Here is a 96,966-nt window from a genome sequence, read left to right as displayed (position 1 = left end):
TCAACATATCTGGCGTTGATTTTTGGCACGCTGTTGAGTTCTCAAGGAACGGACGCTTCCTTTGTACTCACCCTCTCGGGCTTTCCTCCGGGCTTCCCTTCGGTGTTCCAAACTCTATCAGTGTTTTTCCGGCCCCCTGACCACCATCCTGCAGGCATACAGAAGGTGACCCCGAGATAGGATCTGACAAGTTGGATGCTGCCAGGCCAAGCAAAGACGCTTGGTCGCGTCGCTCGGCCTCAAGCAGGAGTACGACTGTACATGCGGCCGTAGAGCAGGTGCAAATCGATTAGAGGTGTGGTCTAGACCACTAATCCCGACCTCTCGGGCGGAACCGGTACTACATATGACATACCCTGCTGCTCAGTGTGCCGTCCGGGACAGGCAGTGACGGCCCCATCACATATCCACCCCTGGGAGGCTTCCCATGACCAGCGTGACGTCCCCTCTCGCAGGACGTGCCATCGGACTGACCGAGGTGCCGGATCCGGTCTTCGCCGGAGCCATGGTCGGCCCCGGTATGGCCATCGACCCCGTACGTGAGCCTTCCGAGGCCGTCTCTCCCGTGGACGGAGTCATCGTCTCGCTTCACCCCCACGCCTTCGTCGTCGTGGACGGTGAGGGGCACGGTGTGCTCACTCACCTCGGTATCGACACGGTGCAGCTCAACGGCGAGGGCTTCGAGTTGCTCGTCAACAAGGGCGACACCGTGACGCGGGGCCAGAGCGTCGTGCGCTGGAACCCGGCCGCCGTCGAGGCAGCCGGCAAGTCCCCGGTGTGTCCGATCGTGGCCCTTGAGGCCACCGCCGAGTCCCTCTCCGATCTCCGCGAAGACGGCGATGTGAAGGCCGGCGACAGTCTCTTCACCTGGGAGTGACGTCAGTGCCGTCGTATGACGGTGAGCAGGACGACCAACGCGGCGGCGGGACCCGCCGCACTATCGGAGAAGGGTGAGATGGAGACAACGCTGCGAGGCGTCGGCGTGAGCCACGGTGTGGCGATCGGCGAGGTTCGGCACATGGGGACGGCGGTTCTGGAACCGCCTGCCAAGCAGATTCCGGTGGAGGACGCGGAGCGTGAACAGGGGCGCGCCCGCCAGGCCGTGGACGCTGTGGCGGCCGACCTGATGGCGCGCGGCAATCTGGCAGGGGGCGAAGCCCAGGCGGTGCTGGAGGCCCAGGCCATGATGGCCCAGGACCCCGAGCTGATGGCGGATGTGGAGCGCCGTATCACGGTTGGCAGCACGGCCGAGCGGGCCGTGTACGACGCCTTCGCCGCCTACCGTGCTCTGCTGGCGGGTGCCGGTGAGTATCTGGCCGGTCGCGTGGCCGACCTCGATGACGTGCGGAACCGTATCGTCGCCCGGTTGCTCGGGGTGCCGATGCCGGGTGTTCCGGACAGCGACGAGCCGTACGTCCTTATTGCTCGTGACCTTGCGCCTGCGGATACGGCGCTGCTGGACCCGACCCTGGTGCTCGGTTTTGTCACCGAGGAGGGTGGGCCGACGAGTCACAGCGCGATCCTGGCGCGGGCGCTCGGTGTGCCGGCCGTGGTGGCGCTGCCGGGGGCCGGGGAGTTGGCCGAAGGCACGGTGGTCGCCGTGGACGGCAGCACCGGCGAGATCTTCGTGAACCCCAGTGATGAGAAGAAGGAGCAGCTGGAGGCTGCGGCCGCCGCGCGCAAGGCCTCTCTCTCCGCTTCTACGGGTCCTGGTGCCACCTCCGATGGGCACAAGGTGCCGCTGCTGGCCAATGTCGGCGGTCCTGCTGATGTACCGGCCGCGCTGGAGGCCGGGGCCGAGGGTGTGGGGCTCTTCCGTACCGAGTTCCTTTTCCTGGACGACAGCAAGAACGCGCCGTCCGAGGAGAAGCAGGTCGAGGCCTACCGGCAGGTGCTTGAGGCGTTCCCCGAGGGGCGGGTCGTCGTGCGGGTGCTGGACGCCGGCGCGGACAAGCCGTTGGACTTCCTGACGCCCGCCGACGAGCCGAACCCGGCCCTGGGTGTGCGTGGTCTGCGGTCGTTGCTCGATCACCCCGACGTGCTGCGCACCCAGCTGACGGCGCTCGCGAAGGCTGCCGAGGGGCTGCCTGTCTACCTTGAGGTCATGGCTCCGATGGTCGCGGACCGGGCGGACGCGAAGGCGTTCGCGGACGCGTGCCGGGAGGCGGGGCTGCGGGCGAAGTTCGGCGCGATGGTGGAGATTCCGTCGGCCGCGCTGCGGGCGCGCTCGATCCTGCAGGAGGTCGAGTTCCTGTCGCTGGGGACCAACGACCTCGCGCAGTACACCTTCGCCGCCGACCGTCAGGTGGGTGCGGTGTCTCGTCTGCAGGATCCGTGGCAGCCCGCGCTGCTCGACCTGGTGGCGATGTCCGCCGAGGGGGCGAAGGCCGAGGGCAAGAGCTGTGGTGTCTGCGGTGAGGCCGCGTCCGACCCTCTGCTGGCTTGTGTGTTGACCGGTCTGGGGGTCACCTCCCTTTCCATGGGTGCGGCTTCGATTCCCTATGTGCGGTCGGCGCTTGCGAAGTACACGCTGGCTCAGTGCGAGCGGGCCGCGCTGGCCGCGCGGGCTGCTGACAGTGCCGAGGAAGCGCGCGCCGCGGCGCAGGCGGTCCTGTCCGGCGAGTAGTCGGGCAGGAAGCCGTCCGTCGGCTGTGGTTCTGGGGCGCCCCACCCATGGGTGGGGCGCCCCTGGCGTGTTCAGTGGTGGTGTCCTCCTGGGGGCTGTTCTACGTCTCCGAGGTCGGGCGGCATGCAGTAGTCGACGCCTGATTCCGGGGAGATGAGGTCGCCGGATTCGACGTCGGTGCAGTAGGCGTCGAAGACCTCGCCGGCGGTCAGGGCTTCCAGGCCGTCGCCGCGCAGGCGCCAGCCGTAGATGCAGTCGGTGGTGTCGGGGCTCGTGGTGCGCATGACGAGTCCGCCGGGGTTTCGGGTGGCGATGCCGAGGGCGAGGACTGTGGTGAATTCGAGAGCTTCGGCGTCGTCCAGGTAGGTGGCTCCGTCCTCGTCCTCGTCGGCGTGGAGGACGGAGACGAGGGTCTCCGGTGTTCCCGAGACGCTGCAGACGAGGTGTCGGTTGCCGGGCCGGGCTGTGTCGAGGATGCGGGCGACGAGGCCGGAGGCTCGGGTGAAGGCCGCGCGGCCGATGTCCTCGCCGCAGGAGGCGCAGGCGCCGAGGCGGGCCAGGAGTGTGGTCGCGTACTCCCAGGTCGCCTGGCGGACGGCCTCGTCGACGAGGGCCGGGAGGAGGTCGGCCAGCGGTTGGCCCTCGTACGGCAGGGTGGGCCCGGTGGTGGCGAGTTCCGCCGTGAAGCGGGTGCGGCTGGACGGGATGTCGGGGTCGAGGCCGCTGTCGGCGCAGAACTCGGCGTATTCCTGGGGGTCGAAGAGGGCCACGCTGGTGTGGCTGCCCTGGGAGGCTCGGATCTTGAGGAGCGCCTCGATCTGTTGGAGGTAGGCGGTGTGGTCGTCGAAGGTGAAGCTGCGGTAGCGCCGCATGGCGCGGAAGTCGTGCTCGTCGGTCAACAGGCCGATGGTGCCTGCGATTTCGCGGCGCAGAACGCGTCGCATGGTCTGGTGGTCGGTGTGTGCCATGTTTCCCCCTGTGCACGGTCGATCAATGCTCACTCACAGTAACCGACGGCACTGACAACGGCGTGCGAGCGAGTGGCTCACGGACCAAGCGGTGCTGAATCATGCAGGTCAGAGCGATGACGGCGCCGAAGGCGGTCCAGCCGAGGGGGCCGGTGGCGATGGCTGCGGTGACTGCCAGTGGGCCGATGCTGCGCTGGGTGGACTGGGCGAGTCCGTGCACGCCGAGGTAGGCGCCCTGCGCGGTGTCGGGCGCGAGAGCGACGGAGAGCTCCCAGGAGATGGTGGCGTGGAGCATTTCCGCCATGGTGAAAGCGGCTGCCGAGGCGGTGAGGAGCACGGTCGCTGTGACAGCTCCGCCGGTGGACGAGAGTGCCAGGGTCGTACCGCCGAGGGCGAAGGCGGCGGAGAGCGGTATCAGCAGGTTGCGGGTGGCCGCTGTCGTGGTGGCGAAGCGGGCCAGGGGGACGATGAGCGCCACCACCATCACGTTGTTGAGGACCATCAGCAGGGGTGCCAGGCCGTGCGGTGCGTCGCTGGCGTGGGCGATCCACAGCGGCAGGCCGACCTTGAAGACGGCGTCGTCGAGGAAGAGGACGGTTTCGGTCGCGACATACGCGAGGTAGGTGCGGTCGCGCCAGGGGTTCGGTGGCCTGCTCGTGGGTGGCGCCTCCTTCGAAGTCACGACGGTGCGGTGTGGCGACGGGGGTTCGCCGCAGCGGACGGTGAGGGTCGCGACGGCGACGAAGGAGAGGGCGTCGCCGAGGAGGAGCCAGTGGTAGGCGGCGGTTGTGCCGAGGGCGAGGGCGGCCGCCGCGATGAGGCCGCCCAGGGCCCAGCCCGCGTTGGCGGCGGTACGGCTGATGGCCTGGTAGCGGATGCGGTCGGGTCCTGCCACGCGGGTTGCGTAGAGCTTGGTGAGCACGTTGGCGGCGCGGTCTCCGAAGCCGCCGACGGCCGAGAAGGTGATCAGCAGGACGTAGTTGTCCGTGGTGAGCAGGGCGAAGGAGGCCAGGGCCCGCAGGAGTTGAAGGGCGGTGAGGACGCGGGTGAGCGGGAACCGGTCGGCGAGGCGGCCGGCGAAGGGGGCGCCCGCGATGCCGATGGCTCCGGCGACCGCGGCGAGGGTGCCCACCTGGGCGACGGAGAGATGCGAGACGTAGGTGAAGTAGAGGACGGACACGGTGGCCCACAGGCCGCTGCCGGTGCGGTCGACGAGGGCGATCACGAGCATTCTGCGACCGTCGCGCCCTCCCGGTATGCGTTGCGGCCGTACGGCTGCGCGACGCGTCGTACCCACTGCTCCCCCTTGCATCGAGTTATGTATTGATACATAGTTGCCGACGTGGCAATACAATATGGGATCAGTGGTACGACGGCCAAGGGGATCGCCGCGTCCGTCGAACGACGCGTGGCCGAGGGCGTGTTGGGGCCGGATACCGCGCTGCCTCCGGTGCGGCGGCTCGCGGACGAGCTCGGGGTGAGTCCGGGGACAGTCGCCACGGCGTACAAGGAGCTGCGGCAGCGGGGCATCGTCGTCACGCGCGGGCGCGGTGGGACGGTGGTGGCGCAGGCTCCCTCGGTGGCCTCCCGGCGACCGCCCCGGGTGCCGGAAGGCCTGCGGGACCTGGCCGGTGGGCACCCCGATCCCGCGTTCCTGCCTGCTCTGGTGCCGCCCTCGCGGCTGTCCCCCGGTGTGCGGTCCCATCGGTCCACGCCGCGGTTGCCGCGGTTGGAGGAGGCCGTACGGGACTGGCTTCGGCCCGATGGTGTGCCGGTGGAACACGTGACCTTCGCGCACGGTGCGCTGGATCTGATCGGGCGACTGCTTTCCGTGGAGTTGCGGCCCGGGGACGCCGTCGCCATGGAGGATCCCGGATATCACCATCTGCTGGATCTGGTCTCGGCGTTGGGGTTGCGCAGCGTGCCCGTCGCCGTGGACGACGAGGGTGTGCGCCCCGATGCCTTGCGTGCGGCGCTGCGGGCGGGTGTGCGTGCCGTGGTGTGCAGCCCCCGGGCGCAGAATCCGTACGGCGGCAGCTTCTCGGCCGTGCGCCGCGACGCGCTGGTCGAGGTGCTCCGGGACGGACCCGAGGTGCTCGTCGTGGAGAACGACCACGCGTCCTCCGTGGCGGCCGCTCCCCTGCGGTCGCTGGCCGCCGGTGGCCTGCCGCGCTGGGTGCATGTGCGGACGGTGAGCAAGTTCCTGGGCACCGACCTGCGGTGGGCCGCGGCGGCCTGTGATCCGACCACGTCGGCACGGCACGACGGGCGGTTGCTGCTGACGTCCGGCTGGGTGAGCCATCTCCTTCAAGAGACCGTCCACGGGCTGATGACGGACGACGGCACGCGCGCGTTGGTCACACGCGCGCGGGAGGCGTACGTGCTGCGCCGGGAGGCCCTCCGCAAGGAGCTGAGCGAGCGCGGAATCGAGGCGCACGGGGTGAGCGGAATGAATCTCTGGGTGCCTGTGCGGGACGAGTCCGCCGTGGTCAACGGGCTGCGGTCGTACGGCTGGTGGGTCGCCGCGGGGGCCCGCTTCAGGCTGGCGTCCGAGCCTGCGGTACGGATCTCCGTCGCCGAACTCGAACCGGTCGACGCGGCGCGGCTGGCCTCGGACTTCGCCGCTGTGCTCGGCGAGGGCGAGTCCGAGGCCACCTATGGAGGGTGATCGACCTCTACGGGAGGTCGATCAGGCGCGTTTGCGGGCGAGGTCCTCGTAGAAGCTCAGCAGGTCGAGGTTGTCGATGGAGCCGGGGTTGACCGCCTTCTCCAACGGGGTGCCCTGGAGAAGGCGTTTGACCGGTACCTCGATGCGCTTCCCGGTGAGGGTGTGCGGAACCCCGGGCACCTCGATGACCTCGTCGGGTACGTGGCGTGGGGAGAGCTGTTCGCGGATCGTCTGCTTGATGCGGCCCAGGAGGGCCTCGTCGAGGACGGCTCCGGGGGCGAGGTGCACGAAGAGGGGCATCCAGTAGCCGCCGTCGGGTTGTTCGATGCCGAGGACGAGTGATTCCTTGATCTCCGGGAGCCGCTCGACCGCTTCGTAGATGTCGGCCGAACCCATGCGCACGCCTTGGCGGTTGAGCGTGGAGTCGGAGCGGCCGTGGATGACCACGGAGCCTCGGGAGGTGACGGTGATCCAGTCGCCGTGGCGCCACACTCCGGGGTACGTGTCGAAGTAGCTGTCGTGGTAGCGGGTGCCGTCCGGGTCGTTCCAGAAGTAGATCGGCATGGACGGCATGGGGTTGGTGACCACCAGCTCGCCGACCTCGTCGACCAGGGGTTCGCCGTTCGGGTCCCAGGACTGGAGGTCGGTGCCCAGCCCGGGGGCCTGGAGTTCGCCGATGTACACCGGGAGGGTCGGTACGGCTCCTGCGAAGCAGGAGCAGACGTCCGTGCCGCCACTGACCGAGGCGATCCACAGGTCGGCCCCGCTCTCTGCGAACTCGTCGTGCAGCCAGCGGAACCCGTCGGGCGGCAGGGGTGATCCGGTGGTGGCGACGCACTGCACCTTGGAGAGGTCGAAGTCGCGGGAGGGGTGCACGCCGGCCTTGCGGCAGGCCATGACGTACGCGGCCGAGGTGCCGTAGAGAGTCGCCCCGGTGCGCTCGGCGACACGCCACTGGGCGCCGATGTCGGGATACCCGGGGCTGCCGTCGTAGAGGACGATCGTCGTGCCGGTCAGGAGGCCGGAGACGAGGAAGTTCCACATCATCCAGCCGGTCGACGTGTACCAGAAGAAGCGGTCCTCGGGGCCCAGGTCGCAGTGCAGGCCGAGCTGTTTGAGGTGTTCTACGAGGATGCCGCCCTGGGACTGGACGATGGCCTTGGGGAGGCCGGTCGTGCCGGAGGAGTAGAGGACCCAGAGGGGGTGCTCGAAGGGGACCGCTTCGAAGACGGGCTCCACGTCGGCCGCGGTCAACGATGCCCACTCCAAGGCGCCTTCGGGGGCGTCGGTGCCCAGGAGGGGGATGTGGACGACGGCGCGCAGGGTGGGCAGTTCGCGGCGGAGTTCGGCGACCGTGTCGCGGCGGTCGTGCTCCTTGCCGCCGTAGCGGTAGCCGTCGACGGTGAACAGGACGACGGGTTCGACCTGTTGGAAGCGGTCGAGGACGCTGCGGGCGCCGAAGTCGGGGGCGCAGGACGTCCAGACGCCGCCCACGGCGGCCGTGGCGAGCAGGGCGACGACGGACTGCGGGATGTTCGGGAGGTAGCCGCTGACGCGGTCTCCGGGGCGTACGCCGAGGGTGCGCAGTTCGGCGGCCAGGGAGCCGACCTGGCGGCGCAGCTCCGACCAGGTGACCGGGGTCGGCTCGTGGGTCTCGTCGACGTACAGGAGGGCCGGTTCGTGGGCGCGGGTCGCCGCCGCGCGCAGGGCGTGCTCGGCGTAGTTGAGGGTCGCTCCGGGGAACCAGTGGGCGCCGGGCATGGAACGGTCGCCGAGCACGCGCGCGTAGGGGGTCGAGAACCGGACGTCGAACCACTCGGTGACGGCCTGCCAGAACGTGTCCAGCTCGTCGACGGACCAGCGGTGCAGTGCCGCGTAGCCGCCGTCGGAGGGGGCTCCGTGGTGTTCGGCCGCCCAGGACTGGAACTTGGTGACCTGTGCCTGGGCGATGTGTTCCGGATCTGGCTGCCAGAGCGGCAGGGGGTTCGCGGTCGACATGGGGCGGCTCCCGGGACTGTGCGCGTCGTGTGCGTCGGTCGCGCACGTGCGGGGGTGTGCGCGTGACGCGGCTGACACGGACGATGCCATGTGATCGACTTCTGCACCAGGGCGTGCCCCACATAGTCCGTGTCGTGAAGATGTGGTCCCACCACGGGTGAACGGCAGTTGAACGACACGGTTATCCGGGGCTTGTAATGGCAGGGTGAGCAGCATGGACGGTCGTGACCTGGTGCGTTCGGTGAAGGTGGTCGGTTCGACGGGGGCGGCGCAGGGGTTGCGTACCGTACGGGCGGCGTGGCGCAGGCAGCGTGCCGACGCCACCGGGCTGCCCGCGCGAGGGGCTGAGCGGGCGCGGGTGCCCGGGCCGGTGCGGGAGGCGGAGCCGGGGCCCGGCGGCGGGATCATCCGGTTCAGCCGTTCCGAACTGCGCATCACCGTCGCCGTGAACGGGGCCGTCTTCTGGGGCTGGGACGGAGCCGCTCCTGAGCCGTCGTACGCGCTCGGCGGGCGCTGTCCCGAGCCGGATCCCCGGGCGGTCCTGGAGCCGGACAAGGACGGCGGCTGGCGGGTCGTGGCGGAGCGGGTGACGGTCGCCGTGTCGCGGCACGGCGCGGTCGAGGTGCGTACGCCCGGAGGTGTGACGCTGCGCCGGGATCTGCCGCCCCGCTGGTGGGAGCCGGTGGGCGGCGGCACGGCCCGCTGGATGCAGCGCTCGGAGGTGGCGGCGGACGCCCGGTTCTTCGGGCTCGGCGGGCGCGCGTCGGGGCCCCGGCTGCGCGACGGGACGTACCGCCTGTGGAACACCGACCCCGGGCACGCCTTCGCGCCGGGTGACGATCCGCTGTACATCACGATGCCCATGCAGTTGGTGGTCGCCGACGCCGCTACGCACCTGGTGTTCCACGACACCTCCTGGGACGGCACGGTGACGCTGCGGGAGGGCGAGGAGGGTGCCGGTTCCGGGCACGACCGGGCCGGGGCGTCCGAGCTGCGGATGGACGGCGGTCCGCTGCGCTGCTGGGTGGTGGTGGGCACCCCCGCGCGCGTGCTGCACGCCTGGTCCTCGCTGACCGGTGCTCCCGCGCTGCCGCCGGCCTGGGCGCTGGGGCACCATCACGCGCGGTGGGGCTTCGGCAGTGAGCGGGAGGTGCGGCGGATCGTCGCCGGCTACCAGGAGCGCGGTCTGCCGCTGGATGCCGTCCACCTGGACATCGACCACTACGACGAGCACCAGGTGTTCACGGTCGACCAGGAGCGCTTCCCGAAGCTGCCGGTGCTCGCCGACGAGTTGCGGCGGGACGGTATCCGGCTGGTGTCGATCGTCGACCCCGCGGTGAAGGCCGAGCCGGGAAACGCCGTCTACGACAGCGGGACGGCCGAGGACGCCTTCGTGCGGGACGCCTCGGGGCGGCTGGTACGGGGCGTCGTATGGCCCGGGGAGGCCGTTTTCCCGGACTTCACGCACGCGCGTGTGCGGGGGTGGTGGGGCGGGCTCTACAAGGAGCGTCTCGCGCAGGGGTTCGCGGGGTTCTGGCACGACATGAACGAACCCACGTCCTTCGCCGCCTTCGGGGAGTCGACATTGCCCCGTTCGGCCCGGCACGACCTGGAGGGGCGGGGCGGTGACCATCGTGAGGCGCACAACGTGTACGCGCTGTGCATGGCGCAGGCCGCCTACCAGGCGTTGCTCGAACTGGCCCCCCAGGAGCGGCCGTTCCTCTTCTCGCGCTCCGGGTGGGCCGGGATGCAGTCCTACGGGGGCACCTGGTCCGGCGATGTGGCCACCGGCTGGCCGGGGCTGCGGGCCTCGCTGTCGCTGGTCATGGGGCTCGGGCTGTGCGGGGTGCCGTACTCCGGTCCGGACGTGGGCGGTTTCGACGGGAGCCCCTCGCCCGAGCTGTATCTGCGCTGGTTCCAACTCGGCGCGTATCTGCCGCTGTTCCGCACCCACGCGAGCCTGCGTGCGGGACGTCGGGAGCCCTGGGAGTTCGGTGCCGACGTGCTGGAGCACGCGCGCGTGGCGCTCGTCGAGCGGCGGCGGCTGCTGCCGTACTTCATGACGCTGGCGCATCTGGCACGGCGGACCGGAGCGCCCTATGTGCGGCCCCTGTGGTGGGGTGCGCCGGAGGATCGCGCACTACGGGACTGCGAGGACGCCTTCCTGCTGGGCGACTGTCTTCTGGTGGCTCCGGTGCTCGATCCGGGGTCGGACCGGCGTGCGGTGCAGTTGCCGAGGGGGCGCTGGTACGACACGGAGACGGAGCGGGCCTACGAGGGGCCGGCCCAGATTCTCGTCGACGCCCCGTTGTCGCGGATTCCGGTGCTCGCGCGCGCGGGTGCCGTTCTGCCGGTGCGGGGCGCGGACGGCGGGCTTGAGCTGGAGGTGTGGGCGCCCGCCCGCGGGCGGACCGGGGGCGGGCTGGTGGTGCCGGATGCGGGCGACGGATGGGACGAGCCGGAGATCGAGCGGTACGTCGCCCGCTGGGAGAGCCGACGAGTGGTGGTGGAGCGGGAGTTGGAGGACGGCGTGAGCGTGCCGTCCTACCCGGTGCGGGTGCGAGGGCTCGGTGCGGGCTGAGCTCAGATGTACCGGCCTTCGAACCAGGCCCTGATGGCCACGGTGTGCAAGGGGAAGGCGAGCTCCTCCGGCCTGCGCAGGAGGTGCCAGCCCTCCGTCTCGTCGGTGGCGACGGACTTGGGCAGGCCTTCTACAGGGCGCTCGGGGAGGACTCCGAAGAGCAGGAGATGCCCGTCGGGCGAGCTGATGGCGTCGACGAGTCGTACGTCACGGCTCGCGGCGTCGATGCCCGTCTCTTCCCTGAGTTCGCGGACGAGGGCCTGTCGCCAGTCCTCGCGGTCGTCGACGTAACCGCCGGGCAGGGCGACGCCTCCGCGCGCGGGAGCGACGGTTCGGGTGATGACGACCAGGGCGGTGCCCTTCGTGTCGTACACGGGCTGGAGTGCGACGGCGACGGGCAGCGGGTTGCGGTAGGCGACGGTGCCGCAGGCCGGGCAGGTACGGGGCCAGCCGGAGACGCCCTCTCCGTAGGGCGATCCGCAGCTCGAACAGTGGGAGTTCGGCCCGGAGTTGGGGACGGAGGCTTGAGTTTCGGACACCCGGCGGACTGTATCCGATCAAGCGGAGGGCGTCTTTCCGGGGGCCGTGCGAGAAACGGGAAACGGCCGGGACCACCCCCGTGGGCCCCGGCCGTTCCTCCCGATACCACGACGCCGGAAGTGGCTCGATGGTTCACCGAAACGCCCTGCTCATTTTCCGTTGCCCGTGGCACACTTCTGACGTTCCGTCAGATCCAGTGCTGTGGAGGGACGTTGTCGCGGACACGCACACCTGTGGTCACCGATTGGTTCACCGGGGACGGGGACGACTTCCGGTTGCTCGGCACGCGCTGTTCCGCGTGCGCCTCGGTCTTCTTCCCGCGTGAGGACAGCCACTGCCGCAACCCGGCCTGTCTGGGCGGCGAACTGGCGGAGGTCCCGCTGTCGCGGCGCGGCCGGGTCTGGTCCTACACGGACAGCCGGTACCGGCCGCCGTCACCGTATGTGACCGATCCGGAACTTCCGTGGGAGCCGTACGCGTTGATCGCTGTGGAGCTGGAGTCCGAGCGGATCGTGGTGCTGGGACAGGCGGTTCCCGGGATCACCGTCGCCGATCTGACGGTGGGCATGGAGGTGGAGGTCGTCCCCGGTGTGCTGAGCGAGGACGCGGAGACGACCTGGACGACCTGGCACTGGCGGCCTACGGAGGTGGCGGTATGACGGGGGACGTGGCGGTGCTCGGCGCGGGCATGCACCCCTGGGGCAAGTGGGGGCGGAGCTTCGTCGAGTACGGGACGGCGGCGGCCCGGGCGGCGCTCGCCGACGCCGGCCTGGAGTGGCGGGACGTCGGCTCGATCGTCGGCGCGGACACGGTGCGTGGCGGATATCCCGGGTATGTGGCGGGCGCGACGTTCGCGAAGGCGCTGGGCTGGCAGGGGGCCCGGGTGGCGAGCGTGTACGCGGCGTGCGCGTCCGGGGCGCAGGCCGTCAACGCCGCGCGGGCGCAGATCCTTTCGGGGCTCGCGGACGTGGTGCTGGTCGTGGGCGCCGATGCCGCGCCCAAGGGGTTCTTCCGGCCGGCCGGCGGGGAGCGGCACGACGATCCGGACTGGCTCCGCTTCCGGGTCCTGGGGGCGACGAACCCGACGTACTTCGGGCTGTACGCGCGCAGGCGGATGGCCCTCCACGGGGACACTCCGGAGGACTTCGCCCAGGTCAAGGTGAAGAACGCCGCCCTGGGCGCGCTGAATCCGTACGCGCGCTACCGCAAGCGGGTCTCCGCCGAGGAGGTCGCCGCCTCGGCGGTGGTCGCCGATCCGCTGCGGCTGCTGGACATCTGCGCCACCTCGGACGGCGGGGCCGCCCTGGTGCTGTCCAGCATGGAGTTCGCGCGCGGTCACGGTGCGGCGGACCCGGTGCGGATCCGGGCGGTGTCCACGGTGACGCCGCGCTATCCCAACACGGTGCTGGACCTCCCGGACATCGCCACGGACTCGGCGGCGGGGGCGTCACCGCCGGACGAGACCTTCCGGGCGTCGATCGCGCGCGCGGCCTACGAGGAGGCGGGCCTCGGCCCCGAAGACCTCTCGCTGGCCGAGGTGTACGACCTGTCCACCGCCCTGGAGTTGCAGTGGTACGAGGATCTGGGGCTGTGCGCCGAGGGCGAGGGCGCCAAGCTGCTGCGGGAGGGCGCGACGACCCTGGGCGGGCGCATACCCGTGAACGCGAGCGGTGGGCTGGCTTCCTTCGGGGAGGCGGTGCCGGCTCAGGCGATCGCCCAGGTCTGCGAGCTGACCTGGCAGTTGAGAGGCGACGCGGGTGACCGGCAGGTCGCGGGGGCGCGGGTGGGGATCACCGCCAACCAGGGGCTGTTCGGGCACGGGTCGGCGGTGCTCGCGGTGCGCTGAGCGGCTGAGTGCCGCGCACGCGGTGTGATCAGCCCGCAAGCCTGCGTGAACGTCTTATGAACTGGGCCTGGGCGTGCGCCGGTAGCGTCATCATGCTGCCGTGCGCTCCTGGACGGATACTCTCCGCTTCGCCTTCCAACCGGTGGTCAATCTGACCACCGGAGGGATCGCAGGGCTGGAGGTACTCGTCCGCCCGGAGACCGGCGACATCCTGGCCGAGGCCCGGCGCGACCCCGAACTCGACGGCAAGCTGGCCGTGTTGGCGGTCCGCGCCGCCGCCCGCAAGGAGACGCTGCTGCCGCTGCACATCAATGTGTTCGCCGGCACCCTCGCGGACCTCGGCGGCCTCACCGCGCTGCACAGCGCGGTGCGCGAGGCGGGACGGCTGCCGTGGGAGCTGACGGTCGACATCGTCCCGCCGTTCACGCACGTGCCTCAACGGGCGCTCCTGGAGGCGGTGTCCGCGCTGCGGGGCCAGGGGTTCCGGATCAGTGCGGACGGCGTCGGCGACGGTGACGTACCCCTGCGGCTGCTCACGGACATGGCACCCGACCTGGTGAAACTCGACGCGTCACTGCTGGCGCGGCCGGCCGCGGTGCGGGCCATGCGGACCCTGTGCGAGCAGTTGGGCGCCCTGCTCTCCGTGGAGGGGGTGGAGACCGAGGCGCAGTGCGCTGCCGCGCGGTCCGCCGGGGCCCAGTTGGCGCAGGGCGAGTTGTTCGCGCCGCCGACCCGGATTCCCGCGGCGGACGTATACGTTCCGCCCCGCGCGCCCGGCCTCGCGACGACACCGCAGTCGGGGCCGTGGATACGGGAGTTCGTACGGCCGGCCGCACTGCTGCCCGACACCGCGTCCGCCAGTCAGGTGCGGGCGCTGCTGACCGGCTCGCCCGACGTGTCCGGGGTGGTACTCGTGGACCGCGACGGGGTGCCGGTCCGGTCGGTGCACCGGTCCCGCTTCCTGCTGTCCATGTCGGGGCGCTACGGCCACGCCCTGTACGCCGACCGGCCCGCGGCCAAGCTCGGCGACATGCCGCGGACGGTCGGCGTCGACGCGACCGCCTGGGAGGTCCTGGACGTCGTAGCGGTCGGCGACGCGGACCGTACGTCGGACGATGTGGCGGTGATCGACCGGTACGGGCGGTGCGTGGGCGTCGTACGACTGGCGGATCTGGTCCGGGCGTTGGCCGAGACCCGGGTGGAGGAGGCCGCCGGCCTCAATCCGCTGACCCGGCTGCCCGGTTCGGACGCGATCACCGGTGAGGTGGACCGGCGGATCGCGGACGGGCGGACGTTCGCGCTGAGTTGGCTGGATGTCGACCACTTCAAACGGGTCAACGACGAGGCCGGTTTCGCGGCGGGCGACGAGTTGATCCGGTCGGTCGGGCGAGCGCTGCAGTACGCGGCGACCGGCCACGCGCGCGTGGGGCACATCGGCGGGGACGACTTCCTGGTGCTCACCGATCCGGAGGGGCTGGAGCCGCTGGCCGCCGCCGTGCTCGATGTGTCCTGGGCGGCGGGCGGCAGGCCGGTGACGCTGTCCCTGGCCACCGTCCTGTGCGTACCGGGCAGTGTGACCGACCACCGGCAGGCGGCCGCCGGTCTGGCGCCGCTGAAGAAGGCGGCGAAGTCGCTGGACGGCACGAGCTGGGTGCTGGGCCGGGCGGGGCTGGCCGAGTACGAGATCCTGCGCGGAACGCATGTGACGCCCGCACAGGCCGCCCGCACGGCGGCGGAGTCGCACGGTCGCCGATAGCGGCCCGGCGGCTTCCTACGGGGCTCCAGGGGCCGCCAAGGCGGGTGTCACCGTTGCCGTCCGCGACCTTGACGCTCCCTGGGCACCGGTGAACACTTCCCGGTGTCGGTCGACATCGCCGTACATTCTCGGCGTACCAGGCACTGCGCTGCGCGGGCTCCGCCTGCGCTCAGGCCCACTCCCCCACGGGCGATCTCGGCTGCCACGGCACGCTCGTCACGGACGCCGGGCGGGGCGCGGGACCCTCCCTGCCTTCGGCTGAAGTCGCCAAGGGAACCACACCCTGTACGGAGGACCGGGGCCGACCGTCCCGGGCGAGGGCCTAGGAGCCGCCATGAGCAATGGAGACATATTCCTCGGTGAGGTCATCGGCACCGCGATACTGATCCTCTTCGGCGCCGGCGTGGTCGCCGCCGTCGTACTGAACTACTCCAAGGCACAGAACTCCGGTTGGATCGTCATCGCGTTCGGATGGGGCTTCGGCGTGATGGCCGGGGCGTACACCGCCGCACCGCTGTCCGGCGGGCAACTCAATCCGGCGGTGACCATCGGCATCGCCATCGACACCGGGAAGTGGGACAAGGTCCCGCTCTACATCGCGGGCCAGATGGTCGGCGCCATGCTCGGCGCGGTGCTGTGCTGGCTGGTCTACTACGCGCAGTTCCAGGCCAACGCCGAGGAGGAGATGGCGCAGCCCACGCTCGGGATCTTCTCCACCACGCCGACGATCCGCAACGTCGTGGCGAACCTGATGACGGAGATCATCGCGACGATCGCGCTGGTCCTGCCGATCCTGGCCTTCGGGCTCACCAAGGGACTCGGCACGTCCGGCACGGCGGTGCTGGTCGTCTCCTTCCTGGTGGTCGGCATCGGTCTGTCGCTCGGCGGCCCCACCGGATACGCCATCAACCCGGCCCGCGACCTGGGCCCCCGCATCGTCCACTCGCTGCTCCCGATCCCCAACAAGGGCACCTCGGACTGGAGTTACGCGTGGATCCCGGTGGTGGGACCGCTCATCGGCGGAGCGCTCGCCGGAGTCATCTTCAACGCCGCCTTCTGACAACGGTCTTCCGAGAGCAGCCTTCCGAAGGATCTGAAGGACACGACAAAGGGGTCGTCATGACGGACAAGTTCGTCGCCGCAATCGACCAGGGCACCACCTCCAGCCGCTGCATCGTCTTCAACCAGGACGGCGCGATCGTCGCCGTCGACCAGCGCGAGCACCGCCAGATCTTCCCCAAGCCGGGCTGGGTGGAGCACGACGCCACCGAGATCTGGTCCAAGGTGCAGGCCGTGGTCGCCGGGGCGATCGCCAAGGCGGGACTGCGCGCCGACCAGCTCAGCGCGCTCGGCATCACCAACCAGCGTGAGACGACGGTCCTTTGGGACCGCGCCACCGGCAAACCCGTGCACAACGCCATCGTGTGGCAGGACACCCGCACCGCGGCCCTGTGCAAGCAACTGGGCGGCTCGGACGGGCCGGACCGCTTCCGCGAACAGACCGGCCTGCCGCTCGCCAGCTACTTCTCCGGCCCGAAGGCGGCCTGGCTGCTCGACAACGTTCCGGGCCTCAGGGACCGCGCCGAGCGCGGGGAGATCGCCTTCGGCACGATCGACTCCTGGCTGATCTGGAACCTCACCGGCGGCGTCGACGGCGGCAAGCACGTCACCGACGTGACGAACGCCGGACGCACCATGCTGATGAACCTGGAGACCCTCCAGTGGGACCCGTCCATCCTCTCCGCGATGAACGTCCCCGAGGCGATCCTCCCCGAGATCAAGTCCTCGGCCGAGGTCTACGGCACCGCGGTCGGCCAACTCGCGGGCGTGCCCGTGGCGTCGGCCCTGGGCGACCAGCAGGCGGCCGTGTTCGGGCAGGCCTGCTACGACGTGGGCACGGCGAAGAACACCTACGGCACGGGCAGCTTCCTGCTGCTCAACACCGGGAACCGGCCGGTGCCTTCGAAGAATGGGCTCCTCACGACGATGGGCTACAAGATCGGCGGCGAGGCGCCGGTCTACTGCCTGGAGGGGTCGATCGCCGTGACGGGCGCGCTCGTTCAGTGGTTCCGCGACCAACTCGGCATCATCCGTAGCGCCGACGAGATCGAGACTCTCGCCGCGAGCGTGGACGACAACGGCGGCGCGTACATCGTGCCCGCGTTCTCCGGCCTGTTCGCGCCCTACTGGCGCTCCGACGCGCGCGGAGTCGTCACCGGGCTGACCCGGTACGTCACGAAGGGGCACCTCGCGCGCGCGGTGCTGGAGGCGACGAGCTGGCAGACGCGCGAGGTCGTGGACGCCATGTTCCAGGACTCCGGGGTGCAGATCACCACCCTGAAGGTGGACGGCGGCATGACCAAGAACAACCTCCTGATGCAGCACCAGGCGGATGTCCTCGGGGTGCCGGTGATCCGGCCCAAGGTCTCCGAGACGACCTGCCTGGGCGCCGCCTACGCGGCCGGGCTCGCCACCGGTGTCTGGAACGACCTGGACGAGCTGAAGGCGCACTGGCAGAAGGACGTCGAGTGGACGCCGTCCATGGAATCGTCGGTGCGGGACCGCGAATACCACAACTGGCGCAAGGCCGTGGAGAAGAGCTTCGGCTGGCTGGAGGAGGGCGACAACTAGGCGCGCACACGCGTGCGTCGTTCCATCAGGCACACGCGCGTGTGTGCCGTTTCCCAGAGCTGCGGCCCGTACCCCGGTCGGCGGGGGTACGGGTCGCGCCCGCGCCTCAGCTGGTGACGCTCTGGCGGCGCTTCGCCCCGTACTCCATCGCGTGCTGGACGACCTCGATGAGGACCTCCTTGACCGACGCCCGGTCGCGCGCGTCGCACAGCATGAGCGGTACGTCCTCGTCGAGGTCGAGGGCCTGGCGTACGGCGTCCACCGGGTACCGGTCGGCGCCCTCGAAGCAGTTGACGCCGACGACGAAGGGTATGGAGCGCCGCTCGAAGTAGTCGAGGGCGGCGAAGCAGTCCTCCAGGCGGCGGGTGTCGGCGAGCACGACGGCACCGAGTGAGCCCTCGGAGAGCTCGTCCCACATGAACCAGAACCGCTCCTGGCCCGGCGTACCGAAGAGGTACAGCACCAGGTCGTCCCGCAGGGTGATGCGGCCGAAGTCCATGGCCACCGTGGTGGTGTGCTTGCCCTCCACCCCGCTGGTGTCGTCGACCGGACGCCCTGCCTCGGTGAGCAGTTCCTCCGTGCGCAGCGGCCTGATCTCGCTGACCGCGCCGACGAGGGTCGTCTTGCCCACGCCGAAGCCGCCGGCCACCAGGATCTTGAGCGTGACGGGCTCGACCGGAGGCTTGCCTCGCTCAGTACGCCCGAAGATCATCGGTCTTTTCTCCTGCTTGATGGGGGTAGGGGGGCGGTGGCCCGCGCCGCTCACAGGGCCCGGAGGCCGGTGATGACGTCGCGCAGAATACTCTCGTCCACCAGTTCGGCAGGGGGCACGGGACGCGACACATGGACGAGTTCCCCGTCGACGAGGTCCCCGATGAGGACCCGTATCACCCCGATGGGCAGGTCGAGTTCGGCGGCGAGTTCGGCGACCGACTGCGGGGCGTCACGGCAGAGACCGACGATGTCCACGTGTTCCGGGGACAGCGTCTGGTCGGTCTCCGAGTCGTCCGCCTGGGACTCCGCGATCACCACCGCGATCAGGTCGAGGCGGTGCTGGGCCGCGCTGGTGGTGCGACCGCGCGTCATCGCGTACGGACGGACGACCGGTCCGGCCTCGTCGTCGAACCAGTGGCCTCTTCCCTGACCGTCTCTGCTCATGTCACTTCACTACCCGCCGGAGGACAGATCGGTGCGCGGAGCGGCGCCCAGATGCACACCGACCCGCTTCACGAGCAGTGTCATCTCGTAGGCGACCTGTCCGACGTCCGAGTCCGCGTCCGAGAGAACGGCGAGGCAGCTGCCGTCGCCCGCGGCCGTCACGAACAGGAAGGCCTCGTCGAGTTCGACGACCGTCTGCCGCACGCTGCCCGCCTCGAAGTGGCGGCCGACGCCCTTGGCGAGGCTGTGGAAGCCGGAGGCCACGGCGGCCAGGTGTTCGCTGTCCTCCCGGGTCAGGTCCTGGGACACGCCGGTGGCCAGGCCGTCGCCGGAGAGCACGACGGCCTTGCGGATGCTGGCGACGCGCTCGACGAGGTCGTCGAGGAGCCAGTTCAGCCCCGCCTGGTCGGTGCTGTGGCCGGTCGCCTTTGGTGCGGTCATCGACCGTCCCCCTTAGTTCCTGGTGCGGTGCCGCCTCGGGCGTCGTCGCCCTCGGCGTTCTCCTCACGGCCACGCTGCCAGCCGCGCTGGAGCGAGGCCATGCGGCTGCGTACCTCGTCGGCGTCGCGCTCGGCGACCTCCGCCGGGCTCGCTGCGCGCCGATCGGGGTCCTGTTTCAGCTGCGGGGCCAGGTTGGCCTGACGTACGCGTCTGGGCAGCGCTCCCGTGTCGGGCCCGGTCCGGCTCGGCGGGGTGTCGGGGTCCACACCGCTGGACGCGATCTCGGCCCGCCTGGTGCGCCTGGGGAGGTCGGGAGTCCCGGGCGGCTCGCCGAAGCCGCGCGCCGGGGGAGCCTGGGGCGGCGCGGATTCGGCGCGCCCACCGGGCACGTCGGTGCGCCGCCGAAGCGGTGTGTCACCGCGCCGCCGGGCCGGGAGGGGTGCGGGGCCGTCCGTTTCCGGTCCGCCCAGGCTCGGGGCCGTGGAAGGGCCGTCGAAGTCAGCCTCTCCGGAGTCCCCCGGTTCACGTCGGGAACGCTGCTCGACCACCGGGCGTCCGTGGGAGCTGACCAGCTTGGGCGTACGGCGTCGGGGCAGCGGGAGCGGTTCGCCGCGGTGGCCGTCCGTGTCGGCCCTGGAGGCCTGCTGGTGCGGCTCGACGGGGCGAACCGGGGTGAGGTCGTCCCGGTGGCCGCCGGAGCGGCGTGGGCGGAAGACTCCGCCGCGCTCACCGTCCTCGTCGTCGAGGGAGTTCGGGTAGCCGTCGAGGTTGTCCAGGTCGACAGGGGCTTCCAGTTCGACCGGGCCGTCCAGAAGGCCGGGCGGCAGACCGGGCAGTTTCGCGGGCACCTGGGAGAGCGCGGAGCGGCGGCTCTCCTCCAGTTCGGCCTCCTTCGTCGGCCGGGGCCGGTCGAGGCGGAAGCCGATGCCGTTGGTGTCCGGGATCTCGTCGCTCAGCAGGGCGTCGGGGATGAACACGACGGCGGTGGTGCCGCCGTACGGGGAGGGCTGCAGCGAGACGCGGACGTTCTGCCGCTGGGCGAGCCGGCTGACCACGAACAGGCCGAGCCGGTCGGTGTCGGAGAGTTCGAACTCGGGTGTCTCGGCGAGCCGGAGGTTGGCGTCCAGGAGTGCTTCGGCCGCCATGCCGAGGCCGCGGTCGTGGATCTCCAAGGTGAAGCCGTTGGCGACCCGCTCCCCCAGGACCTGGACGGCGGTGTGCGGAGGGGAGAACACCGTGGCGTTCTCCAGGAGTTCGGCCACGAGGTGGGTGAGGTCCGCGACGGCCGGGCCGGTGACGGCGATGCGCGGCAGCCGGCGCACCTCGATGCGCTCGTAGTCCTCGACCTCGGCGACGGCCGCGCGGACGATGTCCATGAGCTGGACCGGCTTGCGCCACTGCCGGGACGGGGCGGCCCCGGAGAGGATCACCAGGCCCTCGGCATGGCGGCGCATACGCGTGGTCAGGTGGTCGAGGCGGAACAGGTCGGCGAGTTCGTCGGTGTCCTCGGTCCTGCGCTCCATGGTGTCGAGCAGGGTGAGCTGCTTGTGCAGCAGGACCTGGCTGCGGCGGGCGAGGTTGACGAAGACCTCGGAGACACCGGAGCGCAACTCGGCCTGCTTGACGGCGGCTTCAACGGCGGCGCGCTGCAGGGTGTTGAGGGCCTGGCCGACGTCGCCGATCTCGTTCCTGTCGTACTCCAGGCGCGGGACCTCGGTCTCCACGTCGACCACTTCGCCGACGGACAGGCGGCGCATCACGCTGGGCAGCCGCACTCCGGACGCCTCGTGGGCGTCCAGGCGCAGTTGACGCAGGTCGCGGATGAGGCCGCGGCCGATGCGCACGGACAGGAAGAGCGAGAACAGGAGGGCGATCAGTCCGAGGACGCCGGCGACGGCCGCCTTGAGGATGACGCCCATCGCGACCGGGCGAACGCGGTCCTGATAGCGGTCGTTGGCCTGGTCGTCGAGCGTGCCGAGCTTGTCCAGCACGGCGCCGGCCGCGGTGTTCCAGGTCTGCGCGGTGACGTTGCGGGGCGACCCGGACTCGGAGGAAGAGGCGGCCTGTTCGGCCGCGCGCAGCGGGGCGCTGGCCGCGTTCTTCCAGAAGCGGTCGAAGTGGTCGCGCTCCGAGGAGGGCAGCAGCGGCAGGTTGATGTCGTACATCAGGGTGCGCTGGGCGACGAGGTCGGAGATGTCGCGGGTCTCGCCCCGGGTGAGCTTGCCGACGATCAAGGACGAGCCGAGCAACGCGTCCTCGCGGGAGAGGAGTTCACGCGCGCGGGCGAGGTTGACGAGGGCGCGGTACTGCTTGTCCATCTCGACGTTGTCGACGACGTGGAGGTTGGACAGCAGCACGTAGCACGGGTCGACCAGGTGGTTGTAGAGATCGAGTGCCTGGGCGCGGCTGACAGTGCCGTCCTCGACGCTGCGCCGCAGCGACTGGAGACCGTCGAAGGCGTCGAGGACCGCGGAGACACGGCTGTCGGTGGACTGCCCCATCGCGTCGCGCACATCCGGGTTCTCGGCGTTCTTCCGGATCTTGGCGACGGCCTTGTCGGTCGCGGTGCGGCTGCGCCTGAGGTCCGTGAGTCCGTCGGCGGCCCGGGGGTCGGCGAGATAGACGAGCGACTGCCGGCGTTCCTGCTGGATGACGCGGACGGTGTCCTCGGCGGGATAGCCGATCTTCTCGACGACCGACGACACGTTGAACAGGTCTCCGGCCGCCCGGCCGGTGAGGTACGTGGCGAACGCCCAGATCGCGGTCAGGGACACGAGCGGCACGAGAAGGAGCGCCACGATCTTCCGGCGGATGGACTTCCCGCGAAAGCGCATGGCCTCCCCCAGCTGGACCCCCGCCGACCGGGGGCACACATGTACGTCAACAAACGGCGCGAGCCTACTACTGACACAGAGGTAACTCGAAGAGCTGTCCGGAGCGTGAACTTCCGCAACAGCAACGCGACATGGGGAGTTGTCGGGGCATTGCGGGAGATTGCCGCCCCGATATCCCCCGGATCACCACACCTCACCCGATCGGTTCACTTGGCCAGTTGGCCGGAATTTTTCGCCTGTTGGGAATCTTCGTGGCGTGTTGTTCGTCTTTCTCTACGGGACATGGGGGCGGAACCGGCCACACGAGCCGCATCCGCAACCGTGCGGCGTAAAACAGCGCAAGCCGGGCACCCACTGGGGAGCGGAGTCTTCGGACTCCGGGGCGAGTGGTGTACCGGCGGTGGGGAGGACACGTTGATGGGCACGGCGGAGCGGCAAGAGGCGCTTGAGGACGGCGTCGCGGCGCGGTCGACGGGGGACGGCGAGGCCCGAAGGCACCCGGACGGCCCGGCGGCGGAGTTCGACAAGCCGCGCGCGGCGCGCGCGACAGCGGAACAGCAGGAGTACTACCGCCCGTTGTGGATCGAGGAGCCCGCGCGTCGGCGTCGGCTGCCCGATCCGGTGCGTACGGCGGCCGTGCGGGCGGTGCTCATCATCGCCGTGACGCTGATTCAGGCCACAGTGGCCTTCCTGTGCACGATGGCCGGGTCCTGGCTGGCGTTCCCTATGGTGATCAGCAGCGTGGTCAGCACGGTGGTGGCCACCTGGGGCGTCCTCGACGTATGGGTGACCCGCCAGATGTGGAACCAGCGCAATGGCGTGGTCTCCGAGCCCAGCAGCACGGCAAGGGCCCTCCGCCGCGAGCGGCGTCGGGCCCAGCGCCAGGCGAAGGCCACCCGGCGGGCGCAGGAGCGGATAGCCCGCAAGAGCGGCGCCGGGCAGTTGTCGCACTCCTGAGGTCCGTCCACTGGGGATCGTCTACGGGGCGGTCGGCGCCGGGCGTTTGAACATCCGGGTCGCGGTGATCTCGCTGTGCACCGACTCCCCCTCTCCGGCTGGGGCCTGCTGCGGCAGGCCCGGCCGGAGGTGTTCCTCCACGCTGATGTACTTGAGACCTGCCCGCAGGTCGGCGTCGTTGCGCAGCCGGATGACCAGCGGGAACTCGGCCAGTGCCGTGGTGTCGAACAGGCCTGTGGTGTACAGGAGTTGGACGCCGAGCGCGTCGGACACTGCTCGCTGCAGCTCCAGCAGATACGTGGCGTTGGCCCGTCCGATGGGGTTGTCGAGGAAGAGCGTGCCGGCGTGCCGGTGCTTGTCGCGGCCCCGGTCGTTGGAGCGCAGCGCGGCCATCGTGCAGTACAGGGCGATGGCCGCCGTGAGCAGCTGACCGCCGGAGAACACGTCGCCCATCTGCCCGACGGGCACCCGCTCGGCACGCAGTACGGCGTCCGGCTTGAGGATCTCCACGGCGACACCCTTGGGCTCCAGGGCGGCACCAACTCCCCTCAGCAGCAGGGACATTCCGTCGCGCCGCATGTCGGAGTTCTTCTTCACGGCGGCCCGGGTGGCCTCGTCGACGACCTCGCCGAGCCGCTCGGTGAGGGTGGCCTGGTCGGGCTCCTCGAAGCGGATGCGCAGGAACTCCTGCCCGGACCACTCGCCGAGCCCCTCGGGCAGCCGGGACAGCCGCTGCGCGGACCGCAGGGTCGCCAGCGCCGACTCGACGAGCCCACGCAGCCGGTCCACGATCGAGTCGCGGTTGCGCTCCAATTGCGCCAACTCGTCGGTGAGGACCCGGAGTCGGGGCGCGAAGGCGTCGGCCCACTTCTGCGCGTGCTCGGGCAGCGCGGACGCCGGCAGCTCACGGATCTGCTGCCGCGCGGGGGTCCGTACCTGCTCGTACCGCGTGGAGTTGGCGTGCCGCACCAGCACATCACTCGCCTCGCGTACGGCGCCCTCGGCTGCGGACAGGTCGGCGGCGCAGCCGCGCAGCGAGCGACGGGCCTCGGCGGCGGAGTGCCGGGCCTCCTCCACGCTGCCCGGGTACGGCTCCTGCTCCTCCTGCTCCTCGTCCGAGGAGTGCTCGCGCAGCAGGTCACGGAGCATCGCGGCGGTCTCGTCGAAGCCGCCGGCCCCGTCCTCGGCGGCGCGGTGGGCGTCGAGGAGCTCGGCGTGCGCCTCACGGGCCTGGCCCAACGCGTCGGTGCGGGAGCCGAGTTCGGCCGTCGCCGTGCGCAGCAGGGCCTGGGCGTGCTCGGCGTCGCGCGGGACCAGTTCCTCGGCCAGCTCGGTGTGTGCCTCGCCGTCCTGGGGCGCGTGCCGCTCGGCCTCCCCGCGCAGCCGCCCGAGTTGCTCGCTCGCGGTCGACACCCGGGTCTCCAGGAGCTGCACCAGCTCCTCGGCACGCGCCGCGGCGGCCTGCCGGGACGGTCCGTCGGAGCCGTCGGGTGACTGCAACAACTGCGCCGCGCGCGTGCGGACCTTGTTGCTGAGCCGGTCCAACTCCGCGATCGCCGCGCTCTCGTCACTCTCCGCCCGCGCCTGCTCGGCCCGCAGGTCGGCGCCGACACCGACCTTCTCGTAGAGCTGCGAGGCGGCCCGATAGGCCTCGCGGAGGGCGGGCAGCGCAGGCTTGGGCACGTCCGGGTCGTCTTCCGGTACGTCGTCGGGGGCGCCCGCGATCTCGGAGCGCTCGGCGCGCAGCGCACGGGCCGTGCGACGGGCGTCGTCGGCGGCTCGCTGGGCGGCGCGGCGGTCCTCGTCGGCGGCGCGGGCGCGCTCCAGGCAGGACTGGGCGCGGACCTCCGACTCGCTTGCCTCGTCGGCCAGTTCACGCACCTTGACCTGCCAGCCGGCGCGTTCCCGCAGCCGGAAGGCGAGTCCGGCGAGGGCGTCGGCGGCACGCCGGGCCTTCTGCGCGGTCTCCTGCCGCTCGTCGCGGACCTGGGCGGCCTCGGCGGCGGCTTCGTCGGTCTCGGCCCGCACGGTCCGTGCCTCGGCGAGCTCGGCCTCGGCCTCCTCGGCGAACGCGCGGGTGTCCTGCGCGGCCTGCGCCAGCTCGACCAGCCGCCCGGTCGGACAGCCGGTGCGCCAGGACGCGAGCCGCGCCGCCAGCTCCCGGTCCTTGCCGAGCCGCGCGGCGAGCGTACGGATCTCGTCGTCCCGCTCGCCCGCCCGCGCGCGCAGCGCCTGCCGCTCCTCGTCGGCGGCGTGCTCGTCGTGCATGGCCGGGTTCGGCGGCACGAGGAAGACGTCGCCGCTCTGGGAATCGGGCGCCGGAGTCGGGGCGAGCAGAGCGGCGGCCGTTCCGACCGCCACGGCGGACCGGGGCAGCAGGGCCGCGTCGTTGAGGGCTTCGCGGGCACGCGCGTGCGTGTCCGGGTCGGTGATGATCACACCGTCGACCAGCTCGGGCCGGGCGGCCAGCACGCGCGCGTGGTCGGTGGGGTCGACGGCCTGGGCGAGGTAACGCCAGCCGGGCAGGGCGGGGATGCCGTGCTCGCCGAGGTACTCCACGGTGGCCAGCACATCGGGGCCGGGCGGCAGCAGTCCGCCGTCACCGAGCGCCCCGAGGATCCGCGAGTCGTCGGCGGCAGCGGTCCGCAGGTCGAAGAGCTGTCGCTCGGCGGAGGTGACCCCGTCGTCGAGCAGCTCGCGCAACTCGTCGGCGAAGCGGTCGAGTTCCTCCGGGGTGAGAGGGCCTTCGGCGAGGGGGCGGGAGGCCTTGGTGGTACCGGGGTGCGCGACCGAGGAGGCGTTGGCGGCGGAACGGCCGCTTGTCGCAAGGCCGTTGGCGGAGGCGGCTTTGGCGGAGGCGCCGGTCCGTGCATCCGACTCGGCACCAGCACCGGCGGCACCCGAGCTGCCTACGCCCCCGGCATCCCCCTGTCCCGTCGCCGCCCCGTCGCCCGCACGCCCACCGCCCGCACCACGCGGTACCGGCACACCACCGCCCCCGGCACCGAAGGCACCGGGCAAGCTGAGCAGCTCCGCCAGCCGCTCCTCCCCCGCCAACCCCTCGGCAAGGCGCCGCTCGGCGTCGTAGGTCCGCTCCGCGGCGCTCGCCGCGTCGGACGCGCGGGCCGCCGTCAACTCCGCGCGGGACTCGGCCGAAGCGGCTTCCCTGGCGTGTTCGGAAGCCCGACGGGATGCCTCGCGCGCGGTGTCCCAGGCGGCCACGGCGGTCTTCTCGGCGTCGCTCGCGGCAAGGGCCGCGCGGGCGGGGTCGGCGTCGGGGGCACTGTCGTCGAGCCAGCCCGCGCGCACCGCCTCGGCGGTCTCCTGCTCGACCTCACTCAGCCGCTGGCGCAGATGGCCGACCTCGCTGCGGGCGCGCTGCGCCTCGGTGGCGGCGGAGGTCGCGTCCCGGTGGGAGACCTCGCCGACCTCCTGGAGGGCGGCGGACCTCTCCTCTCCCTCGTTGGCGAGGTTCTCGGCGCTCTCCGCGGCCTCGTGCAGGGCCCGTACGAGATCGACGGCGGCCTTGGCCCGGGCGGCGAGCGCCGGTGCGGCGTCCCGCTCGGCCTCGCGGATCGCGACAGCCACGCGCGCGGAGCGATCGGCCGCGGCGCGGTGCCGCAGGACGGCCTCGGCGGCCTGCCAGGCGGAGTGCAGGGTGCGCGCGTCGGCCAGCTCACGCTTCTGCGCGGCGGCGGACTTCTCCGTGGTGGCGAGCGCCAACGAGGCGTGCCGGTAGGCCAGTTCGGCGGCGATGAGCGCGCTGCGCTCCCGCGCTCCCTCGGAGTGCGTGACGGCGTACGCGGCGGCGGTGACCCGCTGGGCGAGGTCGGCGGCCCGGACCCGCTCCTGCCCGCCCCGCGCGGACAGCCGACGTGCCAGGGTGCGGGTACGGCGCTCGGCGCCCGCGTGGATGTCACGCGCGCGTGCCCGTGCCTCGGCGGCCTCGACGATGCGGCCGAGCAGGTCCACGGAACCGGCGGTGAAGTCCCGTTCGGCGATCAGCTCGGCCCGCCGGCCCAGTTTGTTGCCGAAGCCGCCGACCAGGTCGGCGAGCCCGTCGGTGTCCCGGGTGTCGGTGACCGCGCGCAGCAGCAGGTCGGTGAAGTCGGAGTCCTTCTTGACCGCGAAGAGGCCGGCGGCCTCGCCCTCGTCGGCGTTCATCTCCCGCTGGTAGCGGAAGAGTTCGGGGTCGAGGCCGAGGTCTCCGAGGTGCTCGATCCAGCGGTCGTGGATCTCCTCCCAGTGCACTTCGAGATGCGGATACGCCTTGCCCGCCTCGGTGATGGCGTCCCGGAAGCCCTTCATGGTGCGCCGACGGCCCTGCGCGCCGGACGCGCCCTCGACGGGTGGCCGTACGGAGGTGGCCTCGGCGACGGGCAGGTTGTCGAGGCTGAGCCCCGGGCCGGGCCGGAACGAGTACCAGGCCTCGGCGAACTTCCGCGGGTCGTTGGAGACTTGGCGCCCCCGCCATTCGCTGACCTTGCCGACCACCACGCACTCGCCGGTGAGCGTGTGCTGCCACTCCAGGGCGACATGCCCACAGTCGTCCGCGAGGAGGAACTTGCGCAGCACACCGGAACTCGCGCCGCCAAGGGTGTTGCGATGTCCCGGCAGCATCACGGAGAAGATCAGCTTGAGCAGGACGGACTTGCCGCCGCCGTTCTCCAGGAAGAGCACACCGGCGGGCGCGGGGCGGCGCGGCGGACCGACGGGCTCGTCCTCGAAGAACTCCGCCTGGGTGGGCGCGGGGTCGGGCACGGGCTTGCCCACGCCTCGCAGGTCAAGCACGGTGTCGGCGTAGCGCGCACCGGCGGGCCCGATGGAGTAGAGGCGGACCCGGGACAGCTCGTACATGGCGGACTCTCGTCGTAAGTCTTCGGCAGGTGGGGGGAGTTGAGGAACCTCAGGAGTGGAACGGCAGCCCTGCGTCGGCCACCAGCTCCAGATCCTCGGTGTCCTCGGCGGGCATCAGGGTCGCGGTGCCGTCGGTGACCGGGACGACGCCCAGCTCCAACAACTCGGCCATGGCGGCACTTCCGGCCATGTCACGCACCTGGAGCTGATAGCGGGCGGTCGTGCGGTACGTACCGCCGTTGTCGTCGCCCGTGCGCTGGAGGAAGCCGGAGTCGGTGAGGAAGGCGGCGGCCTTGCCGACGATGCCGGTGGTCGAACCGGCCAGTCTGCGGGCGTCCTTGGTGGCTCCGGTCGCGCTGCGTCTGACCCAGATCCGCCAGGCGGCCTCCAGGCCGGGCGCGTCGGTGGCCGGGTCGGTGTTCATGCCCTGCTCGTCGGCCCGCTCCTCCAGCCGCCGACAGGCCTGCCGTACGAAGGCGTCGACCCCGTTGACCGTGACGCGCCCGATGTACCCGTCGTCGGCAAGGTCCTCGGGCCGCGGAAACGCCATGGCGGCGACGGCGAGATGCGCGAGCCCGTGCAGGAAGCGGTCCCCGGAGTCGGCGGCCGTACGACGCGCGTAGTCCCCCATGCGGACGGCGAACACCGAGTCCTCGGCGGCAGTTACGGCCATCCCCGCGCGCGGGGACACCTCCAGGACGACCAGCCCGAGCCCGGCGGCCACAGCATCAGCAAGCCGAGCGAACGGCGGATCTTCGCGGTATCGGCGAAGCAACTCCGCGTACTCCTGGTCCCGCGCGGGCTGCAACTTCGGCTGCAACCCGAACGCGACGAGCCGGGCGGCGTCGGCAGCGTCGGCAGGGGTGATCACGGCGCTCACCGCCGGGGCGGCGACCTCCGGCTCACTCCATTCGCCCTGCTCAGTCACGACGACAACTCCTTGATCTTGAAAACGAGGGCGAGGTCAAGCGCCCCGATAGGGGCGCGGGGAACGGCGCGACCAGCCACATCAAGGCCGCACCCGAACAACGACACACACCTCACGCCGCCTCACTCCGCCCCGCAGCCATCCCCACCGTGTCCAAAAGGGCCATCCCCACAATCAGATCGGCCCCGCCGAACTCCGGATCATCCAGCTCGACCCCGTCATCCACGGCGAACAGAAGCTTCGGCTCCCCCTGCCGATAAGCCGTACCAACGGGCGGACTAGCCGCATGCACAGCCAACAAAGCCACCAGATAAGGAAGTTCGGGATCCCGCCGCCGCGCATCCGCAAGCAACCCCGACAACCGCCGAGGCGCATCCGCCGGCAGATCGAGCAACTCCATGGCCGCCGCCAACTGCTCCTCACTGAACCGACTGTCGTCCGGCGTGGCGATGAGATCCGGCTCAGGCATCTCCGCGCCGAGATGCTCCCGCTCAGCGGGCGGGGTGAGCAGTATGTCGACAAGATCCCCCACCCGAACGGACACCGGCGTACGCAGCCCGGTCCCGCGAGCGAAGAACGCGTCCGTGACCCGGATCGCCTGCTCCAGGGGAAGCGGCAGGACGGGCGAGACGAGATGCCCGTAGAGGTCTATCCCCGACGTCGTCATCGGCGTGGCGAAGGCCTGCCGATCCTGCTCGGCACGGAACAGCGGCCCGGCTTCCAGGAGGCGCGACTGGAGCTGCGTGTGGCGCCGGATGCAGTCCTTGACGATGTCGACCAACTCGGCCGCGCGCCGCTTCTGTTCGGCGTCCTCGGACTCGTCACGGGCCTTGCGAATGTTGGTGAGGATCGCGTTCTCGTGGCGGTACCGGTCAGCGACATGGTCGAGCGCCTCGGCGATCATGTCCGGCACGGAGTTGAGCCAGTCCACCGCGCGGACGTTGCGCCGAGTGGCGTCCAACGCGCGCCGAAGCGTCTCCGAGTACTGCACGGTCCGGTACCGAGCCTGCTCCGCGGCGAGTTGCGCGTCGGCGAGCCGACCACGACTGATCAGCACCTCCAGCTTGACCTCGGCGGCGATCTGCGCACTGGTGACGTCGGTGTCGAGCGCGCCCACGAGGACGTTGACGGCCTCGTCGGTCGTCCGGAGGTAGACGCTGCCGCCGTAGCCGGGGACCTCCTCGATCAGCTTGAAGTCGTAGTCGCGGCGCACATAGGTGCCGTCCTGGGCGAACGTGCCGTAGACCGTGCGGAAGCCGCGGTCGACGCTGCCGACGTTGATCAGGTTCTCCAGGACCCAGCGGGCCACGCGCTCGTGCTCGACGACGGGGCGCTGCGGGGCCTGGGCGGCGATGCGCGGGATGAGCCTGGCCACTATCTGGTCGTGGTCGGCACCCGTGTCGAAGTCCATGTTGAGGGTGACCAGGTCGATGGCGGCGAGGGCCACCTCCGCCATGCCGTACACCGAGTACTCGCCCGCCAGGTTGGCCTTGCGCACGTCGAGGTCGTGCAGGGGTGCGGTGCAGGCGAGCGCGCGCAGCCGCCGCGCCAGTCCCTCGTCGGCGGCCGGGCCCGGGGCGGGGCGGGGCGCCGCGCTGAACTGGGGCGGAACGCTGTCCGTCGATGCAGGCGAAGTCACGCTGCACAGACTAGGTCCTCGGTCTGACAACGACCCAAACGACGCAGAAGCGACTACCGTCACAGCCGCGTGTGCGGGTCAGTCGAGTGCCGTGCCGTCCTCGCCGACCCGCTGGCGGTACGCGCCGACGACCCGTTCGAGCGAGTCGTCGAGGTAGACCGCGAGCAGTTTCTCGGCCTCGGCGGGGTCGCTCGCCTGGAGGGCCTGGAGGATCAGGCGGTTGCGCTGGAGGTACGGCTCGTGGAGCGCCTTCGGGTCGTCCACGAGGTGGAAGGCGAGCCGGAGTTCGGCGAAGACGCTGCGCATCAGCTCGTCGGTGCGGGCGGTGCCGGCGAGAGCGACCAGTTCCCGGTGGAAGTGGATGTTGGCCGTGCCCACGCCTTTCCAGTCATCTTCGACGGATGCCAACTGCCCCTCCGTGACGGCCGCGGCGAGCCGTCCGAGGGCGTACGGAGGTTCGCCCAGCCCTCGTACGACTGCGCACTCGACGAGGCGGCGGGTGCGGTAGATGTCCTCGACGTCCTCGACGCTCAGGACCCGGACGAAGACGCCGCGGTTCAACTCGTGGACGAGCAGGCGCTCGTGGGTGAGCAGCCGGAACGCCTCGCGGAGTGTGTTGCGCGACACACCAAGCGCCCCGCCGATGCTGTCCTCCGACAGCCGGGTGCCCGGCGGGAAATAGCCGTCGGCGATCCGGCTTCTGAGGATGTCCGAGACGCGTTCCGCGGTGCTCGTACGGCCCAGGAGGGCGCGGTCGTCGGCCAGTCCCGCCATCTGCTCTGCCATGCCCGGAATTCAACCGCAGATACAAGAACGAAACAACATGGGTATTGAGGGATCGTTCAACGATCCTCTAGCTTTCTCGACAAGGCGTCACCGCTCACCCCGGCGCCGACGGCTTCCGCACAGCCCTGCTCACTCCCAGCACCCTCCGTCCTCCCTCTGCGAGGTGCCCATGAGCACGACCCCTCCACCTCAGGCCCTGAACACCGGAACACAGCCCGACGGGGATGAACTCACCGCCGACGACGGCGCGTTGGCCTGGCTGCGCGCGCTCGGTCCGAACGGCCGCCGCGCCTTCGCCGGCGCGTTCGGCGGCTACGCCCTGGACTCGTACGACTACTTCACGCTCCCGCTGAGCATGGTCGCGCTGGCCGCGTACTTCGACCTGGACAGCGGCCAGACCGGTCTGTTCACGACGGTCACGCTGGTCGTCTCCGCAGTGGGCGGCGCCGTGGCGGGCGTCTTCGCCGACCGGGTCGGCCGCGTCAAGGCACTGATGATCACGGTGATCACCTACGCCGTCTTCACCGTGGCCTGCGGCTTCGCGCCCAACTACGAGACCCTGCTGGTGTTCCGCGCCCTCCAGGGCCTCGGTTTCGGCGGCGAGTGGGCGGTCGGCGCGATCCTGGTCGCCGAGTACGCGAGCGCCAAGCACCGCGGCCGTACGCTCGGCGCGATCCAGAGTTCCTGGGCCGTGGGCTGGGCGCTGGCAGCGGTCGTCTACACGCTGGTCTTCTCGTTCCTGGGCGACGACCTGGCCTGGCGGGTGATGTTCTGGACCGGCGCGCTGCCCGCGCTGCTGGTGATCTGGGTACGGCGCCGGGTCCACGACGCCCCCGAGGCTGCGGCCGTACGCGAGCACAACACCCAGAAGGGTTCCTTCGCGGCGATCTTCAAGCCGGGCACGGCGGACTCACCGGGTCTGTTGCGCACGACTGTCTTCGCGGGCCTGCTCTCCACCGGTGTCCAGGGCGGCTACTACACCCTCGCCACCTGGGTGCCGACATACCTCAAGACCGAGCGCGGTCTGTCGGTCGTGGGCACCGGCGGCTATCTGACCTTCCTGATCTCTGGCGCCTTCCTGGGCTATCTGACCGGCGGCTACCTCACCGACGTGCTCGGCCGTAAGCGCAACATCTGGCTCTTCGCGCTGCTCTCGGCGATCTGCATCCTGGCGTACACGCACATCCCCAGCGGCGCCAACACCCTTCTCCTGGTGCTCGGTTTCCCGCTCGGGTTCTGCATGTCGGCGATCTTCAGCGGCTTCGGCTCCTACCTGAGCGAGCTGTACCCGACGGCGGTACGCGGCACGGGACAGGGCTTCACGTACAACACCGGCCGCGCGGTCGGCGCCGTCTTCCCGACCCTGGTGGGCTTCCTGGCCGACAGTTGGGGTGTGGGCGGAGCGCTCGTCTTCGGAGCCATCGGTTACGGCATCGCGGCGCTGGCGCTCCTGGGACTGCCCGAGACCCGTGGGAAGGAACTCGCGTGAACCGCACGGAAGACCGCCCCCTGATCCTCGTCGACGAGCACGCGCACGCGTGGAGCCCGCGTTCCGCCCGGGCCCGCTTCCGGGCCGGGCTGACGGGTCCCACGGCCGGGGTCGCGGCGGGCCACACCCAGGTCAACCTGATCTCGGTGCCCGCCGACTGGGCCTACGACATGCTGCTGTTCTGCCAACGGAACCCGAAACCCTGTCCGGTGCTCGACGTCACGGACGCCGGATCCTGGACGACGGTGCTCGCGAACGGCGCGGACCTGCGCACCGACCTGCCGCGCTACCGGGTGTGGCGGGACGGTGAGTTGGTGGACGAGCCGACGGACGTGCGCGCGTACTGGCGTGACGACCTGGTGTCGTTCCTGATCGGCTGCAGCTTCACCTTCGAGTGGTCGCTGAGCGAGGCGGGTGTCCCGATCCGCCACATCGAGCAGGGCCGCAACGTCCCGATGTACGTGACCGGGCGCCCGTGCCGCCCGGCGGGGCGGCTGCACGGCCCGATGGTGGTGTCGATGCGCCCGGTGCCGCCGGAGCATCTGGCGACGGCGATCCGGGAGACGGCGCTGCTCCCGGCGGTGCACGGCAGCCCCGTACACTGCGGCGATCCTTCGGGGCTCGGCATCGAGGACCTCGGCCGTCCGGACTTCGGTGATCCGGTGGACCTCGCACCGGACGACATCCCGGTGTTCTGGGCCTGCGGAGTGACCCCGCAGGCCGCGGTGATGGCGTCCCGCCCGCCGTTCGCCCTCACGCACGCGCCGGGCCAGATGTTCGTCACCGATGCCCGCGACGAGCAGTACCGCGTCGCCTGACCAGGAGAGATGATGATCGATCTGAACGCCGACCTCGGCGAGGGCTTCGGCCGCTGGCATCTCACCGACGACGAACAGCTGCTGTCCGTCGTCACCAGCGCCAACGTGGCCTGCGGCTTCCACGCCGGGGACCCGGTCACGATGCGGCGGGTGTGCGAGCTGGCGGCCGAGCGCGGGGTCCGGGTCGGCGCGCAGGTGTCCTACCGGGACCTGGCGGGGTTCGGGCGGCGCGCGATGGACGTGCCGTCCGCCGAGCTGGCGGCCGAAGTGGCGTACCAGATCGGCGCCTTGGAGGTGTTCGCCCGGGCGGCGGGCACGCGCGTGTCGTACGTCAAGCCGCACGGCGCCCTCTACAACCGGGTCGTGCACGACCCGGAGCAGGCCGCCGCCGTGATTGAGGGCGTGCTCCTGGCCGACGCCTCGCTGCCCGTGCTCGGGCTGCCCGGCTCGGTCGTGCTCGAACTGGCCGCGAAGGCCGGGCTGCCGGCCGTCACGGAGGCGTTCGCGGACCGCGCCTACACCGACGAGGGCACGCTCGTGCCACGCGGCCGGGACGGCGCGGTGATCACCGACCCCGAGGCGGTCGTGGAGCGCTCACTGAGCCTGGCCCGCTCCGGAACGGTCGAGGCGCTCTCCGGGGCGCGCATCGAGGTACGGGCCCGCTCCCTGTGCCTGCACGGGGACACGCCCGGCGCGGTCGACCTGGCCCGCAGGGTCCGCGAGCGGCTCCTGGAGTCGGGTGTCCGGGTGGAGGCCTTCGCATGAGGGCCCTGCGTGTCGGGGACGACGCCCTGCTCGTCGAGGTCATCTCAGGGGAGGAGGCCGAGGCCGTCCACGCGGAGCTGCTGCGCCGCCGCGCGGAGGGCCTGCTCACCGTCCGCGAGATCGTCCCGGCCGCCCGCACGGTCCTCCTCGACGGGCTCGCCGACCCGGCCCGCCTGGCCTCCGAACTGACGGCCTCCGAGGTACCCCCCGCTCCCCCGCGCGCGGGGGAGGTGATCGAACTCCCGGTGCGCTACGACGGCCCGGACCTCGCGGACGTCGCCGCGCTGTGGAACGTCCCCGAGCAAGAGGTGGCCCGCATCCACGCGGCCACCGAGTTCCGCGTCGCCTTCTGCGGATTCGCCCCCGGCTTCGGCTACCTCACCGGCCTCCCGGCCCGCTACGACGTCCCCCGTAGGGCCACACCGCGCACGGCCGTCCACGCCGGTGCCGTGGGCCTGGCGGGCCCGTACACGGGCGTGTACCCGCGTGCCTCGCCCGGCGGCTGGCAGCTGATCGGCACCACGACCGCGGTCCTGTGGGACACCGCACGCGAGCCGGCCGCACTGCTGTCGCCGGGCACGCGCGTCCGCTTCGCCCCGGTGGCGGACGTATGACGGACAGCGCCTTCGCCGTCGTAAGAGCCGGGGCCCTGACCACCGTGCAGGACCTGGGACGGCCCGGACACGCGCACCTGGGGGTGCCGCGTTCCGGGGCGCTCGACTGGCCCGCGGCGGCGCTCGTCAACCGGCTGGTCGGCAACCCGCCCGAAGCGGCCGTCCTGGAGACTACCCTCAACGGCTGTGCCCTACGGCCTCGTTCAACGATCCTCGTGGCCGTCGGGGGCGCCCCCTGCCCGGTCACGGTGGACGGCCGGCCGGCCGCCTGGGGAGCACCCGTACACGTGCCCGCCGGGGCGCTCCTGGACATCGGGGCGGCCGTCTCCGGGGTACGGAGCTACGTCGCCTTCGCCGGTGGGGTCGGTGTCGAGCCGGTGCTCGGCAGCCGTTCCACGGACCTGCTGTCCGGGCTCGGTCCGGCGCCGCTCACGAACGGCGCCATACTGCCGCTGGGTTCCCCGACGAGCCGCCACGCGTGCGTGGACGTCGCCCCGCAGCCGCGTCCCCCCGTCGAACTCGTGGTGCGGGTGACCCTGGGGCCCCGCGACGACTGGTTCACACCCGAGGCCGTACGGACGTTCACGTCACGCGCCTACCGGGTGTCGTCGGCGAGCAACCGCATCGGACTGCGCACCGAGGGGCCCGCCCTGGAGCGGGCCCTTACCGGTGAACTCCCCAGCGAGGGCATGGTCCTCGGTGCCGTCCAGGTCCCGCCGGACGGCCGCCCGGTGGTCTTCCTCGCCGACCACCCGACCACCGGCGGCTACCCGGTGATCGCCGTCGTCCGCGCCACGGACCTCCCGGCGGCCGCGCAGGCGGTACCCGGCACCCCGGTCCGTTTCGTGGCCGTACGGCGCCGCTGAGGCCCCGGGCGCCTCATGCGGCGTCCGGCTGCTCCTGCTGCACGGACAGGGAGGCGAGCGCCGCCGACACCGCATGGGACGCGCTCAGGTCGAGCCGCGCGCTCGTGCCCCGCGCGCGGTGGCGCATCTCGTCGGCGGCCAGTCTGAGGAGCTGCGGCAGCAGGTCGGTGCAGCGGCGGGCCACCCACCCGGTGCCTGCGGTCGCCAGCCACAGCAGGCTGGCCGACCTGGTGGGGGCCGGGAACTCGGGCTCGGGCGACGGCGCGGCCCCCGAGGCCACGCCCTCCTCGGTGAGCAACGCGTGGAAACGCAGCGCCAGTTGGCGGTGCCCCCGCTCGCTGGGGTGCAGCCGGTCCGCGCTCCAGATCTCGCGGCCCATGATCCACTCGCCCTCCGCCGCGTGCAGATGCACGGCCCCGTACCGTTCCGAGAGCGCGTGCACCACGGTGTTGACGGCTCGCTGCCTGCGGGCCAGCGGGCGGGCCAGGGCGCCCGGGAGGCCGAGCATCGCGCCCGGGTCGGGCAGACAGGCCGTGAGCAGGACCGCGCCCTGCTCGGTGAAGGCCGCATAGACCTCGTCGAGCCGGGCGGCCACGGCCTGGATGTCGAAGGTGCAGCGCAGGGTGTCGTTGACGCCGATGACGACGGACACGACGTCCGGGTTCAGGGCGAGCCCGGCCGGGGTCTGCCGTTCCAGCACGTCCCGCGACTGCGCCCCGCTGACCGCGAGGTTCGTGAACTCCACGGCCCCTTCGGGCTGTTCGGCCAGCCCGTCGGCGAGCAGTGCGGCCCAACCGCGCCATGCCTCGCCGACGGGATCGCCCACGCCCTCGGTGAGCGAGTCACCGAGGGCGACGAAACGGACCGTTCTCATGCCACGCCTCCGGGCACGTACCGCCGTACCGGAACATCCGCGTCGTGGGCGGCGAGGAACGCGTCCACCGCGATGTGCCATCCGAAGCACTCCGCACGCGCGCGTGCGATCTCCCGCCGCTCCGCCTCGGGGCGTTCGAGGAGCATGTCCACGGCGTCCGCGAAGGCCCTGCCGTTGTCCGCCGCCGTGGCGCCGGCGGAGCCGATGACCTCGGGCAGCGCGGACGAGGCACTGGCCACCACGGGCGTGCCGCAGGCCATCGCTTCCAGCGCGGCGAGCCCGAAGGTCTCGGCGGGCCCGGGTGCCAGGCAGACGTCGGCGGAGGCCTGGAGCGCGCCGAGCAGCCGCCGGTCGGAGACGTGCCCGAGGAAGGTGACCGGCAACCCGCGCTCCCGCGCCCGCTGTTCGAGCCGGGCCCGCAGCGGCCCGTCCCCGGCGACCACGAGGACCGCCCGCCGCCCGCGCCGTACCAGCGCCTCCAGGGCGTCGAGCGCCGTGCCGGGCTTCTTCTCCACGGAGAGCCTGGTGCAGGTCACCAGCAGAACCTGGTCCACGCGCGCGTACTGCGCGCGCACCACCGGGTCCCGCAGCGCCGGACTGCGCCCCACCAGGTCGACGCCCAGCGGAGCCCGTACGACATTGCGGGCGCCGATGCGGACGAACTCCCGCTCGGCGAACTCGGTGGTGCACACCACGCGCGCGTAGGTGTGCGCCGTACGGACGTTGAGGGCGTCGGCGGTGCGCCGGGACATGTTCTCCGAGAGGCCCCAGGTGCGCAGGACGCCGTCGGCGGTCTCGTGGGACACCATCACGGCGGGGATGCGGGCCCGCCTGGCCCATTTGCCGGTCCAGCGCAGGGTCGTGCGGTCGGAGACCTCCAGGCGGTCCGGGGCGAGGTGTTCCAGGAGGTTGGCGACGCGCCGCTTGTCGGCGAGGACGCGGTAGCCGCCGGTGCCGGGCAGCAGCGGCCCGGGCAGGGTGATGACCCGGCCCTGCTCGGTCTCGCGGTCGGTGTGGCGTTCGCCGGGCACGATGAGGACCGGATCGTGCCCGGCCTCCTTGAAGCCCTTGCCCAGCTCGCGCAGGGCGGTGCGCAGCCCCCCGGAGGAGGGGGCCACGAAGTTGGCGAGCCGCACGATCCGCAGGGAAGCGGTGTTCATGCCGCCACCACCACCTTGCGCGCGGCGAGCACCTCGCCGTAGTGGGCGATCAGTTGGTCGCCGACGGCGGCCCAGGTGCGGCCCTCGACCATGGCCCGCGCGGCGGAGCCGTACTCGGCGCGCAGCACGGGATCGGCGGCCAGGGTCCGCACGGCGTCCGTCACGGCGGCTTCGTCGCGCGGCGGGAAGAGGAACCCGGTGCGCCCGTGGGCGACCAGGTCGAGTGGGCCGCCGGCGGCGGGCGCGACGACGGGGACGCCGCTGGCCATGGCTTCCTGGACGGTCTGACAGAAGGTCTCAAAAGGTCCGGTGTGCACAAATATGTCCAACGAGGCGAAGATACGGGCGAGCTCGTCGCCGGTACGGCGTCCGAGGAAGACCGCGCCCGGCAGCGCCTCGGTGAGGTGCGGCTGGCTGGGCCCGTCGCCGACCACCACGACCCGGACGCCCTTGAGACCGCAGGCTCCGGCGAGGAGTTCGACCTGCTTCTCGGGGGCGAGCCGGCCGACGTAGCCGATGATCAGCTCGCCGTTCGGGGCGAGTTCGCGGCGCAGCGCCTCGTCCCGGTACTCGGGGCGGAAGCGCTCGGTGTCCACGCCGCGCGGCCAGAGCCTGACCCGGGGCACGCCGTGTGCCTCCAGGTCGCCCAGGGCCGCGCTGGAGGGCGCGAGGGTGCGGTCGGCGGCGGCGTGGACGGAGCGGATGCGCCGCCAGGCGGTGGCCTCGCCCGCACCGACGTACGTACGGGCGTAGCCGGCGAGGTCGGTCTGGTAGACGGCCACGGCGGGGATGCCGAGCCGGGCGGCGGCGGCCATGCCGCGGACGCCGAGGATGAAGGGGCTCGCCAGGTGCACGATGTCGGCGCGGTGTTCGGTGATGGCCGCGGCGACGCGTCGGCTGGGGAGGGCGACGCGGACCTGGGGGTAGCCCGGGAGCGGTAGGGAGGGGACACGGATGACGGGGCACGGCGACTGGGCGTCGGGCCCGCTACCGGCCGAGGTGGCCGGCGCGACGACGAGCGGATGGTGACCGCGATCTACGAGGTGCCTGGCGGTCTGGAGCGCGCAGTGGGCCACGCCGTTCACATCGGGGGGAAAGGATTCGGTCACGATGACGACACGCATACCCGTGTTGTCGCCGTACCGGACGTGGCCGCGTCAACGTGGATCTATGCGAACGGTGAACGTCCCATGAGCGTTGCGCTGCACACCCGAGCAGGTCAGACGGCGTCCATGCGCGTCTGACCCGCGGGTCATCCCACGTTCACACTGCGGGTGCGTCGGGCCCGATCCGGCTCCGTACGGCTGTCTGGACTTCCGCTTCCTCGGCCGGGTCGGCGGCGAGCCTGCGGAGCTGCTCCACGACGCGGGCGTCGCCGGTCTCGGCGTGCCGGGCGGCGATCTCGCGGGTGGTCTCCTCGCAGTCCCACAGGCACTCGACAGCGAAGCCGGTGGGGTAGGAGGGGTCGGTGGCGGCCAGCGCCCGGGCGGCCCGGCCGCGCAGATGGGACGAGGCGGTCTCCCGGTACACATGGCGCAGGACGGGTGCGGCGCAGGCGATGCCGAGGCGGCCGGCGCCGTCGACGAGGGTCCACAGGGTGGGGGCGTCGGGCCCTTCGCCCATGACGGCCTCCCTGAGGGCACCGAGGACGAGGTCGCTGTCCTGGGCTCCGCCCCGGCAGGCGAGCATCCGTCCGGCGGCGGCGCCGAGCGGGTCGGGGCGGCGGGCCCAGCCGCGGGCCCGGTCGACGGCGGCGACGGAGCGCATCCGTTCGAAGGCGTCGACGGCGGCCTCCACGACGGGCGCCGAGCCGGTGGCCACCGCGCGCTCGATCAGCTGGAGGGCTTCGGAGTCGTTGGCGTCGGCGAGATAGCGCAGGGCGGTGCAGCGGGCGCCCTCGCCGCCGTCCTTGGCGGCCTCGACGATCTCGGGCCGGTCCTCGGGGCCCGCCACCGCGCTGAGGCAGCGGGCGGCGGGGACGTGCAGGGCGGCGCCGCGTTCGATGCCCTGTTGGGCCCATTCGAACACCGCTTGCACGCTCCACCCCGGACGGGGCCCGGATGGTCGCATCTGCCGTTGCCAGCGGTCGAAGCAGCCGGCTTCCTGGGCGGCACGCACGCGCGTGGCGATCGGTTCGCGTGAGTCCTCGGCCCACAGCCGCCAGGGCCGGGGTTCGAAGGCGTCGCGTACGGCGGTGGCCAGCTCGGCCTCGCCCTCGGGGTCGGCCGGGAACCGCGCCAGCACGGGAGCGGCGAGGGCGCGCAGGCCCGCGTCGTCGTCCCTGAGCGCCAGTTCGTCGAGCGCCCAGGCCCAGTTGGCCCCGGAGGCCGCGTACCGGCGCAGCAGTGCCAGCGCGTCCCGCCTGCCGTAGGAGGCGAGGTGCCCGAGGACGGCGAGCGCGAGGCCCGTACGGGACTCCTCGGTGTCGAGGACGTCCTCGCCGTCGAAGAGGTGGGCCTCGACGGCGTCCAGGTCGCCGTTCAGATCGAGGTACAGACGGGCGTAGTACAGGGAGCGGTTCTCCACCTGCCAGTCGTGGCGGGGGTCGCGCAGCACACAGTGGTTCAGTGCCGCGAGTGCCTCGGCACGGGGTGCGGTGAGCGCGTGCAGAGTGCCGTCGCCGCGGCCCCGCTGGAGCAGGCCGAGCAGCGTACCGCTGGGCGCTATGACCGGATCGAACATGGGAAACAGCCTCACATCAAGCGTCGACGCAACCGGGGGACGTGCACTACCTGGCCGCGTGACAACACGTCGGGGCGCCCGCCGTTTCCTGCTTGCTGTAGACCATTTTCCTCTGCCTCTCGTCGGTGGCCCATGCGGGCCGCGTCTACGGCCCGCGCGGTGCGGCATCACCTGCCCAGCCATCGCGTCCGTAAATCACGACGTCATGATGACCCGGCAGTTCTCGCTGCCGCGACCGAAATTTCGGGCGGCCCGGTGCTGCCTTCCCCCGTTTTCCCCCGTTTTCCTTGTCGTACCTGGTCAGAAGGCCCGTCTCAACCGCCGACGGGCCGGGTGTCAGTGCGCGCCGAACAGCTCCAGCAGCTCGGCCTTGGCGAACATCCGGGCCGTGTCGACCGCCGACGGGGTGCCCGCGGCCGGATCGGCTCCGGCCTCCAGCAGGACTTCGATCACCTCTTGCTCGCCCTTGAAGACGGCCCCGGCGAGCGGGGTCTGCCCCCGGTCGTTGATCCGGTCGGCCTCGGCGCCCCGCGCCAGCAGGGCCCGTACGGCGTCGGCGTGCCCGTGGTAGGCCGCGAGCATCACCAGGGAGTCACCGCGGTCATTGGTGAGGTTGGCCGGAACGCCCGCGTCCACATATGCGACCAGCGCCTCGGTCCCGCCCCGACGGGCCAGGTCGAAGATCTTGGTCGCGAGCTCCACGACCTCGGGGTCGGGGGCTTCACTCATCGGCATGACCGCCTCTCACTAGTACGGGTGAATCGCCAGCGTACTGGCTCCACAGAGACATGACCGGCCCCCTCCGAGGCAAAGATCACCAGGAGGCCCGACACAGGTGAAACCCCTGCTCAGACGGCCCGAATGCGCTCCACCATCCGAGGGAAATCTGCCGAAATTCACCCACTTGCACCTTTTATCGTATGGATACATCCTGTGATCCTGGAAGAACTCATGGTGACTGTCCCCACGAACCAGGAGAGCTCAAATGATCCTGTCCATGTCAGGCGTCGTCCTTCTCGGCATCATCGTCTTCCTCTTCTTCAAGAAGGACGGACTCAAGGCCTCCCACGCCCTGGTGGCCGCACTCTTCGGCTTCTACATGGCCAGCACGGCCATCGCGCCGAGCATCAAGGCCGGCGGCGAGAGCCTGGCGAGCCTCCTCGGCGGCATCAAGTTCTGACGTCCCCACCCGCACGCACCTTCAGGAGACAGCAGTGGCCCGGCGCCCCCTCCCCCGCATCCTGAGCAACGGCACCGCACAGATCGCCCGGAGCCGGGAGCTGGCCCGGACGGCGGCCGACAGCGCCACCGACGTCCTCCACCCGCTGATCACGATCACTCGCGGTCTGCGCCGGCTGGCATCCGCCGGTCGGCGCAAGTGGGCCGACACTCCCAAGGACAAGCGCGGGCCGCTGCTTTTCCTGGTGGCCTCGGTGATCCTGGTCGTGGCCCTGGTGCCGTACGGCCCGCTGCTCGCCGTCATCATCCTGATGGCGGCGGCAGCATGGCACGGCCGGGACCGCACCCCGCCGGCGCCCGAAGGCCCCGACGAGTCCCAGACCCAGCGCCTCCAGTCCCTCTACGAAGCGCTGGTGCCCTACTTCTCGACCGCCGAGGACCCGGCACCCCTGTTCGCCCACGGCGGCGACTGGGAGAAGGCCTTCCCCGCATACGAGTTCGACGGCGGAGGCCGGATCTCCCACCTGGTCGTCCGCTACCCGGCGTACTTCACCGACGGCGAGGCCGACTCCCGCGCGCGGATCGAGCAGCTGCTCACCGCCAAGTCCGGCCGCGGCCGGGAGTACCGGTTCGCGTGGGACGAGGAGGGCAACCAGCTCACCATCGGCGTCCTCGCCCCGCTCCCCACCGACATCGCCGCCCAGCGCTTCGTCACCGCCCCCGGCGAGACCGTGCTGGGCTTCACGGACCCGACCCACGTCCACCGCACGCTCCCCCTCACCCACGGCGCGGAACAGCGTGACGTCCCACCGGTCGTCTGGCGTACCGGCATCCGTTCCACCGAGCCGAACCTGCTGGTCATGGGCCAGCCCGGCAGCGGCACCTCCACCTTGCTGCGCTCGATCGCCCTCCAGGCACTCCAGTACGGCGACGTCCTGATCGTCGAGGGCGGCGGCACCGGCGAGTACGCGTGCCTCACCGGCCGGGACGGAGTCCTCGGGGTCGAGTGCGGGCTGACCGGCGCACTGGCCAGCCTGGAGTGGGCCGGCCACGAGACGGAACGCCGGCTGATCTCGGCCAACCGCGCCCGCCAGTCGGGCCACCCGGCACCGGACGACACCAGACGCCCCCTGTGGATCATCCTGGACCGCCCGAGCGCCTTCGCCCACCTGGCCGCGGCCGACGGCCGCCAGGACCCGCAGTCCCTGCTCCAGGTCCCCCTCCGGCACGGCCGCGCGGCCAATGTGACGGTGGTGGTGGCCGACCAGTTCGACAGCGCGGACGCCCTGAGTGACGCCGTACGACAGCACACACGCGCGCGTGTCGTCCTCGGCCCCGCCACCGCCACGCAGTTGGAGGCGGTCCTGGGCGCTCCCCCGCACACCACACCGATCGCCCAGGTCCCCCCGGGCCGTGGCTATGCCCGCCTGGGCAGCGGTCCGGTGCACCGGCTCCAGGTCCCGGCGACCCCGGACCCGTACGACGACGCGACGAGCGACGCGGACCGCCAGGCGGTGCTGGCCCTGCTCCCGCCGCGCACCACACCGGCGGACGCGGAGGAGACACTGCCGACCGAGGCGCTCCCCGCGGAAGCGGCGGTGGAAGCCGCCGTGGCTGAGACTTCGTAGTGGCCCGGGGTCGGTGTGGGCGGCCGGGAGTCGCCCGCCCGCACCGACCTCGGGTACCGCGCCTGTCGCCTACGCCACGAACGTCCGCGGCGACTCGCCACCGCCCCCGGAGACTCCGTTCTCGACCAGCCGAGCCGCCGCGGCCAGCCGAGCCGCCGCCTCCTCGGCCACCGCGCCGCCCACGGTGAACGGCAGCCGCACATATCCCTCGAAGGCCCCGTCCACGCCGAAGCGGGGCCCGGACGGCACCCGTACCCCCACGCGCTCCCCCATCTCCGCGAGCCGCGAGCCCGACAGCCCGCCCGTGCGCACCCACAGCGTGAGCCCGCCCTTGGGCACCTCGAACTCCCAGCCGGGCAGCTCCCGTCGTACCGCCGCGACCAGCGCGTCCCGGTTCTCGCGGGCCTGGCCGCGCCGGATGTCGACCGCCTGCTCCCAACCACCGGTGCTGAACAGCCAGTTCACGGCGAGCTGCTCCAGCACCGGTGTGCCGAGGTCGGCGTAGGCGCGGGCCGCGACCAGGCTGCGGATCACATCGGGGGCCGCACGCACCCAACCGATGCGCATGCCCGCCCAGAAGGCCTTGCTGGCGGAGCCGACGGTGATGACCGTCGAGCCGGCCGGGTCGAAGCCGCAGACGGGCCGCGGCATGTCGACATCCTCATCCAGCCACAGCTCGGTCATCGTCTCGTCGGCGACGAGCACGGTACCGGCCGAGCGGGCCGCGTCCACGAGTTGACGCCGCTGGTCGTCGTCGGCGAGGGCGCCGGTCGGGTTGTGGAAGTCGGCGACGACGTACGCGATCCGGGGCGCGGCCTCCCGCAGCACCTGCCGCCAGCGGTCCATGTCCCAGCCGGAGAGCCCCTCGGCCATCGCCACGGGCACCAGCCGGGCGCCCGCCTCCCGCATCAGCTGGAGGATGTTGGCGTACGACGGCGACTCGACGGCGATGCGTTCGCCGCGGCCCGCGAAGAGGTGGCAGATGGCGTCGATGGCGCCCATCGCACCGGTCGTGACCATGATCTGCTCGGGCATGGTCGGAATGCCGCGCAGGGTGTACCGCTCGGCGATCATCGCGCGCAGCGCGGGCAGCCCGGCCGGGTAGTCGCCGTGGGTGTGGGCGTACGGCGGCAGTTCCTCCAGGGCGCCCTGCACGGCCCGGGTGAGCCACGGCTCGGGCGCGGGCAGCGAGGCGCAGCCGAGGTCGATCACCGAGCCGAGGGCCTCCGGAGGCAGCGGCTCCAGCCCGCGCGCGGGCAGCGGGTTCCCGGCCGGTACGGCGGTCCAACTGCCCGCTCCGCGCCGGGACTCCAGGAAACCCTCGGCCCGCAGCGCCTCATAGGCGGCGGCGACCGTGGTGCGGCTGACGGACAAGGCCAGGGCCAGCTCCCGCTCGGCGGGCAGCCGGGCAGCCACCGGGACGCGGCCCTCCAGCACGAGCAGGCGGATGCCGTCCGCGAGCGCGCGATAGGCGGGCGGACGACGGGTGCCGGGCCCGGCCGGGCGGTCCTGCTGGGAGTTGAGCAGCCGAGCGAGCTGCGCGGCCCCCATCGCCGAGGTCCACTGCGCCATGGAAACCAGTCCACCTTCCCAGAATTGGCCATGGATGGCATTCGTTCTCAAGCCACAGAGTGTCATGCGTCAGGCCACTACCACCACCAGGGGGCACCTCTTGTCCACGCGGAACCGTCTCGGGCGACGGTTGGTCCAGCTGTACGTCGGACTCGCGCTCTACGGCGCCAGCTCGGCACTCCTCGTGGTGTCGGGCCTGGGGCTTGAGCCCTGGAACGTGCTGCATCAGGGTCTCGCCGAGCTCACCGGCCTGACGATCGGCGTCGTCTCGATCATCGTGGGCGCGGCGGTGCTGCTCCTGTGGATCCCGCTGCGGCAGCGCCCGGGACTCGGCACCGTCTCGAACGTGTTCGTGGTCGGCCTGGCCATGGACGGCACCCTCGCGCTGGTGCCCGACGCGCACGGCCTGGCCGTACGGATTCCGCTGCTGCTGGTGGGCATCCTCCTCAACGGTGTCGCCACCGGGCTGTACATCTCCGCGAACTTCGGACCGGGCCCTCGCGACGGCCTGATGACCGGGCTGCACCAGCGCACCGGCCGCTCCGTCCGCCTGATACGGACGGCGATCGAAGTCGCCGTCGTGGCCACCGGCTTCGCCCTCGGCGGCACCGTCGGCATCGGCACCCTCCTCTACGCCCTGGCGATCGGCCCGCTCGCCCAGCTGTTCCTGCGCGTGTTCGCCGCCCCATCGGCACCCAGCGGCAGCACGGTCGTCGCCACCGGGTCACCGGAACGGGCGATACTGCCCCGGTGACCACGCTCATACGTCATCCGTACCTCGACCATCCCGGCCCGATCCCCTTCGCCCACCGGGGCGGCGCGGCGGACGGCCTGGAGAACACCGTGTTCCAGTTCCGCCGCGCGGTCGAGCTGGGCTACCGGTACATCGAGACCGACGTCCACGCCACGGCGGACGGGAAGCTCGTCGCCTTCCACGACGAGACCCTGGACCGGGTGACCGACGGCGCCGGCCGGATCGCGGACCTGTTCTGGTCGGACGTGAGCCACGCGCGCGTGGCGGGCAAGGAACCGGTGCCCCTCTTCGAGGAGTTGCTGGAGACCTTCCCCGAGGTCCGCTGGAACGTCGACATCAAGGCGGAGCCGGCACTCCGTCCCCTCCTGGACCTCCTGGAGCGCACCGACTCCTGGAACCGCGTCTGCGTCGGCTCCTTCTCCGAGAAGCGCGTGGTCCGCGCCCAGCACCTGGCCGGGCCGCGCCTGGCCACGTCGTTCGGCACGCGCGGGGTGCTGAACCTGCGACTGCGGTCCTGGGGCGTGCCGGTCGCGGTGCGCCGCTCGGCGGTCGCCGCACAGGTGCCCGAGGAGCAGTCGAGCGTGCCCGTGGTTGACCGGCGCTTCGTGAGCGCCGCCCACGCGCGCGGGGTGCAGGTCCACGTGTGGACCATCAACGAGGCCGACCGCATGCACCGACTCCTGGACCTGGGAGTCGATGGCATCATGACCGATCACATCGACACATTGCGCGAGGTCATGGTGGAGCGGGGCGTCTGGGCCTGAGCCCCCGGGGCGACGCGTTCACGCGGAAGCGAGGGCATGGGTGGGTACCGACACCCTGCGGTCACCGGCGGCCGACGAGGCAGCCGAGCGGCGGCGAGAACAGCGCGGCTGGTACTTCTACGACTGGGCCTGCTCCGTCTACTCGACGAGTGTGCTCACCGTGTTCCTGGGTCCCTATCTGACCTCGGTCGCGAAGTCGGCGGCGGACCCGGACGGGTTCGTGCATCCCCTGGGGATACCGGTCCGGGCGGGTTCCTTCTTCGCCTACACCGTCTCCGCGTCCGTCATCGTGTCGATCCTCGTCATGCCCCTGGCGGGCGCGGCGGCCGACCGCACGGGCCGTAAGAAGCCCCTCCTCGCGCTCGCCGCCTATGTGGGCGCGACCGCCACCACGGGCCTGTTCTTCCTGGACGGCGACCGCTATCTGCTCGGCGGCTTCCTGCTGATCGTCGCCAACTCGTCGGTGGCCGTATCGATGGTCGTGTACAACTCCTACCTTCCGCAGATCGCCCCTCCGGAGGAGCGCGACGCGGTCTCCTCCCGCGGCTGGGCCTTCGGCTACGCGGCCGGCTCCCTGGTCCTCGTCCTGAACCTGATCCTCTTCACGGCCCACGACTCCTTCGGCCTCTCCGAGTCGATGGCCGTCCGCATCTGTCTCGCCTCCGCCGGAGTCTGGTGGGGCGCCTTCACCCTCGTACCGCTCAAACGACTGCGCGACCGCGGCCGTACGGCGTCCGAGGCGCCGACGGCGCAGGGCTGGCGGCAGCTCGCGGCGACGGTCCGGGACATGCGCGGCAAACCGCTGACCCTGTCGTTCCTGTTCGCCTACCTGATCTACAACGACGGCATCCAGACGGTGATCTCCCAGGCGTCCGTGTACGGCTCCGAGGAGCTGGGTCTGAGTCAGTCCACGCTCATCACGGCGGTGCTGATGGTCCAGGTGCTGGCGGTGGCGGGCGCGCTCGGCATGGGGCGACTCGCCCGGATCTACGGGGCCAAGCGGACGATTCTCGGCTCGCTCATCGCGTGGACGGTGACGCTGGCCGCCGGGTACTTCCTGCCCGCCGGCGCGCCCGTCTGGTTCTTCGTGCTGGCCGCCGGGATCGGTCTCGTCCTGGGCGGCAGCCAGGCGCTGTCCCGGTCCCTGTTCTCGCATCTCGTGCCGCCCGGGAAAGAGGCCGAGTACTTCTCGGCGTACGAGATGAGCGATCGGGGCATGAGCTGGCTGGGCCCACTTCTGTTCGGGGTGACGTACCAGCTGACCGGAAGTTATCGGGACGCGATCATCTCCCTGGTGGCCTTCTTCGTCGTCGGGTTCGTGCTGCTCGCACGGGTTCCGGTGGCGCGGGCGATCAACGACGCGGGAAATCCTGTTCCCGAGAGGATTTAGCGCTCAACGCGAAAGGGCGGTAGTGTACGCGTTTGGCCTGCCTGGCGTACCGTTACTGCGCGTCAAAGATGCCGAAACGCTGGGTGACATCTGCTAGCAGATGTGACAAACCGGGCGCTGGTGGGTACAACAAGGGGCGGCTACGACGGCGACGCATGACCCCGTACGGGAATCTTTACCGCCGACCGGACGTTGACCGGATGACGACGACAGCGACACCTGTCCTGTGGGCGACAAGCCCGGGAGGCACGATTCATGAGTGAGCGAGCTCTTCGCGGCACGCGCCTCGTGGTGACCAGCTACGAGACGGACCGCGGTATCGACCTGGCACCACGCCAGGCCGTGGAGTACGCATGCGAGAAGGGACATCGCTTTGAGATGCCCTTCTCGGTCGAGGCGGAGATTCCGCCGGAGTGGGAGTGCAAGGTCTGCGGGGCCCAGGCACTCCTGGTCGACGGCGACGGCCCTGAGGAAAAGAAGGCCAAGCCCGCGCGTACCCACTGGGACATGCTGATGGAGCGGCGCACCCGCGAGGAACTCGAAGAGGTCCTTGAGGAGCGTCTTGCCGTTCTCCGTTCCGGCGCGATGAATATCGCGGTTCACCCGAGGGACAGCCGCAAGTCGGCCTAGTCCTGAAGGTGCGGAGCGGTTCTACCGCACAAGCAAGTAAGCGCGGGCGCCGTACGAACATGTACGGCGCCCGCGCTTTTGCGTGCCCGCGTCCGGGTCGGTCAGTGTCGGTCAGTGGGTGAGGGGCGGGCGCGGGCCCTGCGGGGCGTCGCTGCCGGGCTCGTCACGGATGACCTCGCCCTGGACGACCTTGCCGTCCGGGCGGTGCATACGGGCCTGCTGGAAGGCGTCTCCCAGGGTGCCGGGGGCGGCCTTGCCGAGCTTCCGCTCGACCACGCGCTCCGCGTAGCGTCCCAGGGCCTTCTGGACCGGCGGGATCAGCAGGAGCAGGCCCACCGCGTCCGAGATCAGGCCGGGGATCATCAGCAGCAGGCCGCCGAGCATCATCAGGCCGCTGCCGCCGCCGCTGGCCGGTGCGGTGCCCTGCTGCACGGCCTGGCTCAGGTTCTGGAAGGCCCGCCGGCCCGCCCGCTTGATGACCACGGCGCCGAGCACGAACCCGGCGACCAGCAGCAGGAAGACCGTCAGCCCGCTGGACGCACCCGCCATCACGATCAGCAGCCAGATCTCCAGCACCAGCCACGCGGCGATGCCCAGCGGCAGGAACGTACGCAGCCGGGAACGCGGAGGCCGGGCGGCGGAGGAAGGGGTGGGTGCGCCAGTCGTCATACGTCCAGTGTGCCTGGACCCGGCTCAGCGCAGGATAAGGGGATGATCAACGAGGCCTGTGAAGTCGTAGGGCTAAGGCTGTGAAGGCTTTCCTTTCGGCTTCCCCCGGCCGCGGAGCTTGCCGACCCGCTCCTCCACGCCCCAGGTGGTGACCCGCCACAGGGCCTCCACGAGGATGTCGCGGCTCATCTTGGAGTCGCCGAGTTCGCGCTCCACGAAGGTGATCGGGACCTCGACGACGTGGTAGCCGGCCTTGACGGCGCGGCGGGCCAGGTCGACCTGGAAGCAGTAGCCCTGGGAGGCCACGTCGTCCAGGCCGAGGCCTTCGAGGGTCTCGCGGCGGAAGGCGCGGTAGCCGCCGGTGATGTCGCGCAGCGGCAGGTCGAGGGCCACGCGCGAGTAGAGGCTGCCGCCGCGGGAGATGAACTCGCGGGACTTCGGCCAGTTCACCACCCGGCCGCCGGGCACCCAGCGGGAGCCGAGCACCAGGTCCGCGCCCTTGAGCGCGGTGAGCAGCCGGGGCAGCTCCTCGGGCTGGTGGGAGCCGTCCGCGTCCATCTCGACGAGGACGCCGTAGCCGTGGTCCATGCCCCAGTGGAAGCCCGCCAGGTACGCGGCTCCGAGGCCTTCCTTGCCCTTGCGGTGCAGCACCTGGACCTGTTCGTCCTCGGCCGCCAGCTCGTCGGCCAGCTTGCCCGTGCCGTCGGGGCTGTTGTCGTCGGCCACGAGGACATGAGCCTCGGGGACCGACTGTCGCACCCGCCCGACGATGGACTTGATGTTCTCCGCCTCGTTGTAGGTCGGGATGATCACCAAGGCCTTGCCGAGCGGGCCGAACTTCCGCCCCTGGGCCTGTGCCGCGAGGGCTCCGTCGCCGTCGTTCACTGCTGCCCCTTCATGTCCGTACGCAGGGGTCCACCATAGTGGCCACGGCCTGGGATGCCGTGCCAGGTCGTTCGTACGCTGGTGTCGATTCGACAAGAACGGGGTAAGAACGCGCTTTTCGGCACCTATGTGCTGCGGATGGGGGCCCGGCGCCCTTCGGGCCGACCTGGGACCCGCCGGCTGCGGGTCGACCAAGGCCGTTGTCTACTGGACGTCCGGGCCCCACCCGGGTCACACCAGCCGACCGGCCGGAACGTTCCCTCGCCGTGGCGCGGGCGCTGAGCCTGGCTCCCAGTGACGGTGCCCGGTGCGGCACACCGTCCCTGACCCAGCGGCGCTGCGGCGATTGTTCGGAGGTTCCCCGGTCGGGCGTCCGGTGGTGGACTCGGACGAACCTACCGGCCCCCTCCGCCCGCCTGTCAACAGCCGTTTGACCTGCGCGTTCTCCCTCAACCGGCTGGTCAGGGCAGAGGATGCGCAGGTCGCGCGACGCGGCGATGCCCGCGGATCGGGGGCGCGCCACCCCGGGAGATCACTCGCCCGGCCGTACGAACACCGTCCGTCCGCCCACGACGGTGCGCAGACAGACGGGGAGGTCGCCGCCCGGCGTCAGGTCGGGCAGTCCGGGTGTGCCGGAGCGCGGGTCGGTCGACCAGCGCGCCACCCGGTCGTCGGGCGCCTGCACGACCAGGGCGTCGGTCCGCCAGACGGCGTAGTCGGCGGGCGCGCCGGGGACCAGAACACCCGCGTCGTCCCGTCCTACGGCCCGCCAGCCGCCCCGCGTATGCGCGGTGAACGCGGCCCGCACCGAGATCCGGTGTTCGGCCGTCCGGTGGAACGCGGCGGCGCGGACCGTGCCCCACGGGTCGGTCGGGGTGACCGGGCTGTCGGAGCCGAAGGCGAGCGGGACACCGGCCCGGAGCAGGGCCGCGAAGGGGTTCAGGGCGCGCGCCCGGTCGACGCCCAGGCGCTGGGCATACATGCCGTCCTCGCCGCCCCACAGCGCGTCGAAGGCGGGCTGCACGGAGGCCGTCAGGCCCAGCTCGGCGAAGGCCGCGATGGTCTCCGGGGTGAGCATCTCGGCGTGTTCGACGCGGTGACGGGCGCCGCGGACGCGGGCCAGGCCGACCTTCTCCGCGGCGGCGCGGACGCCTTCGACCACCGCGGTCACCGCGGCGTCCCCGATGGCGTGGAAGCCCGCCTGGAGGCCCGCCCGGGTGCAGGCGGCGACATGGGCGGCGACGGCGTCCGCGTCGAGGTACGCGATGCCGGTGTGCCCGGCGTCGGTGTACGGCTGGTGCAGACAGGCGGTGTGCGAGCCGAGCGCCCCGTCCACGAAGAGGTCTCCCGCCGCTCCTACGGCGCCCAGCTCCCGCGCCTTGGCCACGTCCTGTTCGGCCCAGTAGCCGACGACGCGGGGCCCCGGCTCCTCGGCGGCGAGCCGCATCAGGCCCGTGAAGTCGTCCTCGGAGGAGATCTCCGGCCCCGCGCACTCGTGGACCGAGCCGACGCCCAGGGAGGCCGCGTGGGCGAGGGCGGTGCGCTGGGCCTCGGTGCGCTGCTCCGGCGTGATGGCGGCGAGGGCGGTGGCGCGGACGGTGTGGTGGGCGTCGGCGGTGAGGGGCCCGTCCGGTGCTTCGAAACCGGGGACCAGGGCGAGCAGAGCCGTGGTGACGACCGCCGAGTGGACGTCGATGCGGGACAGGTAGAGCGGGCGTCCGCCGGTCGCCGCGTCGAGTTCGGCGCGGGTCGGCGGGCGGCCCCCGGGCCAGCGGGCGGCGTCCCAGCCGTGGCCGAGCAGGACGCGGTCGGCGGGGCGGGCGGCGGCGAAGTCCCGGACGCGGGACAGGGCCGCCTCCAGGGACGGCGCGTCGGACAGGTCGAGGCCGGTGAGCGCGAGGCCCGTGGCCGTCGTGTGGACGTGGGCGTCGGTGAACGCCGGGGTGACCAGCGCACCGTCCAGGTCGAGCACCTCGTCGACACCGTCCGCGAACGCGTCGGCGGCGCCCTCGGAGCCCACCCAGGCGACCTGGCCGCGCTCCACGACCATCGCGGTGGCGAAGGGGTCGGCGGGGCTGTGGACTTCGCCGCGGCGGAGCAGGACGGTTTTCGGCGGGGCGGTGCGATCGGTCATGGGAACAGTCTCGCGTCCCGCGCCGACCGTCCGGCACGCAGGTCGGTCAGATACGCGGCGGGCGGGCCTCGTACGGCGTCGACAGCACCACCGTGGTCCGGGTCGAGACCCCGGCCAGGCCGCGCAGCCGGGCCAGCAGCTCCTCCAGTTCGTGCGGGGTGGAGACCCGCACCTTGAGGATGTAGTTCTCGTCGCCCGCGACGCTGTGGCAGGCCTCGATCTCGGGGACGCCGGAGAGGCGGTCCGCGATGTCGTCGGGGGCGCTGGGGTCGAACGGTTTCACCGAGATGAAGGCGGTCATGGGCAGACCCACCGCCTCCGGGTCGACGACCGCGGCGTACCCGCGGATGACGCCACGCTGCTCCAGCCGGCGCACCCGTTGGTGCACGGCCGACGTGGACAGGCCCGTGGCCTTGCCCAGGTCTGTGTAGCTCATCCGCCCGTCCTTGACGAGCAGCTGCACGATTTGTCGGTCCAGCTCCTCCATGGCGCAAGAACTTACATGGCGGCTGATCTCCTCCGATACCTCAGCGGCGCAGGTCATACCCGGTTCGTGATGTGGCCGAGAGCGGCTTGTGAGTCAGCCGGGGGACAAAACCACCGCCCCGGGCATCTGCGGGCGGCATGTGACGAACGCCACAGGCCTCGAACGGTCTCCGTGATGGTCTCGTGATTACCGCGGAGACGGGGCGGGAAGTGCTTGCTGTGGTCGAGGCCGCAGCGCCTTCACGGCCCAGCCCAGTAGGGGGAGAAACCCATGCAGAGTGTTAAGCGCCCTGGACGCACCGCGCCCAAGCGGCCGCAGCTCGTCGTCGAGCCCGAGCCGGAGGGCGTCGAATCCGACGACTTCGAGGCTGACGAGCTCGACGCGTACGACACCTTCGAGATGTTCCGGGTGATCTGCCCGGACTGCGTGCAGCCCATCGCGCTCCTCGCGGACGAGGAAGTCCTGCCGGAGCACGCGCTGTGCGCCTCGCCGTGGAACCCGTTCGGGCTGACGGTCTGCGCCGGTACGGGTCGTGAGGCGGCCGACGCCCGGTCCGCCGACGAGTCCGCGGAGCCCCAGGAGCAGGACACCGCACTGCTGTTGACGCTCCCTCAGGGCCTCGACTGGCGGACGCAGCCCTTCTCGCACGTCGGCGGACCCAGCTCGCGCCCGATGCGGGTGCCGGACATGCGCCGCGCCGCCTGAGCGCACCCACTCAGCCCCAGTAGCTGCCCTGCACCATGGCCCGCAGGCTGCCGTGGTGCAGGATCAGTGTGTCCGGGTCCGCCGGGACGGCCACCTCGCCGAAGTACACCTGGCGGTAGGCGACGCGCAGCATCACGATCGCGTGCCGGAGTGCCGCGTACAGGGTGTAGAAGTCCATGTCGCGCGGGGTGTGGCCGGTGAGTTCGGCATACCGGGCCTCCACCCGGTCCCGGCGGAAGAACTCCGGCAGGCCCACCTGGCCGAAGGCAACCGTGAGGTCCTGGAAGAAGCGGTGCAGGTAGACGGTCCAGCCGAGGTCCACCTCGCGCGGGGCCGGGGCCGCCATCTCCCAGTCGAGGACGGCGACGGGGTCGAACCCGTCGTAGACGACGTTCCCGATGCGCGCGTCGCCCCAGTTGAGGACCGGTTCGCCCGGGTCGCTCGGCCAGAGGTCCGTCAGCCGGTCGAAGGCGCTCTCGATGAGGGGTGAGCGGGCCAGCCCGTCAACCACCCATTCGTAGTAGGCGCGTTGGAACGCGACGTGGCGGTGCAGGGCGTCGCCGTCGCCCGGGAGGGTGAGGAACTCGGCCTCGGGCAGCGGGACTTGGTCGTGGAGACGGGCGAGGAGTGCGACCGAGGCGGCCTCCAGGTGTTCGCGTTCGGCGTCGGTCGCGGCGTGCAGCCAATTGCCCTCGTACGTATACGGCATGACGTCCGGCGGTACACGTCCCTCGACGCGCTCCATGACGAAGAAGGGTGCGCCGAGCGGGCCCGGATCCTCCTCCAGCCAGCGGACCTTCGGCACCGGTACGTCCGTGCGGTCGGCGACCAGGCGCATGGTGCGGAACTGACCCGGCATGTCGTAGACCGGGAAGACGGTGTACGCCGCCGGGTCGGCCGCGAGTCTCAACGCGCAGGCGTGGAGCGGGGGTTCGGGGTGCTCGATGTCGAAGAGCAGGGTCTCGCTGGACATGCCGTTCGACGCGGGGACGGTGACACGGACGGCCTTGGCGCCGGGCAGACGGGTGTCGAGCCAGGCGGTGAGGCGGTGGGCGAGCTCCTCGGGGTCGCGGGTGGTGGTGCGGGGGCGGGGCGCTGTCGCCATGTCGTCTCAACTCCCTTACGGTGCCGCCGAGATGTCACCTCGACTGCCTTACGGGGCGACCGAGTCGAAGCCGGTGAAGCCGCTCGGGTCGTGACGGCCGAAGGAGCCGTGCTCGAAGATGCCGTGGCCGATCCGGCCGTCGAGGCGGAAGCGGGCCGCGTGGTCGGTGACGCCATAGGTGGCGAGTGGAGCGGGTTGTGTGAGGTCGTAGGTGCGTCGGTCGAGCCACTCACGGCCGCGCCAGGTGCCGTGCTGCCAGTCGTCGGCGGGTGGGTAGCCGGCGCCGATCGCCAGGGGTGAGGAGGTCAGGATCTCGACTTCGAGTTCCTGGGGTTTGCGTGCGTCGCCGAGGTGGATGAGGGCGCGCTCGGGGTGGCGGGTGCCGGGGCGGTAGGTGATCTCGGTCTGGGGCCAGCCGAGTTGGCGGTCGCGGTGGCCGGGGTGGACGACGGTCGCCTCGTTCAGGGTGCGGTAGCCGTCGGCGTCCTCCTGGACGATGACCATGAGGAAGCGGTCCTCGAAGCGGACCGGGCACCAGATCCAGTGGAAGCCCTCGGTCGGGTGGTCCTCGGCGAGCCGCCCGCCCTCCTCGCCGGGGATCGGCCGCACACCCCAACTGCGGTCACGGGTACCGGTCCAGCCGCCGGTGGAGACCTGGAACTCCTCGTCGCCGGCGCGGATCACGCCCTCCACGCCGCCCGCCTGGACGAAGCGGCGCCCTTCGAGGGTGAGCCGGTCGCCGCGGTACTGGACGTGGTGGGGTTCCCAGAGGGCGGGGAACTCAGCGGTCCAAGTGAGGTCGTACGAGAGGGAGTTGTCCTCGCAGCGCAGGCGGAGCCGGTGCAGGGGTTCCGCCACCTCGATGCTCAGCGGGCCGACGGTGAGGTGCATGCGGTCGTCGCCGAGGGCGTCCGAGGCGCGGACCGCGTGCAGTACGTCTCCGGTGCGGAGGGTCGCGTAGGCGTCGATCACGCCCACGTTGGGGTAGACGCCGAGGCCGAGGATCAGCAGGGCGCGGCCCTCGTGGTCGAACACGTGGAAGATGCAGCGGTCGTAGGCGTTCCGGTCCCCGGTCGCGACGTGCTTCATCGACAGGGGGACCTGGTGCACGGGGTACTCGTCGAGGGGCACGGGACGGTCGTCTGCCACGGCTAACCTCCCCTGGGGACAATGGAGGTGACGGTACGTCAGGTGGCGTGCGGTCGCCATAGCCGTGACCTGTACGCCGGTGAACTCACGCTCGATTACCCGCACCGGTGACTTGTCGACATGCCCTTGCGTTGCCTCGGTATGACCCCCACATATGCGCCGACCGGGCGTCAGCGCCGGATCTTCGTCCCCGTACCCGCAGAATCGGTTCCCCCGGCGCCGCCGCAGCCCCAGGATCCGCCGATCTACCGTGATCTCCTGCGGACTTGGGCCGACCGGGGCCGCACCCTGCCGGGGCGTCACGACCCGGAGTGGGTGCGGCTGGCGGCGCCGCCGCTCAGGTCTGCCCGGTGGATCAGGTCGGAGGGGATCGACGGCGCCTGATCGGCCATGGGGTTCTCCCGCACGAGGCTGTCCGAGGCAGGGACGCCGACAGCCGGCCACTCGGACCGTACCCGCCTGCCACGCTCCCCCGCGTCGATGGCCACTGGGCCGAGCAGGCCGAAGAGGGGCGTGGCCGGGGCGCGGGAGTTGGGCGCCACGTCGGCGGCCCGATGACTCCGGACAGACCCCGGGCGTCAGCCGGTTCGGTGGGCTTCGGGACCCGCCAGGTGGCGGGCGATGACCATGCGTTGGATCTGGTTCGTGCCCTCGACGATCTGCAGGACCTTCGCCTCGCGCATGTAGCGCTCGACCGGGAAGTCCGCGGTGTAGCCGTATCCGCCGAGCACCTGGACGGCGTCGATGGTCGCCTTCATCGCGGTGTCGGTGCAGTGGAGTTTGGCCATGGCGGCCTGTTTGGCGAACGGGCGGCCCGCGTCGCGCAGCCGGGCCGCCGCGAGGTAGAGGGCGCGGCCCGCCTCGATCTGGGTGGCCATGTCGGCGAGCATGAAGCGCAGGCCCTGGAAGTCGGAGATCGGGCGTCCGAACTGCTGTCGGCCGGTCGCGTAGGCCACCGCCTCGTCGAGCGCGGACTGGGCCAGGCCGATCGCGCAGGCCGCGATGCCGAGCCGCCCGGAGTCCAGTGCGGACAGGGCGATCGCGAAGCCCTGGCCCTCTTCGCCGAGGCGCCGCTCGTCGGGGACCCGGACGCCGTCGAAGTGCACCTGGGCGGTGGGCGAGCCCTTCATGCCCATCTTCTTCTCCGGCACCGCGCCGCTCAGGCCGGGCGCGTCACCGGGCACCAGGAAGGCGCTGATCCCGCGCGGGCCGTCCTCGCCGGTGCGGGCCATGACCGTGTAGAAGTCGGCGATGCCGCCGTGGGTGATCCAGGCCTTGGTGCCGTCGATCACCCAGTCGTCGCCATCGCGGACCGCTTTCGTGCGCAGGGAGGCCGCGTCGGAGCCGGAGGACGGCTCGGACAGGCAGTAGGCGCCCAGCAGTCCGCCGCCGAGCATCGCGGGCAGGTACTCGACCTGCTGCTGCTTGGTGCCGTAGTTGGCCAGCGCGTGGCAGGAGAGGGAGTGGACGCTGACGCCGAGGCCGACCGTGAGGCGGGCCGCCGCGAGCTCTTCTAGGACCTGGAGGTAGACCTCGTACGGCTGGTCGCCGCCGCCGTACTCGGAGTCGTACGGCAGGCCGAGCAGTCCCGACCGGGAGAGCAGGGTGAAGACCTCGCGCGGGAAGTGTCCGGCGTCCTCTTCCTCGGCCGCCCTCGGGGCGATCTCACGCTGCGCGATGTCGCGGGCCAGCGAGATCAGATCCCGGGCCTCGTCCGTGGGCAGTTGCCGGTCCACCGGCTGCGGGGCGCGGTCGGGCATGGCGACGCTCTCCTCCCTGTCGGGCACATCGGCGGGCGTACGCCTGGGGTCGAGGCGACGTGCCGGGTACCGCACGGATGCGGCCACTGCTCCTACTTCCGGGTCTCGGAAGCGGCTGACCAGCGGCTCTGCGCTGTGAGTATGCCCGATCGGAGGTCTCTCGTCACCAGTTAACGACCGCTTACTTCAAGAATAACCCGATCGTTCGAAACTGGTCCGGACCGCTGGTTCAGCCGTCCCGGCGGGCAGGCTTGGGCGCCGGGTGCGCGGGGTCCAGTTCCTCGATGGCGCGCAGGGTGCCGCCGAGGGTCTTCACGAGGATTTCGCGCATCGTCTCGCGGGAGAGGTCGGAGGTGCTGATCCACTCCAGGGTCGCGCCCTCGACGCTGCACACCCAGCCGAACAGGCCCATGCGGGCGATCCGGGAGATGTCGGTGCGGCCGTACGCCCCGTCGGCGATGGTCGCGACGATCGCCGCGCGCACCCCGTCACGGATGGCGTGCACCTCGGTGTCGAAGCCGACGCCGCCGCTGACGATGGTGCGGTACGCGGCCTGGTTGTGCTCGGCCCAGCGCAGGTAGCTGTCCATCGTCCGCTGTACGCGGTCCAGTTGGGGCAGTTCGAGGCCGCTCGCCGCGAAGGTCACCAGGTCGGCCACCGAGTCGTTGATGATCGCCAGGTAGTAGCCGCGCTTGGACTGGAAGTAGTAGTAGATCAGCCCCTTGGCGACATGGGCCTGCCGCGCGATGTCGTCCATGGACAGCGCGTCGTAGGACGTGTCGGCGAACAACTTCCGGCCGATGGTGATGAGTTCGGCGCGGCGCGCCAAGGAACGCTCGGTACCGCGCGCCCGGGGACGTGGGACGTCACGCTGCTGACTGATTTCCAATTTCGACTCTGGCTCTCCAACTGGGCTGGGTCAACCGCAGTATGGCAGGTCGCGTATGCGTCAGGTCACAGCAGGCCGATTTGGGTCACGAGCATCGCGATCACCACGACGAGGGTCCAGCCCATGACGTGTTCGGCGATCTTCGGACCGTCGCCCTTGGGGCCGCCGGTGCGGGTACGGGTGCGGGCGGCGCTGGCTGAGTGTGCGGTCATGGTGGCTCGCAGAGGTCGGATGTGCGGTGGACTCCCCCGTTCTGTCCACCTTGCCATCCATATCGTCTTCTGCGCCGGAGACCTTGGTCACAGGCGCCTGGGTCACAGGCGCCTGTGCCACCGAGCCGCGGGTCAGCGCACGCCCACCGCCGCGAGTGCCTTGCGCTGGCGGGCGGTCGGGTGCGCCGGGAAGTAGAGGTAGCAGACGCCGCCGGTACCGGAGGAGAGCTTGCCGGAGGCGTTGTACCGCTTGGTGCGCAGCCAGATGTTCTCCCACTCGCGCCGGTTGTAGACGCGGCGGACGGCCGGATCACTGGGCGAGTTGGGGTCGTTGGCGATCACGTCGCCGTCGGCGGTGAAGCCGATCACGGTCATGAGGTGGCCGGAGGTGCCGTATCCCGCGCCGGTCAGCTCGCTGCTCAGGAACGACTGGGACGTTATGGCCGGGATGCCCGCCGCGATCAGCGTCTCCAGGTCGGTGAGCGAGCCGAGCCGGGTGACCACGCCCTGGAGGTCCTGGTACGTCGCCGCGTAGGCGACGTTGAACGGCCAGTTGCCGCAGCCCCGGTACTGGTAGTCATAGGTGAAGCGGGCCGCGTTGTCGACCTGCGGGTCGGCGTAGGTCGGGTCGACCCAGGCGAGTTGCTCGGGGGTGAGCCGGCCGCCCCAGTACTCGATGATCATCTGCGAGGAGGTGGGGCTGCACCAGGCCTCGCCGCCGTTGTCGTACTCGGGATACTGGCCGACGTGGATCTCCTGCGAGTAGCGCGGGACGATCAGCTCCTGGGCCAGACCGGGAGTCGATGCCGGGACCGTGAAGCGGTCCGGGACGTCGGAGCCCATCGCGCCGAGCCGCCACACAGTGGGGGTGAGCTTGGTGCCGGGCTTGCGGTAGAGGGTCAGGCGGAGTCGGTACGACGCCAGGCGCAGCCCCGTGGTCGCGTCGTCGATCGCGAAGGTGTCCGTCCAGATGGTGGACTTGCCGTCCGTCTGGTCGTCGACGGAGGTCCGCTTGATGTCCTGGTCGCCGGCCGCCCAGCGGCCCATCACGTACCAGGGCGTGTCCGTGCCGTCGGAGTACGTGCCGCGCAGTTCGACCTGGAGCCAGGTGCCGGCCGGGGTGTGCGCGTTCCAGGAGGCGATCGTCTCCGTCGCGGGGACCGAGAGCTCGTGGACGGGCGACGTCCAGGTCGCGTACTCCCAGGCGGCGGTCTTGCCCGTGTGCGGGTCCGTGTAGTCGACGCTGCCTAGGGCGGCGGCGATGGCGAGGCCCGGGCGGGGGCCCGCGACGGCGCGGGTGCCCAGGGCGGTGCCGCAGCGCCAGTCGGCGTAGGTGGTCCAGACGTGGTTGTCGACCGCGCCCGTCGGGGCCTGGTCGGATTCGGTGGCGTCGGCGGCGGTCGCGGTGGCGGCGACCGCGGGGCCCGCGCCGCTCACCACCGCGGCGGCGACCGCGGCGGCCAGGACGGTTCTACGGGACGGCTGTTCGGCTCTGCTCATGAGCGGAGGACCCCCAGGTGTCCGGTTCGGGACAGATCCATTGGACGGCTGTGCGCCAACTATGGACACAGACGGCATGCCCCTGCCAGCACTTCGGGCCATGCCACGCCCACCAATATTGGTATCGACCACTGGCATGACCTGGGACGGGGCCCGCCGCTCCCTAGAATGTCCCGGCGACCTGCGGCTTCACCTCCACGACCTCCCGGGACAAGACATGCACGACCTCGCCCGCCGACTCCGCCGTCTGCCCCCGTCCTGCGGCCCGGTCCGGCTCGTCGGCGTCGACGGGCACGCGGGGTCCGGGAAGTCCACGTTCGCCGGGCAGCTGGCCGCGGCGCTGGGCGGAGCGCCGGTGCTGCACCTGGACGATCTCGCCAGTCACCACGAACTGTTCGGCTGGACCGAGCGGCTGCTGAGCCAGGTGATCACACCGCTCGGCCACGGCGGGACCGCGCACTACGCCCCCTACGACTGGCACACCCGGCACTTCGGGACACCTCGCGCGCTGCCGCCCGCGCCCGTGGTCCTGATCGAGGGCGTCGGCGCAGGCCGCCGTGCGGTACGCCCGTTCCTCGCGCGGCTGCTGTGGATGGAGACGCCCCGGGAGGAGTCCTGGGACAGGGGTCGACTGCGGGACGGGGCGGAGCAGCGGGACTTCTGGGACGGGTGGGTCGAGGCCGAGCGCGAACACTTCGCCGAGGACCCTTCACGACCGTACGCGGACCTCCTGGTACGGCAGTTGGTGAAGGGGTACGAGGTGCTCCCGGGACCTTCCGGGACGGTTGGACCGGACCACGAAGTCACCCACGGTGACGAACCGCCCGCAGTGTGCTGAACTTGTGAAGACCCTCACTCGTGAACTTCCTTGAGTGCCTCAACTCGGCTTGACCCAGGGGCCGTACAGGTCTTACGTTCTGAATGTGCGGCCGTTCGGAGCCGCCCAGAGTCGCGAAGCCCCCGGTTGTTCCCCCGTGATCGGGGGCTTCGTTCTGCTCCAGCCCACCTTTTCGGCCGCTACGAGCGGTGATTTGCTCACCCTCGGTCACCGGCCCGTGTGCGCCCCATCTGCTCCCACCTCGCCAAACGGCCTGTGCGGCACCCTTCGATGGGCGACTGCCCCGCAGGTACGATGCCCAGGGTGCGACCATCGGACGGCTGCTTCGCGCACCACGGCAACTCCCGTCCACGGCACAGCGGTTCGACCCAGACTGCCGACGGGCGCCGGCCCGGCGGTGAATCAACGGGGGCACGGTTTGTGGGGGGACGTGATGGACTTCGGCACGCAGGGCCCCGAGGCCCCGGCCGACCTCGCGTGGCTGCGAGGCGTGGACGCCTACACGATGGGCGCTTATCCGCAGGCGGAGGAGGAGTTCCGCACCGCGGTACGGATGGATCCGGGGATGGCCGACGGCTGGCTCGGACTGCACGCGCTGCGCGTCGACACGACGACCGCGCTGCTGCGGATGTACCGGCACCGGGAACGCTTCGGGGAACAGCGCACCAGGCACCGCCGCACGCTCAACTCCTGGTACTGGCTGGGCTGGTGGGTCCAGCCCGTGCTGGAGAGCCCGCGTGATCTGCTGCTCGCGCACGCCTCGCACTGGCTGGACGGCCGCCATGTGCCGGAGCTGGACCGGGCGTTGGCTGGACTGCCGCCCGTCGACACCGACCACCAGGTCCGCTTCCTGCACGCCTGCCGCGCCTATCTGGTCAAGGACTGGGAGCAGTTGGTCCGGCACACGGACCCGCTGATCAACGACCAACTCCTGGGCATCGAGGCGGGGTTGTTCGGCGGGATGGCCCGGGTGCGGCTGGAGATGTACGGCCAGGCGGAACCACTGCTGTCCTCGGCGCTGATGCGCTGTCGCAGCGAACAGCCCCAGCGCAAGGAGCTGCGGTACTGGCTGGCGCGGGCCCACGAGGGCACCGGGCGCAGTGCCGCCGCACTCCCCCTCTACCGGGCGGTGCACCGGGTCGACCCCGCGTTCATGGACACCTCGGCGCGGCTCGCCGCGATCACCGACTCCGACGGGTACGACGGCTCCGAGGACGTGACCGACCTCGCGGCGATCAGGCTCTCCGGCGGGCAGGACGCGCTGGAGGGGCCCGACGGGCTCGATCCGCTGTTCGGCACGGAGGGGCGCGATCTGAAGCTGTCGGAGCCCGGTCTTCCGCCGACCGGGCCGCTGCCCTCCGCGGGCGACTCGGTGCGGGAGAAGACCTCGAATCCGGTGCTGCCGCTGCCCACGGGGCCCACCGATCCCGTCCTGCTGGAGGAGGCGCTCAACGAGCTGGAGCGCATGGTGGGGTTGGAGCCGGTCAAGCGCCAAGTCAAGGCGCTGTCGGCACAGTTGAACATGGCGCGGCTGCGGGCCGGGCAGGGGCTGCCGGTCCAGCCGCCGAAACGGCACTTCGTCTTCTCGGGGCCCTCGGGTACCGGCAAGACCACCGTGGCGCGCATTCTCGGGCGGGTCTTCTACGCCCTCGGGCTGCTCGGCGGGGACCACCTCGTCGAGGCGCAGCGGGCCGACCTGGTCGGTGAGTATCTGGGCCAAACGGCTGTGAAGGCCAACGAGTTGATCGACTCGGCGATCGGTGGGGTGCTCTTCGTCGACGAGGCCTATTCGCTCTCCAACTCCGGTTACGGCAAGGGGGATGCGTACGGCGACGAGGCCCTGCAGGTGCTGTTGAAGCGGGCCGAGGACAACCGCGACCACCTCGTGGTGATCCTGGCCGGCTACCCGGAGGGCATGGACCGGCTGCTGGCCGCCAACCCCGGGCTGTCGTCCCGCTTCACGACTCGCGTCGACTTTCCTTCGTACCGTCCGCTTGAACTCACGTCCATCGGCGAGGTGTTGGCTGCCGAGAACGGTGACGTGTGGGACGAGGAGGCGTTGGACGAGCTGCGGTCGATCGCCGGGCATGTTGTCGACCAGGGGTGGATCGACGAGCTGGGGAACGGGCGGTTCCTGCGGACGCTGTACGAGAAGAGCTGTGCGTATCGGGATCTGCGGTTGTCGGTGTATCCCGGGATGTTGTCTCGGGATGACCTGTCGACGTTGCGGTTGCCGGATCTGATGCAGGCGTACGGCGAGGTGTTGTCGGGGCGGGGTCCTGCCGGGGGCTGAGCGGTACGCACTGGCTCGGGGGGATCTGTTGTTGCGCGGCTGCGGCCCGGTGGGAGCTGGTCGCGCAGTTCCCCGCGCCCCTTGGGTGGGCACGGGGAACCTGCGTCTGTCAGGCGCCGCCGGCTTTAGGCCTCAGCCAAGCCCCGCCTGCTTCAAAGCCGTCAGCTCGGTACCGTTTCCTTCAGCTCCGCCGTCCGCGGCTGTGCCGGGACCTCGCGGTGGGCCGGGTCCGTCACCTCGCCCACCAGCAGCTCCAGTACGTCCTCCAGGGCGACCAGGCCCAGCACCTTGCCGGACGCGTCGGCGACCTGGGCCAGGTGGGTCGCCGCTCGGCGCATCACCGTCAGGGCGTCGTCCAGGGGGAGTTCGGATCGTAGCGTCGTCATGGGGCGCCAGATCTGCTGCGGTACCGCCCGCTCGGACTCCTCCAGGTCGAGTACGTCCTTCACGTGGAGGTAGCCCATGAAAGCGCCTGTCTCCGCCGCGACAGGGAAGCGGGAGTAGCCGGTGCGGGCCGTGAGGGCGACGATCTCGCCCGGGGTGACCGACGGGCTGACCGTGACCAGGTCCTCGCGGCGCAGGAGCACGTCCGTGACCGGGCGGGAGCCCAACTCCAGGGCGTCCTCCAGGCGTTCCTGCTCCTCGGGGTCGAGGAGGCCGGCCTGTCCCGAGTCCTCCACCAGGCGGTTGAGCTGTTCGCTGGTGAAGACGGCCTCGACCTCGTCCTTGGGCTCGACGTGGAAGAGCCGCAGGATGCCCTGGGCGACGGCACCGAGGGCGATGGTGATCGGCTTGCAGACCCGTGCGAAGGCGACCAGGCCGGGGCTGAGCCACATCGCGGCCTTCTCCGGCGCGGCCATCGCGAGGTTCTTCGGGACCATCTCGCCGATGACGAGGTGGAAGAAGACCACGGCGGCGAGCGCGAGGATGTAGCCGAGAGGGTGGATCATGCCGTCGGGCAGATGCATCCACTCGAAGACCGGCTCCAGCACGTGCGCGACCGTCGGCTCGGCCACCGCGCCCAGCGTCAACGAGCAGACGGTGATGCCGAATTGGGCCGCCGCCATCATCTGCGGGAGCCGCTCCAGGCCGTAGAGGACCTGTCGGGCGCGGGCCGTGCCGAGGGGTTCGATCTGGCTGCGGCGGACGGAGACGAGGGCGAACTCGGCGCCGACGAAGAAGCCGTTGGCGAGCACCAGCAGGACGGCGAAGAGGAGTTGGAGGACGGTCATCGGGCCGCCTCCATGACGTTCACGGCGGGAGTCGTGCGGACCAGGCGGACGCGTTCGGCGCGGTAGTGGCCCACCTGGCGTACCGAGAGGCGCCAGCCCGGGAGTTCGGCCTTGTCGCCGGGGGCCGGGATGCGGCCGAGGAGGTCGGCGACCAGGCCGGCGACGGTCTCGTACGGTCCCTCGGGGACGTCCAGACCTATGCGTTGGAGGATGTCGACGCGGCAGCTGCCGTCGGCGTCCCAGGCCGGCTTGCCGTCCTCCGGTGGTGCCGCGGCGAGTTCGGGGACGTCCTGGCCGTCGTGCTCGTCGCGGACCTCGCCGACGAGTTCCTCGACGATGTCCTCCAGGGTGACCACGCCCGCCGTACCGCCGTACTCGTCGACGACGACGGCGATCGGCTGTTCGCTGCGCAGCCGGGCGAGGAGGGGCTGGACGGGCAGGGTCTCGGGGACCAGTACCGGGGACTTGGCGATGCTGGTGACGGAGGTGCGCAGCCGGTCGTGCGAAGGCACTGCCAGCGCGTCCTTGAGGTGGACCATGCCGACGATCTCGTCGATCTTCTCCCGGTAGACGGGGAAGCGGGACAGACCGGTGGCGCGGGTCAGGTTGACCACGTCCTCGGCGGTCGCCGACGACTGCAGCGCGCTGACCTTCACGCGCGGGGTCATGACGTGCTGCGCGGTCAACTCGCCGAGCGACAGCGTCCGTACGAAGAGGTCGGCGGTGTCCTGCTCCAGGGTGCCGGCCTGTGCCGAGTGCCGGGCGAGGGAGACGAGTTCGCCGGGGGTGCGGGCGGAGGCCAGCTCCGCGGTGGGCTCGACGCCCAGGGCGCGGACGAGCCGGTTGGCGACCGCGTTGAGCGCGGCGATCACCGGGCGGAACAGCTTCGCGAAGGCGTGCTGCGGTGCGGCGACGAAGCGCGCGACCTGCAAGGGCCGCGACACCGCCCAGTTCTTGGGCACGAGTTCGCCGATCACCATCTGCACGGCGGAGGCCAGCAGCATGCCGACGACCACGGCGACACCGGACACGGCGCCCTCGGGGATGCCGATCGCGCTGAACGGGCCGTGCAGCAGTTCCGCCAGGGCCGGTTCGGCGAGCATGCCGACGACCAGGGAGGTGATGGTGATGCCGAGCTGGGTGCCGGAGAGCTGGAAGGACAGCTCCTTGAGCGACTCGACGACCGTGGCGGCCCGTCGGTCGCCCTCGGCGGCGGCCTTCTCGGCCTCGGGACGCTCCACGGTGACGAGCCCGAATTCGGCCGCGACGAAGAAGCCGTTGGCCAGAATCAGCAGGATCGCCGCTCCGAGGAGCAACAAGGGGATGGTCATGCCGCCGCCTCGATATGTCGGGAGGGGGCGGCGCAGGTACTACAGGACGATCCGTCCATCGCTGGAGGGAGTCACTCCTCGGGTCGCAGGGTGCCTCTGAAGACAGGGGGGAACATCGGTGGCGGAGGCGGGAACGAAAAACGCCACCGACAACAGATTAATCAAGACATGGCCCTCTACGGCAGATCCCTCAGCGACCTGTCCTCGGCGAGCGCCCGCAGAGTGCGCGCGTCGGCGATGGCCCGCTCCTTGGCGATACCGGGCTGGATGCCGAGCACGGGCAGGCTGGTGCCGTCGCTCAGGTCGATGAACACCCAAGGATCGCCGGGCCGCAGATTCACCTGGAGGATCTCGGCCCACGCCAGCCGGCGCCTGCTGACGATGTTCACGACGGTCACACCGGACTCGTCGGCGACGACCTTCACGCGCGCGAGCACGGCCAGCACGGCGAAGAGGAGGGCACCGGTGAAGACGAAGCTGAGCTTCTCCCCCGGGGTGAGCTGCTCCAGGAGCATCGCGACGGTCGTGATGACGACGAAGATCGCGGTGCCCGCGGTGAGCAGCACGGCGCGGGTGCGGCCCGGCCGGAACGTGACCGGCAGGGCGGGGAGTTCGGACATGGTCGGCGTGGTCCTCGGTATGTTCCTCGGCGTGTTCCTCAGAGACGGCAGGCGTGGATGGCCGTCGTCAGGATGGCCCGGGCGCCGATGTCGTACAGGTCGTCCATGATCCGCTGCGCTTCCTTGGCGGGGACCATCGCGCGTACGGCGACCCAGCCCTCGTTGTGCAGCGGGGAGACGGTCGGGGACTCCAGGCCGGGGGTGAGCGCGACGGCCTTCTCCAGCTGCTCGACCCGGCAGTCGTAGTCCATCATCACGTAGGTCCGGGCGACCAGGACGCCCTGGAGGCGGCGCAGGAACTGCTGGACCTTCGGTTCCTCGACGTCGGCGCCCTTGCGGCGGATGACGACGGCCTCGGACTTCATGATGGGGTCGCCGAAGACCTCCAGGCCCGCGTTGCGGAGCGAGGTGCCGGTCTCGACGACGTCCGCGATGACTTCGGCGACGCCCAGCTCGATGGCGGTCTCCACGGCGCCGTCCAGGTGGACCACGGCGGCGTCGATGCCGCTGTCGGCGAGGTGTTTGGCGACGATTCCCTCGTACGAGGTGGCGACCGTCTTGCCCTTGAGGTCCTCCATGCTGCTCGCCTCGCCCGGCTTGGAGGCGAAGCGGAACGTGGAGCGGGCGAAGCCGAGCGGGAGGATCTCCTCGGCGCTCGCGGCGGAGTCGATGAGGAGGTCGCGGCCTGTGATGCCGATGTCGAGGCGGCCGGAGGAGACGTAGATCGCGATGTCGCGGGGGCGGAGGTAGAAGAACTCGACCTCGTTGACCGGGTCGACGATCCGCAGTTCCTTGGACTCCCGGCGCTGCTGGTAGCCGGCCTCATGCAGCATGTCCGCCGCAGGTCCTGACAGGGAACCCTTGTTGGGGACGGCGATGCGCAGCATGAGGTCGGCTTCCTTCGCGAGAAAAGGGGGTGAACTGTCTGGAATGGTTCTTAAGGGGTTCTACAGGTGGGCGTAGACGTCGTCCAGCGAGATTCCGCGGGCGACCATCATCACCTGGACGTGGTAGAGCAGCTGCGAGATCTCCTCGGCAGCCGCCTCCTTGCCCTCGTACTCGGCGGCCATCCAGACCTCGGCGGCCTCTTCGACGACCTTCTTGCCGATGGCATGGACGCCCTTGCCGACCAGCTCTGCGGTGCGGGAAGTGGCGGGGTCGCCGGTGGCGGCCTTCTGCTGGAGCTCGGTGAAGAGCTCCTCGAACGTCTTATTGGACATGGTGCTGCCCACCCTATTGCAAACAATCGTGGGCTTAACGCCACGGTTCAGATACTGAGCGGAGGATGGCCGCCGTCGCGACGGCAGCCGTCACCGCCTCGTGCCCCTTGTCCTCGTTCGAGCCCTCCAGGCCTGCCCGGTCGAGGGCCTGCTCCTCGGTGTCGCAGGTCAGGACGCCCATGCCGACGGGGACGCCGGTCTCGACCGAGACCTGGGTGAGGCCCTGGGTCACGCCCTGGCACACGTACTCGAAGTGGGGGGTGCCGCCGCGGACGACGACACCGAGGGCGACGATCGCGTCGTAGCCCCGGCCCGCCAACACCTTTGCCACGACCGGGAGTTCCCAGCTGCCGGGGACCCTGAGCAGGGTCGGCTCGTCGATCCCCAGGTCGTGCAGGGCGCGCAGCGCGCCGTCCACCAGACCGTCCATCACCTTTTCGTGCCACTGCGCCGCGATGACGGCGACCCGCAGGTCTCCGACGTTGCGTACGGACAGTTCCGGTGCGCCCTTGCCGCTCACGTTCTCTGGTCTCCTAGAAGTGCGATCGCTCGATTACTGGTTGCCGCAGGTGGACACGGGGGCCGTGTCCAGCCAGGGCAGGTCGTGCCCCATCCGGTCCCGCTTGGTGCGCAGGTAGCGGAGGTTGTGCTCGCCCGCCTGTACGGGCATCGGCTCCCGGCCGGTGACCTTGAGGCCGTGCCGGACGAGCGCGTCGGTCTTGTCGGGGTTGTTGGTCATCAGGCGCAGGCTGCGGACGCCGAGGTCCTCCAGGATCTGCGCGCCGGCGCCGTAGTCCCGGGCGTCGGCGGGCAGGCCGAGTTCCAGGTTGGCGTCGAGGGTGTCCCGGCCGCGCTCCTGGAGTTCGTACGCCCGGAGCTTGGAGAGCAGGCCGATGCCGCGTCCCTCGTGACCGCGCAGGTAGACGACCACTCCCCTGCCCTCCTCCTGGATGCGCTCCAGGGAGGCCTCCAGCTGGGGGCCGCAGTCGCAGCGCAGGGAGTGGAAGACGTCGCCGGTGAGGCACTCGGAGTGGACGCGGACCAGGACGTCCTCGCCGTCGCCGATCTCGCCGTGGACGAGGGCCACGTGCTCCACTCCGTCTACGGTGGAGCGGTAGCCGTAGGCCGTGAACTGGCCGTGGCGGGTGGGGAGTTGGACCTCGGCCTCGCGGCGGACGGTGGGCTCGGCGGCCTGGCGGTAGGTGATCAGGTCCTCGATGGAGATGATCGTCAGGCCGTGCTTGCGGGCGAACGGGATCAGTTCGGGGAGGCGGAGCATACGGCCGTCCTCGCCCGCGATCTCGACGATCGCACCGGCCGGGCGCAGGCCCGCGAGGCGGGCGAGGTCGACGGCGGCCTCGGTGTGGCCGTTGCGGACCAGCACGCCGCCGGACCGGGCGCGCAGCGGGAAGATGTGGCCGGGGCGGACCAGGTCGTCGGGCTCGGCGTCGCCGCTCGCGAGGACCTGAAGCGTGGTCGCGCGGTCGGAGGCCGAGATACCCGTGGTCACACCGTGAACGGGCGAGGCGTCCACGGAGACTGTGAACGCGGTTTTCATCGACTCGGTGTTGTCCTCGACCATCTGCGGGAGCCGGAGCCGGTCCAGCTCGTCGCCCTCCATGGGGGCGCAGATCAGGCCGCGGCACTCGCTCATCATGAAGGCGATGATCTCGGGGGTGGCCTTCTCGGCGGCGATGACGAGGTCGCCCTCGTTCTCGCGGTCCTCGTCGTCGACGACCACGACGGGGCGGCCTGCCGCTATGTCCGCGATGGCCTGCTCGACCGGGTCGAGGGAGAAGTCCTCGAAACCGTCGGTGCTGTACAGGATCGGTGCCGCTGTCATGCCGGCGCTCCTTCCAGGACGGGCTGCGGGGTCTGGCGGGAGCGCAGCCACCAGTCGCGCATGCCCCACAGGACGAGCGCGCCGTAGATGACGTAGACGAAGCCGGAGAACGCGAAGCCGTTGGCGAAGTTGAGGGGGACGCCGACGAGGTCGACGAGGAGCCAGGCGAACCAGAACTCGACCATGCCGCGGGCCTGGGCGTACATCGCGACGACGGTGCCGACGAAGATGTAGGCGTCGGGCCACGGGTCCCAGGAGAGCGAGGGGTACGCCTTGAAGAGGGCGGCTACCGCGACCGTGCCTACGGCGGCGGAGCCGGCCAGGATCGCGCGCTCGCGCCAGGTGGCGAAGCGGGGGGTGATGTGGCCGTCGGCGGAGCCGCCCTTGCCGCGGTTCCACTGCCACCAGCCGTAGACCGCGACGACCATGACGACGATCTGCTTGCCGGCGCTGCCGGAGAGGTGGGCGGTGGCGAAGGCGGCGAAGAGGATCACGCCGGAGACGAACTGGGTGGGCCAGCTCCAGATGGAGCGCCGCCAGCCGAACGCCAGGCCTATCAGTCCGATGACGTTGCCGATCATGTCCGACCACTTGATGTGCTGGCCGAACAGGACGAAGGCCTCGGAGTTGAGCCAGTTCACGGGGTCACCTCGCGTGAACCCATCAGCCGCTCCACGTACTTGGCGATGACGTCGACCTCAAGGTTGACCGGGTCGCCGGGCTGCTTGAGGCCGAGCGTGGTCAGGTCGAGGGTGGTGGGGATGAGGCTGACGGTGAAGAAGTCGGGGCCCGCGTCGACGACGGTGAGGCTGATGCCGTCGACGGTGATGGAGCCCTTCTCGACGACGTAGCGCGTGAGATCGGCCGGGAGCGAGATCTTGACGATCTCCCAGTTCTCGGACGGCTTGCGCTCCAACACCGCGCCGGTGCCGTCGACATGGCCCTGCACGATGTGTCCGCCGAGGCGGGCGCCGAGGGCCATGGGGCGTTCGAGGTTGACGCGGGAGCCGACGGCGAGGACGCCGAGGCTGGAGCGGTTCAGGGTCTCGGCCATGACGTCGGCGGTGAACTCGTCACCCTCGTGCTCGACGACGGTGAGACAGACGCCGTTCACGGCGATGGAGTCGCCGTGCTTCGCACCCTCGGTGACGATGGGGCCGCGCAGACGAAAGCGGGAGGCGTCGTCGAGATTCTCGACGGCGGTGACCTCACCCAGCTCTTCGACGATTCCGGTGAACACTTCCCGGGTCCTCCTGCCTCATAGGGCACGGACTCCGGGGCCTGTCGAAGACGACAGAATGAAACGAACGGGAACACCGAGGACGACGCCGGACAGAACCCGTCCACACAGGACGAGCCGATACGGCGGCGCGCACGAATGCCCGCCCGCCGCGCACTGCCTCCCATCCGGACTTTAACCGTCGGTCCAGGAATTTCACCTGGTCAACCGGCCGCTGGAAGCGGACGGGTCGCGGACTGTAACCGCCGGTTCGGACTTTCACCGACCCCGGAGTGCGCTGCTTCTGGTACACGGCAAGTGTGCCACGCCCGGCAAGGGTCCATCCAGGTGAGTGGTGTGGGCTGGCTCACAGACAGTGCCGCTGGACTTCTCAACCGGCCCTCACCTGCTGGATCATATGGTCTAGTCCTTTTTGGATCTCCGGAGGGGACACCCCTGGACCGGTCCGGCGGTGGTGACGACGGCCCTTGCCCACCGCCGGGCCACTCAGCCGAACAGTTCGTCCTGCGCGCCGTCCTGCGCGGTCAGCAGCGCGCCACGCAGGACCGCGGCGCCGCCGAGGACGCTCGGGCGCACCTCTGCGGGCAACGGGGACATGCGGACGATCCGCTCGGCGACCCGTACGGCCAGTTCGTCGCCGCCGGCCTGCCCGACCTCGCCGCCGAGGACCACACAACCGGGGTCCAGCAGCGCGACGACGGCCGCGACACCGAGGGCGAGGCGGTCGGCGAGGGCGTCCAGGAAGCGGGCCGCGGAAGTGCTGCCGGGGATGCCGCCCACCTCCGCGACCGCCCACCGCACCACCTCCGCGGCACCGGCCCCGTCATCCGCGCTTCCGACGCCCAACACCCCGCACTCCCGGGCCAGTTCAAGCACCGCGCCCGCCCCGGCCAGCGAGTGGAAACCCCCTTCGCAGTCCGTCGCCGAAGGGAGGCCCCTCGTACCCGGCACCGGAAGAAAGCCGAGCTCGCCCGCGCCCCCGGACGCGCCCCTGCGCAACGCCCCGTCCAGGACCACCGCCGCGCCGATCCCCATGCCCAGCCAGAACAGGACGAACGTGTCCCGGTCGCGGGCCGCGCCGTCGCGCTGTTCTGCCAGGGCCGCGAGGTTGGTCTCGTTCTCGACGACGAGGCGGGTGCCGGGGAGGCGTTCGTGGAGGGCGGCGACCAGGCGGCGGTGCCAGGCGGGCAGGCCGGTGGTGTTGCGGAGTTCGCCGGTCGTCGGGTCGATGAGGCCGGGGGCGCCGACGCCGACGGTGTGGAGGCGCTCCGCGCCCGCCTCCTTCGCGGCGCGTTCCACCAGCGCGACGGCCTGTTCGACCGCGGGGCCGGTGCCCGACTCGCTGTCGATCGGCACGGATGCCTCGGCCAGTACCCGGCCCACCAGGTCGGAGACGAGTACGGAGACGCCCTCCAGGCGGACGTCCAGCGCGGCCAGGTGGGCGCGGTCGGCGACGAGGCCGTACAAGCGGGCGTTCGGGCCGCGCCGTTGCTCCCCGGATTCACCGACCATCTCGATCAGCCCGGAGGCCGTGAGGCGTTCGACGAGGTCGGCGACGGTCGGCCGGGACAGTCCGGTGAGCTGCTTCAACTGCCCTGCCGTCAGCGGGCCTTCCTGCTGCAGGAGTCGCAGGGCGAGCCGGTCGTTGATGGCCCGGGCGGTGCTCGGGGATGCGGGCATGCCGGGAATCCTCCCAGATCGAGGGGGTGCGGCGGGCGGCCGGTAATTCGCTATCTATCAGGCAGGGTTCCTGATAGTTTACGCGGCGCGAGCGGGGCCGAGAACACGCGAGCAGGGACTTGAGCGGCGGCGGGGACTTGAACAGCAGGAGGGGCCGACAATGAGCGAAGTGGTCTACGACCGACACGAGGTGAAGCGCGCCCGGTACGCCGTGGCGGCCGTCTTCACCGTGCACGGCGCGGTGACCGGCTCGTTCGCGACCAGGGTGCCGTGGATCCAGGACCATGCGCACGTCGCCACGGGCTGGCTCGGATTCGCCCTCGCCTTCGGGGCGTTCGGCGCCTCCTGCTCCATGCCGCTGGCCGGTTGGATCACCCACCGCTTCGGCAGCCGCACGGCACTGCGCGGGCTGATCGCCATGTGGACGATGTCCCTGGTCCTGCCGTCGCTCGCGCCGAACCTGGTCACCCTGTGCCTGGCGATGTTCACGTACGGCGCGAGCGCGGGCATGGCCGACGTCGCCATGAACGCGCTCGGCGTCGAGATCGAGCGCCTGCTCGACAAGTCGATCATGTCGGGGCTGCACGGCATGTGGAGCGCGGGCGCCCTGATCGGTTCGGCGGGGGGCACGCTCGCCGCGCACCTCGGTTCGGACGCGCGGGTGCACCACGCCATCGCGGCCGTGATCCTCACCGTGCTCGGCGTGACCGCCTGCCACTGGGTGCTCGACGTCCCTCCGGGCGTGGAGGAGGAAGCACCACCCCGGTTCACGCTGCCGCCGAAGTCCGCACTGCTCATCGGCGCGGTGGGCTTCTGCGCGGTGTTCGCGGAGGGGGCGAGCCTCGACTGGTCGGCGGTGTTCCTGAAGGACCAGTTGGGCACGTCGGCCGGTCTCGCGGCGGCCTCGACGACCGGCTTCATGCTGACGATGGCGGTGGCCCGGCTGGTGGGCGACGCGGTCGTGAACCGGTTCGGGTCGGTGCGTACGGTCCGTGCGGGCGGGGTCCTGGCCGTGTTCGGCGGGCTGCTGATCGTCCTCGCGGAGAACCCGGTACTGACGATGGGCGGCTTCGCGCTGCTCGGGCTGGGCATCGCCGTGGTCGTCCCGCTCTGCTTCGCGGCGGCGGGCCGCAGCGGGCCCAATCCGAGCCAGGCCATCGCGGGCGTCGCGACGATCACCTACACCTCGGGTCTTGTCGCACCGAGCCTGATCGGCGGGGTGGCGCAGGCGACGAGCCTGATCGTGTCGTTCTGCCTGGTCACGGCGTTGGCGGGTGGGCTCGTGGTGTTCGCGGGCGTGCTGCGCGCCGGGGACCGGGACCGCCCGAAGGTCAACTCCCCGAGCGCGGCAGTGCCCGACCCGCGGCCCTGAACCCGTCACGGCGGGGCGGACCGGGTCAGCCCGCCCTCACCTCCTCGTCAGCCGGCTATCGAGTCCAACTGCTCGGCCGCCGGACGCAGCGCCCAGAGGTCACCACCGGGTGGCGCCTCCAGCTTCGGTACGGCGGCCTTCGCCTGTGCATCGCCCGCGTCGGCCGCCGCGTGGACGACGTCGCTCGCCGCGTACCGGTGGAACTCCAGCTCCGGATGCGACCACGCGGCGGCCCCGGTCGCGGCCGGCAGCAGATAGTCCACCGCCTTCAACAGGCCCTGTCCGTCCGGGCCTTGATACGTCCACAGGTTCACGCCGACGTGTCGGCCGATGGCCGCGAGCCGGGTGTACGCGACCAGGTCGAAGGTCGAGTAGTGCCAACTCCGCGTACGCGCAAGCTCCTGCGGCTGGCTCCCGTCGCCCGCGATCTGCGGGTCGATGCGCTTGACGCGCGCGTCCAGGACCGTGCGCCTGGCCAGCGCCTTGTCGCCGGTCGCGTAGGCGAGGGCGGCCAACTGCATGTCGTAGAAGGTGCCGTGGTTGTTGGCGGCGGCGCCCTCCTCCTTGCCGAAGGCGCTGTTCTTCAGCCAGCCGAGGAAGTCGGAGTTCCAACTGGCCATCGCCGTACGGTCGTTCTTCGTCCAGCCGGGGGCGCCGGTGCCGAGGATCGCGAGGGCGTCGACGACGCTGGTGTACGACTGGGAGAAGTCGATGATGCCGATGGCGCGGCCGTCGTACTTGCACGGGATGAACTGGGCGTGGTCGAGGTTGGGGTTCATCTTCGTGGCCGGGTCGAGGAACCAGGTGCGCAGGACCTGGTCGGCCTTCTGGGCGTAGCGCTTGTCGCCGGTGTAGTACCAGGCGAGCGCGAGGTCGTACGTCGAGTCGAAGACCTTCTCCACGTCCTGGCGGTCGGTTCCCGTGTCGACCTCGGGGTTGCGCTGTCCGTCGCGCTGGACGTACGGGCAGCCCCAGGGGTTGTCCGCGGTCGGGGTGGTCGTGGGCCACCAGTACGGGGCCTGGCTCAGGTAGTCGTGAACGTCGCCGCCGGGTGCGGGCTTCGGCTTGTCGACGACCGTCCAGGGGCCCTGGGTCAGCCAGTTGTCGGCGCGGGTCGTCAACTGCTTGAGCGAGCGGCGCAGTTGGGGGTCACCGCGGTCCAGGCGGAGCTTGGTCTGCTGGAGGCGGGTGCCGTCGAGGACGGCGGTCCTGGGGACGGCCGGCGCCGCGTGTGCGGCGGCCGAGGGGACGACGACAGCCGTGAGCGTGGCCACGGCGGCGAGAAGGATGCCCAGCCGGGATCTGGCACTCGACTTTGCACTCACCGATCAACTCCGATCATGCATGTGAACGCAGTTCATGAGTGGAACCGTGCGAGCGTAGAACCACCAGGTAGCCATGACAATGGTCCGGACCGACTTCACGTACAGAGAAAGCGAACCCCACCATGGACCTCGGCGTGCGCTGGAAGCTGCACGGTGACGGGCGGACACCCGCGCCCGGAGCGGTCGTCCGCCCCGACGAACGGCTCTCCTGGCCGCGCACGTTCGGGCTCGGCGCCCAGCACGTGGTGGCGATGTTCGGGGCGTCCTTCGTGGCGCCCGTCCTGATGGGCCTCGACCCCAACCTCGCGATCATGATGTCCGGCGTCGCGACCGTGATCTTCCTGCTCGCGACGCGGGGCCGGGTGCCCAGCTACCTGGGCTGTTCCCTCTCCTTCGTGGGCGTGGCCGCGGTGATCCGCGCACAGGGCGGGACGAGCGCGACGGTGACCGGTGCGGTGTTCGTCGTCGGGGTCGTGCTGTTCCTGGTGGGTGTCGCCGTGCAGCGGTTCGGGGCGCGGATCATCCATGCCGCGATGCCGCCGATCGTGACCGGCGCGGTGGTGATGCTGATCGGCTTCAACCTCGCGCCGGTCACCGCCGCGACGTACTGGCCGCAGGACCAGTGGACGGCCCTGCTGGTCATGGCGTTCACCGGTCTGGCCGTCGTCTGTCTGCGTGGTTTCTTCTCACGCGTCGCGATCTTCCTGGGCCTGGTCTTCGGCTACGGCATCTCCTGGGCGTTCGACCGGATCTTCGGCCGGATCCACTCGATGAGCGCGAGCGGCGAGGTCACCGACCACTGGAGGCTGAACCTCTCCGGCGTCGGCAAGGCCGACTGGGTCGGGCTGCCGTCCTTCCACGGACCGTCCTTCCAGTGGTCGGCGATCCTGGTCGCGCTGCCGGTGGTGATCGCGCTGGTCGCCGAAAACGCTGGGCACGTCAAGGCAGTCGGCGAGATGACCGGCGACTCGCTGGACGACAAACTGGGCACCGCGATCTCGGCGGACGGCGTCGCGTCGATGCTGTCGACCGCCGTCGGCGGCCCGCCCAACACCACCTACTCCGAGAACATCGGCGTGATGGCCGCGACCCGCGTCTACTCCACCGCCGCCTACTGGGCCGCCGCCGGCTTCGCGCTCCTCTTCGGTCTCTGCCCCAAGTTCGGCGCGATCGTGGCCGCGATCCCGGGCGGGGTGCTCGGCGGGATCACCGTCATCCTCTACGGCATGATCGGGCTGCTCGGCGCGCAGATCTGGCTCAACTCCGGTGTGGACCTGCGCAATCCGCTGAATCTGGTACCGGCCGCGGCGGGCATCATCATCGGAGTCGGTGGCGTCACGATCAAGTTCACCGACAACTTCACGCTCAGCGGCATCGCACTCGGCACGCTCGTCGTCATCACCGGCTACCACGCCCTGCGCCTCCTCGCGCCCGCCCACCTCAAGACGGACCAACCGCTGCTGGACGAGGGGACGTCGTCGTACGACTCTCCGGGCGAGGCCGACACTGATCAGCCTGGTCAGCGCGCCAAGTCGTAGGCGTACGACGCCGTGAAGGTGCCGGCCGCACCCTTGCAACCGTCCGACTCCCCCGGCAACTTGACCCACAAGTAGCCGTCGATCCGTGCCTCCCCGGTGTTGAGAGTCGGCGCCCGGCCGATCTTCCGGCCCGCCGGGTCGCACCACTGGCCGTCGGCCGGGGCGCCGTTGCCGTTGCGGCTGGTGTCGATGACCGCGCCGAGGCCCGCGGGGCCGCCGAGGGCATCGAGGACCTGACGGTCGTAGGCGATCTCGGCCGAAGTGGCGTGGAAATTCGAGACGTTGCTGAAGATCCCGTCCGAGGAGGCGGTGGAGGCCGCGCCCGCCTGCCTGAGCAGGGCCGCCTGTTGTGCGGCCGGGTTCCAGTCGGAGTGGCCCGCGTCGTAGTACACGCGGGCCTTCGGGTCGGCGGCCTTCAGGACGCGGCCCGCGCGGGCCAACGCCGCGAAGCGGTCGGCGCGTTGGGCGTCGGAGAGGCAGTCGGCCTGGGCTATGGAGTCGGGTTCGAGGATGACGACGACCTCCCCGGAACCCAGCCCGGCCGCGAAGTTGTCGATCCAGCCGTCGTACGCGGTGAAGTCCGACGCCCCGCCCTCGGAGGCCCCGCCGCAGTCCCGCTCCGGGATCGCGTACGGCACGACGACCGGCACCCGGCCCTGCACGGCGGCGCCCGAAGTCACCGCGCGGACCCGGGAGGTGATCGTCGACGGCGTGAAGTCCGCGAACCACACCGCCGCCGGCCGGTCGGCGATCCGGGACTCTATGACCTCGGTGCGGGGGTCGTCGGGGTGGGTGCGGACCCAGTCGAGGACCTGGGAGTCGGGGTGGCGGTAGAGGCTAGGGAAGACGGCGGCCGGCTGCTTCTTGCCGGTTTTCGTGGGAGAGAGCGAGGCGGTCTTCTTCGTCTTGGCGGAAGCGGACGCGGAGGAACTCGCCTTTGCGGAGGCGGCTGTTGACGGTACGTCAGGCAGCGGCACCAGCAGTGTCGCCCCGGTGGCGTCCGGCCTCGACGCGTTCGCACCGCGCCCGTCGTCCAGCGCTTTGATCATCCCGGTCACGGTGCCGACCGCGACCACGACCGACGCGGCGACGACCAGCACGCTCCGCCGGGCGGTCCGCCTCCGCCGCCGGCCACGCGAACCCGACACGCTGCCCCCTCGCACCGAACCCGTTCCCCCGTTCTGGGGAAGTGTCGGGCCCGGCGGCACCTCGGCCAGCCTAGGGCTGGGACGCTGCCCCCATGGGGCAATTGGCACACTTCACCACACCCGTGGACAAGGTCGTCTCCCGGCTGCGCGCGCTCGACGAGGAACTGCCCGCCCGGGACGGGGTCGCGGTGTTCAACCGCGTCTACCTCGCCGTCACGGAAGCGGTCGACCGGAGCGTCGACGCCGGGCGGTTCACGGACGCGCGGGCCGCGATCACGCTGGACGTGCGGTTCGCGGAGCGGTACCTGGCGGCCGTGGACACGGCGGCGAACGGGCGCCGCCCGCCCGCCTGTTGGCGACCGCTGTTCCAGCTCCGCCGCCATCCCGGCGTAAGACCTCTGCAGTTCGCCCTGTCCGGCATCAACGCGCACATCGGCCACGATCTCGCGCTCGCCGTCGTGGACGCCTGTCGTACGCTCGACTGCGAACCCGCCGAGCTGGAGGACGAGTTCGACCGTGTGGGCGACCTCCTCGTCTCGCTGGAGGAGCGCATCCGCGAGGAGCTGATGCCGGGTCCCGACCTGTTCCAGATCGCCGACCCACTCACCCATCTGCTCGGCTCGTGGAGTCTGGAGCGCGCCCGGGAGGCCACCTGGACGGCGGCGCGGGCCCTGTGGGCGCTGCGTGGACTGCCCGATGTGGCCGAGGAGTTCACCGAGCGGCTGGACGCGGCGGTGGGGCTCGCGGGCCGCATGATGCTCACGCCGCTGCCCGACTGAGATGGCCTGATCCGATCGGCGTGCGAGCCGCCTCGGAATGTCCCGGTGATCGCCCTGCGTTGACGGCTCGCACCCGACTGCGAAGGAGCACCGGTATGACGACTCGACTCGGCCTCGGCCTTCCCCAGATGCGGCAGTACAGCATCGGCGCGGACGTTCCCGACGTGGCCCGCACCGCCGAGCAGATCGGCTACGACAGTCTGTGGGTCTTCGAGCGGGCCCTCTTCCCTGAGCCCGCCACCCAGGGCCTGTACGGCGTCCCGGGTCTGCCCTGGCCGGACGTGTACCGGAACGTGGCCGAACCCCTGGTCACCCTCACGCTCGCCGCCGCGGTCACCGAGCGGGCGCGGCTGGGCAGCAGCGTGCTGGTGGCGCCGCTGCACACTCCCTTCCAACTGGCCAAGTCCCTGGCCTCGTTGGACGCGGCGAGCGGCGGCCGGGTGATCGCGGGCCTGGGCACCGGCTGGTCGCTCGACGAGTACGCGGCCTCCGGCATCCGGCCGTTCGAGGAGCGCGGCACGGTGCTCGACGAGCTGATCGAGGTGTGCCGGGCGGTATGGGGCCCCGACCCGGTGACGTACGACGGGCAACTGACGAAGATAGCCTCTGCCGTGGTCGGCCCCAAACCCGCCCGGCCGATACCGATCATGCTGGCCGCGACCAACAAGAAGGCCCAGCGGCGGCTGGTCGACCACGCCGACGGCTGGCTGCCGGTGGGCATGGGTGCCGAGCAACTGGCCGGTCAGTGGCAGGAGTTGCAGGATCTGGCGGCAGAACGCGGGCGCACCGAACCGATTCGGACAGTCGTGCGGGTCAACACCGTGTACACGGCCAAGCCCTACGACGGACCGGACCGCCAGCCCTTCCAGGGCAGCGCCGACCAGATCGTCGAGGACCTGGTGGCCCACGCCGAGGTCGGCCTGGAAGAGATCCTGATCGACCTCCAGACCACTCCGCGGGACGCCCAGGAACTCAAGGCCGTCGCCGCGGAGGTGTACGAGAAGGCGCGGGCGGCCGGGGTCTGAAGTCCCGTCAGTCCTCGGGCAGTTCGACCGGCGCGATCGCGTCGTAGACGTCTCCCGGGCCGGGGTTCGTCGGGTCGGTCGTGCCGCCGAGTTGGTGCATGACGCCCCAGACCGCGTTCAGCGCGGTCTGGACGGCGCCCTCGGCCCAGCCGGCCGTCCAGGAGATGTCGTCGCCGGCGAGGAAGACGCCCCGCTTGTCCGCGGGCAGCCGGTCCTGCATGAAGTGGGTGAACAGGCGCCGCTGGTAGCGGTAGTGGCCGGGCAGGTTGGCCTTGAACGCGCCCATGAAGTAGGGCTCGTTCTCCCAGGAGACGGTCACCGGGTTGCCGATGACGTGCTTCCTGATGTCGACCTTCGGGTAGATCTCGCCGAGCGATTTCAGCATGACCTCCATCCGCTCGTTCGCGGACAGCGGCAGCCACTTGAGGCTGTCGTCGCACCAGGTGTACGAGAGGCAGATGACGGCCGGCTTGTCCGGGCCGTCGTCGAGGAGGTAAGTCCCGCGCGTCATACGGTCGGTGAGCGTCATCGACATGACGTCCCGGCCGGTCTCCTCGTCCTTGTCGAGCCAGAAGGGCCGGTCGACCGGGACGAAGAGCTTGGAGCTCTCCATGTAGTGGGTGCGTTCGATCGCCGTCCAGTGGTCGATCGGGAAGAGCGAGTCGTCGCAGGCGATCTTGGAGAGCAGCATCCAGGACTGGGCGGTGAAGATCGCCGCCTGGTAGGTGCGGATGTCGCCGTTCGCGTCCGTCACGGTGATCTGGTTGCCGGCGGTGCGGTGCAGTCGGGTCACGGCGGGCCGGGGTTCGCCGTTGACGTGCAGGGACGCCAGCGAGGTGCCGTAGGGCCAGTGGACGATCTTCTCCGGCCCGCGGTCCCAGAGGCGGAGCGGGAGTTGCTGGGAGCCGCCGACGATGCCGCGGTGGTGGTCGTCGGCCTCGGTGTAGACGACGCGCAGGATTTCGAGGATCGAGTTGGGGAAGTCGGTGTCCCAGCCGCCCGTTCCGAAGCCGACCTGGCCGAAGATCTCGCGGTGCCGGAAGGACTTGAAGGACTCGGAGTCGCAGAGGAAGCCGTAGAAGGTCTGGTTGTCGAGCTTCTCGACGAGCTTCGACCAGATCTCGCGGATGCGCGGGACGTCGCGTTCGCGCATGGCGCGGTTCATGTCGGAGAAGTCGGCGCCGTCTTCGAGGCAGGCGTTCCAGGCGTGCATCACGTCGCGGTAGACCTGCGGGAGGTCGTCGACTGTGGTGGCGTAGTGGGACTCGCCCTTGAGGTCGACGACGGTCGAAGGGGTCGCCTCGGCAAGGGGGTTGGGGAACGGCCGGGTCTCAAGGCCCACCAGGTCGATGTAGTGCTGGAGGGCGGTGGAGGAGGGCGGGAAGCGCATCGCGCCCATCTCGGCGGTGAGGGACGGGTCGCACCCGTCGAAGCCGACGGTCCGCAACCGGCCCCCGATCTGGTCGGCCTCGTAGACGACGGGCTTGAGGCCCATCTTCATCAGTTCGTAGGCGGCCACGATGCCGGACAACCCGCCCCCGATCACGGCGACTTCGGTGCCGTGATCGGTCGCGGGTATCTGGCCGAGGCCCGCCGGGTGGGCGAGGAAGTCGTCGTACGCGTAAGGGAAGTCCGGCCCGAACATGGTGATCGGCGGCTGCTGCGCGTCGGCGTGCTGGACGGCGTTGGGCACCGTGGACGTCATGGGGTACGGACTCCTAGCAAGGCGGAACAGATCAGAAAAGTCAGTGGGGTTCAGCTGAGGGACCCGTAGAGGCCGGGGCGACGGTCCGTCAGATACGGGTTCGCCGCACGGGAGTTGGCGAGGAACTCGGGGTCCAGGTCCGTGAGGAGGAGTTCCTCGCCACGGCCGGCGCGGGTGCGGGCGACTCCGTCGGGTCCGGCGAGCGTGGAGAGGCCGAAGAAGTCGAACTCCCCTTCCTGGCCGATGCGGTTGATGTACGCCACGTACATCTGGTTCTCCCAGGCGCGCACCGGGACCAGGGACTCGGCGACGAACTGGAACGGGTGCATGTTCGCCGTCGGGACGAGGAGCAGGTCGGTGCCGGCGAGGGCGTGGGCGCGGACGGGCTCCGGGAACTCGACGTCGTAGCAGATCATCAGGCCGACGGTCAGGCCGTTCAACTCGGCCTGGACGACCGGCTGTTCGCCCGGTGTGAAGTGGGCGCGCTCGAAGTCGCCGAAGAGGTGGGTCTTGCGGTAGTTGGCGAGGCGGGTGCCGTCGGCGGAGATGAGCTGGGCCGAGTTGTGGACGGCGTCGCCGTCGCGCTCCGGGTAGCCGTACGCGAGGGCGAGCCCGTGCCGGGTGGCGATCTCGGCGACGGCGTCCGCGGAGTCGCCGTCGGCGGGCTCGGCGAGGCGGCCGATGTCGTCGCCGATCGCGTACCCGGTGAGGAACATCTCCGGCGCGGCGAGCAGCCCGGCACCGCCGGCCGCGGCCCGGCCGGCGGCCTCGTCGAGGACCTTGAGGTTCTCGACGACGGAGCCGGGGCGGCCGGAGCTCTGGAGGAGGGCGGTGCGCATGTGTGTTCCTCACCGGTACGAAAAGGTTGAAGAGCCACCTATCGGGGCCCACCTAGACGGTACGGCTGAGGGGCTGGGCCGGACAAGAAGGAGCCGTTGCGCGCCGATGAGCGGTTCGTTGCGTGCGGGAGGGGTGAGGCGGCGATTCGTTGCGTGCCTGGTAGGTACGGGCCGTTCCGGTGCGTCGAACCGGCTGTCAGACCCCGGGCGTATGTTTCCGCGCATGAATCCTGACCTGATCAGCCGGCTCGCGCCGTTCCGGGCGGAAGCACTGGGGCGCGGGATACCGCCCGAGGACGTTGAGCGGTGGATCGCCACCGCGCGTCCGTCCGCGACCCTCGTCACGCGTGGGGACGGGCCGGTCGTCGGCAGGTTCGGCGGACCGCTGCTGCTGCCCGCCGACGCCCCCGACCCCTGGTTCCCGTTACTCGCCACCCTCGACTGCGCGGCCCTGCCCGAGGAGACGACGGGCCTCCAACTGCCGCCCGACGGCCGCCTGTTGCTCTTCGGCTTCCCCGAGATGACGTACTACGGCGGTACGGCCGGTGAGGTCGTGTACATCCCCGAGGGGACACCCGTGGAGGAGCGGAACACGAAGTACCCCTGCGTCTACGGCGAGGAAGGGGACACGTCCTACGACGGCGCGACGCTCGCCGTCTACGAGCAGTTCCCGCAGGAGGAACTGCGGCTGGCACCCGATGTCTCCGTGCCGCACCACTTCCTGGCCCCCTCCCCGGAACCCGGCCAGGAGACCGTCACGCTCCCCGGCCATCCCCGCGCCTGGGACCTGGCCGAGGTGTGGGACGAGACGTACGGCGACATCGTCGTCGACGGACCGCTGCACATCGGCGGGTACGCCTCCCACGAGTGCACGGAGACGGACCCCGTCACGGACGCGGCGGCGGAGGCGGAACGGGCGCGACGGCACCGGGCCGAGGCGGCACACGGGTTCGGCGACGCCACGGAGCTGCCCGCCCCCGAGCAGTGGACGCTGCTCGCCCAATGGGACATCGGTCTCACCGGGCGAGAGGGCTCCACCCTGCACTGGGTGATCCCGCGACAGGACCTGGCCGAGCACCGCTTCGACCGTGCGCACGTGTCGTTCTTCTGGAACCCCTGACGGGGCTTGAGCGGTCCGGTGACGGCAGCGCCCTGAAGGGGCGCGAGGAACTGCGCGACCAGCCACAACGGACCCGCGGCCGACGCACCGGACTTCCGGCGGAACGCTTAACGGCTGGGCAGGGCAAACACCGTGAGGACGGCCGCGTGGTCCGAAGGCCAGCAGTTCGACGACACGTCCGGCCAGGCGCTGGGCGTGCCGACCACGAACACCCGGGAGTCGAGCACGCTCAGCCCCCGGTGCAGGACGTAGTCGATACGGTCCTGCGGCTCGGCGCGCCCGCTGCCGTCCTCGTTCACCGGGTGGATCGGCGACCAGGTGTGGCCGGGCTCGGCGGCCGGGTCCGGGTGGGCCTCCCGGTAGCTGTCGGACAGACCCGCCTCCGCCGCCGCCTTCGTCACCGGCCACTCCACATCCGGCCAGTCCAGGTGCGAAGGACTGTTGAAGTCACCGACCAGGATCACAGGGACGGCGTCATCAGCCACCTCCCCGATCCGCCCGAGGGCATCCCGCATCTGGGCGAGCCGTACCTCCTCGTGGGCGATCAGCTCGGTGGCCGGGAGCCCGTCGAAGGCGGACTCGTAGGGGCCGTAGGGCGTGTAGTCGAGGTGGCAGGTCCACAGGTCGATCTCACGGCCCTCCCCTACGGCGATGCGCACCCCGGCGGCGCCATAGAAGCCGACGGCCGGGTCGCCGAAGCGGGCGGTGATCGGGTGGCGGCTGATGACGCCGAGGTTCTCGCCAGCGCGGTGGTGGTGCCAGCCGAGCGCCTCGGCCAGTTCCTCGGCGGCGGTGCCGCCCGTCTCCTGGAGGCCGACCACGTCCGCGCCGGTCTCCGTGATGGCCTTGAGCTGCTTGGCCCGGTGGTCGTCGACCTTGCTGCCGCCGAGCCAGAGGTTCCAGGTCAACACGCGTAGCTCGTACGGCGTTTCGTGCGTCACCATCGCGCGCAGGTCGGCCGGAGTGACGCCGACGAGGCTCGCCCGTACCGTCCGGCCGGGTGCCGCGTCGATCGGGGCCAGCGACGGTACGGCGAGGACCGCGCAGCCGGCCGCCTCGGCGGAGCTGACGCCGGTCTGGGTGTCCTCCACGGCCACGCAGGCCGCCGGGTCGACGCCGAGGGCGCGGCAGGCGGCGAGGTAGGGGTCGGGGGCGGGCTTGGTGGGCCCGGTGTCGTCGGCGGTGACGGAGACCGCGAAGCGGCTCGCGCCGAGGGCGTCGAGGACGGTGTCGGCGACCGCGCGGGGGGACGCGGTGACGAGCGCCGTGGGGACGCCGTCGCGGGCGAGGGCGTCGAGCAGGTCGAGCGCGCCGGGGCGGGGCACGATGCCGGTGCGGACGCGGGTGGCGAACTCCCGGTGCAGTTCGGCCGCGAGGTCCGCCGCCGGGGCGCCCGTGGTCGTGGCGAGCCAGTCGGCGGTGTGCTCGACCGGGCGGCCGAGCACCTCCGGCTGGTCCGCGTCCGTCAGGGTCCTGCCCGCGACCTGCTCCACCGCCTCCCACCACAGCCGCTCGGTGTCGACGAGCGTTCCGTCCATGTCGAACAGGACGGCCTGGAGCGGGAGTTGGGTGTGGGGGGTCACGTTTCTCTCTTTCACTACGGACACTGCGGGCACTATGGCCCTACGGGTTGATGCGTTCTGCCACGAGTACCGGCCGTTCCGGCAGCGACACCTTCACGGCGACTCCGGCGCCCAGCGTGGTGGCCTCGTGCGTGGGCAGGTCGGCCTTGACCTCGGTACCGTCGCCGAGCAGAACATGGACGCGGACGACCGCGCCGAGGAAGGCGGTGCCTACGACACGCGCGTCTCCGGTCTCGTCGGCGTGCACGTGGATCGCCTCGGGCCGTACGAGGACGTCGACTTCGGGTCCTGCCGGTGCCTCGCCGTCGACGGGCAGCCGCTGGCCGAGCACCTCGACGGTGCCGTCCGTGAGGTGCCCCGGGAGCCGGCTCATCGTGCCGACGAACTCGGCGACGAAGGCGGTCGCGGGCCGGCCGTACAACTCGGCCGGTGCGGCGCACTGTTCGAGCTTTCCGGCGCGCATCACGGCGACCCGGTCGGCTATGGACAGCGCTTCTTCCTGATCGTGTGTCACGAAGAGGGTGGTGATGCCTAGTTCCTGCTGGAGGCGGCGGATCTCCTCGCGCAGGGACAGCCGTACCTTGGCGTCGAGCGCCGAGAGCGGTTCGTCGAGGAGCAGGACGCGCGGCTGGAGGGCGAGCGCGCGGGCCAGGGCGATGCGCTGCTGCTGGCCGCCGGAGAGCTGGTGCGGGAAGCTCTCGCCCTTGTCGCCGAGCCCGACAAGGTGGAGCAACTCGTTGGCGCGGAACCGCCGTTCGGCCTTGTTCACCTTGCGCATGCGCAGGCCGAAGGCGACGTTGTCGAGGGCGTTGAGATGCGGGAAGAGGCTGTACGACTGGAAGACCATCCCGGCGTCGCGGCGATGCGCGGGCACGTCGGTGACGTCCTGGCCGTCGACCAACACCTCGCCGGAGGTGGGGTGTTCGAAGCCGGCGAGCATGCGCAGGGCGGTGGTCTTGCCGCAGCCGGAGGGGCCGAGCAGGGCCAGGAACTCGCCGGGCTGGACGGTCAGGTCGAGTCCGTCGAGGGCGACCGTGGGGCCGAACTCCCGGCGCAGACCGCGGAATTCGACGGTGGCGGCGTTCTCCGTGGCGGTTTTCTCAAGCGTGGTGGCGGTCATGGTTCATCCCCGGGACGAAGCGGTTTTGTCGCGCCCGCCGACACCGGCGAGCGTGAGGAGGAGTGCCCAGGTGACGACCAGGCTGAGCACGGAGACGGCGACGGAGAGCTGGGCGTTGGACCCGCCGACGCTGTAGATCCACACGGCGAAGGGCTGGAAGCCCAGGAGTTGGGCCACGGTGAACTCGCCGAGCACCAGCGCCAGCGTGAGGAAGGACGCGTTGAGCAACGCCCCGCGCAGATTGGGCAGTACGGTCCGCACCAGCGCCTGCGGCCAGTTCGCCCCGCAGCTGCGGGCGGCCTCGACGAGGGTCTTCACGTCGATGGCCCGCAGCCCGGAGTCCAGCGCCCGGTACACGAACGGCAGCGCCATCACGACGTAGGCCAGGACGAGGATGAAGGGGAAGCTCGGGTTCTGGATGGCGACGAAGGTCTCGAACAGCGGAGTGCGGGACAGGTAGTCGGGGCCCCACTTGAGGACGGTGGCGATACCGGCGACGAACGCGATCGGCGGCACCACCAGCGGCAGCGAGCAGATCACCTCGACGACCGGGCGCAGGCGGGGCGCGCCGAGCCGTAGCGCGACCATGGCGGGCACCATCAGGAGCAGGACTACGGCGATGGTGGCGGCGGCGAGTTCCAGCGAGAGCACCAGGCTGGAGGTGAAGCCGTCGGCGGAGACGATCTGGGTGTAGGCGTCGAAGGTGACGCCCTCTCCCGGCACGTCGACCGTGAAGATCACGGACGCGGCAAGGGGCACCAGGAAGTACAGGGCGGCGAGGCCGAGGACGACCCACCGCCAGAGGTTCAGGCGTCCAGCCATCGCGCGCTCCGTCGTTGCAGGGGCAGGTACACGGCCATGACCAGGCCCGCGACCAGGACCATGTCGAGGCTGAGGGCGAGGGCCACGTTCTCCTGGCCGACCAGCACGTTGCCGGAGATGGCGTCGGCGATCTGCAGGGTGACCAGCGGGATCGAACTGCCCACCATGGCCGCGGCGGTGGCGTACGCGGCGAACGCGCTGCCGAAGAGGAGGACGAACCCGCCGAGCAGCGAGGGCAGCAGCACGGGCAGGGCGACGTGCCGCCAGTACTGCACGCCGGTGGCGCCGTTGTTCTGCGCGGCCTCGCGCCACTGGGTGCGCAGGCCCTCCAGGGCCGGGGTGATGGTGAGGACCATCAGCGGGATGAGGAAGTACAGGTAGACGAGGACCAGGCCCCAGAAGCTGTACAGGTCCCAGCCCTTGTCCTTCAGGCCCAGGTGGGTCGTCAGCACACCGGCGTTGCCGAGCGTCGCGACGAACGCGAAGGCCAGCGGGACACCGCCGAAGTTGGCGAGGACCCCGGACGCGGTGAGCACGGCCTCACGCAGCGCGCGGAAGCGGGAGGTGACGACGACCTGCGCGAGCGGCAGCCCGAGCAGGGTGCCGAGGGCGCCCGCGAGGGCGGACAGCTTGACGCTGCCGATCAGCGCGGTGAGGTAGGCGCCCTTGAGTGATTCGGTGAGGTTGGCGGTGCTGTACGAAGTGGCGCCCGTCGTCTGGTTCTTGACGGTGAAGGCGCCGTTCAGCATCGCGATGGCGGGCACCCCGAAGGCGACCGCGACGAAGGCGAGCAGCGGGACCACGGCGATCCAACTGGGGACGCGGCGCCGCCGCTTCACAGAAGCGGCGGCAACCACGTCGGCCCGCGTGAGCGTGGCCGTCATCCGGAGACGGCCTTCGCCCAGCCCTGCGCGATGACCGTCTTGGCCTTGCTCTGCTGGGCCTCGGTCGGGAAGGCCGGCGTGCCGGAGACCTTCGGGAGCTTGGCGGCGGCGGTCTTGTCGAGCGTGCCGGCCGACTCCATGGAGGTCATCAGCGCCGGACGCGCGTACCCCTTGAGCCACAGGTTCTGGCCCTCGGCGCTGTACAGGTACTCCTGCCACAGGCGAGCCGCCGCCGGGTGCGGGGCGTCCTTGTTGATGGCCTGCGAGTAGTACTGCGCGTACTGGCCGTCGCTCGGGATGGAGACCTTCCAGTCGACGCCCTTGGACTTGAACTCGTCGGCGTAACCGGCGTTGAGGTAGTCCCAGTCGATGGAGATGGGCGTCTCGCCCTTCTCGACGGTGGCCGGGGTGGACTCGACGGGCGTGTAGTTGCCGTTCTTCTTCAGCTTGTTGAAGAAGTCGAGACCCGGCTGGATATCGTCGAAGGAACCCTTGTTGGCGAGCGCCGCCGCGTACACGCCACCGAAGGCCGAACCCGACTTGGTGGGGTTGCCGTTGAGCGCGACCTGGCCCTTGTACTGCGGCTTCAGCAGGTCCGCGAAGGTGCTCGGACAGGTCTTCACGCGCTTGGCGTCGCAGCCGATGGAGATGTAGCCGCCGTAGTCGTTGAACCACTGCCCCTTCGGGTCCTTCTGGCCCTCGGGGATCTGGTCGAAGGAGGCGACCTTGTACGGCGCGAGCAGCCCCTGCTGTGCGGCGCTGAGCGCGAAGGAGGAACCGAGGTCGAGGACGTCGGGCGCCCGGTCCTGGCCCTTGCGGGAGGTCACGGCGTTGATCTCGTCCTGGCTGGAGCCGTCCGGGTTCTCGTCCGTGATCTTGATGCCGTACTTCTTGGTGAAGCCGTCGATGAGGGCACCGTAGTTGGCCCAGTCGCGGGGCAGCGCGATGGCGTGCAGCGTGCCCTCCTTCTTGGCCGCCTTCACCAGGGCGGCCATGCCGCCGAAGTCGGCGACGGAGGTGGCGGTGGCGGCGTTCTTGCCGTCGGCGGTGGTCGACGAGTTGGTGGGAGCGGCGCCGCAGGCGCTGAGGGCGAGTGCGGCGACGACGGCGAGGGATCCACCCAGGACGGCGTTTCTCGGCGGGGACACGGTCACGGTCTCTCCAGGGGTGCGCACGACGGTTTGAGCAGAGCGGAGAACTTGTCTGAACAAGTTGGCCTCAGTACGCCCGCCGATGGTGTCTTGTTCGTAAACATTGGCGAAACCGTGACCCCTTATTCCCTGCACACTCCTGACTGACACGGATCACCAAGGGAACTCGACTACGCTGCTCACGCTGTGCACAGTGGCCAATTCGGAGGGGAAGCATGACGGCGCGACACGAGGAGATCGCCGACGAGCTGCGCAGGGCCATCGACCACGACGAGTACACAGTCGGCAGCCTGCTGCCCGCGGAGACGGACCTCGCCGCGCAGTACGGCGTCTCGCGCGGCACGGTCCGCCAGGCCGTCGCGGCCCTCACCGCCGAGGGGCTGATCGGCTCCCGCCAGGGCGCCCGCCGAGTGGTGCTGGCCAGCCGTCGCAGCCAGAGCTTCGCCGAACTGCGCAGCTTCGCCGAGTGGGCCCGCGCGATGGAGCGCGAGGCGACCGGGCACGTGGTCACGCAGGAGTACCGCCCGGCCACGGCCGAGGACGCCGTACGCCTCCAACTCACCGCGGGGACCCCGGTGTTGCACGTCCTGCGGGTGCGCGGCCTGGACGGTGAGCCGGTCCTCCTGGAGCGGACGGTGTACGCCGACTGGATCTCCCCCGCCGTCGAGGCGATCGAGCCGGAGTGCCCGTCGGTGACCCAACGCCTGTACGACGACACGGGGTTGGTCTTCGCCTACGGCGAGCACGTCATCGACGCGGTGGCGGCGGGCGCGCAGGACGCGGAGCTGCTGGGCATCCGCCGCACGAGCCCGCTGCTGCGGGTCCGCCGGGTCACAACGACCCGCGAGGGACGGCCAGTTGAGTGGTCGGACGACCGCTATCGCTCGGACGCGGTGAGCTTCAGCGTGCACAACTCGATAGGGAACAACGCGCTGGCACGCAAGACGGCGGAGTGAGCCCAGGGGGTTCGGGCGCTCAACCGGCCGCCACGCAGAACTCGTTGCCCTCCGGATCGGCCATCACCACATGGTGCCCGTCGAACTCCGAGAGCACCCGGCCGCCCGCGTCCGCCAGCCGCGTGGCCTCGGCTCTGATCGCCGCCCACCGCTCCTCCGGGCCGCCCCGCACCGGCACGCGGATGTCCAAGTGCAGCCGGTTCTTGGCGGACTTGGGCTCGGGGACCTTGAGGATGGACAGACGCGGGCCCACGCCGTCGGGGTCGCAGAGCCAGGCGCCGTCGTCCTCGGCTCCGTCGTCCTCCGGTTCGTAGTGGGCGATCCACTCGGCGCGCGTGGCGAAGGGCGCGGGCGGCGGCTCGTCGACGTAGCCGAGGGCCGTCTTCCAGAACGCGGCGAGGAGCGGGGCGTCGTCGCAGTCGAGGGTGAGGTCGATTCGTGCTGCCATGCCCCCGACCGTACGACGCCCCACTGACAGTCGCCCCTGAACGCCTGGCTACGTGGGCGAGCCCGACGAGAAGCGGCGCAGCAGCGGCGACAGCACCAGCACGGACTTGGTCCGCTCCACGAACGGCTCCCCCGCGATCCGCTCCAGCACCCGCTCGAAGTGCCGCATGTCGGCGGCGAAGACCTGGACGACCGCGTCCGCGTCACCCGTGACCGTCGACGCGGCCACGACCTCCTGGTAGCGCTCCAGGCCGCGTCGGATGGTGTCCGGGGAGGTGTTGTGCCGGCAGTAGATCTCGACGAACCCCTCGGTCTCCCAGCCGAGCGCCGACGGGTCCACCCGTACGGTGAAGCCGGTGATGGCGCCGGTGGCCCGCAACCGGTCCACGCGCCGCTTGACGGCGGGCGCGGACAGGCCGACGAGTTGCCCGATGTCCGCGAAGGAGCGGCGGGCGTCCTCGGCGAGGGCGTGCACGATGCGTTCGTCGAGTTCGTTCAGCACGGTGGATCGATCACTTCTCGGATGGTGCGGGTGGTGCCAGTCGGGAGCGGCGGTGGCCGTATACGAAGTAGAACACGAGCCCGACGGCCATCCAGACTCCGAAGACCACCCAGGTGACGGCCGAGAGGCTGCCCATCATCCACACGCACAGCCCGAAGCCCACGGCGGGCAGGACCGGCGACAGCGGTACGCGGAAGGTGCGGGACATGTCGGGGCGGGTCCGGCGCAGCACCACGACGGCGATGTTGACCAGCGCGAAGGCGAAGAGCGTGCCGATGCTGGTCGCGTCCGCGAGCTGGCCCAGCGGGATGGCCGCCGCGAGGACCCCGCAGAACAGGGACACGATGACCGTGTTGGCGCGGGGCGCCCCGGTCTTCGGGTGGACCTTCCCGAACACCTTGGGCACGAGTCCGTCCCGGGACATCGCGAAGAGGATGCGGGTCTGGCCGTAGAGCACGGTCAGGACGACGCTCGCGATGGCGATGACCGCGCAGGCGGCGAGGAGGGTGCCCCAGAAGGACTGGCCGGTGACGTCGCGCATGATCTGGGCGAGGGCGGCCTCGGAGTCGTTGAAGCGGCGCCAGGGCTTCGCGCCGACGGCGACGGCCGCGACGAGGACGTAGAGCGCGGTGACGATGACGAGGGACAGCATGATCGCGCGGGGCAGGTCGCGCTGGGCGTTCTTCGCCTCCTCGCCGGCCGTGGAGGCGGCGTCGAAGCCGATGTAGGAGAAGAAGAGGGTCGCTCCGGCCGCGCTGACGCCCGCCATGCCCAGCGGCATGAAGTGGTCGTAGTTGCCGGACTTGAAGCCCTGGATACCGATCGCGCAGAACAGCACCAGCGCGGCGATCTTCACGCACACCATGACGGTGTTGGCGCGGGCTGACTCCTTGGCGCCGCCGAGCAGGAAGGCCATCGCGAGGAGGACGACGATCAGCGCCGGGAGGTTGAAGATGCCGCCGTCGCCGGGCGGGGCGGACAGGGCGTCCGGGATGGTGACGCCGATGGTGCCGTCGAGCAGTTCGTTGAGGTACTCGCCCCAGCCGACGGCGACGGCGGCGACCGACACGCCGTACTCCAGGACCAGGCACCAGCCGCAGATCCAGGCGATCAGCTCGCCCAGCGTGGCGTAGGCGTACGAGTACGAGGAGCCGGCGACCGGGATGGTGCCAGCGAGTTCGGCGTAGGAGAGGGCCGAGAAGAGGGCGGTGAGGCCGGCGATCACGAAGGAGAGGGTGACGGCGGGACCGGCCTTGGGGACGGCTTCGCCGAGGACGACGAAGATGCCGGTGCCGAGGGTGGCGCCGATGCTGATCATCGTCAGCTGCCAGAGCCCGAGCGAGCGGCGGAGCGAGCCGCCCTCGCCCTGGCCGCCCTCGGCGACCAGGAGTTCCACGGGCTTGCGGCGCATCAGACGCGCACCGAGCCCCGGGGACGGCTCGGCGGTCTGACTGCGGTGATGCGGGGGTGCGCCTTGGTCGAGCACGCGGGGCTCCTTGTCGCTGCCGGGCATGGCGGCAGGGACCGGCGGCGCAGGGCAGGCCCTGGATCCGCCGAGCGGGGGTCCTGCCGCGCTGGGTACAGCGCTCGACCCTATGAGCCAGGGTGTCCTGGTCGTAATGCGGCAACCTTGCGCGTCTCCGCAAGATCGTTGCGTTCCTCGGACTCGGGTGCGCATTCGTTGCGCGGCGCCCTGGTGTGGCGCCCTGTTCAGCTCTCGTCCGGCTCCCCCGCGAGGGCCCGTGCCGCGGCCAGGTCCTCTTCGTCGAACCCGATCCGCCCTGGCTGCCCGAACACCTCCGCCTGTGCGTCGATCCAGCGGGTGTGCGCCTCCCACGCGGCCTGCTTGCTCATGCCGAGCGCGGCCCCGATCTGCGTCCAGGAGGCACCGGCCTCCCGGGCCGCGCGGACGGTGAGCTGACGACCGTAGGCGGCCTTGCGGGCGACGACCTCGCTCAGGGCGAGCAGCTCCAGCGTCTCGGCCTTGTCGAGGGCCTCGGCGTCGCTGCCGAAGCCGGCGAGGGACTCGCGGGTGCGGAGGTCGTCGAGGCGGGCGACCGCGGTGAGGAGGGTGTGCTCGGGTTCGATGCTCTGGGGTGTGGTCATGACTTCAGCGTTACGTCAAGGCCGCTTGACGTCAAGGGAGCCTGACGGAAGTTCTTTGACGAGGAAGGCGCAGGGGTCGACGCACTCCCGGATCACCCCGTCGCGGTCCTCGTACGACCAGCGGTCCACGTAGTCCGTCAGGCGCCGGTAGCCGAGCCGCGCGTAGAGGGCGGCGGCCCTCGGGTTGTCGGCCGCGACGCCCAGGCCGAGGACGGTAGGGCCGTGCTCCCGGGCCACTTTCTCGGCACGCCGGATCAGCGCGCCGCCGATGCCGCGCGAGCGCAGTTCCGGGGGCCACACGGCGAGACCGTTGAGCTCCGGGCAACCGGGCAGGGCGGCCCGCACCTCCGGGGCCGCACAGCCGTCCCAGATCACCTCCGCGTGCCCGACGGGCCGGCCGTCCAGCCAGGCGACGAGATAGACGCCCCCGCCTGTCCCCTGCCGCGCGAACCGCCTGGCGTGGGAGGAGACGGCCCCCGGCGAGCCGATGAACTCGTCGAGCAGCGCCACGTCGTCGGCCCCGCACACAGCGATCTCCATGCACCCGACGGTAGCCGCCGGAGCACGCCGACGGCCCCCGAATATCCCGGGCGCCGGGACAACAGGGGCCGTGGCAAAGCGAGTTGGGTCAGCTCCAGCTGGCGTGCAGGGGCTTGCCCTCGGCGTAGCCGGCGGCGCTCTGGATGCCGACGATCGCGCGCTCGGCGAACTCCTCCAGAGAGTTGGCGCCGGCGTAGGTGCAGGACGAGCGGACGCCCGCGATGATCGAGTCGATCAGGTCCTCGACACCCGGGCGGGCCGGGTCGAGGAACATGCGGGAGGTGGAGATGCCCTCCTCGAACAGCGCCTTGCGGGCGCGGTCGTAGGCCGACTCGTCCGACGTACGGTTGCGGACCGCGCGCGCGGACGCCATGCCGAACGACTCCTTGTAGAGGCGGCCGTTGGCGTCCTGCTGGAGGTCGCCCGGGGACTCGTACGTGCCCGCGAACCACGAGCCGATCATCACGTTCGACGCACCGGCGGCGAGGGCCATGGCGACATCGCGGGGGTGGCGGACACCGCCGTCGGCCCACACGTGCTTGCCGTACTTCTTCGCCTCGGCGGCGCACTCCTTGACAGCCGAGAACTGCGGCCTGCCGACGCCGGTCATCATGCGGGTGGTGCACATCGCGCCGGGGCCGACCCCGACCTTGATGATGTCGGCGCCCGCGTCGATGAGGTCCTTGACGCCGTCCGCGGCGACGATGTTGCCGGCCGCGATCGGGACGTGCGGGTCGAGGGCGCGGACGGTCCTGATCGCGCTGATCATCGACTCCTGGTGACCGTGCGCGGTGTCGATGACGAGCGTGTCGACGCCCGCGTCGAGGAGCTGCTTGGCCTTGCCGGCGACATCGCCGTTGATGCCGACGGCGGCGGCGATACGCAGCCTGCCCTGCCCGTCGACGGCCGGCGAGTACAGCGTGGCGCGCAGGGCGCCCTTGCGGGTGAGGATGCCGGCGAGCTTGCCGTCCTTGTCCACGGCGGGCGCGTAGCGGCGGTTGGCGCCGTCCAGCTTGTTGAACGCCTCGCGCGGGTCGATGTCCGCGTCGAGCAGCAGCAGGTCCCGGGACATGACCTCGGCGAGCTGCGTGAAGCGGTCCACACCGGTCAGGTCGGCGTCGGTGACGACACCGACGGGTCGCTGGTCCTCGTCCACGACGACACCGGCGTTGTGCGCGCGCTTGGGCAGCAGGGCCAGCGCGTCGGCGACGGTCTGGTGCGGGGCCAGCCGGATCGGGGTGTCCAGGACGAGATGGCGGCTCTTCACCCAGGAGACGACCTCGGTGACGACCTCGATCGGGATGTCCTGCGGGATGACCACCAGGCCACCGCGCCGGGCCACGGTCTCGGCCATGCGCCGGCCGGCGATGGCGGTCATGTTGGCGACGACCAGCGGGATGGTGGTACCCGTGCCGTCCGGGGAGCTGAGGTCCACCCCCTGACGCGAGCCGACCGCGCTGCGGCGCGGGACCATGAAGACGTCGTCGTACGTCAGGTCGTACGGGGGCTGGATGTCGTTGAGGAAACGCACGTGCTGCACATCCCAGTCGATCAGAGGTGGTCCCCGGACAGGTCAGCCAGGGGGAAGAGCACGTACTTCATTGTCCCATGTCGGGCGTAATGCCATGCCTCGGATCATCGTCCAGGCAGGTCGACGGGCTCCCTGGAGGAATGCCCAAACGAACCGGTGATTCACGTGTGGGCAACCTTTGGGACACCTCACGTATCGAACGGGCATGACTTCCCACCGCACGGTGTCCGGGGCGGCGCTCGCTGCCGTGGTGCTCGCCCTGGCACCAGGATCCGCGGCCCTGGCCGCCAGTCCCTCCCCGCTGCCGACGCAGGCCTACGCCACGATCGAGGCCGACCAGCAGCTCAACGTGGGATCGACGGCGCAGTCGGTCGACGTGGGCTGGATGTTCTACGACGGCGGGGCGAACGTGCCCGTGCCCACGAACCAGACGCTCGTCATCGACGCCCGGGACGTGGCGGGCGTCGCGGCCGTCACGGTCGCCGACCCGAGGTGCACGGCCGACGGGCAGGTCTTCACCTGCGTCAACAAGGCCGACTCGCAGCGCCAGTCCGTCGACTTCACCGTGCGGGCGGACGCGGGCGCCGCCCTCGGTGCCACCGGCACGCTCAAGTACACCGTCTCCGCCGAGCACGGCACCGGCGCCACCGCGCAGGCGAAGGTGGTCGTCGGCGTCCCGGACCTCGTCGTCGGCAAGGTGCCGGACGTGACACACGCCAAGCTCGGGTCCCGGATCGAGCTCCCGCTCCAGCTCCGCAACACCGGCGACCTGGCCACCGACCGGCGCATCATGCTGCGCTGGGAGTCGGTGGGCGGGCTGGTCTTCGACCGGAAGTTCGCCAACTGCACGTACGGCGTCGGCGACGACCCCGTCGAACCCGGCAGCCAGGCATCCGTCACCTGCGTCTTCACCGCCCCCGTGGCCGCGGGCGCCACCATCGAGCTGAGCAGCCCGCTGACCGCCACAGTCGGCGAACACGTCCTGACCGCGGTGACCGACTACTCGGCGGAGCTCCTGAAGCCCGGCGTGCAGCCCGGTGGCGGCCCCTACCCGGGCACCGGTCCGGAGCTCACCCTGGTGCCGGCGTCCGGAGCGGGGAACGGTTTCGAGAGCGGCGCCACGGGCCGGGTCAGCGTCTCGACCGACAGCTCCGCGGATCTCGCTGCCACCGCCACGACCGAGCCCGGCCGCAAGGCGGGCGAATGGACCCTGACCCTCAACGCCGTGAACCACGGCCCGGCCTCCGCGTACGGCATCGACAACAAGGCCGTCGCCCAGGTCGACGTGGTACTGCCCAAGGGCACGGTCGCGACGGGCAACGCATTCGAGGAGGGGGAGGACGGTCCCTACGGCGAGTGCCTCCTCTGGGTCAGCAGCACCAGGACGGCGCCCTTCGCCGCGGGGCACCGGCACTACGTCTGCCCCGTGCCGCACGGTATCGCCGCCGGAAAGAGTCAGCTGTTCGTGCTGTGGGTGAAGACGGCCAAGAGCTACACCGGCGGCAAGGGCACGGCGACCGTACTCCCCGGCCCGGCCGGCATCCCGCTCCACGACCCGGACCCGGCCGACGACAGCGTCAGGTTCGCCTTCGACTCGTCGAGCGCGTCCTCGCCCACGTCCGGCACGTCCTCCACGCCGGGAGCGTCAGGCGGCGCGTCGGCCACGCCGTCCGCGGAGGCTTCGTCCGGCGGCACGCTGCCCCACACGGGCACGGGCCCCATGGCCCTCATCGCCACCGCGGCGGCCGGGGCCGTGGTGCTGGGCTCGGCCGCCCTCCTCGTCGCCCGCCGCAGACGGCGCTCCCGCTGAAGCGCTGAAGCCCTGAAGCGAACCCGGATCAGTACAGGAAGCGGTGCAACGGAGCCGACTCGGTCAGCAGCATCGTGAGCCGGTGGGCGAGGCGCTGCCACGCCTCGTCCTGCCCGTAGCTGAGTCTCACGTCCTCGCCGTCGGCCGCCTCGATCGCCGCGAAGAGGGTGGCCGTATCGGCATCGGGCACGAGGTCCACCAGGGACAGCACCCGCGCCAGCGCACCGACCAGGCCGACGGCGGTCTTCTCGGGCGTCAGGACGGTGCCGCGGACCGCGGCCACGACACCCGAGGGGTCGGGCAGGTCCGGCGGTGCCACGAGGAGCCCGGACAGCTCGCGCAGCAACGCGTACAACAAGTCCGTCTCCCCGGTGGGCAGTTCGACGATGCGCAGGCCCTCGTGCTCCCAACGGCCGTTCGGCGTCCACACCTTGGGGCCTCGCGCCACCGCGTCGGCCAGTGTCTCCCTCAC

Annotated in this window: 87 protein-coding genes and 1 riboswitch (1 of these 88 cut by a window edge); of the genes, 32 read left to right on the top strand and 55 right to left on the bottom strand. The window is 71.1% G+C overall.

The window, feature by feature from the left end; genetic code table 11:
• The 3 genes from AB0I69_RS18310 to ptsP all read left to right on the top strand — a co-directional run.
• The coding region (locus tag AB0I69_RS18310; protein ID WP_363096644.1) for a hypothetical protein at positions 1-180 on the top strand (180 nt) is incomplete at its 5' end.
• Between the two features lie 247 nt (positions 181-427).
• On the top strand, positions 428-877 hold the full coding sequence (locus AB0I69_RS18305) for a PTS glucose transporter subunit IIA (RefSeq protein WP_363096643.1): 450 nt from the start codon (positions 428-430) through the stop codon (positions 875-877).
• Positions 878-955: 78 nt separating this feature from the next.
• A complete protein-coding gene (gene ptsP, locus AB0I69_RS18300) occupies positions 956-2,626 on the top strand; it encodes a phosphoenolpyruvate--protein phosphotransferase (protein ID WP_363096642.1) in 1,671 nt (556 codons plus the stop codon).
• A 71-nt stretch (positions 2,627-2,697) separates the two neighbouring features.
• On the opposite strand, the gene AB0I69_RS18295 is transcribed toward ptsP, so the two are convergent.
• Together AB0I69_RS18295 and AB0I69_RS18290 are read right to left on the bottom strand one after the other, a co-directional pair.
• Positions 2,698-3,594, bottom strand: coding sequence for a hypothetical protein (locus tag AB0I69_RS18295; protein WP_363096641.1), 897 nt, complete (start codon positions 3,592-3,594; stop codon positions 2,698-2,700).
• A gap of 22 nt (positions 3,595-3,616) precedes the next feature.
• Positions 3,617-4,825 carry an MFS transporter gene (locus AB0I69_RS18290; RefSeq protein WP_363096640.1) on the bottom strand — a complete coding sequence of 403 codons (1,209 nt, stop codon included), beginning with the start codon at positions 4,823-4,825 and terminating at the stop codon, positions 3,617-3,619.
• A gap of 111 nt (positions 4,826-4,936) precedes the next feature.
• Here AB0I69_RS18290 and AB0I69_RS18285 point away from each other — a divergent pair, with 111 nt between their 5' ends.
• Positions 4,937-6,262 carry an aminotransferase class I/II-fold pyridoxal phosphate-dependent enzyme gene (locus AB0I69_RS18285; RefSeq protein ID WP_363096639.1) on the top strand — a complete coding sequence of 442 codons (1,326 nt, stop codon included), beginning with the start codon at positions 4,937-4,939 and terminating at the stop codon, positions 6,260-6,262.
• A 21-nt stretch (positions 6,263-6,283) separates the two neighbouring features.
• Here the strand turns inward: AB0I69_RS18285 and AB0I69_RS18280 are convergent, their stop codons facing one another.
• Positions 6,284-8,260 carry an acetoacetate--CoA ligase gene (locus AB0I69_RS18280; protein WP_363096638.1) on the bottom strand — a complete coding sequence of 659 codons (1,977 nt, stop codon included), beginning with the start codon at positions 8,258-8,260 and terminating at the stop codon, positions 6,284-6,286.
• Between the two features lie 214 nt (positions 8,261-8,474).
• Here AB0I69_RS18280 and AB0I69_RS18275 point away from each other — a divergent pair, with 214 nt between their 5' ends.
• Positions 8,475-10,841: a TIM-barrel domain-containing protein gene (locus tag AB0I69_RS18275; protein WP_363096637.1), complete on the top strand. Its 2,367-nt coding sequence runs from the start codon at positions 8,475-8,477 to the stop codon at positions 10,839-10,841.
• Between the two features lie 2 nt (positions 10,842-10,843).
• Here the strand turns inward: AB0I69_RS18275 and AB0I69_RS18270 are convergent, their stop codons facing one another.
• Positions 10,844-11,380 carry an NUDIX domain-containing protein gene (locus AB0I69_RS18270; protein WP_363096636.1) on the bottom strand — a complete coding sequence of 179 codons (537 nt, stop codon included), beginning with the start codon at positions 11,378-11,380 and terminating at the stop codon, positions 10,844-10,846.
• 234 nt (positions 11,381-11,614) lie between these two features.
• Here AB0I69_RS18270 and AB0I69_RS18265 point away from each other — a divergent pair, with 234 nt between their 5' ends.
• From AB0I69_RS18265 to glpK, 5 genes are all read left to right on the top strand, one after another.
• Positions 11,615-12,040: a zinc ribbon domain-containing protein gene (locus AB0I69_RS18265; RefSeq protein WP_363096635.1), complete on the top strand. Its 426-nt coding sequence runs from the start codon at positions 11,615-11,617 to the stop codon at positions 12,038-12,040.
• The gene (locus AB0I69_RS18260; RefSeq protein WP_363096634.1) at positions 12,037-13,227 is read left to right on the top strand and encodes a lipid-transfer protein; all 1,191 of its coding nucleotides are present in this window, start codon (positions 12,037-12,039) and stop codon (positions 13,225-13,227) included. Before AB0I69_RS18265 ends, AB0I69_RS18260 begins: the two co-directional genes overlap by 4 nt.
• A gap of 100 nt (positions 13,228-13,327) precedes the next feature.
• A complete protein-coding gene (locus tag AB0I69_RS18255; protein WP_363096633.1) occupies positions 13,328-14,983 on the top strand; it encodes a GGDEF domain-containing protein in 1,656 nt (551 codons plus the stop codon).
• Between the two features lie 334 nt (positions 14,984-15,317).
• Positions 15,318-16,043 carry an MIP/aquaporin family protein gene (locus AB0I69_RS18250; protein ID WP_363096632.1) on the top strand — a complete coding sequence of 242 codons (726 nt, stop codon included), beginning with the start codon at positions 15,318-15,320 and terminating at the stop codon, positions 16,041-16,043.
• Between the two features lie 59 nt (positions 16,044-16,102).
• Positions 16,103-17,614, top strand: coding sequence for a glycerol kinase GlpK (glpK, locus tag AB0I69_RS18245; protein ID WP_363096631.1), 1,512 nt, complete (start codon positions 16,103-16,105; stop codon positions 17,612-17,614).
• A gap of 106 nt (positions 17,615-17,720) precedes the next feature.
• Here glpK and AB0I69_RS18240 read toward each other — a convergent pair whose 3' ends face one another.
• Genes AB0I69_RS18240 through AB0I69_RS18225 form a run of 4 tightly spaced genes read right to left on the bottom strand, consistent with a single transcriptional unit; the run spans position 17,721 to position 22,047 of the window.
• Positions 17,721-18,326 carry an ATP/GTP-binding protein gene (locus AB0I69_RS18240; RefSeq protein WP_363096630.1) on the bottom strand — a complete coding sequence of 202 codons (606 nt, stop codon included), beginning with the start codon at positions 18,324-18,326 and terminating at the stop codon, positions 17,721-17,723.
• 50 nt (positions 18,327-18,376) lie between these two features.
• Positions 18,377-18,772: a DUF742 domain-containing protein gene (locus AB0I69_RS18235; protein WP_363096629.1), complete on the bottom strand. Its 396-nt coding sequence runs from the start codon at positions 18,770-18,772 to the stop codon at positions 18,377-18,379.
• A gap of 9 nt (positions 18,773-18,781) precedes the next feature.
• Positions 18,782-19,213 (bottom strand): roadblock/LC7 domain-containing protein, encoded by a 432-nt coding sequence (locus tag AB0I69_RS18230; RefSeq protein ID WP_363096628.1) that lies wholly within the window; start codon positions 19,211-19,213, stop codon positions 18,782-18,784.
• Entirely contained in the window at positions 19,210-22,047 is a 2,838-nt protein-coding gene (locus tag AB0I69_RS18225) for a nitrate- and nitrite sensing domain-containing protein (protein ID WP_363096627.1), read from the bottom strand. The genes AB0I69_RS18230 and AB0I69_RS18225 overlap by 4 nt, the downstream gene beginning before the upstream one ends.
• A gap of 417 nt (positions 22,048-22,464) precedes the next feature.
• On the opposite strand from AB0I69_RS18225, the gene AB0I69_RS18220 reads away from it, so the two are divergent.
• Positions 22,465-23,004 carry a hypothetical protein gene (locus AB0I69_RS18220; RefSeq protein ID WP_363096626.1) on the top strand — a complete coding sequence of 180 codons (540 nt, stop codon included), beginning with the start codon at positions 22,465-22,467 and terminating at the stop codon, positions 23,002-23,004.
• 21 nt (positions 23,005-23,025) lie between these two features.
• Here AB0I69_RS18220 and AB0I69_RS18215 read toward each other — a convergent pair whose 3' ends face one another.
• The 4 genes from AB0I69_RS18215 to AB0I69_RS18200 all read right to left on the bottom strand — a co-directional run bounded on the left by AB0I69_RS18215 (position 23,026) and on the right by AB0I69_RS18200 (position 31,214).
• Complete coding sequence (locus AB0I69_RS18215) at positions 23,026-27,861, bottom strand: hypothetical protein (RefSeq protein ID WP_363096625.1); 4,836 nt, start codon at positions 27,859-27,861, stop codon at positions 23,026-23,028.
• Positions 27,862-27,910: 49 nt separating this feature from the next.
• Entirely contained in the window at positions 27,911-28,789 is an 879-nt protein-coding gene (locus tag AB0I69_RS18210) for a hypothetical protein (RefSeq protein WP_363096624.1), read from the bottom strand.
• A 112-nt stretch (positions 28,790-28,901) separates the two neighbouring features.
• Positions 28,902-30,428, bottom strand: a complete 1,527-nt coding sequence (locus AB0I69_RS18205; protein WP_363096623.1) for a hypothetical protein — start codon at positions 30,426-30,428, stop codon at positions 28,902-28,904.
• Positions 30,429-30,506: 78 nt separating this feature from the next.
• On the bottom strand, positions 30,507-31,214 hold the full coding sequence (locus tag AB0I69_RS18200; protein WP_363096622.1) for a GntR family transcriptional regulator: 708 nt from the start codon (positions 31,212-31,214) through the stop codon (positions 30,507-30,509).
• A gap of 169 nt (positions 31,215-31,383) precedes the next feature.
• On the opposite strand from AB0I69_RS18200, the gene AB0I69_RS18195 reads away from it, so the two are divergent.
• From AB0I69_RS18195 to AB0I69_RS18175, 5 genes are read left to right on the top strand one after another with little or no spacing between them, the layout of a single operon-like run.
• A complete protein-coding gene (locus AB0I69_RS18195) occupies positions 31,384-32,703 on the top strand; it encodes an MFS transporter (RefSeq protein WP_363096621.1) in 1,320 nt (439 codons plus the stop codon).
• Positions 32,700-33,521, top strand: coding sequence for a putative hydro-lyase (locus AB0I69_RS18190; RefSeq protein WP_363096620.1), 822 nt, complete (start codon positions 32,700-32,702; stop codon positions 33,519-33,521). The genes AB0I69_RS18195 and AB0I69_RS18190 overlap by 4 nt, the downstream gene beginning before the upstream one ends.
• A 12-nt stretch (positions 33,522-33,533) precedes the next feature.
• Positions 33,534-34,286 (top strand): 5-oxoprolinase subunit PxpA, encoded by a 753-nt coding sequence (locus AB0I69_RS18185; protein ID WP_363096664.1) that lies wholly within the window; start codon positions 33,534-33,536, stop codon positions 34,284-34,286.
• Positions 34,283-34,900 carry an allophanate hydrolase subunit 1 gene (locus AB0I69_RS18180; protein ID WP_363096619.1) on the top strand — a complete coding sequence of 206 codons (618 nt, stop codon included), beginning with the start codon at positions 34,283-34,285 and terminating at the stop codon, positions 34,898-34,900. Before AB0I69_RS18185 ends, AB0I69_RS18180 begins: the two co-directional genes overlap by 4 nt.
• Positions 34,897-35,766 (top strand): biotin-dependent carboxyltransferase family protein, encoded by an 870-nt coding sequence (locus AB0I69_RS18175; protein WP_363096618.1) that lies wholly within the window; start codon positions 34,897-34,899, stop codon positions 35,764-35,766. Before AB0I69_RS18180 ends, AB0I69_RS18175 begins: the two co-directional genes overlap by 4 nt.
• Before the next feature lie 13 nt (positions 35,767-35,779).
• Here the strand turns inward: AB0I69_RS18175 and AB0I69_RS18170 are convergent, their stop codons facing one another.
• The 5 genes from AB0I69_RS18170 to AB0I69_RS18150 all read right to left on the bottom strand — a co-directional run bounded on the left by AB0I69_RS18170 (position 35,780) and on the right by AB0I69_RS18150 (position 41,211).
• Entirely contained in the window at positions 35,780-36,640 is an 861-nt protein-coding gene (locus AB0I69_RS18170) for an SGNH/GDSL hydrolase family protein (RefSeq protein ID WP_363096617.1), read from the bottom strand.
• The gene (locus AB0I69_RS18165) at positions 36,637-37,800 is read right to left on the bottom strand and encodes a glycosyltransferase (protein ID WP_363096616.1); all 1,164 of its coding nucleotides are present in this window, start codon (positions 37,798-37,800) and stop codon (positions 36,637-36,639) included. Before AB0I69_RS18165 ends, AB0I69_RS18170 begins: the two co-directional genes overlap by 4 nt.
• Positions 37,797-38,924 carry a glycosyltransferase family 1 protein gene (locus AB0I69_RS18160; protein WP_363096615.1) on the bottom strand — a complete coding sequence of 376 codons (1,128 nt, stop codon included), beginning with the start codon at positions 38,922-38,924 and terminating at the stop codon, positions 37,797-37,799. Before AB0I69_RS18160 ends, AB0I69_RS18165 begins: the two co-directional genes overlap by 4 nt.
• A 139-nt stretch (positions 38,925-39,063) precedes the next feature.
• The gene (locus tag AB0I69_RS18155; RefSeq protein WP_363096614.1) at positions 39,064-40,482 is read right to left on the bottom strand and encodes a HEAT repeat domain-containing protein; all 1,419 of its coding nucleotides are present in this window, start codon (positions 40,480-40,482) and stop codon (positions 39,064-39,066) included.
• A 336-nt stretch (positions 40,483-40,818) separates the two neighbouring features.
• Positions 40,819-41,211 carry an ankyrin repeat domain-containing protein gene (locus AB0I69_RS18150; RefSeq protein ID WP_363096613.1) on the bottom strand — a complete coding sequence of 131 codons (393 nt, stop codon included), beginning with the start codon at positions 41,209-41,211 and terminating at the stop codon, positions 40,819-40,821.
• Positions 41,212-41,467: 256 nt separating this feature from the next.
• Between AB0I69_RS18150 and AB0I69_RS18145 the strand changes: the two genes are divergently transcribed.
• Entirely contained in the window at positions 41,468-41,662 is a 195-nt protein-coding gene (locus AB0I69_RS18145) for a hypothetical protein (protein ID WP_019059657.1), read from the top strand.
• Between the two features lie 34 nt (positions 41,663-41,696).
• Positions 41,697-43,289, top strand: coding sequence for a hypothetical protein (locus AB0I69_RS18140; protein WP_363096612.1), 1,593 nt, complete (start codon positions 41,697-41,699; stop codon positions 43,287-43,289).
• A 69-nt stretch (positions 43,290-43,358) separates the two neighbouring features.
• On the opposite strand, the gene AB0I69_RS18135 is transcribed toward AB0I69_RS18140, so the two are convergent.
• On the bottom strand, positions 43,359-44,861 hold the full coding sequence (locus tag AB0I69_RS18135; protein WP_363096611.1) for a PLP-dependent aminotransferase family protein: 1,503 nt from the start codon (positions 44,859-44,861) through the stop codon (positions 43,359-43,361).
• A 64-nt stretch (positions 44,862-44,925) separates the two neighbouring features.
• On the opposite strand from AB0I69_RS18135, the gene AB0I69_RS18130 reads away from it, so the two are divergent.
• From AB0I69_RS18130 to AB0I69_RS18115, 4 genes are all read left to right on the top strand, one after another.
• Complete coding sequence (locus tag AB0I69_RS18130) at positions 44,926-45,615, top strand: hypothetical protein (protein WP_363096610.1); 690 nt, start codon at positions 44,926-44,928, stop codon at positions 45,613-45,615.
• Positions 45,612-46,379, top strand: a complete 768-nt coding sequence (locus tag AB0I69_RS18125) for a glycerophosphodiester phosphodiesterase (protein ID WP_363096609.1) — start codon at positions 45,612-45,614, stop codon at positions 46,377-46,379. Before AB0I69_RS18130 ends, AB0I69_RS18125 begins: the two co-directional genes overlap by 4 nt.
• Before the next feature lie 40 nt (positions 46,380-46,419).
• Positions 46,420-47,769: an MFS transporter gene (locus AB0I69_RS18120; protein ID WP_363096608.1), complete on the top strand. Its 1,350-nt coding sequence runs from the start codon at positions 46,420-46,422 to the stop codon at positions 47,767-47,769.
• 255 nt (positions 47,770-48,024) lie between these two features.
• Positions 48,025-48,399 carry an RNA polymerase-binding protein RbpA gene (locus tag AB0I69_RS18115; RefSeq protein WP_003977404.1) on the top strand — a complete coding sequence of 125 codons (375 nt, stop codon included), beginning with the start codon at positions 48,025-48,027 and terminating at the stop codon, positions 48,397-48,399.
• Positions 48,400-48,510: 111 nt separating this feature from the next.
• Here AB0I69_RS18115 and fxsA read toward each other — a convergent pair whose 3' ends face one another.
• From fxsA to AB0I69_RS18095, 4 genes are all read right to left on the bottom strand, one after another.
• The gene (gene fxsA, locus AB0I69_RS18110) at positions 48,511-49,068 is read right to left on the bottom strand and encodes an FxsA family membrane protein (RefSeq protein ID WP_363096607.1); all 558 of its coding nucleotides are present in this window, start codon (positions 49,066-49,068) and stop codon (positions 48,511-48,513) included.
• Positions 49,069-49,140: 72 nt separating this feature from the next.
• Positions 49,141-49,953 (bottom strand): polyprenol monophosphomannose synthase, encoded by an 813-nt coding sequence (locus AB0I69_RS18105; protein ID WP_363096606.1) that lies wholly within the window; start codon positions 49,951-49,953, stop codon positions 49,141-49,143.
• A 532-nt stretch (positions 49,954-50,485) separates the two neighbouring features.
• Positions 50,486-52,087, bottom strand: coding sequence for an amidohydrolase (locus AB0I69_RS18100; protein WP_363096605.1), 1,602 nt, complete (start codon positions 52,085-52,087; stop codon positions 50,486-50,488).
• A gap of 46 nt (positions 52,088-52,133) precedes the next feature.
• Positions 52,134-52,574, bottom strand: a complete 441-nt coding sequence (locus tag AB0I69_RS18095) for an Lrp/AsnC family transcriptional regulator (protein ID WP_043683290.1) — start codon at positions 52,572-52,574, stop codon at positions 52,134-52,136.
• 270 nt (positions 52,575-52,844) lie between these two features.
• Between AB0I69_RS18095 and AB0I69_RS18090 the strand changes: the two genes are divergently transcribed.
• The gene (locus AB0I69_RS18090; RefSeq protein WP_363096604.1) at positions 52,845-53,279 is read left to right on the top strand and encodes a hypothetical protein; all 435 of its coding nucleotides are present in this window, start codon (positions 52,845-52,847) and stop codon (positions 53,277-53,279) included.
• Between the two features lie 10 nt (positions 53,280-53,289).
• Here AB0I69_RS18090 and AB0I69_RS18085 read toward each other — a convergent pair whose 3' ends face one another.
• From AB0I69_RS18085 to AB0I69_RS18055, 7 genes are all read right to left on the bottom strand, one after another.
• Entirely contained in the window at positions 53,290-54,384 is a 1,095-nt protein-coding gene (locus AB0I69_RS18085; protein ID WP_363096603.1) for a phosphotransferase family protein, read from the bottom strand.
• A gap of 48 nt (positions 54,385-54,432) precedes the next feature.
• Positions 54,433-55,533, bottom strand: coding sequence for a hypothetical protein (locus AB0I69_RS18080; protein ID WP_363096602.1), 1,101 nt, complete (start codon positions 55,531-55,533; stop codon positions 54,433-54,435).
• 299 nt (positions 55,534-55,832) lie between these two features.
• The gene (locus tag AB0I69_RS18075; RefSeq protein ID WP_363096601.1) at positions 55,833-56,075 is read right to left on the bottom strand and encodes a hypothetical protein; all 243 of its coding nucleotides are present in this window, start codon (positions 56,073-56,075) and stop codon (positions 55,833-55,835) included.
• Positions 56,076-56,111: 36 nt separating this feature from the next.
• Entirely contained in the window at positions 56,112-57,293 is a 1,182-nt protein-coding gene (locus AB0I69_RS18070) for an acyl-CoA dehydrogenase (RefSeq protein ID WP_363096663.1), read from the bottom strand.
• Between the two features lie 229 nt (positions 57,294-57,522).
• On the bottom strand, positions 57,523-58,182 hold the full coding sequence (locus AB0I69_RS18065; RefSeq protein WP_363096600.1) for a TetR/AcrR family transcriptional regulator: 660 nt from the start codon (positions 58,180-58,182) through the stop codon (positions 57,523-57,525).
• A gap of 65 nt (positions 58,183-58,247) precedes the next feature.
• Complete coding sequence (locus AB0I69_RS18060; protein ID WP_106971847.1) at positions 58,248-58,394, bottom strand: SCO1431 family membrane protein; 147 nt, start codon at positions 58,392-58,394, stop codon at positions 58,248-58,250.
• Positions 58,395-58,526: 132 nt separating this feature from the next.
• On the bottom strand, positions 58,527-59,894 hold the full coding sequence (locus AB0I69_RS18055; protein ID WP_363096599.1) for a peptidase C39 family protein: 1,368 nt from the start codon (positions 59,892-59,894) through the stop codon (positions 58,527-58,529).
• 217 nt (positions 59,895-60,111) lie between these two features.
• Here AB0I69_RS18055 and AB0I69_RS18050 point away from each other — a divergent pair, with 217 nt between their 5' ends.
• Positions 60,112-60,732 (top strand): hypothetical protein, encoded by a 621-nt coding sequence (locus AB0I69_RS18050; RefSeq protein ID WP_363096598.1) that lies wholly within the window; start codon positions 60,112-60,114, stop codon positions 60,730-60,732.
• A 433-nt stretch (positions 60,733-61,165) separates the two neighbouring features.
• Complete coding sequence (locus AB0I69_RS18045; RefSeq protein WP_363096597.1) at positions 61,166-63,025, top strand: AAA family ATPase; 1,860 nt, start codon at positions 61,166-61,168, stop codon at positions 63,023-63,025.
• A gap of 161 nt (positions 63,026-63,186) precedes the next feature.
• On the opposite strand, the gene AB0I69_RS18040 is transcribed toward AB0I69_RS18045, so the two are convergent.
• From AB0I69_RS18040 to AB0I69_RS17995, 10 genes are all read right to left on the bottom strand, one after another.
• Positions 63,187-64,257, bottom strand: coding sequence for a hemolysin family protein (locus tag AB0I69_RS18040; protein WP_363096596.1), 1,071 nt, complete (start codon positions 64,255-64,257; stop codon positions 63,187-63,189).
• Positions 64,254-65,588 (bottom strand): hemolysin family protein, encoded by a 1,335-nt coding sequence (locus AB0I69_RS18035; protein WP_363096595.1) that lies wholly within the window; start codon positions 65,586-65,588, stop codon positions 64,254-64,256. The genes AB0I69_RS18040 and AB0I69_RS18035 overlap by 4 nt, the downstream gene beginning before the upstream one ends.
• 176 nt (positions 65,589-65,764) lie before the next feature.
• Positions 65,765-66,208 (bottom strand): PH domain-containing protein, encoded by a 444-nt coding sequence (locus AB0I69_RS18030; RefSeq protein ID WP_363096594.1) that lies wholly within the window; start codon positions 66,206-66,208, stop codon positions 65,765-65,767.
• A 38-nt stretch (positions 66,209-66,246) separates the two neighbouring features.
• Entirely contained in the window at positions 66,247-67,095 is an 849-nt protein-coding gene (gene hisG, locus AB0I69_RS18025; protein ID WP_363096593.1) for an ATP phosphoribosyltransferase, read from the bottom strand.
• A gap of 60 nt (positions 67,096-67,155) precedes the next feature.
• Complete coding sequence (locus AB0I69_RS18020) at positions 67,156-67,428, bottom strand: phosphoribosyl-ATP diphosphatase (RefSeq protein WP_018534786.1); 273 nt, start codon at positions 67,426-67,428, stop codon at positions 67,156-67,158.
• A 34-nt stretch (positions 67,429-67,462) separates the two neighbouring features.
• Positions 67,463-67,948 (bottom strand): 6,7-dimethyl-8-ribityllumazine synthase, encoded by a 486-nt coding sequence (ribH, locus tag AB0I69_RS18015; RefSeq protein WP_363096592.1) that lies wholly within the window; start codon positions 67,946-67,948, stop codon positions 67,463-67,465.
• 33 nt (positions 67,949-67,981) lie between these two features.
• Positions 67,982-69,271 (bottom strand): bifunctional 3,4-dihydroxy-2-butanone-4-phosphate synthase/GTP cyclohydrolase II, encoded by a 1,290-nt coding sequence (locus AB0I69_RS18010; RefSeq protein WP_363096591.1) that lies wholly within the window; start codon positions 69,269-69,271, stop codon positions 67,982-67,984.
• Complete coding sequence (locus AB0I69_RS18005) at positions 69,268-69,912, bottom strand: nicotinamide mononucleotide transporter family protein (RefSeq protein ID WP_363096590.1); 645 nt, start codon at positions 69,910-69,912, stop codon at positions 69,268-69,270. The genes AB0I69_RS18010 and AB0I69_RS18005 overlap by 4 nt, the downstream gene beginning before the upstream one ends.
• Positions 69,909-70,511, bottom strand: coding sequence for a riboflavin synthase (locus AB0I69_RS18000; RefSeq protein ID WP_363096589.1), 603 nt, complete (start codon positions 70,509-70,511; stop codon positions 69,909-69,911). Before AB0I69_RS18000 ends, AB0I69_RS18005 begins: the two co-directional genes overlap by 4 nt.
• A 149-nt stretch (positions 70,512-70,660) precedes the next feature.
• Positions 70,661-70,791: riboswitch (FMN riboswitch) on the bottom strand.
• A 206-nt stretch (positions 70,792-70,997) separates the two neighbouring features.
• Positions 70,998-72,191, bottom strand: a complete 1,194-nt coding sequence (locus AB0I69_RS17995; protein WP_363096588.1) for an ROK family transcriptional regulator — start codon at positions 72,189-72,191, stop codon at positions 70,998-71,000.
• Positions 72,192-72,351: 160 nt separating this feature from the next.
• Here AB0I69_RS17995 and AB0I69_RS17990 point away from each other — a divergent pair, with 160 nt between their 5' ends.
• Positions 72,352-73,563 carry an MFS transporter gene (locus tag AB0I69_RS17990; RefSeq protein WP_363096587.1) on the top strand — a complete coding sequence of 404 codons (1,212 nt, stop codon included), beginning with the start codon at positions 72,352-72,354 and terminating at the stop codon, positions 73,561-73,563.
• Positions 73,564-73,610: 47 nt separating this feature from the next.
• On the opposite strand, the gene AB0I69_RS17985 is transcribed toward AB0I69_RS17990, so the two are convergent.
• A complete protein-coding gene (locus AB0I69_RS17985) occupies positions 73,611-74,888 on the bottom strand; it encodes an alginate lyase family protein (RefSeq protein WP_363096586.1) in 1,278 nt (425 codons plus the stop codon).
• Between the two features lie 122 nt (positions 74,889-75,010).
• Here AB0I69_RS17985 and AB0I69_RS17980 point away from each other — a divergent pair, with 122 nt between their 5' ends.
• Positions 75,011-76,426 (top strand): solute carrier family 23 protein, encoded by a 1,416-nt coding sequence (locus AB0I69_RS17980; RefSeq protein ID WP_363096585.1) that lies wholly within the window; start codon positions 75,011-75,013, stop codon positions 76,424-76,426.
• Here the strand turns inward: AB0I69_RS17980 and AB0I69_RS17975 are convergent.
• Positions 76,408-77,523, bottom strand: a complete 1,116-nt coding sequence (locus tag AB0I69_RS17975; protein WP_363096662.1) for a glycoside hydrolase family 6 protein — start codon at positions 77,521-77,523, stop codon at positions 76,408-76,410. The genes AB0I69_RS17980 and AB0I69_RS17975 overlap by 19 nt on opposite strands.
• A 143-nt stretch (positions 77,524-77,666) precedes the next feature.
• Between AB0I69_RS17975 and AB0I69_RS17970 the strand changes: the two genes are divergently transcribed.
• Positions 77,667-78,353 carry a DUF5995 family protein gene (locus AB0I69_RS17970; protein ID WP_363096584.1) on the top strand — a complete coding sequence of 229 codons (687 nt, stop codon included), beginning with the start codon at positions 77,667-77,669 and terminating at the stop codon, positions 78,351-78,353.
• Positions 78,354-78,448: 95 nt separating this feature from the next.
• The gene (locus AB0I69_RS17965) at positions 78,449-79,378 is read left to right on the top strand and encodes an LLM class F420-dependent oxidoreductase (protein ID WP_363096583.1); all 930 of its coding nucleotides are present in this window, start codon (positions 78,449-78,451) and stop codon (positions 79,376-79,378) included.
• Between the two features lie 7 nt (positions 79,379-79,385).
• Here the strand turns inward: AB0I69_RS17965 and AB0I69_RS17960 are convergent, their stop codons facing one another.
• Together AB0I69_RS17960 and AB0I69_RS17955 are read right to left on the bottom strand one after the other, a co-directional pair.
• Positions 79,386-81,083 (bottom strand): NAD(P)/FAD-dependent oxidoreductase, encoded by a 1,698-nt coding sequence (locus AB0I69_RS17960; RefSeq protein WP_363096582.1) that lies wholly within the window; start codon positions 81,081-81,083, stop codon positions 79,386-79,388.
• Positions 81,084-81,133: 50 nt separating this feature from the next.
• Positions 81,134-81,922 carry a carbon-nitrogen hydrolase family protein gene (locus AB0I69_RS17955; protein WP_363096581.1) on the bottom strand — a complete coding sequence of 263 codons (789 nt, stop codon included), beginning with the start codon at positions 81,920-81,922 and terminating at the stop codon, positions 81,134-81,136.
• 223 nt (positions 81,923-82,145) lie between these two features.
• Here AB0I69_RS17955 and AB0I69_RS17950 point away from each other — a divergent pair, with 223 nt between their 5' ends.
• The gene (locus AB0I69_RS17950; RefSeq protein WP_363096580.1) at positions 82,146-83,042 is read left to right on the top strand and encodes a DUF1963 domain-containing protein; all 897 of its coding nucleotides are present in this window, start codon (positions 82,146-82,148) and stop codon (positions 83,040-83,042) included.
• A 107-nt stretch (positions 83,043-83,149) separates the two neighbouring features.
• On the opposite strand, the gene AB0I69_RS17945 is transcribed toward AB0I69_RS17950, so the two are convergent.
• Genes AB0I69_RS17945 through AB0I69_RS17925 form a run of 5 tightly spaced genes read right to left on the bottom strand, consistent with a single transcriptional unit; the run spans position 83,150 to position 88,605 of the window.
• Complete coding sequence (locus tag AB0I69_RS17945; RefSeq protein WP_363096579.1) at positions 83,150-84,625, bottom strand: HAD-IA family hydrolase; 1,476 nt, start codon at positions 84,623-84,625, stop codon at positions 83,150-83,152.
• A gap of 40 nt (positions 84,626-84,665) precedes the next feature.
• Positions 84,666-85,745: an ABC transporter ATP-binding protein gene (locus tag AB0I69_RS17940; RefSeq protein ID WP_363096578.1), complete on the bottom strand. Its 1,080-nt coding sequence runs from the start codon at positions 85,743-85,745 to the stop codon at positions 84,666-84,668.
• A gap of 3 nt (positions 85,746-85,748) precedes the next feature.
• Positions 85,749-86,567, bottom strand: a complete 819-nt coding sequence (locus tag AB0I69_RS17935) for an ABC transporter permease subunit (RefSeq protein ID WP_363096577.1) — start codon at positions 86,565-86,567, stop codon at positions 85,749-85,751.
• Positions 86,552-87,451: an ABC transporter permease subunit gene (locus AB0I69_RS17930; protein WP_363096576.1), complete on the bottom strand. Its 900-nt coding sequence runs from the start codon at positions 87,449-87,451 to the stop codon at positions 86,552-86,554. The genes AB0I69_RS17935 and AB0I69_RS17930 overlap by 16 nt, the downstream gene beginning before the upstream one ends.
• Positions 87,448-88,605: an extracellular solute-binding protein gene (locus AB0I69_RS17925; RefSeq protein WP_363096575.1), complete on the bottom strand. Its 1,158-nt coding sequence runs from the start codon at positions 88,603-88,605 to the stop codon at positions 87,448-87,450. The genes AB0I69_RS17930 and AB0I69_RS17925 overlap by 4 nt, the downstream gene beginning before the upstream one ends.
• Before the next feature lie 212 nt (positions 88,606-88,817).
• Between AB0I69_RS17925 and AB0I69_RS17920 the strand changes: the two genes are divergently transcribed.
• Positions 88,818-89,558 carry a GntR family transcriptional regulator gene (locus AB0I69_RS17920; RefSeq protein WP_363096574.1) on the top strand — a complete coding sequence of 247 codons (741 nt, stop codon included), beginning with the start codon at positions 88,818-88,820 and terminating at the stop codon, positions 89,556-89,558.
• 19 nt (positions 89,559-89,577) lie between these two features.
• On the opposite strand, the gene AB0I69_RS17915 is transcribed toward AB0I69_RS17920, so the two are convergent.
• The 6 genes from AB0I69_RS17915 to AB0I69_RS17890 all read right to left on the bottom strand — a co-directional run bounded on the left by AB0I69_RS17915 (position 89,578) and on the right by AB0I69_RS17890 (position 94,684).
• Positions 89,578-90,006 carry a VOC family protein gene (locus AB0I69_RS17915; RefSeq protein ID WP_363096573.1) on the bottom strand — a complete coding sequence of 143 codons (429 nt, stop codon included), beginning with the start codon at positions 90,004-90,006 and terminating at the stop codon, positions 89,578-89,580.
• A gap of 48 nt (positions 90,007-90,054) precedes the next feature.
• Positions 90,055-90,507 carry an Lrp/AsnC family transcriptional regulator gene (locus AB0I69_RS17910; RefSeq protein ID WP_019059706.1) on the bottom strand — a complete coding sequence of 151 codons (453 nt, stop codon included), beginning with the start codon at positions 90,505-90,507 and terminating at the stop codon, positions 90,055-90,057.
• A 10-nt stretch (positions 90,508-90,517) separates the two neighbouring features.
• Positions 90,518-91,993, bottom strand: coding sequence for an amino acid permease (locus AB0I69_RS17905; RefSeq protein WP_363096572.1), 1,476 nt, complete (start codon positions 91,991-91,993; stop codon positions 90,518-90,520).
• Positions 91,994-92,217: 224 nt separating this feature from the next.
• Positions 92,218-92,613: a hypothetical protein gene (locus AB0I69_RS17900; protein ID WP_363096571.1), complete on the bottom strand. Its 396-nt coding sequence runs from the start codon at positions 92,611-92,613 to the stop codon at positions 92,218-92,220.
• Positions 92,614-92,628: 15 nt separating this feature from the next.
• A complete protein-coding gene (locus tag AB0I69_RS17895) occupies positions 92,629-93,153 on the bottom strand; it encodes a GNAT family N-acetyltransferase (RefSeq protein WP_363096570.1) in 525 nt (174 codons plus the stop codon).
• A gap of 88 nt (positions 93,154-93,241) precedes the next feature.
• Positions 93,242-94,684 carry a GuaB1 family IMP dehydrogenase-related protein gene (locus AB0I69_RS17890; protein WP_363096661.1) on the bottom strand — a complete coding sequence of 481 codons (1,443 nt, stop codon included), beginning with the start codon at positions 94,682-94,684 and terminating at the stop codon, positions 93,242-93,244.
• A 205-nt stretch (positions 94,685-94,889) separates the two neighbouring features.
• Here AB0I69_RS17890 and AB0I69_RS17885 point away from each other — a divergent pair, with 205 nt between their 5' ends.
• Entirely contained in the window at positions 94,890-96,494 is a 1,605-nt protein-coding gene (locus AB0I69_RS17885) for an LPXTG cell wall anchor domain-containing protein (protein WP_363096569.1), read from the top strand.
• A gap of 28 nt (positions 96,495-96,522) precedes the next feature.
• Here AB0I69_RS17885 and AB0I69_RS17880 read toward each other — a convergent pair whose 3' ends face one another.
• Positions 96,523-96,966 carry the 3' portion of a hypothetical protein gene (locus AB0I69_RS17880; protein WP_363096568.1) on the bottom strand. It continues 168 nt past the right edge of the window, so only the last 444 of its 612 coding nucleotides appear in the window; its start codon lies beyond the right edge, outside the window; it ends in the stop codon at positions 96,523-96,525.

It is taken from the genome of Streptomyces sp. NPDC050508, from assembly GCF_040655155.1.
Lineage (GTDB): Bacteria > Actinomycetota > Actinomycetes > Streptomycetales > Streptomycetaceae > Streptomyces.
Note: the sequence above shows the minus strand (reverse complement) of the source record. Positions and strands in the feature narration are given on the sequence as shown.

What these genes read in the sequence shown, in the direction of transcription:
- AB0I69_RS18305 (WP_363096643.1), top strand. Translation starts at nt 428, where the DNA reads ATGACCAGCGTGACGTCCCCTCTCGCAGGACGTGCCATCGGACTGACC.
- ptsP (WP_363096642.1), top strand. Translation starts at nt 956, where the DNA reads ATGGAGACAACGCTGCGAGGCGTCGGCGTGAGCCACGGTGTGGCGATC.
- AB0I69_RS18295 (WP_363096641.1), bottom strand. Translation starts at nt 3,594, where the DNA reads ATGGCACACACCGACCACCAGACCATGCGACGCGTTCTGCGCCGCGAA.
- AB0I69_RS18290 (WP_363096640.1), bottom strand. Translation starts at nt 4,825, where the DNA reads ATGCTCGTGATCGCCCTCGTCGACCGCACCGGCAGCGGCCTGTGGGCC.
- AB0I69_RS18280 (WP_363096638.1), bottom strand. Translation starts at nt 8,260, where the DNA reads ATGTCGACCGCGAACCCCCTGCCGCTCTGGCAGCCAGATCCGGAACAC.
- AB0I69_RS18275 (WP_363096637.1), top strand. Translation starts at nt 8,475, where the DNA reads ATGGACGGTCGTGACCTGGTGCGTTCGGTGAAGGTGGTCGGTTCGACG.
- AB0I69_RS18260 (WP_363096634.1), top strand. Translation starts at nt 12,037, where the DNA reads ATGACGGGGGACGTGGCGGTGCTCGGCGCGGGCATGCACCCCTGGGGC.
- AB0I69_RS18250 (WP_363096632.1), top strand. Translation starts at nt 15,318, where the DNA reads ATGAGCAATGGAGACATATTCCTCGGTGAGGTCATCGGCACCGCGATA.
- glpK (WP_363096631.1), top strand. Translation starts at nt 16,103, where the DNA reads ATGACGGACAAGTTCGTCGCCGCAATCGACCAGGGCACCACCTCCAGC.
- AB0I69_RS18240 (WP_363096630.1), bottom strand. Translation starts at nt 18,326, where the DNA reads ATGATCTTCGGGCGTACTGAGCGAGGCAAGCCTCCGGTCGAGCCCGTC.
- AB0I69_RS18235 (WP_363096629.1), bottom strand. Translation starts at nt 18,772, where the DNA reads ATGAGCAGAGACGGTCAGGGAAGAGGCCACTGGTTCGACGACGAGGCC.
- AB0I69_RS18230 (WP_363096628.1), bottom strand. Translation starts at nt 19,213, where the DNA reads ATGACCGCACCAAAGGCGACCGGCCACAGCACCGACCAGGCGGGGCTG.
- AB0I69_RS18225 (WP_363096627.1), bottom strand. Translation starts at nt 22,047, where the DNA reads ATGCGCTTTCGCGGGAAGTCCATCCGCCGGAAGATCGTGGCGCTCCTT.
- AB0I69_RS18220 (WP_363096626.1), top strand. Translation starts at nt 22,465, where the DNA reads ATGGGCACGGCGGAGCGGCAAGAGGCGCTTGAGGACGGCGTCGCGGCG.
- AB0I69_RS18215 (WP_363096625.1), bottom strand. Translation starts at nt 27,861, where the DNA reads ATGTACGAGCTGTCCCGGGTCCGCCTCTACTCCATCGGGCCCGCCGGT.
- AB0I69_RS18200 (WP_363096622.1), bottom strand. Translation starts at nt 31,214, where the DNA reads ATGGCAGAGCAGATGGCGGGACTGGCCGACGACCGCGCCCTCCTGGGC.
- AB0I69_RS18195 (WP_363096621.1), top strand. Translation starts at nt 31,384, where the DNA reads ATGAGCACGACCCCTCCACCTCAGGCCCTGAACACCGGAACACAGCCC.
- AB0I69_RS18185 (WP_363096664.1), top strand. Translation starts at nt 33,534, where the DNA reads ATGATCGATCTGAACGCCGACCTCGGCGAGGGCTTCGGCCGCTGGCAT.
- AB0I69_RS18180 (WP_363096619.1), top strand. Translation starts at nt 34,283, where the DNA reads ATGAGGGCCCTGCGTGTCGGGGACGACGCCCTGCTCGTCGAGGTCATC.
- AB0I69_RS18175 (WP_363096618.1), top strand. Translation starts at nt 34,897, where the DNA reads ATGACGGACAGCGCCTTCGCCGTCGTAAGAGCCGGGGCCCTGACCACC.
- AB0I69_RS18170 (WP_363096617.1), bottom strand. Translation starts at nt 36,640, where the DNA reads ATGAGAACGGTCCGTTTCGTCGCCCTCGGTGACTCGCTCACCGAGGGC.
- AB0I69_RS18165 (WP_363096616.1), bottom strand. Translation starts at nt 37,800, where the DNA reads ATGAACACCGCTTCCCTGCGGATCGTGCGGCTCGCCAACTTCGTGGCC.
- AB0I69_RS18160 (WP_363096615.1), bottom strand. Translation starts at nt 38,924, where the DNA reads ATGCGTGTCGTCATCGTGACCGAATCCTTTCCCCCCGATGTGAACGGC.
- AB0I69_RS18155 (WP_363096614.1), bottom strand. Translation starts at nt 40,482, where the DNA reads ATGTTCGATCCGGTCATAGCGCCCAGCGGTACGCTGCTCGGCCTGCTC.
- AB0I69_RS18150 (WP_363096613.1), bottom strand. Translation starts at nt 41,211, where the DNA reads ATGAGTGAAGCCCCCGACCCCGAGGTCGTGGAGCTCGCGACCAAGATC.
- AB0I69_RS18145 (WP_019059657.1), top strand. Translation starts at nt 41,468, where the DNA reads ATGATCCTGTCCATGTCAGGCGTCGTCCTTCTCGGCATCATCGTCTTC.
- AB0I69_RS18135 (WP_363096611.1), bottom strand. Translation starts at nt 44,861, where the DNA reads ATGGCGCAGTGGACCTCGGCGATGGGGGCCGCGCAGCTCGCTCGGCTG.
- AB0I69_RS18130 (WP_363096610.1), top strand. Translation starts at nt 44,926, where the DNA reads ATGCGTCAGGCCACTACCACCACCAGGGGGCACCTCTTGTCCACGCGG.
- AB0I69_RS18115 (WP_003977404.1), top strand. Translation starts at nt 48,025, where the DNA reads ATGAGTGAGCGAGCTCTTCGCGGCACGCGCCTCGTGGTGACCAGCTAC.
- fxsA (WP_363096607.1), bottom strand. Translation starts at nt 49,068, where the DNA reads ATGACGACTGGCGCACCCACCCCTTCCTCCGCCGCCCGGCCTCCGCGT.
- AB0I69_RS18100 (WP_363096605.1), bottom strand. Translation starts at nt 52,087, where the DNA reads ATGACCGATCGCACCGCCCCGCCGAAAACCGTCCTGCTCCGCCGCGGC.
- AB0I69_RS18095 (WP_043683290.1), bottom strand. Translation starts at nt 52,574, where the DNA reads ATGGAGGAGCTGGACCGACAAATCGTGCAGCTGCTCGTCAAGGACGGG.
- AB0I69_RS18090 (WP_363096604.1), top strand. Translation starts at nt 52,845, where the DNA reads ATGCAGAGTGTTAAGCGCCCTGGACGCACCGCGCCCAAGCGGCCGCAG.
- AB0I69_RS18085 (WP_363096603.1), bottom strand. Translation starts at nt 54,384, where the DNA reads ATGGCGACAGCGCCCCGCCCCCGCACCACCACCCGCGACCCCGAGGAG.
- AB0I69_RS18070 (WP_363096663.1), bottom strand. Translation starts at nt 57,293, where the DNA reads ATGCCCGACCGCGCCCCGCAGCCGGTGGACCGGCAACTGCCCACGGAC.
- AB0I69_RS18060 (WP_106971847.1), bottom strand. Translation starts at nt 58,394, where the DNA reads ATGACCGCACACTCAGCCAGCGCCGCCCGCACCCGTACCCGCACCGGC.
- AB0I69_RS18055 (WP_363096599.1), bottom strand. Translation starts at nt 59,894, where the DNA reads ATGAGCAGAGCCGAACAGCCGTCCCGTAGAACCGTCCTGGCCGCCGCG.
- AB0I69_RS18050 (WP_363096598.1), top strand. Translation starts at nt 60,112, where the DNA reads ATGCACGACCTCGCCCGCCGACTCCGCCGTCTGCCCCCGTCCTGCGGC.
- AB0I69_RS18045 (WP_363096597.1), top strand. Translation starts at nt 61,166, where the DNA reads ATGGACTTCGGCACGCAGGGCCCCGAGGCCCCGGCCGACCTCGCGTGG.
- AB0I69_RS18040 (WP_363096596.1), bottom strand. Translation starts at nt 64,257, where the DNA reads ATGACCGTCCTCCAACTCCTCTTCGCCGTCCTGCTGGTGCTCGCCAAC.
- AB0I69_RS18035 (WP_363096595.1), bottom strand. Translation starts at nt 65,588, where the DNA reads ATGACCATCCCCTTGTTGCTCCTCGGAGCGGCGATCCTGCTGATTCTG.
- AB0I69_RS18030 (WP_363096594.1), bottom strand. Translation starts at nt 66,208, where the DNA reads ATGTCCGAACTCCCCGCCCTGCCGGTCACGTTCCGGCCGGGCCGCACC.
- hisG (WP_363096593.1), bottom strand. Translation starts at nt 67,095, where the DNA reads ATGCTGCGCATCGCCGTCCCCAACAAGGGTTCCCTGTCAGGACCTGCG.
- AB0I69_RS18020 (WP_018534786.1), bottom strand. Translation starts at nt 67,428, where the DNA reads ATGTCCAATAAGACGTTCGAGGAGCTCTTCACCGAGCTCCAGCAGAAG.
- AB0I69_RS18010 (WP_363096591.1), bottom strand. Translation starts at nt 69,271, where the DNA reads ATGACAGCGGCACCGATCCTGTACAGCACCGACGGTTTCGAGGACTTC.
- AB0I69_RS17995 (WP_363096588.1), bottom strand. Translation starts at nt 72,191, where the DNA reads ATGCCCGCATCCCCGAGCACCGCCCGGGCCATCAACGACCGGCTCGCC.
- AB0I69_RS17990 (WP_363096587.1), top strand. Translation starts at nt 72,352, where the DNA reads ATGAGCGAAGTGGTCTACGACCGACACGAGGTGAAGCGCGCCCGGTAC.
- AB0I69_RS17980 (WP_363096585.1), top strand. Translation starts at nt 75,011, where the DNA reads ATGGACCTCGGCGTGCGCTGGAAGCTGCACGGTGACGGGCGGACACCC.
- AB0I69_RS17970 (WP_363096584.1), top strand. Translation starts at nt 77,667, where the DNA reads ATGGGGCAATTGGCACACTTCACCACACCCGTGGACAAGGTCGTCTCC.
- AB0I69_RS17965 (WP_363096583.1), top strand. Translation starts at nt 78,449, where the DNA reads ATGACGACTCGACTCGGCCTCGGCCTTCCCCAGATGCGGCAGTACAGC.
- AB0I69_RS17960 (WP_363096582.1), bottom strand. Translation starts at nt 81,083, where the DNA reads ATGACGTCCACGGTGCCCAACGCCGTCCAGCACGCCGACGCGCAGCAG.
- AB0I69_RS17955 (WP_363096581.1), bottom strand. Translation starts at nt 81,922, where the DNA reads ATGCGCACCGCCCTCCTCCAGAGCTCCGGCCGCCCCGGCTCCGTCGTC.
- AB0I69_RS17950 (WP_363096580.1), top strand. Translation starts at nt 82,146, where the DNA reads ATGAATCCTGACCTGATCAGCCGGCTCGCGCCGTTCCGGGCGGAAGCA.
- AB0I69_RS17940 (WP_363096578.1), bottom strand. Translation starts at nt 85,745, where the DNA reads ATGACCGCCACCACGCTTGAGAAAACCGCCACGGAGAACGCCGCCACC.
- AB0I69_RS17935 (WP_363096577.1), bottom strand. Translation starts at nt 86,567, where the DNA reads ATGGCTGGACGCCTGAACCTCTGGCGGTGGGTCGTCCTCGGCCTCGCC.
- AB0I69_RS17930 (WP_363096576.1), bottom strand. Translation starts at nt 87,451, where the DNA reads ATGACGGCCACGCTCACGCGGGCCGACGTGGTTGCCGCCGCTTCTGTG.
- AB0I69_RS17920 (WP_363096574.1), top strand. Translation starts at nt 88,818, where the DNA reads ATGACGGCGCGACACGAGGAGATCGCCGACGAGCTGCGCAGGGCCATC.
- AB0I69_RS17915 (WP_363096573.1), bottom strand. Translation starts at nt 90,006, where the DNA reads ATGGCAGCACGAATCGACCTCACCCTCGACTGCGACGACGCCCCGCTC.
- AB0I69_RS17900 (WP_363096571.1), bottom strand. Translation starts at nt 92,613, where the DNA reads ATGACCACACCCCAGAGCATCGAACCCGAGCACACCCTCCTCACCGCG.
- AB0I69_RS17895 (WP_363096570.1), bottom strand. Translation starts at nt 93,153, where the DNA reads ATGGAGATCGCTGTGTGCGGGGCCGACGACGTGGCGCTGCTCGACGAG.
- AB0I69_RS17885 (WP_363096569.1), top strand. Translation starts at nt 94,890, where the DNA reads ATGACTTCCCACCGCACGGTGTCCGGGGCGGCGCTCGCTGCCGTGGTG.